The sequence below is a fragment of the Kitasatospora sp. NPDC048286 genome (assembly GCF_043201735.1).
Lineage (GTDB): Bacteria > Actinomycetota > Actinomycetes > Streptomycetales > Streptomycetaceae > Kitasatospora.
Genome location: NZ_JBICZE010000003.1, coordinates 629139 through 742046 on the forward strand (window position 1 = coordinate 629139; position 112908 = coordinate 742046).

Annotated in this window: 102 protein-coding genes and 2 pseudogenes (1 of these 104 cut by a window edge); 60 read left to right on the forward strand and 44 right to left on the reverse strand. The window is 73.4% G+C overall.

All coding sequences use genetic code 11. The features are described from left to right. The 4 genes from ACGF13_RS10025 to ACGF13_RS10040 form a co-directional block, all read right to left on the reverse strand. Positions 1 to 241, reverse strand: partial view of a TVP38/TMEM64 family protein gene (locus ACGF13_RS10025; RefSeq protein WP_392871270.1) — the 5' portion only. It extends 503 nt beyond the left edge of the window; the window shows 241 of its 744 coding nt (coding positions 1-241); its start codon is at positions 239 to 241; the stop codon falls past the left edge of the window. 48 nt (positions 242 to 289) lie between these two features. Beyond that, the gene (locus ACGF13_RS10030) at positions 290 to 850 is read right to left on the reverse strand and encodes an RICIN domain-containing protein (protein ID WP_392871273.1); all 561 of its coding nucleotides are present in this window, start codon (positions 848 to 850) and stop codon (positions 290 to 292) included. A gap of 17 nt (positions 851 to 867) precedes the next feature. Next, positions 868 to 1647 carry a dienelactone hydrolase family protein gene (locus ACGF13_RS10035; protein WP_392871276.1) on the reverse strand — a complete coding sequence of 260 codons (780 nt, stop codon included), beginning with the start codon at positions 1645 to 1647 and terminating at the stop codon, positions 868 to 870. Between the two features lie 144 nt (positions 1648 to 1791). After that, positions 1792 to 3030: an MFS transporter gene (locus ACGF13_RS10040; RefSeq protein ID WP_392871279.1), complete on the reverse strand. Its 1239-nt coding sequence runs from the start codon at positions 3028 to 3030 to the stop codon at positions 1792 to 1794. 106 nt (positions 3031 to 3136) lie between these two features. Between ACGF13_RS10040 and ACGF13_RS10045 the strand changes: the two genes are divergently transcribed. From ACGF13_RS10045 to ACGF13_RS10095, 11 genes are all read left to right on the forward strand, one after another. Further along, positions 3137 to 4321 (forward strand): ROK family transcriptional regulator, encoded by a 1185-nt coding sequence (locus tag ACGF13_RS10045; protein WP_392871282.1) that lies wholly within the window; start codon positions 3137 to 3139, stop codon positions 4319 to 4321. Positions 4322 to 4412: 91 nt separating this feature from the next. Next, positions 4413 to 4829, forward strand: coding sequence for a molybdopterin-binding protein (locus ACGF13_RS10050; protein ID WP_392871285.1), 417 nt, complete (start codon positions 4413 to 4415; stop codon positions 4827 to 4829). A 124-nt stretch (positions 4830 to 4953) separates the two neighbouring features. Then, positions 4954 to 5412 carry a hypothetical protein gene (locus tag ACGF13_RS10055; RefSeq protein WP_392871288.1) on the forward strand — a complete coding sequence of 153 codons (459 nt, stop codon included), beginning with the start codon at positions 4954 to 4956 and terminating at the stop codon, positions 5410 to 5412. Next, the gene (locus tag ACGF13_RS10060) at positions 5409 to 6113 is read left to right on the forward strand and encodes a glycerophosphodiester phosphodiesterase (RefSeq protein ID WP_392871291.1); all 705 of its coding nucleotides are present in this window, start codon (positions 5409 to 5411) and stop codon (positions 6111 to 6113) included. Before ACGF13_RS10055 ends, ACGF13_RS10060 begins: the two co-directional genes overlap by 4 nt. Continuing rightward, entirely contained in the window at positions 6110 to 6325 is a 216-nt protein-coding gene (locus ACGF13_RS10065) for a hypothetical protein (RefSeq protein WP_392871294.1), read from the forward strand. Before ACGF13_RS10060 ends, ACGF13_RS10065 begins: the two co-directional genes overlap by 4 nt. Before the next feature lie 106 nt (positions 6326 to 6431). Beyond that, the gene (locus tag ACGF13_RS10070; RefSeq protein ID WP_392871297.1) at positions 6432 to 7532 is read left to right on the forward strand and encodes an AI-2E family transporter; all 1101 of its coding nucleotides are present in this window, start codon (positions 6432 to 6434) and stop codon (positions 7530 to 7532) included. Positions 7533 to 7591: 59 nt separating this feature from the next. Continuing rightward, a complete protein-coding gene (locus ACGF13_RS10075) occupies positions 7592 to 8464 on the forward strand; it encodes a virginiamycin B lyase (protein ID WP_392871299.1) in 873 nt (290 codons plus the stop codon). Positions 8465 to 8778: 314 nt separating this feature from the next. Next, positions 8779 to 10458, forward strand: a complete 1680-nt coding sequence (ctaD, locus tag ACGF13_RS10080; RefSeq protein ID WP_392871669.1) for a cytochrome c oxidase subunit I — start codon at positions 8779 to 8781, stop codon at positions 10456 to 10458. Between the two features lie 117 nt (positions 10459 to 10575). After that, positions 10576 to 11109, forward strand: a complete 534-nt coding sequence (locus ACGF13_RS10085; protein WP_392871302.1) for a hypothetical protein — start codon at positions 10576 to 10578, stop codon at positions 11107 to 11109. A 134-nt stretch (positions 11110 to 11243) separates the two neighbouring features. Next, positions 11244 to 11960 (forward strand): response regulator, encoded by a 717-nt coding sequence (locus ACGF13_RS10090; RefSeq protein ID WP_392871305.1) that lies wholly within the window; start codon positions 11244 to 11246, stop codon positions 11958 to 11960. 169 nt (positions 11961 to 12129) lie between these two features. Beyond that, on the forward strand, positions 12130 to 12531 hold the full coding sequence (locus tag ACGF13_RS10095) for a pyridoxamine 5'-phosphate oxidase family protein (protein ID WP_392871308.1): 402 nt from the start codon (positions 12130 to 12132) through the stop codon (positions 12529 to 12531). Positions 12532 to 12555: 24 nt separating this feature from the next. On the opposite strand, the gene ACGF13_RS10100 is transcribed toward ACGF13_RS10095, so the two are convergent. Together ACGF13_RS10100 and ACGF13_RS10105 are read right to left on the reverse strand one after the other, a co-directional pair. Then, positions 12556 to 13137: a TetR/AcrR family transcriptional regulator gene (locus ACGF13_RS10100; protein WP_392871311.1), complete on the reverse strand. Its 582-nt coding sequence runs from the start codon at positions 13135 to 13137 to the stop codon at positions 12556 to 12558. Continuing rightward, complete coding sequence (locus tag ACGF13_RS10105) at positions 13134 to 14276, reverse strand: saccharopine dehydrogenase (protein WP_392871314.1); 1143 nt, start codon at positions 14274 to 14276, stop codon at positions 13134 to 13136. Before ACGF13_RS10105 ends, ACGF13_RS10100 begins: the two co-directional genes overlap by 4 nt. A gap of 38 nt (positions 14277 to 14314) precedes the next feature. Between ACGF13_RS10105 and ACGF13_RS10110 the strand changes: the two genes are divergently transcribed. Continuing rightward, positions 14315 to 15154 (forward strand): alpha/beta fold hydrolase, encoded by an 840-nt coding sequence (locus ACGF13_RS10110; protein ID WP_392871317.1) that lies wholly within the window; start codon positions 14315 to 14317, stop codon positions 15152 to 15154. Between the two features lie 77 nt (positions 15155 to 15231). Here ACGF13_RS10110 and ACGF13_RS10115 read toward each other — a convergent pair whose 3' ends face one another. Next, positions 15232 to 16929, reverse strand: a complete 1698-nt coding sequence (locus tag ACGF13_RS10115) for a GAF domain-containing protein (protein WP_392871672.1) — start codon at positions 16927 to 16929, stop codon at positions 15232 to 15234. Positions 16930 to 17615: 686 nt separating this feature from the next. Between ACGF13_RS10115 and ACGF13_RS10120 the strand changes: the two genes are divergently transcribed. Next, entirely contained in the window at positions 17616 to 18467 is an 852-nt protein-coding gene (locus tag ACGF13_RS10120; RefSeq protein ID WP_392871320.1) for a universal stress protein, read from the forward strand. A gap of 195 nt (positions 18468 to 18662) precedes the next feature. Next, on the forward strand, positions 18663 to 19670 hold the full coding sequence (locus ACGF13_RS10125; RefSeq protein WP_392871323.1) for an Acg family FMN-binding oxidoreductase: 1008 nt from the start codon (positions 18663 to 18665) through the stop codon (positions 19668 to 19670). A 121-nt stretch (positions 19671 to 19791) separates the two neighbouring features. Here the strand turns inward: ACGF13_RS10125 and ACGF13_RS10130 are convergent, their stop codons facing one another. The 3 genes from ACGF13_RS10130 to ACGF13_RS10140 are packed head-to-tail and all read right to left on the reverse strand — an operon-like array spanning position 19792 to position 22699. Continuing rightward, a complete protein-coding gene (locus ACGF13_RS10130; RefSeq protein ID WP_392871326.1) occupies positions 19792 to 20277 on the reverse strand; it encodes a copper chaperone PCu(A)C in 486 nt (161 codons plus the stop codon). Continuing rightward, complete coding sequence (locus ACGF13_RS10135; RefSeq protein ID WP_392871328.1) at positions 20274 to 22511, reverse strand: heavy metal translocating P-type ATPase; 2238 nt, start codon at positions 22509 to 22511, stop codon at positions 20274 to 20276. The genes ACGF13_RS10130 and ACGF13_RS10135 overlap by 4 nt, the downstream gene beginning before the upstream one ends. Further along, the gene (locus ACGF13_RS10140) at positions 22508 to 22699 is read right to left on the reverse strand and encodes a hypothetical protein (RefSeq protein ID WP_392871331.1); all 192 of its coding nucleotides are present in this window, start codon (positions 22697 to 22699) and stop codon (positions 22508 to 22510) included. The genes ACGF13_RS10135 and ACGF13_RS10140 overlap by 4 nt, the downstream gene beginning before the upstream one ends. A gap of 289 nt (positions 22700 to 22988) precedes the next feature. Here ACGF13_RS10140 and ACGF13_RS10145 point away from each other — a divergent pair, with 289 nt between their 5' ends. After that, on the forward strand, positions 22989 to 24770 hold the full coding sequence (locus ACGF13_RS10145; RefSeq protein WP_392871675.1) for a TROVE domain-containing protein: 1782 nt from the start codon (positions 22989 to 22991) through the stop codon (positions 24768 to 24770). Positions 24771 to 24840: 70 nt separating this feature from the next. Beyond that, positions 24841 to 25287: a hypothetical protein gene (locus tag ACGF13_RS10150; RefSeq protein WP_392871334.1), complete on the forward strand. Its 447-nt coding sequence runs from the start codon at positions 24841 to 24843 to the stop codon at positions 25285 to 25287. Between the two features lie 4 nt (positions 25288 to 25291). On the opposite strand, the gene ACGF13_RS10155 is transcribed toward ACGF13_RS10150, so the two are convergent. From ACGF13_RS10155 to ACGF13_RS10170, 4 genes are all read right to left on the reverse strand, one after another. Continuing rightward, a complete protein-coding gene (locus ACGF13_RS10155) occupies positions 25292 to 25693 on the reverse strand; it encodes an NTP pyrophosphohydrolase (RefSeq protein ID WP_392871337.1) in 402 nt (133 codons plus the stop codon). A 35-nt stretch (positions 25694 to 25728) separates the two neighbouring features. Then, on the reverse strand, positions 25729 to 26679 hold the full coding sequence (locus ACGF13_RS10160) for a PQQ-binding-like beta-propeller repeat protein (protein ID WP_392871340.1): 951 nt from the start codon (positions 26677 to 26679) through the stop codon (positions 25729 to 25731). A 64-nt stretch (positions 26680 to 26743) separates the two neighbouring features. Then, positions 26744 to 27157: a PPOX class F420-dependent oxidoreductase gene (locus ACGF13_RS10165; RefSeq protein WP_392871343.1), complete on the reverse strand. Its 414-nt coding sequence runs from the start codon at positions 27155 to 27157 to the stop codon at positions 26744 to 26746. A 102-nt stretch (positions 27158 to 27259) separates the two neighbouring features. Further along, positions 27260 to 28585, reverse strand: a complete 1326-nt coding sequence (locus ACGF13_RS10170) for a D-alanyl-D-alanine carboxypeptidase family protein (RefSeq protein ID WP_392871346.1) — start codon at positions 28583 to 28585, stop codon at positions 27260 to 27262. 143 nt (positions 28586 to 28728) lie between these two features. Between ACGF13_RS10170 and ACGF13_RS10175 the strand changes: the two genes are divergently transcribed. Next, positions 28729 to 28926, forward strand: a complete 198-nt coding sequence (locus tag ACGF13_RS10175) for a hypothetical protein (RefSeq protein WP_392871349.1) — start codon at positions 28729 to 28731, stop codon at positions 28924 to 28926. Here ACGF13_RS10175 and ACGF13_RS10180 read toward each other — a convergent pair. Continuing rightward, positions 28923 to 29753 carry a TetR/AcrR family transcriptional regulator gene (locus ACGF13_RS10180; protein ID WP_392871352.1) on the reverse strand — a complete coding sequence of 277 codons (831 nt, stop codon included), beginning with the start codon at positions 29751 to 29753 and terminating at the stop codon, positions 28923 to 28925. The two genes, ACGF13_RS10175 and ACGF13_RS10180, sit on opposite strands and share 4 nt — an antisense overlap. An 81-nt stretch (positions 29754 to 29834) precedes the next feature. On the opposite strand from ACGF13_RS10180, the gene ACGF13_RS10185 reads away from it, so the two are divergent. The 3 genes from ACGF13_RS10185 (at position 29835) to ACGF13_RS10195 (ending at position 35512) form a co-directional block, all read left to right on the forward strand. Then, on the forward strand, positions 29835 to 30686 hold the full coding sequence (locus ACGF13_RS10185; RefSeq protein ID WP_392871355.1) for a siderophore-interacting protein: 852 nt from the start codon (positions 29835 to 29837) through the stop codon (positions 30684 to 30686). A 198-nt stretch (positions 30687 to 30884) separates the two neighbouring features. After that, entirely contained in the window at positions 30885 to 34385 is a 3501-nt protein-coding gene (locus ACGF13_RS10190; protein WP_392871358.1) for a S8 family serine peptidase, read from the forward strand. Between the two features lie 158 nt (positions 34386 to 34543). Further along, positions 34544 to 35512, forward strand: a complete 969-nt coding sequence (locus tag ACGF13_RS10195; protein WP_392871361.1) for an alpha/beta fold hydrolase — start codon at positions 34544 to 34546, stop codon at positions 35510 to 35512. Positions 35513 to 35589: 77 nt separating this feature from the next. Here the strand turns inward: ACGF13_RS10195 and ACGF13_RS10200 are convergent, their stop codons facing one another. From ACGF13_RS10200 to ACGF13_RS10210, 3 genes are all read right to left on the reverse strand, one after another. Then, complete coding sequence (locus ACGF13_RS10200) at positions 35590 to 37017, reverse strand: VWA domain-containing protein (RefSeq protein WP_392871364.1); 1428 nt, start codon at positions 37015 to 37017, stop codon at positions 35590 to 35592. Beyond that, entirely contained in the window at positions 37014 to 37886 is an 873-nt protein-coding gene (locus tag ACGF13_RS10205; protein WP_392871367.1) for an AAA family ATPase, read from the reverse strand. The genes ACGF13_RS10200 and ACGF13_RS10205 overlap by 4 nt, the downstream gene beginning before the upstream one ends. Positions 37887 to 38063: 177 nt before the next feature. After that, positions 38064 to 38732 (reverse strand): Tat pathway signal sequence domain protein, encoded by a 669-nt coding sequence (locus ACGF13_RS10210; protein ID WP_392871369.1) that lies wholly within the window; start codon positions 38730 to 38732, stop codon positions 38064 to 38066. A gap of 613 nt (positions 38733 to 39345) precedes the next feature. Here ACGF13_RS10210 and ACGF13_RS10215 point away from each other — a divergent pair. Continuing rightward, positions 39346 to 40089 carry a TetR/AcrR family transcriptional regulator gene (locus tag ACGF13_RS10215; RefSeq protein ID WP_392871372.1) on the forward strand — a complete coding sequence of 248 codons (744 nt, stop codon included), beginning with the start codon at positions 39346 to 39348 and terminating at the stop codon, positions 40087 to 40089. Positions 40090 to 40161: 72 nt separating this feature from the next. On the opposite strand, the gene ACGF13_RS10220 is transcribed toward ACGF13_RS10215, so the two are convergent. After that, positions 40162 to 40608 (reverse strand): RNA-guided endonuclease TnpB family protein, encoded by a 447-nt coding sequence (locus ACGF13_RS10220; protein ID WP_392871678.1) that lies wholly within the window; start codon positions 40606 to 40608, stop codon positions 40162 to 40164. Continuing rightward, complete coding sequence (locus tag ACGF13_RS10225) at positions 40589 to 41320, reverse strand: hypothetical protein (protein WP_392871375.1); 732 nt, start codon at positions 41318 to 41320, stop codon at positions 40589 to 40591. Before ACGF13_RS10225 ends, ACGF13_RS10220 begins: the two co-directional genes overlap by 20 nt. Positions 41321 to 41680: 360 nt before the next feature. On the opposite strand from ACGF13_RS10225, the gene ACGF13_RS10230 reads away from it, so the two are divergent. The 3 genes from ACGF13_RS10230 (at position 41681) to ACGF13_RS10240 (ending at position 44353) form a co-directional block, all read left to right on the forward strand. Then, a complete protein-coding gene (locus ACGF13_RS10230) occupies positions 41681 to 42337 on the forward strand; it encodes a DUF6230 family protein (RefSeq protein WP_392871378.1) in 657 nt (218 codons plus the stop codon). Positions 42338 to 42339: 2 nt separating this feature from the next. Further along, positions 42340 to 42870 carry a DUF6114 domain-containing protein gene (locus tag ACGF13_RS10235; protein ID WP_392871381.1) on the forward strand — a complete coding sequence of 177 codons (531 nt, stop codon included), beginning with the start codon at positions 42340 to 42342 and terminating at the stop codon, positions 42868 to 42870. A gap of 244 nt (positions 42871 to 43114) precedes the next feature. Continuing rightward, positions 43115 to 44353: a globin domain-containing protein gene (locus tag ACGF13_RS10240; RefSeq protein ID WP_392871384.1), complete on the forward strand. Its 1239-nt coding sequence runs from the start codon at positions 43115 to 43117 to the stop codon at positions 44351 to 44353. A gap of 108 nt (positions 44354 to 44461) precedes the next feature. On the opposite strand, the gene ACGF13_RS10245 is transcribed toward ACGF13_RS10240, so the two are convergent. Beyond that, positions 44462 to 45865: a selenium-binding protein SBP56-related protein gene (locus ACGF13_RS10245; protein WP_392871387.1), complete on the reverse strand. Its 1404-nt coding sequence runs from the start codon at positions 45863 to 45865 to the stop codon at positions 44462 to 44464. A 169-nt stretch (positions 45866 to 46034) separates the two neighbouring features. Here ACGF13_RS10245 and ACGF13_RS10250 point away from each other — a divergent pair, with 169 nt between their 5' ends. From ACGF13_RS10250 to ACGF13_RS10260, 3 genes are all read left to right on the forward strand, one after another. After that, the gene (locus ACGF13_RS10250; RefSeq protein WP_392871390.1) at positions 46035 to 48350 is read left to right on the forward strand and encodes a tetratricopeptide repeat protein; all 2316 of its coding nucleotides are present in this window, start codon (positions 46035 to 46037) and stop codon (positions 48348 to 48350) included. Positions 48351 to 48367: 17 nt separating this feature from the next. Continuing rightward, complete coding sequence (locus ACGF13_RS10255; protein ID WP_392871393.1) at positions 48368 to 49339, forward strand: alpha/beta hydrolase; 972 nt, start codon at positions 48368 to 48370, stop codon at positions 49337 to 49339. A 104-nt stretch (positions 49340 to 49443) separates the two neighbouring features. After that, positions 49444 to 50238, forward strand: a complete 795-nt coding sequence (locus tag ACGF13_RS10260) for a spermidine synthase (RefSeq protein ID WP_392871681.1) — start codon at positions 49444 to 49446, stop codon at positions 50236 to 50238. Between the two features lie 80 nt (positions 50239 to 50318). Here the strand turns inward: ACGF13_RS10260 and ACGF13_RS10265 are convergent. From ACGF13_RS10265 to ACGF13_RS10290, 6 genes and pseudogenes are all read right to left on the reverse strand, one after another. Then, a pseudogene (locus ACGF13_RS10265) lies at positions 50319 to 50636 on the reverse strand (GNAT family N-acetyltransferase); the annotation flags it as partial. Positions 50637 to 50654: 18 nt separating this feature from the next. Next, positions 50655 to 51500, reverse strand: coding sequence for a hypothetical protein (locus tag ACGF13_RS10270; protein WP_392871396.1), 846 nt, complete (start codon positions 51498 to 51500; stop codon positions 50655 to 50657). A gap of 194 nt (positions 51501 to 51694) precedes the next feature. Then, complete coding sequence (locus tag ACGF13_RS10275; protein ID WP_392871398.1) at positions 51695 to 52948, reverse strand: tetratricopeptide repeat protein; 1254 nt, start codon at positions 52946 to 52948, stop codon at positions 51695 to 51697. 36 nt (positions 52949 to 52984) lie between these two features. Further along, entirely contained in the window at positions 52985 to 53911 is a 927-nt protein-coding gene (locus ACGF13_RS10280; RefSeq protein WP_392871401.1) for a hypothetical protein, read from the reverse strand. Between the two features lie 114 nt (positions 53912 to 54025). After that, positions 54026 to 54196, reverse strand: a complete 171-nt coding sequence (locus ACGF13_RS10285; RefSeq protein ID WP_392871404.1) for a hypothetical protein — start codon at positions 54194 to 54196, stop codon at positions 54026 to 54028. Beyond that, positions 54193 to 54462: a hypothetical protein gene (locus ACGF13_RS10290; RefSeq protein WP_392871407.1), complete on the reverse strand. Its 270-nt coding sequence runs from the start codon at positions 54460 to 54462 to the stop codon at positions 54193 to 54195. Before ACGF13_RS10290 ends, ACGF13_RS10285 begins: the two co-directional genes overlap by 4 nt. A gap of 872 nt (positions 54463 to 55334) precedes the next feature. Between ACGF13_RS10290 and ACGF13_RS10295 the strand changes: the two genes are divergently transcribed. From ACGF13_RS10295 to ACGF13_RS10325, 7 genes are all read left to right on the forward strand, one after another. Further along, positions 55335 to 56594: a helix-turn-helix domain-containing protein gene (locus ACGF13_RS10295; RefSeq protein WP_392871410.1), complete on the forward strand. Its 1260-nt coding sequence runs from the start codon at positions 55335 to 55337 to the stop codon at positions 56592 to 56594. 14 nt (positions 56595 to 56608) lie between these two features. Continuing rightward, positions 56609 to 56968, forward strand: coding sequence for a hypothetical protein (locus ACGF13_RS10300; RefSeq protein ID WP_392871413.1), 360 nt, complete (start codon positions 56609 to 56611; stop codon positions 56966 to 56968). A 163-nt stretch (positions 56969 to 57131) separates the two neighbouring features. Beyond that, positions 57132 to 57614: a hypothetical protein gene (locus ACGF13_RS10305; protein ID WP_392871416.1), complete on the forward strand. Its 483-nt coding sequence runs from the start codon at positions 57132 to 57134 to the stop codon at positions 57612 to 57614. 108 nt (positions 57615 to 57722) lie between these two features. Beyond that, the gene (locus ACGF13_RS10310; protein WP_392871684.1) at positions 57723 to 58253 is read left to right on the forward strand and encodes a hypothetical protein; all 531 of its coding nucleotides are present in this window, start codon (positions 57723 to 57725) and stop codon (positions 58251 to 58253) included. Between the two features lie 474 nt (positions 58254 to 58727). Continuing rightward, on the forward strand, positions 58728 to 58922 hold the full coding sequence (locus ACGF13_RS10315) for a hypothetical protein (protein ID WP_392871419.1): 195 nt from the start codon (positions 58728 to 58730) through the stop codon (positions 58920 to 58922). Between the two features lie 467 nt (positions 58923 to 59389). Next, the gene (locus ACGF13_RS10320) at positions 59390 to 59650 is read left to right on the forward strand and encodes a hypothetical protein (protein ID WP_392871422.1); all 261 of its coding nucleotides are present in this window, start codon (positions 59390 to 59392) and stop codon (positions 59648 to 59650) included. A gap of 18 nt (positions 59651 to 59668) precedes the next feature. Then, complete coding sequence (locus ACGF13_RS10325; RefSeq protein WP_392871425.1) at positions 59669 to 59983, forward strand: hypothetical protein; 315 nt, start codon at positions 59669 to 59671, stop codon at positions 59981 to 59983. A gap of 262 nt (positions 59984 to 60245) precedes the next feature. Here the strand turns inward: ACGF13_RS10325 and ACGF13_RS10330 are convergent. From ACGF13_RS10330 to ACGF13_RS10345, 4 genes and pseudogenes are all read right to left on the reverse strand, one after another. Beyond that, positions 60246 to 60911: pseudogene (locus ACGF13_RS10330) on the reverse strand (phospholipid scramblase-related protein); the annotation flags it as partial. A gap of 253 nt (positions 60912 to 61164) precedes the next feature. Further along, on the reverse strand, positions 61165 to 61536 hold the full coding sequence (locus ACGF13_RS10335; protein ID WP_392871427.1) for a hypothetical protein: 372 nt from the start codon (positions 61534 to 61536) through the stop codon (positions 61165 to 61167). Positions 61537 to 61582: 46 nt separating this feature from the next. After that, positions 61583 to 61888 (reverse strand): hypothetical protein, encoded by a 306-nt coding sequence (locus tag ACGF13_RS10340; protein WP_392871430.1) that lies wholly within the window; start codon positions 61886 to 61888, stop codon positions 61583 to 61585. A gap of 142 nt (positions 61889 to 62030) precedes the next feature. Further along, positions 62031 to 62633, reverse strand: coding sequence for a hypothetical protein (locus ACGF13_RS10345; RefSeq protein ID WP_392871433.1), 603 nt, complete (start codon positions 62631 to 62633; stop codon positions 62031 to 62033). A gap of 1123 nt (positions 62634 to 63756) precedes the next feature. On the opposite strand from ACGF13_RS10345, the gene ACGF13_RS10350 reads away from it, so the two are divergent. The 4 genes from ACGF13_RS10350 to ACGF13_RS10365 all read left to right on the forward strand — a co-directional run bounded on the left by ACGF13_RS10350 (position 63757) and on the right by ACGF13_RS10365 (position 67315). Further along, a complete protein-coding gene (locus ACGF13_RS10350; protein WP_392871436.1) occupies positions 63757 to 64572 on the forward strand; it encodes a class I SAM-dependent methyltransferase in 816 nt (271 codons plus the stop codon). Positions 64573 to 64774: 202 nt separating this feature from the next. Continuing rightward, positions 64775 to 65440, forward strand: a complete 666-nt coding sequence (locus tag ACGF13_RS10355) for a DedA family protein (protein ID WP_392871439.1) — start codon at positions 64775 to 64777, stop codon at positions 65438 to 65440. 169 nt (positions 65441 to 65609) lie between these two features. After that, complete coding sequence (locus tag ACGF13_RS10360; protein WP_392871442.1) at positions 65610 to 66281, forward strand: O-methyltransferase; 672 nt, start codon at positions 65610 to 65612, stop codon at positions 66279 to 66281. Between the two features lie 134 nt (positions 66282 to 66415). Then, positions 66416 to 67315 carry a Gfo/Idh/MocA family protein gene (locus tag ACGF13_RS10365; protein ID WP_392871445.1) on the forward strand — a complete coding sequence of 300 codons (900 nt, stop codon included), beginning with the start codon at positions 66416 to 66418 and terminating at the stop codon, positions 67313 to 67315. Positions 67316 to 67432: 117 nt separating this feature from the next. Here the strand turns inward: ACGF13_RS10365 and ACGF13_RS10370 are convergent, their stop codons facing one another. Beyond that, positions 67433 to 68548 carry a hypothetical protein gene (locus tag ACGF13_RS10370; protein WP_392871448.1) on the reverse strand — a complete coding sequence of 372 codons (1116 nt, stop codon included), beginning with the start codon at positions 68546 to 68548 and terminating at the stop codon, positions 67433 to 67435. A 348-nt stretch (positions 68549 to 68896) separates the two neighbouring features. On the opposite strand from ACGF13_RS10370, the gene ACGF13_RS10375 reads away from it, so the two are divergent. The 6 genes from ACGF13_RS10375 to ACGF13_RS10400 all read left to right on the forward strand — a co-directional run bounded on the left by ACGF13_RS10375 (position 68897) and on the right by ACGF13_RS10400 (position 81143). After that, a complete protein-coding gene (locus ACGF13_RS10375; protein WP_392871451.1) occupies positions 68897 to 70915 on the forward strand; it encodes a transglycosylase domain-containing protein in 2019 nt (672 codons plus the stop codon). A gap of 218 nt (positions 70916 to 71133) precedes the next feature. Then, entirely contained in the window at positions 71134 to 72147 is a 1014-nt protein-coding gene (locus ACGF13_RS10380; protein WP_392871454.1) for a hypothetical protein, read from the forward strand. A 91-nt stretch (positions 72148 to 72238) separates the two neighbouring features. Further along, positions 72239 to 74146 carry a DNA/RNA helicase domain-containing protein gene (locus tag ACGF13_RS10385; protein ID WP_392871457.1) on the forward strand — a complete coding sequence of 636 codons (1908 nt, stop codon included), beginning with the start codon at positions 72239 to 72241 and terminating at the stop codon, positions 74144 to 74146. Between the two features lie 83 nt (positions 74147 to 74229). Further along, the gene (locus ACGF13_RS10390) at positions 74230 to 74478 is read left to right on the forward strand and encodes a ribosomal protein L7/L12 (RefSeq protein WP_392871460.1); all 249 of its coding nucleotides are present in this window, start codon (positions 74230 to 74232) and stop codon (positions 74476 to 74478) included. A gap of 189 nt (positions 74479 to 74667) precedes the next feature. Beyond that, entirely contained in the window at positions 74668 to 77658 is a 2991-nt protein-coding gene (locus ACGF13_RS10395) for an ATP-binding protein (protein WP_392871464.1), read from the forward strand. 437 nt (positions 77659 to 78095) lie between these two features. Next, positions 78096 to 81143 (forward strand): hypothetical protein, encoded by a 3048-nt coding sequence (locus ACGF13_RS10400; protein WP_392871467.1) that lies wholly within the window; start codon positions 78096 to 78098, stop codon positions 81141 to 81143. A 119-nt stretch (positions 81144 to 81262) separates the two neighbouring features. Here the strand turns inward: ACGF13_RS10400 and ACGF13_RS10405 are convergent, their stop codons facing one another. The 3 genes from ACGF13_RS10405 to ACGF13_RS10415 all read right to left on the reverse strand — a co-directional run bounded on the left by ACGF13_RS10405 (position 81263) and on the right by ACGF13_RS10415 (position 85010). Next, positions 81263 to 82132 (reverse strand): LysR family transcriptional regulator, encoded by an 870-nt coding sequence (locus ACGF13_RS10405; RefSeq protein ID WP_392871469.1) that lies wholly within the window; start codon positions 82130 to 82132, stop codon positions 81263 to 81265. 180 nt (positions 82133 to 82312) lie between these two features. Then, positions 82313 to 83560: an MFS transporter gene (locus ACGF13_RS10410; protein WP_392871471.1), complete on the reverse strand. Its 1248-nt coding sequence runs from the start codon at positions 83558 to 83560 to the stop codon at positions 82313 to 82315. Between the two features lie 226 nt (positions 83561 to 83786). Then, entirely contained in the window at positions 83787 to 85010 is a 1224-nt protein-coding gene (locus ACGF13_RS10415; RefSeq protein WP_392871686.1) for a hypothetical protein, read from the reverse strand. Positions 85011 to 85305: 295 nt separating this feature from the next. On the opposite strand from ACGF13_RS10415, the gene ACGF13_RS10420 reads away from it, so the two are divergent. The 6 genes from ACGF13_RS10420 to ACGF13_RS10445 all read left to right on the forward strand — a co-directional run bounded on the left by ACGF13_RS10420 (position 85306) and on the right by ACGF13_RS10445 (position 92535). After that, complete coding sequence (locus ACGF13_RS10420) at positions 85306 to 86334, forward strand: phosphotransferase family protein (protein ID WP_392871474.1); 1029 nt, start codon at positions 85306 to 85308, stop codon at positions 86332 to 86334. Positions 86335 to 86340: 6 nt separating this feature from the next. Further along, positions 86341 to 87573, forward strand: a complete 1233-nt coding sequence (locus ACGF13_RS10425; protein ID WP_392871477.1) for an acyl-CoA dehydrogenase family protein — start codon at positions 86341 to 86343, stop codon at positions 87571 to 87573. 121 nt (positions 87574 to 87694) lie between these two features. Continuing rightward, positions 87695 to 88996, forward strand: a complete 1302-nt coding sequence (locus ACGF13_RS10430; RefSeq protein WP_392871480.1) for an alpha/beta hydrolase family protein — start codon at positions 87695 to 87697, stop codon at positions 88994 to 88996. 389 nt (positions 88997 to 89385) lie between these two features. Beyond that, positions 89386 to 91284, forward strand: a complete 1899-nt coding sequence (locus ACGF13_RS10435; RefSeq protein ID WP_392871483.1) for a putative Ig domain-containing protein — start codon at positions 89386 to 89388, stop codon at positions 91282 to 91284. A 170-nt stretch (positions 91285 to 91454) separates the two neighbouring features. Then, a complete protein-coding gene (locus tag ACGF13_RS10440; RefSeq protein ID WP_392871486.1) occupies positions 91455 to 91898 on the forward strand; it encodes a hypothetical protein in 444 nt (147 codons plus the stop codon). Between the two features lie 160 nt (positions 91899 to 92058). Then, positions 92059 to 92535 carry a hypothetical protein gene (locus ACGF13_RS10445; RefSeq protein ID WP_392871489.1) on the forward strand — a complete coding sequence of 159 codons (477 nt, stop codon included), beginning with the start codon at positions 92059 to 92061 and terminating at the stop codon, positions 92533 to 92535. Between the two features lie 97 nt (positions 92536 to 92632). On the opposite strand, the gene ACGF13_RS10450 is transcribed toward ACGF13_RS10445, so the two are convergent. The 3 genes from ACGF13_RS10450 to ACGF13_RS10460 all read right to left on the reverse strand — a co-directional run bounded on the left by ACGF13_RS10450 (position 92633) and on the right by ACGF13_RS10460 (position 95204). After that, complete coding sequence (locus tag ACGF13_RS10450; RefSeq protein ID WP_392871491.1) at positions 92633 to 93604, reverse strand: NADPH:quinone oxidoreductase family protein; 972 nt, start codon at positions 93602 to 93604, stop codon at positions 92633 to 92635. Continuing rightward, on the reverse strand, positions 93601 to 94359 hold the full coding sequence (locus ACGF13_RS10455) for an SDR family oxidoreductase (RefSeq protein WP_392871689.1): 759 nt from the start codon (positions 94357 to 94359) through the stop codon (positions 93601 to 93603). The genes ACGF13_RS10450 and ACGF13_RS10455 overlap by 4 nt, the downstream gene beginning before the upstream one ends. A gap of 86 nt (positions 94360 to 94445) precedes the next feature. After that, positions 94446 to 95204, reverse strand: a complete 759-nt coding sequence (locus ACGF13_RS10460; RefSeq protein WP_392871494.1) for an SDR family oxidoreductase — start codon at positions 95202 to 95204, stop codon at positions 94446 to 94448. A 255-nt stretch (positions 95205 to 95459) separates the two neighbouring features. On the opposite strand from ACGF13_RS10460, the gene ACGF13_RS10465 reads away from it, so the two are divergent. Continuing rightward, positions 95460 to 96086 (forward strand): TetR/AcrR family transcriptional regulator, encoded by a 627-nt coding sequence (locus tag ACGF13_RS10465; RefSeq protein WP_392871496.1) that lies wholly within the window; start codon positions 95460 to 95462, stop codon positions 96084 to 96086. A gap of 203 nt (positions 96087 to 96289) precedes the next feature. On the opposite strand, the gene ACGF13_RS10470 is transcribed toward ACGF13_RS10465, so the two are convergent. From ACGF13_RS10470 to ACGF13_RS10480, 3 genes are all read right to left on the reverse strand, one after another. Continuing rightward, positions 96290 to 97363 (reverse strand): M14 family metallopeptidase, encoded by a 1074-nt coding sequence (locus tag ACGF13_RS10470; RefSeq protein WP_392871499.1) that lies wholly within the window; start codon positions 97361 to 97363, stop codon positions 96290 to 96292. 15 nt (positions 97364 to 97378) lie between these two features. Further along, positions 97379 to 97708 carry a hypothetical protein gene (locus tag ACGF13_RS10475; protein ID WP_392871500.1) on the reverse strand — a complete coding sequence of 110 codons (330 nt, stop codon included), beginning with the start codon at positions 97706 to 97708 and terminating at the stop codon, positions 97379 to 97381. Positions 97709 to 97789: 81 nt separating this feature from the next. Next, positions 97790 to 98512 carry a TetR/AcrR family transcriptional regulator gene (locus ACGF13_RS10480; RefSeq protein WP_392871502.1) on the reverse strand — a complete coding sequence of 241 codons (723 nt, stop codon included), beginning with the start codon at positions 98510 to 98512 and terminating at the stop codon, positions 97790 to 97792. A 755-nt stretch (positions 98513 to 99267) separates the two neighbouring features. Here ACGF13_RS10480 and ACGF13_RS10485 point away from each other — a divergent pair. From ACGF13_RS10485 to ACGF13_RS10495, 3 genes are all read left to right on the forward strand, one after another. Next, entirely contained in the window at positions 99268 to 99897 is a 630-nt protein-coding gene (locus tag ACGF13_RS10485) for a maleylpyruvate isomerase N-terminal domain-containing protein (protein WP_392871505.1), read from the forward strand. A gap of 95 nt (positions 99898 to 99992) precedes the next feature. Further along, the gene (locus ACGF13_RS10490) at positions 99993 to 101828 is read left to right on the forward strand and encodes a M1 family aminopeptidase (RefSeq protein ID WP_392871508.1); all 1836 of its coding nucleotides are present in this window, start codon (positions 99993 to 99995) and stop codon (positions 101826 to 101828) included. A 201-nt stretch (positions 101829 to 102029) separates the two neighbouring features. Continuing rightward, positions 102030 to 103718 carry a protease pro-enzyme activation domain-containing protein gene (locus tag ACGF13_RS10495; protein ID WP_392871510.1) on the forward strand — a complete coding sequence of 563 codons (1689 nt, stop codon included), beginning with the start codon at positions 102030 to 102032 and terminating at the stop codon, positions 103716 to 103718. 127 nt (positions 103719 to 103845) lie between these two features. On the opposite strand, the gene ACGF13_RS10500 is transcribed toward ACGF13_RS10495, so the two are convergent. Continuing rightward, a complete protein-coding gene (locus ACGF13_RS10500) occupies positions 103846 to 104730 on the reverse strand; it encodes a lysozyme (protein WP_392871516.1) in 885 nt (294 codons plus the stop codon). A 368-nt stretch (positions 104731 to 105098) separates the two neighbouring features. Here ACGF13_RS10500 and ACGF13_RS10505 point away from each other — a divergent pair, with 368 nt between their 5' ends. The 3 genes from ACGF13_RS10505 to ACGF13_RS10515 all read left to right on the forward strand — a co-directional run bounded on the left by ACGF13_RS10505 (position 105099) and on the right by ACGF13_RS10515 (position 110123). Then, a complete protein-coding gene (locus tag ACGF13_RS10505; protein ID WP_392871519.1) occupies positions 105099 to 105668 on the forward strand; it encodes a GNAT family N-acetyltransferase in 570 nt (189 codons plus the stop codon). Positions 105669 to 105936: 268 nt separating this feature from the next. Beyond that, a complete protein-coding gene (locus tag ACGF13_RS10510; RefSeq protein WP_392871522.1) occupies positions 105937 to 107673 on the forward strand; it encodes a glycosyltransferase family 2 protein in 1737 nt (578 codons plus the stop codon). Positions 107674 to 107807: 134 nt separating this feature from the next. Further along, positions 107808 to 110123, forward strand: a complete 2316-nt coding sequence (locus ACGF13_RS10515; protein WP_392871525.1) for an acyltransferase family protein — start codon at positions 107808 to 107810, stop codon at positions 110121 to 110123. Here ACGF13_RS10515 and ACGF13_RS10520 read toward each other — a convergent pair. Then, entirely contained in the window at positions 110114 to 110740 is a 627-nt protein-coding gene (locus tag ACGF13_RS10520) for a hypothetical protein (protein ID WP_392871527.1), read from the reverse strand. The genes ACGF13_RS10515 and ACGF13_RS10520 overlap by 10 nt on opposite strands. Positions 110741 to 110865: 125 nt before the next feature. Between ACGF13_RS10520 and ACGF13_RS10525 the strand changes: the two genes are divergently transcribed. From ACGF13_RS10525 to ACGF13_RS10535, 3 genes are all read left to right on the forward strand, one after another. Next, on the forward strand, positions 110866 to 111096 hold the full coding sequence (locus tag ACGF13_RS10525) for a hypothetical protein (protein ID WP_392871530.1): 231 nt from the start codon (positions 110866 to 110868) through the stop codon (positions 111094 to 111096). A gap of 94 nt (positions 111097 to 111190) precedes the next feature. After that, a complete protein-coding gene (locus ACGF13_RS10530; RefSeq protein ID WP_392871533.1) occupies positions 111191 to 111730 on the forward strand; it encodes a hypothetical protein in 540 nt (179 codons plus the stop codon). Next, the gene (locus tag ACGF13_RS10535) at positions 111727 to 112350 is read left to right on the forward strand and encodes a class I SAM-dependent methyltransferase (RefSeq protein WP_392871536.1); all 624 of its coding nucleotides are present in this window, start codon (positions 111727 to 111729) and stop codon (positions 112348 to 112350) included. Before ACGF13_RS10530 ends, ACGF13_RS10535 begins: the two co-directional genes overlap by 4 nt. Positions 112351 to 112354: 4 nt before the next feature. Here ACGF13_RS10535 and ACGF13_RS10540 read toward each other — a convergent pair whose 3' ends face one another. Beyond that, the gene (locus ACGF13_RS10540) at positions 112355 to 112522 is read right to left on the reverse strand and encodes a hypothetical protein (RefSeq protein ID WP_392871539.1); all 168 of its coding nucleotides are present in this window, start codon (positions 112520 to 112522) and stop codon (positions 112355 to 112357) included. Between the last annotated feature and the right edge of the window lie 386 nt (positions 112523 to 112908).

Sequence of the window (112908 nt, forward strand, 5' to 3'; positions counted from 1 at the left end):
AGACCAGGGCGAACAGCGGGCCGAACCAGTACCCCGGCATCCGCTCCGACAGCCCGCCGGACAGCAACTCCGTCGGGCTCCACAGCAGCAGCGACCCGGCGGCCGCCGCGAGCACCGCCACCAGCAGGGCGAACCGCCACCAGGGCGAACGCGACTGGACGGCGGCGGGCGCCGGCGGCGCGACGGGCGGCGCGGGAAGGGCCACGACGGGCGGCGCGGGAACGGCATCGGGCTCGAACACCGCCCGAGCCTAACCGGTGCCCGGGCCCCGCCCGCGCCGGGTCCCGGCTCAGCTGTACGGGCTCTTCTCCGGGTTGTAGTGCCAGTACTGGTTGTAGGCGCCCGAGAGGTACTGCCACTGGATCACCGGGGTGCCGTTGTCGATGACGCCGCCGGAGACGTCGAGGACCAGGGCGCTGTTGGCGTTCACGATCCGGCGCGGGGTGCCGGGGTGGCTGGCCGGCGGGTCGCTCCACTGCTGGTTGCGGCCTCCGTTGCAGCTCCACTGGCTGGCCTGGGTGCCCGGGACCTTGCTGAAGGCGGCGATCTCCAGGCACTTGCCGCTGTGCAGGTTGATCCAGCCCTGGGCGGTCTGGGTCCACTTCTGGTTGTCGCCGCCGGTGCAGGTCCAGATCCGGACCGGGGCGCCGTTGTCGGTGCGCCAGTCGGCGACCTCCAGGCAGAGGTCGTTCGGCCCGGCGTACATCCCGGTGCGGATCTCGGCGGGCCCGAAGTCGGCGGTGGTGGAGGCAGAGGTGGCGGTGGACGCGGTGGCGGGCGGGGCGGTGAGGGCCACCGCCGCGGTGGCGAGGACGGCGGCGGCGGTGGAGAGACGGGCTCTGAGGGGCATCTGTTCGACCTCCGTGGTCAGTGCACCTGACGCGGCCGGGCGAGGAATCCCAGCAGGCGTTGCCAGGAGTCCCTGGCCGCGTCGGCGTGTTCGACAGCGGAGAGTTCGAAGAAGTTGTGCGGTGCGCGTGGATATTTGACGAACTCGTGCGGGCAGCCGGCGGTGGTGAGGGCCGCGTCGAAGGCCGCGACGGTGTCCGCCGGGATGTGCTCGTCGGCACCGCCCCAGAAGGCGAGGATCGGGGCGGTCAGCTCCCCGGCCAGCTGGGTGGGCCCCGGGGCGCCGTTGATGGCGTCCGGGTAGCCGTAGTAGCCGACGGCGCCGGCCAGGCCGAAGCGCGGCGCGGCGGTGCGGAAGGCCTGCCGGCCGCCGAAGCAGAAGCCGAGCGCGACCACCTCGGCGGGCCCGACGGCGCGCAGCCGGGCCAGGGCGGCGGTGATGTCGGCGTCCAGCCCGTCGGGGGTGAGCGCGAGCAGGTGGGGGAGCAGGTTCGGCAGTTCGCCGAATTCCGCCGGGCGCTTTTCCGGGAATGCGCCGGCGGTGCGGCCGTAGTAGTCGAGGACGAGCGCCGGGTGGCCCTGTTCGGCGAGTCGGGCGGCGGTCTGCCGGTAGAACGCGGAAAGGCCCTTGTTGTCCGGCAGGACGAGTACGCCCGGCCCGGTGGCGATCTCCGGGCGGGCCAGGAAGGCGCCGAAGCGGGTGCCGTCGGCCGAGGTCAGGACCAGTGGGGCGGCCTCGGCCAGCGGCCACGGGGCGGGTGCGAAGGCGGGCGGGGCGGCGTCCGGGTCGTAGCACACGGGGAATCCCTCTCGCGGAACACGAAGAACCGCCGGGCGCGGCTGCGCCCGGCGGTTCGAGACCTTAGCCGGGAATTTCCTCGGAAATTCACCATCATATCGCGTGGAGATCTTTTCCGGAAGGCTTTTCCGGTGACGGTGTGGTCACGTTTTCACCGGGCCCGCTTTTGCCGGCGGCGTTTTTCCGGGGGTGCTTTCGTGGCCGGAATTCCGCTCGGCCAGCCGCAGCGCCCCGGCGCTCAGCAGCAGGGCGCAGGCGAGCGCGGTGACCAGCCCGAAGGAGACGGTCAGCGAGGTGGCCTGGGCGAGGGTGCCGATGACCGCGGGGGCGATCAGGCCGGAGGTGTAGGTGACGGTGGCGACGCCGGCGATCGCCTGGCTGGGATTGGTGCCGATCCGGCCGGCCGCGGCGAAGGCGAGCGGGACGATCACCGCGATGCCGATGCCGATCAGGCCGAAGCCGGGGATGGCCAGGGCCGGGCTGTCGGCGGCGACCACCAGCAGGCCGCCGGCGGTGGCGACGGCGCCGCCGATGCGGGTGGTGCGGACGGCGCCGAGGCGGCGGATCACCGCGTCCCCGGCGAGTCGGCTGACCGCCATGGTGAGCGAGAAGGCGGTGTACGAGGCGGCGGCGACCGTGGCCGAGGCGCCGGTGACGTCCCGCAGGTAGACGCCGCTCCAGTCCATCGAGGCTCCCTCGGCGAAGACCGCGCAGAAGCCGACCAGCCCGATCACCAGCGAGCTGCGCGGCGGCAGGGCGAACCGCGGCGGCTCCTCCGCGCCCTCGTGCGCCCGGATGTCCGGCAGGCCGCGGCAGACGGCCTGGGCGAGGACGAGCAGGACCGCCGCGGTGACGGCCAGTTGGAGCCGGGCGTCGAGGTCCAGGTGGGCGGCGAGGATGCCGAAGGGGGAGGCCAGTAGACCGCCCGCGCTCCACATCCCGTGCAGGCCGGACATGATCGAGCGGCCGAGCCGCTCCTCGATCTCCACGCCCTGGGCGTTCATCGCCACGTCCGCCATCCCCGAGGTGGCGCCGTACGCCAGCAGCGCCACGCACAGCGCCGGCAGCGAGGGGGCGAGCGCGGGCAGGGCGAGGGCGAGGCACCAGAGCGAGAGCAGTCCGCGCACCGCGGCCCGGCCGCCGTAGCGGTGGACGAAGCGGCCGGCCAGCGGCATGGCGAGGGAGGAGCCGATGGCGGGCATGACCAGGGCCAGTCCGAGCTGGCCGGCCGAGAGGTGGAGGTGGTTCTGGATCCAGGGGATGCGGGTGACGAAGCTGCCGGTGACGGCCCCGTGCACGCAGAAGACCAGGGCGATGCTCGCCCGGGCCCGGCGCGGTGCGGTCATCGGCTCCGGCGGTGGTGGTGTGGTGGTCCCGGTCATGCGGTGTCCCTCCCGGTCGCGCGGCGCGGGCGCGACAGTGCCCTTGACGGTCGATAAATTATCAGGGAGGGATCCTGATAGAAAGGCTCTGGAAGGATGATCTGCCATGACCACCGCGCGTACGGCCACGCCGAGCACCGCCCGGGCGATCAACGACCGGCTGGCGCTCAACCTCCTGCTCGAACAGGGGCCCCTCACCGCGACCGAGCTGCGCGACCTCACCGGCCTGTCCCGGCCGACCGTCGCCGACCTGCTCGAACGCCTCCAGCGCACCGGCCTGGTGGCCGTCGTCGGTGAGCGCGGAGAACAACGGCGCGGCCCCAACGCCCGGCTCTACGCGCTGGTCGCCTCCCGGGCGCACCTCGCCGCCGTCGACGTCCGCTCCGGCGGCGTCAGCCTGGTCGTCGCCGACCTGGCCGGGCGCAGCCTGGCCACCGCCGAGGTCCCGGTCGACGGGGACGGCGGGCCGGACACCGCCGGGACGATCGTCGCCACCCTGCTGGAGACCGCCCACGGCGTCGGCGTCGAACGGCTGCACACCGTCGCGGTCGGCGCCCCCGGACTGGTCGACCCGGCCACCGGGCGGCTGCAGAGCACCGGCAAGCTCCCCGGCTGGCACGCCGAACTCCTCGCCGCGCTGCAGGAGCTGCCCGGCACCGAGGTGATCCCGGAGAACGAGGTCAACCTGGCCGGGCGCGCCGAGTACCGGGTCGGCGCCGCGCGCGACCGCGACACCTTCGTGCTGATCTGGCTCGGCCACAGCGTCGGCGCCGCCGTGATCCTGGACGGCCGGCTGCGCCGGGGCTTCTCCGGCGGCACCGGCGAGATCTGTTTCCTGCCCGTCCCCGGCACCGTCGGCCTGCCCAGCGCCGACAGCTGCGAGGGCGGCTTCCACGGCCTGGTCGGCAGCGCCGCGATCTGCGCGCTGGCCCGCGCCCACGGACTGCCCGCCGACCGGGCCGGGGACGCCTCCGCCGCCGAGGCCGCCGTACGGGCCGCCCTGGCGGCAGGCCCGGCGGGCGAGGGCTTCCTGGACGAGCTGGCCGAGCGGATCGCACTCGGCGCGGCGAGCGTCTGCGTGGTGCTGGACCCCGGCTGCGTGGTGCTCGGCGGCGAGGTCGGCCGGGCCGGCGGGCCGGAGCTGGCCGGCCGGGTCGAACGGCGGCTGGCCCTGCTCTCCCCGCTGAGCACCGAGGTGCGGGCCGGTACGGCGGGCGGCGGCGCGGTGCTCGCCGGCGCGGTGCTCACCGCCGGCGACGCGGTGCGGCGCGACCTCTTCGGCGAGCCGTGACGGCCCTCGCGTGACCGTCCGTGCCGCCGGTACGGCAGGATGGCGCGGGGGCGCACGCCTCCCGATCCCGAACCACCGTCAGGAGACGCACATGGGCCAGCCCGAGGCGCCGGCCAACCCGTACCGCATCGGCGAGGCCGCGGCGCTGCTCGGCGTCAGCGCCGACACCATGCGGCGCTGGGTGGACGCCGGGCGGGTCGCCGCCGCGCGGGACGAGAACGGGCACCGGATCATCCCGGGGGCCGAGCTCGCCGCCTTCGCCCGGGAGCTGGCGCGGCCGGAGAACGCCGAGACGGAGGGCCGGCCGTCCTCGGCCCGCAACCGCTTCCCGGGGATCGTCACCGACGTGGTGCTCGGTGACGTGGCCGCGCAGGTGGAGATCCAGGCCGGGCCGTTCCGGGTGGTGTCGCTGATCAGCCGGGAGTCGGCGGAGGAGCTGAACCTGGTGCCCGGCGCGCCCGCCACGGCGGTCATCAAGTCCACCAATGTGATGATCGAACGGCGCTGACGCTCCCCGCAGGAGCCGTCGCACCGAGTCGCCGCAGGAGTCCCGCACGAGTCCCCGCAGGACTCGCCGCAGGACCCCCGTCACGAGTCCCGTCACGAGTCCCGGAACCGAACGAGAGGCCCGGATGCCACCCCCGCACCTGCCGACCACCCAGAGCGCCGTGCTCGCGATCGAGGCCGTGGCCGCCCGGCACGGCCGCACCGTCCGCGCCCAGCACGACATCGGCCGCGACCGGACCTTCGCCGGGCTGGTCGGCCCGGACGGCCCGGGCGACGAACTCGACGGGGCCTGCGGCGCCATCCCGCACGAGGCGCTGCTGGAGTTCGACGGCAGCCCCGCCGTCACCGTCCGGCTGTTCACCCACGACGAGGTCACCGTCACCGTCGAGGGCATCGCCTTCGACGTCGACCGCGACCGCGTCCCCGGCTTCCTGAACGCCGTCTGGTCCGACCTGGTGCACGTCAGGGCGCGCACGTTCCCGCCGTCCACCACGCTGATCGTCACCGTCCCCGGGGAGCCGAGCCACCGCGAGGACGTCGGCGTCCGCGACCTCACTCCCTGGCTCGCCGGAAGGATTCGATGAACACCGCAGCCAAGCCGCTCGCCGTCGCCCACCGCGGCGACCCGTTCCGCTTCCGCGAGAACACCCTGCCCTCCGTCGAGTCCGCGCTCGCCGCCGGGGCCGACGCCGTCGAGGTGGACGTCCAGCTCACCCGCGACCGGGTGCCCGTGCTGCTGCACGACCGTACCCTGGGCCGGCTCTGGGGCGACCCGCGGTCGATCGACCGGGTCACCGCCGAACAGCTGGAGGAGCTGCGCCAGGGCCCGCTCGCCGTCCCCACCCTCGCCGAGGCGGTCAAGGCGGTGGCCGCCGTCGAGGGCCGCCGGCTGCTGATCGACCTGGACGACGCCGGGCCGGCCGCGGCCACCTGGGAGGTGGTCGCCGGCCTCGGCGCCGAACGGGCCGTCGCCTTCTGCGGCCCCACCACCGCCATGCTCGCGGTGCGCGAACTGAGCCCCGACGCCGAGATCGCGCTCACCTGGAAGCAGCCCCGGATGCCCGTGCGCGCCCTGCTGGACGACCTGCGCCCGCGCTACCTCAACCCGCCGTTCGGCCTGGTCACCCCCGACTTCACCGCCGCCGCGGCGGGCGAGGGGCTCGCCGTGTCCACCTGGACCGCCGACCTGCGCCGCACCATGCGCCGACTGCGCGACACCGGCGTCGCCTCCATCACCTCCAACCGGATCGGCGTGCTGCGCTCGGTGCTGGACGGCCGCCGGTGACCGAACCGCTCCTCGGGCGGCGGGCGCTCGGCCGGGCCCTGCCGGCCCGCCGGCACCTGCTCGCCAGCACCGACCTGGCGCCGGCCGCGCCGGTCCACCACCTCGGCGGCCGTCGGGCCGATCGGCGGGCGGCGGAGGCCGGGGTGGAGCGGGTGCCGGCCTTCGCGGGGGCGGGCGACGGTGGGTCCGTGCGGTTCGGGGAACCCGGGTAGCTCGTTCGGGTGCTCCCGGCCGATCCGCCGCGCGGGCCGTCGGAACCTCTGCTGAGCTGGGGCGGTTCGGAAACGTCGACGACCCCCGGCGGAGGTGGCCGTGCCCGTGGAGCGTGCGCCCGGCGAGGAGCCGCGGCCGGACCACCGCAGGCCGTACCTGATGCTGCCGCCCGCGCTGCGGCAGGCGGCGGCCTGGTCGCTGGCGGTGATCCTGCTGATCGCCGTCGCCTCGCTGGTGGTCTTCGCGCTGGTCGAACTGCGGGCGGCCACCGTGCCGTTCATCCTGGCCCTGCTCGGGGCCTCGCTGCTCCACCCGGTGGTGCCCTGGCTGGTGCGCCGGGGCGTCGGACGGAGCCTGGCCGCCGGGCTGACCTGCGCGGTGCTGGTGGCCGCGGTCGGCGGGGTGATCGCGCTGCTGGTCAACTCCCTGGTGCACAGCGCCCCGCAGATCGCCTCCTCGCTCCCGGCGGCCGGGCGGCGGCTGGCCGGCTGGCTCGGACCCTTCGGGGCGAAGATCGAGCACGCGCTGAGCAACGCCAGGGGCGAGACCAACTCGCTGATCTCCACCCTCACCAACGGGGTGCTCTCCGGGCTCGGCCTGCTCACCCAGGTGATCACCGGCGGGGTGCTGGCGCTCGCCCTGGTGTTCTTCTTCCTCCGGGACGGGCACCGCACCGGCGACGCCATCCGCGCCTACCTGCCGGAGCGCAGCGCCACCACCGTGATCGCCTGCGCGGAGCGGGCCTTCGAGGCGATGGCCGGGTTCATGCGCGGCACCACCCTGATCGCCCTGATCGACGCGAGCTTCATCACCATCGGCCTGGTCGCCCTCGGCGTGCCGGGTGCGCCGGGGCTCGGCGCGCTGGTCTTCATGGGCGCCTACATCCCCTTCGTCGGCGCGTTCCTGTCCGGCACGGCGGCGGTGCTCGTGGCCCTCGCCAACGGTGGCCTCGGTACGGCCCTGTGGGCGCTCGGCGTGGTGCTCGCGGTGCAGTTGATCGAGGGCAACATCCTCCAGCCCGTCATCCAGAGCCGCACGGTCGAGCTGCACCCGGCCACCATCATGGTCGCCGTGGTGGCCGGCGCCGGCATCGCCGGCATCATCGGCGCCCTGCTCGCCGTCCCGGTCTGCGCCGCCGGCATGGGTGTCGTCACCGTGCTGCGGGGCGACCGGGAGCGGGCGGGGAAGTCGCTTGCCGGGCCGTGAGTCGCCGTGTGATCATCACTAATGCGAAACAAGTCGCAATAGTGCTTGAGGGGGCGTTCATGGAGCTGATCGAGGTGGCCGGGGCGGGGGCCGGGCCGTACGGGGTGGCGGTGGGGGCCGACGGGGGTGTCTGGTTCACCCTGGTGCACGGCGGGGAGATCGGACGGCTGGCTCCCGACGGGGCGGTGGAGCGGTTCGGGCTCGGGGCGGCCGGGTGCGGGCCGGCGGTGATCGCGGCGGGGCCGGACGGGGCGATGTGGTTCAGCCGGTTGCGGGACCACCGGATCGGGCGGATCGACGCGGGCGGGGCGACGGCGTCCTTCGCGCTGCCGACGGCGGACGCCGGGCCGTACGGGATCGCCGCGGGGCCCGACGGGGCGCTCTGGTTCACCGAGTCGAACGCGAACCAGGTCGGGCGGATCACCGTCGACGGCGAGGTGACGGAGTACCCGCTGCCGGTCGAGGGGGCCTTCCCCTCGCTGATCACGGCCGGGCCGGACGGCGCCCTGTGGTGCACGCTCCACCAGGCGGACGCGGTGGCGAGGGTCGCCGCGGACGGCGAGGTGACCGTCCACCGGCTGCCCACCGGGGGCACCGCGCCGGTCGGGATCGCCGCCGGGGCGGACGGGGCGCTCTGGTACGTCGGGATCGGCGGCGGGCTGGTCGGGCGGATCGCCGTCGACGGGGAGGTGACGGAGTACCCGCTGGCCGACCGCTCGGCCAGGCCGCACGCGATCGCGGCCGGGCCGGACGGCCGGCTCTGGTTCACCGAGTGGGGCGCCGGGCGGATCGGGGTGCTCACGCCGGACGGCCGACCGGACGGGTACCCGATCTCCGGCGAGCGCGCCGAGCCGCACGGCATCGCCGTCGCCCCGGACGGCACGGTGTACGCGGCGCTGGAGCGCGGGCAGATCGCCCGGCTGACGCCGTAGCAGCGCCCGACGGCCGGTCAGGAGGTCCCGGTCGCCCGGTCGGGAGGTCCCGGTCGGGGCCCGGGAACTCGGGCCCAGCGGCCCCGGGCGGGCGGGCCGAAGGGCCCTGGGGTGCGGAGGCGGCGAATTCGGATCATGGATCGCCATCCATTCGCACGACGTTCCGAAGGAGTGCGTCCTTGAGCGCCACCCAGGCACAGGGCGACCCCACCTCACCGCCAACGGCCATCCCCGCGGGGACGGTCAGGGCCAGGAGGCCCGGCTCGGCCCTGGTCAGGCTGCTGACCACCACCGACCACAAGACGATCGGCACCATGTACCTGGTGTCATCGTTCGCGTTCTTCCTGATCGGCGGCATCCTCGCCCTGGTCATGCGCGCCGAACTCGCACGGCCCGGAACGCAGATCCTCTCCAACGAGCAGTTCAACCAGGCGTTCACCATGCACGGCTCGGTGATGCTGCTGCTGTTCGCCATGCCGCTGTTCACCGGCTTCGCCAACTGGATCATGCCGCTCCAGATCGGCGCCCCGGACGTCGCCTTCCCGCGGCTGAACATGCTGTCGTACTGGCTGTTCATGTTCGGCTCGCTGATCGCCGCGGCCGGCTTCGCGACCCCGCAGGGCGCCGCCGACTTCGGCTGGTTCCTCTACGCGCCGCTGTCCGACGCGATCCACTCGCCCGGCGTCGGCGCCGACATGTGGATCATGGGCGTGACGCTGTCCGGCTTCGGCAGCATCTTCGGCGCCGTCAACTTCATCACCACCATCATCTGCATGCGCGCGCCCGGAATGACCATGTTCCGGATGTCCATCTTCTGCTGGAACGTGCTGCTCACCTCGGTGCTGGTGCTGCTGGTCTTCCCGGTGCTGGCCGCCGCGCTGCTGGCGCTGGAGTGCGACCGCAAGTTCGGCTCCCACGTCTTCGACCCGGCCAACGGCGGGGCGATGCTCTGGCAGCACCTGTTCTGGTTCTTCGGGCATCCCGAGGTGTACATCCTGGCGCTGCCGTTCTTCGGGATCGTCTCCGAGGTCATACCGGTGTTCAGCCGCAAGCCGATGTTCGGCTACGCCGGCCTGATCGCCGCGACGGTGGCCATCGCGGGCCTGTCGGTGACGGTGTGGGCGCACCACATGTACGTCACAGGACAGGTCCTGCTGCCGTTCTTCTCCTTCATGACCTTCCTGATCGCCGTCCCGACCGGGGTGAAGTTCTTCAACTGGGTCGGCACCATGTGGAAGGGCTCACTGAGCTTCGAGACCCCGATGCTCTGGACGGTCGGCTTCCTGGTCACCTTCCTGTTCGGCGGCCTGACCGGCGTGCTGCTCGCGGCCCCGCCGATCGACTTCCACGTCTCCGACTCGTACTTCGTGGTCGCGCACTTCCACTACACGCTGTTCGGCACCGTGGTCTACGCGATGTTCGCGGGCTTCCACTTCTGGTGGCCGAAGATGACCGGCAAGAAGCTCGACGAGCGGCTCGGCCGGATCACCTTCTGGACGCTGACCATCGGCTTCAACGCCACCTTCCTGGTCCAGCACTGGCTGGGCGTGGAGGGCATGCCGCGCCGCTACGCCGACTACCTGGCCTCGGACGGCTTCACCACCCTGAACACCGTCTCGACCATCGGCTCGTTCCTGCTCGGCCTGTCGATCCTGCCGTTCCTCTACAACGTCTGGAAGACCGCCAAGTACGGCGAGAAGGTCACCGAGGACGACCCGTGGGGCTGGGGCCGCTCGCTGGAGTGGGCCACCTCCTGCCCGCCGCCGCGGCACAACTTCGTCAAGCTGCCGCGGATCCGCTCCGAATCCCCGGCCTTCGACCTCCACCACCCGGACATCGCGGCCCGGGACATCCTGGAGAACAGCGGCAAGCCCGCCACGCACCTGGGTGACGTGGAGCCGGCGAAGTACGACCGGCCGCTGAGCCGGGCGGACCGGGCGGCCGCCGCCGTCGCCACCAAGGACCCGGACGCCGGGCCCACCGAGGGCGGCTGATCCCGCCCCCCGAACGCCGTCCCCGCCCGCGTCGCTGCCCCCGGGCGGGCGGGGACGGCCCCTCCGCTCCTGATCTCTCCCCTCTCCTCACCCCTTCGTGACCAGGAAGGCCGGGTCGTGAACCACACCGTTCTCGCCATCGGCACCGCCGCCCTCACCGCGAGCGGCTGTGTCTGGTACCTGCCCGCCATCGCCGACCTCCAGGCCGGCGCCGACCGGCCCCGCTCCACCCGCACCGCCGCCGCGGCGTGCGTGCTGTGGTGGGCCGGGCTCGCGCTCGCGGGCGGGCTGCTGCTCGTCATCACGGACTGGCGGCCCGCCGCGCAGGTCGCGCTCGCCGGACTGGTCGGCGGCGCGGCGCTGCGGCTGCGGGCCCTGTGGGACCGCCGCCGGGAGGTGCGCGAGACCGCGGCCCGCTGGGCCGCCCTGGACGCCGGGCCCGCCCCGCGCTCCAACCGCCCGCCGGCGCTGGCCCTCGCCGGGTGGCTGGTGGTCGGTACGGCCGTCGCCCTGCTCGGGGCGGTGGCCATCCTGCTGTCCGGCGGCGGCGAGGTCGTGCCCAGGGTGGCGCTCGCGGCGGTCAGCGGCGCGGGCGTCGCGCTCGCCTTCCTGCTGATGGGGCTGGGCAACGTCCGGCGGCAGGGGCGCTGAGACGCGCCCGCCGGCCGGGTCCTGTGTCCCGGTCGCAATGGGGCCCTTGGGCCCTGGGCCGGCGGCCGGCCGTGCGGGATGATGCCCTGGGCCCCGCTGGGAGTGTGCGGGGGTGACGAAGGTGGAGCCGCGTGATGGCGACCAAGACGGAGGGTGCCGAGGCCTCGGCGCCGGTCCGGGTGTTCCTGCTGGACGACCACGAGGTGGTGCGCCGCGGGGTGCACGACCTGCTGGACGGCGAGCCGGACCTGGAGGTGGTCGGGGAGGCGGCGACGGCCGAGCAGGCGCTCGTCCGGGTGCCCGCGCTGCGGCCCGACGTGGCCGTGCTGGACGTCCGGCTGGGCGACGGCGACGGCGTCTCGGTCTGCCGTGAGCTGCGCTCGCGGATGCCCGGCCTCGCCTGCCTGATGCTGACCTCCTTCGACGACGAGGAGGCGCTGCTGGACGCCGTGATGGCGGGCGCCGCCGGATACGTGCTCAAGCAGATCAGCGGGACCGACCTGGTCGCCGCCGTCCGCACCGTCGCCTCCGGGCGCTCGATGCTGGACCCCGGCGCCGCGACCCGCCTCCTCAACCGGCTGCGCAGCGACGCCGAGCCCGCCCAGCCGGTGACCACGGGACCCGGCCTGACCGTGCGCGAGCAGGAGGTCCTCGAACTCATCGGCGAGGGCCTGACCAACCGGCAGATCGGCGAGCGGCTCTACCTCGCCGAGAAGACCGTCAAGAACCACGTCTCGCGGCTGCTCGCCAAGCTCGGCGTCGAGCGGCGGGTGCAGGCCGCCCTGATCGCCACCGAACTGCGCCAGGCCGCCGCCCCGCAGTCCTCCGCGCTGCGCTCAGGCCGGTACTGACCCGGCCGTTCGCGGCTGTCCGGGCCCGTTCGGCGTTGTCCGGGCCCGTCCGGTGCCGTTCGGGGCCGAACGGGCCTTCGGTCCCGGGGCCGGCGGTCCTCGGGGCGGGGCCCTCACCGGGACCATCGGCCCTCGCGACCGGGCCCGGGCCCGGGCGAGCATCGCTCGCATGAACCGCGACCACGTCCCGTCCCCCCGGCCCGTCCCGTACGACCTTCCCGAACTCCGCGAACTCGACCGCAGGCGCTCGCTGGAGCTGCTGGCCAGGGCCGACGTCGGCCGGGTGGTCTACACCGTCGACGCCCTCCCGGCCGTCCTGCCGGTGCCGTTCCGGCTGGGCCCCGGCGGCGTGCTGCTCTCGGCGCCGGCCGGCTCCGAACTGGCCCGGGCCGTCGACGGCGCGGTGATCGCCTTCGAGGCCGACGAGGTGGACGGCCGGGACGGCTCCGGCTGGTTCGTCACCGTCCTCGGCCGCGCCCAGGTCCGCCCGGCCACCAGGAGCACCGACCCGGGCGACACCGTACGGATCCGGATCCGCCCGGAACTGGTCATCGGCCGCTGTCTGGCCTGAGCCCGGCCCGGGCCCCATCGCGGGTCACGGCCCCAGCAACGTCTTGGCGGTGCGCAGGAGTTCGGCGTCCGCCGCCGCGTCCGGGCGGCCGGCCAGGCCGGAGCGGAAGAGCGAGGCGCCCTCGACGAGCATGATGAACACCCGGGCTCGGGCGTGCCGTTCCTCCTCCGCCAGGGCCGGGTGCCGTTCGGCGAGGAAACAGGCGACCAGCTCCCGGTAGCGGTCGTAGAAGGCCTGGACGGCGGCGGCCACCGAGGGGTCGTGGGCGGCCAGTGCCCACAGTTCGGCGAACAGCCGGACCAGCCGGACGTCCTGCTGCTCGGCGAGGAGTTCGCGGATCAGGGCGTCCTCCTCGCGGGCCGGATCGAGCAGTGGGTCGAGTCGTTCCACCGAGCGGCCCAGGACGCGTTCCAGGACGGCGGCCACCAGCTCGGCGTGGGTCGGGAAGTAGTGCTGGAGGTGGCCGAGGCGGACGCCCGCGGCGGTGGCCACCGCCCGCATGGACAGTTCGGTGCCGCCCGCGGTGACCAGCAACTCCTCTGCTGTGTCGAGTAGTTGCTCCCGGCGCTGGGCGCCCTTGCCGCTCAGGCCGCGGACGCTGCTCATGCCGCCGCCTCCGTGTCGCGCCGCTCGTCGGCGGAGGTGACCGTGACGGTGACGTTCAGTGCCGCCAGGTCCGCGAGCACCTGTCCGGGGCGCGGGGTCTGCTCCGGGAAGGCCACCCCCTCGGGCGGCGGGGCGCCGTCCGTACCGAGCGCCCGGCGCAGCGCGAGGAGGGCGCCGACGGCGGTGAGCCGGGCCTGGCCGGCCCGGTCCTCCACGGTGGCGGTGAGGGTGCGTCCGCCGTGGCCGACGTCGGTGCGCAGCAGGGCGGTGCCGCCCTCGCCGGGGGAGTACAGCAGGGCGCGGCGGGCCGGCTCCCAGCGGTCGCCGCGGCCCCAGCGGAACAGACCGACGCGCCGGGCCGCCAGCAGGGCGGTGGTGGAGGAGCGGGAGCTGAAGCCGATCCGGGTGGCGGCGGTGGTGGTGCCCAGGGTGAGCGGGAGGGTGAACTGCTCGGGGGTGTCGATCCCGGCGACCAGGGTCGGGGCGTCGCCGATCCGGACGGTCCGCGGGCGGCTGAGCGGGGCGACGGAGCGGCGCCGGCCGTCCTGCACCACCTCGTAGTCGAGCCCGAGGCGGTCCATGAACTCCACGGAGTCGGCGCCGGCCCGGTCCGCGAGGTCCCAGCGGATGGCGGTCTCGATCCGCTCGGCCCCGCCGAGGCGGTCCGCCAGGGCGGCGGCGACCAGGCTGGTCACCCCGCCCATCCAGGCGGAGGAGAGCAGCACCGGGGCGGTCGGGCGCAGCAGGGCGGCGAGGGTGGCCGCGCGCTGGAGCCGGGCGGTCCAGCGGGTGACGTCCACGTACGGGACGCCCGCGCGGACGGCGGCTCGCAGCACCCGGTCGTCCGGGTCGTTGACCACCCCGACCACCGCCCGGACGTCTGCGGTGAACGGTGCGGGGTCGCTGAGGTCCCAGCGGCGGGCGGTGGCGTCGTCGAGTTCGGCGGCGAGGGCGGCGCCGCGTTGCTCGGAGCGGCCGGTGAGCAGCAACGGCCAGGCGGGGGCGGCGAGTCGGGCGAGTTCGGCGCCGACGGTGCCGTAGCCCCCGACCAGCAGGACGGGTCCGTCGGGGTTGTGGCCGAGGCGGTCGGAGGGGAAGGTGGGGTGCGCGGGGCCGTCGGAGACGGGTTCGATGCTCATGCGGACAAATATAGGTCGCCCGACCTAAAATTGTCGTCATGACTGAATCCACCGCTACCGGTTCCCCTGACGACCTGCGCTCCTTCGACAGCGGCCACGGCCGCCTCGCCTACCTCGACGCCGGTACGGGCGAACCGCTGGTGCTGCTGCACGGCGGCCTGCTGGACCACCGGAGCTGGGCGGACCAGCTCCCCGCCCTGCTGCCCGAGTACCGGGTGATCGCACCGGACACCCGTGGCCACGGTGCCTCCGCCAACGCGAGCCGGCCGTTCCGCCCCGCAGACGACCTGGCCGACCTGCTGCGCCACCTCGGCCTCGGTCCCGTGGTCGTGGTCGGGCTCTCCATGGGCGGGACGATCGCCCTCGACCTGGCCCTCGAACACCCCGAGCTGGTCCGCGCGCTGGTGATCAGCGGCAACGGCACCGGCGAGTCCGAGTTCAAGGACCCGTGGCTCGGCGAACTCCGCGACGAGCAGAACGCCGCGCTGGCCGAGGGCGACGGCGAGCGCTGGCTCGACTCGTTCACCCGCCTCGCCTCCGGGCCGCACCGCCGCCTGGACGAGGTCGATCCCGAAGTGGTGCGCCGGCTCAAGGAGATGACCCGGAACACCGTCGCCAAGCACACCCCCGACGAGCCCCAGTACCTGGTGCCGGTGACGGACACCTGGAAGCGCCTGACCGGGATCACCGTCCCGCTGCTGGCGATCAACGGCGGCATCGACTCCGTGGACCACATCGGCCTGGCGGAGCGGGTCGTCCGCACCGTCGTCGACGGGCGCGCGGTGATCGTCGAGGACACCGGGCACTACCCGAACATGGAGCGGCCGGAGGAGTTCAACGCCCACCTGCTCGGCTTCCTGCGCGCCCTGCGGGGCTGACGGCCCGGGCCCGCCGGCGGGCGGCCGGCCCCCAGTGGCGGGCCTCCGGCGGTGGGCCTCCGTGTCGGGAGGGGTCCTCAGGACCCGATCGGGGCCTCCCACACCAGCCGGGTGCCGCCGCCCTCGGCCGGGTCGACGGTGAAGGAGCCGCCGGCCCGGTCGGCGCGCTCGGCGAGGTTGCGCAGCCCGCTGCGCCGCCCGCCCTCGGGCACGCCGACACCGTCGTCCGTCACGGTCAGCACCACCCGCCCGGCCAGGGCGCGCAGCGTCACCTCGACCCGGGACGCCCGGGCGTGCCGGGCGGCGTTGCTGAGCGCCTCGGCGAGGACCGCGACCACGTGCCCGGCCAGCTCCTGCGGCACGTCGGTGTCCAGCAGGCCCTCCATGCTCAGCCGGGGCGGGAACCCGAGCGTGCCCTGGGCCTCGGTGACCACCCGGGTGGCGCGGGCGCGCAGACCGCGGTCCGGCTCGCTGTGGGCGCGCAGGCCGAAGATGGTCGAGCGGATGATCTTGATGGTCTCGTCCAGGTCGGCCACCGCCCGGGCCACCCGGTCCGCCGCGGCCTGGCTCTCGATCAGCCGGCCCGCGCTCTGCAGCGTCATCCCGGTCGCGAACAGCCGCTGGATCGCCAGGTCGTGCAGGTCCCGGGCGATCCGGTCCCGGTCCTCCAGCAGGTTCAACTGCTCGGCGTCACGCCGCCGTTCGGCCAGCTCCAGGGCCAGCGCGGCCTGGTCGGCGAAACCCAGCAGCGGGCCGGTCTCCTCCGGCCCGAAGGCCGGCTGCCCCTGCGCCCTGGCCAGCAGCAGCACGCCCCGCCCGTACCCGGCACCGGTGCCCAGCGGCACCGCCACCGCCGCGCCCAGCCCGTCGAAGCGGCCCGCCGGGCCGGCCTTGAACCGGGCGTCGCAGGCCAGCTCGTCACTGGTGGCCGGCGAGCCGGAGGCGTACGCGGCACCGGACAGCGTGCCGTCCACCGGCACCGTCACCCCCAGCCGCGCCGACGGCGTGCCGCCCAGCGCGACCTCCACCGTCAGCTCCTCGGCCCGCTCCTCCGGGCCGGCCAGCGCCACCGAGACGTCCGCCAGCTCGGCGCCCGAGATCTCCCGCGCCCGGCGGGCGATCAGCTCGACCACCTCCAGCCGCGGCGCCCCCGACAGCAGGCTGCGGGTGATCTCCGTGCTCGCCCGCAGCCAGCGCTGGCGCAGCTGCGCCTCCTCGTACAGCCGGGCGTTGTCGATCGCCACGCCGGCCGCGACCGCCAGGGTGGCGATCACCGCCTCGTCGTCCTCGTCGAAGTCCAGTCCGCCGCGCTTGTCGGTCAGGTAGAGGTTGCCGAACACCTCGCCGTGCACCCGCACCGGCACCCCCAGGAAGGTGTGCATCGGCGGGTGGTTCGCCGGGAAGCCGATCGAGGCCGGGTGGTCGGACAGCACCGGGCAGCGCAGCGGCTGCGGCTCGCGGATCAGCTCGCCCAGGATGCCGCGGCCCGACGGCGGCGGGCCGATCTCGGCGATCTCCTCCTCGGTCAGGCCCACCGTCAGGAACTGCGACAGGGTGTGCCCGTCCGGCCCGATCACCCCGAGCGCCGCGTACCGGGCGTCCACGAGGTCGGCCGCCGCCTCCACGATCCGGTGCAGCGCCTGCGCCAGGTCCAGCTCCCGCCCGACCGCCAGCACCGCCTCCAGCAGGCTGTGCACCCGGTTCTGGGTGCCGCGCGCCGCGTCGATCCGCCCCTGGAGCTCCTCCAGCAGCTCGTCCAGGCGCAGCCGTGGCATCCGCGCGCCGCCACCCGTCGCGCTGCCGTCCGCTCCGCCCACCGCTGTCCTCCTCGTCGTGCCGCCCTGACCGGCCCGTCCACCGTCCGGACGTGCCCCATCCGCCCTGCGGACGGCCGCTCCCACCGCCCGGCCCGGCTCGGGCGCCGTCCGACCAGCGGGAATGTCCATTACACGATAGACCGAACGGGGGACCCGACACCGGGCCGGGGAGGGATCCGGGCGGCCGACGGGCCCGAGGTGTCAGTGGCGTGTGCCGGCCTTCCGGTGGGCGCGGGACAGAACGGGACGGAACGGGACGGCGGTGAGGTGGTGACGACGCGGGGCGGAACGGGACGGCGGTGAGGTGATGACGACGCGGGGCGGAACGGGACGGCGGTGAGGTGATGACGACGCGGGGCGGAACGGGACGGCGGTGAGGTGGTGACGACGCGGCAGGACGCCGTGGGGAGCGGGGCGGTGGGAGCCGGGCACCGGCTGCCGTGTCATTGGTGGGGACGGCGGGGTCGGCCGTAGGCTCCGTCGGGCGGGGCCTTTCGTCCCGCCGCAGGGGGTCCTGCGGCCTCTGCCGCCGGTCCTGCGTCGCTGCAAGGGTGGGGGAGGAGCGGACGGGGCGTCAGAACGCACCGCGGCCCGCACCGAACCGCCGAGCGTCGACAGCGTGTCGACAGTGTGGAGGAACTCTCATGACGTCAACCGTGCTGGCCGGGGTCGACGGCTCGCCGCAGAGCACCGCGGCCGCCCACTGGGCCGCCGCCGAGGCGGTGCGCCGCGGCGCCTCGCTGCGCCTGGTGCACGCCTGGCCGTGGCTGACCGACGGGGTGTCCTCCTTCGCCGAGCAGGACGACCTGCCCGCGGCCGTCCGCCGCACCCTCGCCGAGGCCGCCGAGGACGTCCGCCGCCTGCACCCGGACCTGATCGTGGAGACCGACGCCGTCCTGGACGCGCCGGTGGACGGTCTGGTGGCCGCCGCCGCGGAGGCGGAGCTGCTGGTGCTCGGCTCGCGCGGCCGCGGCGGCTTCACCGGCCTGCTGCTCGGGTCGGTCAGCATGTCGGCGGCCGGGCGCAGCAGCGTGCCGCTGGTCGTGGTGCGCGAGGAGGGCGAGGCCGGCGAGGGCGAGGTGGTGGTCGGCGTCGACGCCCACACCCCCGAGACGGAGGTGCTCGACTTCGCCTTCCGCGAGGCGGCCCTGCGCGGCGCCCGGGTCCGGGCGGTGCACGGCTGGGACCTGCCGCCGGTGTTCGGCTACGCGGGCGGCGCCGTCCCGGCGGCCGAGCTCGCCCAGCTGGAGGCGCTGGAGGCCAAGCTGCTCTCGCTCGCCCTGGCCGGCCCGCGCGAGCAGCACCCGGAGGTCGAGGTGGTCGAGGACGTGCAGCTCGGCGCCGCCCGCGCCCTGGTCGAGGCCTCCGCCGGAGCCGCGCTGGTCGTCGTCGGCCGTGGCCGCCGCCCGATCGAGATCGGCCCCCGGCTGGGCCGGATCGCGCACGCCGTACTGCACCACGCCGAGGCCCCCGTCGCGGTCGTCCCGCACGGGTGACGGAGCGGCCCGTCCGGTGGATCCGCCCCCGTCCCGGATCCACCGGACGGGTCCGATGACGGGCCGAAGGAGGGGCCCAAGGGCCCTGTCCTCGGGCACCACAGGGCGCGCACGCTCGGAAGCAGCGGGACCTCCTGGCGGGTGCGCGTGCCCGGAGGCGAAGCCGACGCCCCGCGGTTGAAGGAGTGGATCGCCATGACGCTCGACCCGGCTTTCACCCAGATGCTCAGCGCGGCCGACCTGCGCCTGCTCGCCGCCGCCGGCGGCGCGGCGCCGTCGCTGCACAACAGCCAGCCCTGGCGCTTCGTGCCGACCCCGGACGGGCGCGGGCTCGCCGTGTACGCCGACACCGCGCGCTCCGTACCGCTGGCCGACCCGGTCGGTGCCGCCGCGCACATCGCGGTCGGCGCGGCCCTGTTCAACCTGCGGGTGGCGGCCGGGCAGCTGGACCGGGAACCACTGACCCGGCTGCTGCCGGACGCCGACGAGCCCGAACTGCTCGCCGTGCTCGACCTCTCCCGCCCGGCCGCCGCGCTCACGCCCTTCGGCCGGGACCTCTACCCCGCCATCGCCGCCCGGCACTCCAGCCGCGAGCCGTTCGCCCAGCGCGACGTGCCCGAGGCGGTGATCGGTGAGCTGATCGACGCCGCCCGCGAGGAGGGCGTCACGCTGGCCGCGCTGGAGGAGGAGGGCGTACGGCGGGTGGAGGCGCTCACCGCCGAGGCCGAGAGCCGCAACGCCGCCGACCCGGGCCGTGCCGCCGAGTCCCGGGCCTGGCTGCGGTCCGACGACGGCACCGCCGAGGACGGTATCCCGCACGCCGCGCTCGGCCCGCAGGACCACGACGCCCGGGTGCCGATGCGCGAGTTCGGCGGCCGCCCGCCGGAGGCCCCCGCGCAGCCGTCCCGGCGCTTCGAGGCGCTGCCCCAGCTGTGCACCCTCACCACCCCCGGCGACGGCCCGCTGGACTGGCTGCGCACCGGGCAGGCGCTGGAGCGGGTCTGGCTGCTGGCCACGGCGCACGGCGTCCGGCTCTCCATCTGGCACCAGGCGATCGAGTGGCCGGACACCCGCTGGGCGCTGCGCGACCCGGACACCGGGCCGGGCCACGTCCAGCTGGTGCTGCGGGTCGGCTACGGCCCGTCCGGCGCGGCCACCCCGCGCCGGACGGTCGAGGAGACGCTCGGGGAGCGGCCTTCCTGATCGCTGCCCCGAGTCGGTGGGAGTGGCCGGAGTCGACAGGAGTGGCCCGGGCCGGTGGGAGCGGCCCGGGCCGGTGGGAGTGGCCCGGGCCGTCGCCGTCGCCGTCGCTCGGCGCGGTCGCTCAGCGCGGTCGCTCGGCCGCGGGCAGCACCCGGGCGCCGAGCCGCAGCGGCGGGCTGTGGCGGAAGGTGAGGGTGAACTCCACCCACTGGCCGGCCCGCAGCGGCGGCGGGTCGGCGATCATCAGGTCCGCGTCCTCCGGGGTCATCCGCAGCTCGCCGCGGCCCGGCACCGGCAGCGCCGACGCCGGCTCCCAGCGGCCCGCCGCACCCTGGTGCAGATGCCGCTTCGGGGTGATCCGGCCGCCGAACTCCCAGCTGGCGCCGGTCAGTTCGTCGGGCACGTCGCCCGGGTTGCGGACCGTGAAGAAGGCTGCCGTGGCGGCGGACGCGCCCGCCGTCGGCAGCAGCACCCAGCCCGGCCCGGCCTCCACCGGGCGGGTGCGGCCGGCCCCGCCGACCGCCGTCCACCCGGTGAGCAGGACCAGCGCCAGTGCCGCCGCGCCGACCGGCGGGCCCGCCACCCCGAACCTCTCGGACAGCTTCACCGGCGTCCCCCTCGGCTCTTGCCCCGGCCCGGCTCCCAGGTGCGCAGCCGCAGGCTGTTGCCCACCACGAGCAGCGAGCTGAGCGACATGGCGACCGCCGCCAGCATCGGGTTGAGCAGTCCGACGGCCGCCAGCGGGATCAGCACCAGGTTGTAGCCGAAGGCCCAGAGCAGGTTGGCCCGGATGGTCGCCAGGGTCTGCCGCGCCAGCCGTACGGCGTCCACCACCGCCTCGATGTCGCCGCGCACCAGGGTCAGCCCGGCCGCGCCGACCGCGGCGTCGCTGCCGGAGGCCAGCGCCACCCCGAGGTCCGCCGAGGCCAGGGCCACCGCGTCGTTGACGCCGTCGCCGACCACCGCCACCGTCCGTCCGGCGGCGCGCAGTTCGGCCACCACCTCGGCCTTGCGCTCGGGGGAGGCCGAGGCGTGCACCCGCTCGATGTCCAGCTCGGCGGCCACCGTCCGGGCGGCGCCCGGGCCGTCCCCGGTCAGCAGGACGGTCTCCAGGCCCAGCCCGCGCAGCCGGTGGAGCGCCCGCCAGCTGCCCGGGCGCAGCGTGTCGCCGACCGTCAGCACGGCCGCCGGCCGTCCGTCCAGCTCGACCACGACGGCCGTGCTGACGGCCTTCCCGGCCCGCGCGGCCGCCTCGGCCAGGTCCGGCGGCAGGACGGTGTCGTCCGGCCGCACCACCCGTACGGCCCGGCCCTCGACCGTCCCGGACACCCCGAGCCCGGTGGCGGCCCGGAAGCCCTCCACCGCGGGCAGCGGCCCGCAGCGCTCCCGCGCCGCCTGCGTGACCGCCCGGCCGATCGGGTGCTCGGAGCGGTGCTCGACCGCGCCGGCCAGGCGCAGGGCCTCGTCCCGGGTGAGGCCGCCGGTGGTGGTGACGTCCGCCAGTGCCATCCGGCCGGTGGTCAGCGTCCCGGTCTTGTCCATCACCACCGTGTCCACCCGGCGCAGGCTCTCCAGCACCTCCGGGCCGCGCACCAGCACGCCCAGTTCCGCGCCCCGCCCCGTCGCCGCCAGCAGTGCCGTCGGCGTGGCCAGCCCCAGCGCGCACGGGCAGGCCACCACCAGCACCGCGACCGCCGCCGTCACCGCCGCCTGCGGGGCCGCGCCCGCGCCCAGCCAGAAGCCCAGCACGCTCGCCGCGACCGCCAGCACACAGGGCACGAACACCCCGGCCACCGCGTCCGCCAGCCGCTGCGCCCGCGCCTTGCCGGCCTGGGCCTCCGCCACCAGGGCGGTGATCCGGGCCAGCTGGGTGTCCGCGCCGACCGCCGTGGCCCGGACCACCAGCGCACCGCCGACGTTCACCGTCGCACCCGCCACCACGTCCCCGGGGCCGACCTCGACCGGCACGCTCTCCCCGGTCAGCAGGCTCAGGTCGAGCGCCGAACCCCCTTCGACCACCACCCCGTCGGTGGCCACCCGCTCGCCCGGCCGCACCACGAACTCCTGCCCGGGCAGGAGCAGCTCGATCGGCACCAGGCGCTCCTCGCCGTCCGCCCCCCGCAGGCACACCTGCTTGGCGCCCAGCTCGGCCAGCGCCCGCAGCGCGGACCCGCTGCGCCGGCGCACCCGGCCCTCCAGCAGCCGCCCGGCCAGCACGAACAGCGGCACGCCGACCGCCGCCTCCAGGTACACGTGCGCGGTGCCGCCGCCGTCGGCGGTCAGCGAGAACGGCATCCGCATGTCCGGATCGCCGGCCCCGCCGAGGAACAGCGCGTACGCCGACCAGCCGAAGGAGGCCACCACGCCCAGGCTGACCAGGGTGTCCATGGTCGCCGCCGCGTGCCGCAGCCCCTGCCAGGCCCGGCGGTGGAAACCGGCCGACCCCCAGGTCACCACCGGGACGGCGAGCGCGAAGCAGACCCACTGCCAGGCGGTGAACTGCGCCGACGGCACCATCGACAGCACCAGCACCGGGACGGCCAGAAGGGCGGTGACCAGCAGCCGCCACCGGTCGTCCGGCTCCTCGGCCGCGACCCCGACCGGCGCCCCCGCGGGCAGCGGCTCGGCGGTGTAGCCCGCCCGCTCGACGGCCGCGACCAGCTCCGCGACTGGCACCCCGGCCGGATGCAGCACCCGGGCCCGCCCGGTCGCCAGGTTCACCCCGGCCGTCACGCCCTCGATCCGGGCCAGCCGCTTCTCGACCCGGCCCACGCAGGCGGCGCAGGTCATCCCGCCGACCGCCAGATCGGTGGCGACCACGGGCTCGGCGACGGCGCTCATCGCATCCCGCCCATGTCGTGCCTGCCCATCCCGGGCGAGGCGCCGCCCCCGCTGCTCGGCCGCAACCCGGGCGCCACCGGCCCGACCTGCCGTCCCACCCCGTAGGCCACCACGAACACCACCACCAGCAGCAGGACGAACCCCGCCAGCACACTCAACGGCCGGACACCCGGCGACTTCGCACTCACGTCCCAGCAGTCGGACGGGCACCGCGATCGGTTCCCGTACGGTCCGAAGTCGGAGCGCCGATCAATTCGGATGACGGGCGCGGCCCGAGCGGGTAGCGTCCCGGACGGCGCCTCCCGATGCGCCCCGGCCCCGGTTACTTCCTGACGAAACCAAGTGCACCCGGTGCCACTTCTGATCCCGGGAGGCGCCGGCCTCGGCCCGCGCCGGCTTCAGCCCGTGCCCGTTGCACCCCGCACCCCGCGCCTGCGCGCCCGCCTCAGCCTGACCACCCACCAGGGGGACCTCTGCATGACCCGGTTCAACCGCCAACGGACCAAGGCCGCCACCAGGGCCGAGATCCAGCGAGAACTGCCGGGACTCACCAGGCGAGGCGTGTCCTCCCCGCTCGCCACCGGCGACCTGTGGCCGATTCCTTCGGTCGAGCACCTGCGCTCGGCACCGCCCCCCGTCGTCCGCAGCGCGGGCACCGCGAAGGCCGCCCCGGGAGCGGCGGTCACCAACCGTCAGGGCGGCACCGGCCACCTCCGGGAACCGAAGGAGGAGCTGTTCCTGCTGGCCGTCACCCACCTGTACGGGCAGGAGAGCTTCTACGAGGCGGCCGCCGAACGCGACGAGCGCTACCGGCGACTGATCCGTGAGCACGCCGTGAGCGACCCCGAGTGGACCCTCGACCTGCTGCGCCGGCTGCGCACCGAGTTCCGCATCCGTACCGCCGCCCTGGTCGGCGCCGCCGAGTTCGTCCACGCCAGGGCCGCGGCAGGAGCCGCCGGACACTCCCGGCAGGCCGTCGACGCGGTGCTCCAACGCCCCGACGAGCCGGGCGAGTTGCTGGAGTACTGGACGGGCCGGTACGGCCGCCGGCTGCCCCAGCCGCTGCGCCGGGGCATCGGCGACGCGGTGCGCCGGCTCTACACCGGCCGCGCCCTGCTGAAGTACGACACCCCCTCGCACCGCTTCCGCTTCGGCGACGTCCTGGAGCTCACCCACCCCGCGCCCGACCCGGACAAGCCCTGGCAGGGCGCACTGTTCCGGTACGCCCTGGACCGCCGTCACCACCCGGACCGCGCCCAGCCGCCCGCCGGGGAGCACCTGCTGAGCGCCCACCACGCGCTGCTCGCCGTCCCGCGGGCCGACCGCCGCGCGCTGGTCACCGAGCCCGGCGGCGCGCAGCGCCTCGCCGACGCCGGGATGACCTGGGAGGCACTGGCCGGCTGGCTGCAGGGCCCGCTGGACGCCGCCGTCTGGGAGGCCGTCATCCCCTCGATGGGCCTGATGGCACTGGTGCGCAACCTGCGCAACTTCGACCAGGCCGGGGTCGGCGACGAGGTGGCGGCGCGGGTGGCCGACCGGATCGCGGACGGCGAGGAGGTTCGGCGCTCCCGGCAGTTCCCGTTCCGGTTCCTGGCCGCCCACCGCGCGACCGGGTCCTCGCGCTGGTCCGAGGCGCTGGAGAGCGCCCTCGGCCACTCGCTGGCCAGGGTTCCCGCGCTGCCCGGCCGCACCCTGGTGCTGGTGGACCGCTCGGGCTCGATGTTCGACCGGCCGTCGGCCCGGACGCGGCTCAACCGGGCGGACACGGCCGCCCTCTTCGGCACCGCGCTGGCCCTGCGGGCCGAACAGGCCGACCTGTTCCAGTTCGGCACCGGCAACCGGGCGGTCGAACCGGAGCCGTCGGTGCTGGGGACCCTGCGGCTCTTCCGGAACATGGGCGGCACCGACACGGCCGCCGTGGTCCGCCGGCGCTACCGGGAACACGACCGGGTGGTCGTGGTGACCGACGAGCAGGCCCACCAGTCGCGGGCCGACCCGTTCGCCTCCGTCCCCGAGGACGTTCCGGTGTACACGTGGAACCTCGCGGGCTACGCCACCGGCCACACCGCCCCGGGCCCGCACCGCCACACCTTCGGCGGGCTCAGCGACGCCTCCTTCGAGCTGATCCCGCTGCTGGAGAGTGGCCACCCCGCCGGCCACCCCTGGGAGCGGTCGGCTCCGTACACCGCGCGGCCGGTGACGGTGGCGCCCGGGCCGGTGTCCTCCGGGCAGGCGTGCTCTGTCGGTGGGGCGTCGTAGGTTTGCTCCGTACGTCGAACACCAGGCGTACGACCGAGGGGCACCGAAGGGGGAATCAGCGGTGAAGCGTATGAAGAAGCACAGCTTCGTGGCGGTGGCGGGGGCGGTGGGGGCGGTTCTCGCCGTCGCCGGGACGGCGGTGGCGGAGCCGGCCACGGGTGGGGCCGCGGCTCCCGTCAGGGCTCTGGGCCAGCCGGGGACGGGCGAGATCCTGCCGCACCCGGGGCCGGAGGGGCTGCTCTGGATACCGGACTGGATCGGCGACGGCGGCGCGGTGTCGGCCTCGGTGAACCCGTCGCTGCCGTTCACGTTCACGCTCGGCTGCCGTGGCGGAGGCTCGGTGGACGTGCACATCGGCGGCGAGGCGCCGGCCGACTTCACGGTCCAGTGCCCGGCGGACTCCACCGGCATCGGCTCGGTGGAGGTCCCCGCCCGCCCGGGCCGGGACCTGCTGTTCACCGCGCACACCTCGGACCCGTCCATCCACTGGGGTATGTACGCCGTCCAGGCCGACTGAGGTCCTACGGCCGCACGCTGCGCGGCCCGGTGACGGTGGCGCCCAACGCGCCGACCCGGGCCCGCAGTTCGCGGTCGGCGGTGGCGACCAGGCAGGCGCGGGCAGGGTGTCGGGCCTTCTCGCCCCGGACCAGCTCCACGATCCGGTCGTCCCCGCTCCCGCTCGCCTCCACCACCCGCACCCCCGGCACCCCGGCGACACCCCGGGCCGCGCCCTCCACCACCAGGACCACCTCCAGCGGTCCCGGGAGCTCCGGCACACCCCGCCCGGCGACGGCGACCAGCGCGTCCCGCAGCCGCTCGGCGGCGCCCCGCCGGTCCCGCCACCAGCCGTCCGGCACCGATCCGACCACGTTCGCGCCGTCGACGACCAGCAGGGGGAGCGGCGCGGCCTCGTTCTCGTCCATGGCCGTCAGCCTGCCACCCCCGCCCGCGGGACTCCTCAGGGAGTGGCGGTCCGGCGGACCGGGTGGCCCGAGGAGTCGGTGGTGAGCCAGGAGCCGTCACCGAGCGGCAGGAGGTCGTACGGCTCCGCCGTGCGGGCGTCGAACTCGCCCCGGATCCGGCCGGACCGGGCGTCGACGAGGTAGTGCCCGAACCAGTCCTGCTCGTCCTCGGTCTCGCCGACGAGGGTGGCGACGAGGGTGTCCGAGGTCAGGTAGCCGCCGCTCCACTCCAGGTAGACGGCTTCCGGGTCGTGCCCGAAGTCCTCGGCCGTCAGGGTGAACGCCACCTCGCCCCCGGGGAAGGCGTGCACGGCGAGGTCGTTCTGCGCGTGGTCGACGGTCAGGAACCGGTGGCCGTCGGGCGAGAGGTCGATGAGGCACCGGTCGACCCAGGGGTAGCCGACGAGATCGATCCGGCCGTCGGCCAGCGACGCGTGGTGGACGACCGTGCCGTCCTGCCCCTCGCCCACGTTGAGGAAGATCCGGCCGCTCGCCGGGTGCGGCAGCTGGATGCCGCCGTGCCCGGCCGTCTCCAGGTCCGTCCGGGCGAGGACCTCTCCCGTCGCGGCGTCCACGGCGACCCACTGGTCCGGCCGGTCGCGGCCCGCCAGTACGTCGGGCCGGTAGACCCAGAGCACCCGTCCGTCCGGGGACAGCTCGCAGGCGGGCCGGTGGCCGTGGACGGGGTGCGCCTGCGGCTCGAACCGCGACCGCCAGACCTCGGCGCCGTCCGCCGTCGCCACGCAGACGGCGGCGTCGAGCGTCGTGTAGTAGGCGTGCCGGAGGTCGGCGGCGACGGTGTGGCCGACGACCTCGTCCCCGGCGGCCGGCCGGCAGGCCACGGCGGGCGACAGCACGCCCACGGTGTCGGGGGCGGGGGCGTAGGCGCAGACGAGTCCGTCGACGAGCCGGGTGGTGGGCCGAACGGGGCGGGGGGAGGAGGCCATCCCGGGAGGTTAGCGAACCCGGCCCCCCGCCTGCCCGTCCGCCCGGGCCGGTCCCCGGTCGGGGTCAGTCCGTGAGCGTGATCCGGATGCCGACGGTGCCGCGCTCGCCGCGCCGCAGCCGGCTGCCGAGCAGGGTGAGCACGCCGAGCAGGCCGTACTTCTGACGCAACAGGGTGCGGTAGGCGGAGGTGCGCTCGGGGCCGAGGATCTCGGCGGTGGCGGGGTACTGCTCGCCGGTCGGGCGGCCCTTGACGTCGCACGGGCCGACCAGCACGTCGGCGCGGTTGCGGATCCGCTTGACCTTCCAGGAGTCCGCGACCGTCCAGACGCCCAGCGCCTCCCCGTCGCGCACCACCCACACCGGGGTCGGTACGGCGGTGCCGTCCTTCTTGTACGTGGTGACGAGCAGGTAGCTCCCGGCGGAGAGCCGGACGATCCGGTCGAGCCGGGCCGCGGGGGAGGAGTCGGGCGTGGTCATGGCCGGAAGTCTAGGGCCGGTCGGCGCGGGACACCCTGCGGGGCCGTTCGGCGAACGACGGTCACCGGCGGGCGGCCCGCCAGGCCGGGATGTCGGCCTCGGTCACCGGGGTCCGCGGCCACGGGCGGTACGGACCAGGGCGCGGGCCCGGCGGGTGAGGTCGCGCGGGCCGTGCCCGCCGACGCCGGTGGCGCCGCCGCGGGCGGTCGTGCCGCCGCCGGACCCCGGGGCGGCCGCGGATTCGCCCGGCGCTGTGCGGCGGCGGGCGGCGACCCGGGAGATGACCCAGGCGACGAGGGCGGTTCCCAGGATGGCGGCGGTCCAGACGGCGGGGGCGAGGCCGGGGCCGGATCCGCCGGCCACCGGCGGGCGGGACCAGGGCGGCAGCTGCTCGTCGGTGTCGGACCGGCCCTGGGCCGTGGCGCTGGGGGAGGGCGCGGCGGTGTCGTCGACCAGCTTGCCGACCGGCTGGACCTTCCCGGCGGCCGCGAAGCCCCAGTCGAGCAGGCTGGCGGCCTCGTCGTACACCGCGCCCTGCACCTTGGGGTGCATCACCGTCACCAGCAGGGTGCGGCCGTCGCGTGCGGCGGCGCCGGTGAAGGTGGCGCCCGCGTTGGTGGTGTAGCCGTTCTTGACGCCGATCAGGCCGGGGTACTTGCCGAGCAGCCGGTCGGTGTTGGCGATGTCGAAGCTGATGCGCTGGCCGGTGATCTTGTCCAGCCCGCCGGGGAAGCGCGCGGTGCGGGTGGAGCAGTAGGAGCGGAAGTCGGCGTTGCGCAGCCCGGCCCGGGCGAAGAGCGTGAGGTCGTAGGCGGAGGAGACCTGGCCGTCCATGTCGTAGCCGTCGGGGGAGATCACCTTGGTGTCGCGGGCCTGGAGCGTCCGGGCGCGCTCCTGCATCTCGGCGACGGTCCGCTGGATGCCGCCGTTCATGTGGGCGAGCACGTGGACGGCGTCGTTGCCGGAGCTGAGGAACACGCCCCGCCAGAGGTCCTCGACCCGGTACGGCAGGTTCTCCTTGACGCCGACCAGGCTGCTGCCGACGCCGAGGCTGGCGAGCTCGGCCGGGGTGACCTGGTGCTCCAGCGCCCGGTCGAACTTGGGCAGCACGGTGTCCGCGAACAGCATCTTGAGGGTGCTGGCCGGAGGCAGCGGCAGGTGGGCGTCGCGGGCGGCGAGCACCTCGCCGGTGGACGCGTCGGCGACCAGCCAGGAGCGGCCGGTCAGCTCGGACGGCAGCGCGGGTGCCCCGGCCAGCGGCGCGACCTGGACGGCGGTGCGGCCGAGCCGCTCCCCGCCCACGGCGGGGACGGCGTCCCGGGCGAGGGCGGACGGGGCGACGGCGGTGAGCACCAGGGCGGAGGCGGCGGCGCCGGCCGCGACCCTGGTGACGGAACGTTTCTTCTGCGCCGCGTGGGTGGGGAGCACACGGCGAACGTACCCGGGCCGCCGCCGGGGCGCCGGGCCTGCTGCTCCGTCCGGAGCCACGCGGGGCGGGGACGACTTTGGTGGCGCCGGGCCGCACCGAAAGTCGGATGTCCGGCCGCGAGCGGCTTCCTAGGCTCGGGAGCATGAAGACCCTGCTCGGCTACCTCGGTTTCGTGTTGATCGTCGGCGGCGCCTCCGGCCTGGTGTCCGGCTGGGTCGCCGGCTTCCGGCTGTTCGGTTTCGTCCGGTTCCTGGTGCCGGAGGGCCACGAGACCGCCGGGTACGCCGTCCTGGTGGCGCTCGGCGTCCTGCTGGCGATCCCCGCCGCCCGGCGGGGTTAGGCGGTCTCCGAAGGGTCCTCCGCCGACGGCTGCCGCGCCGACGGTTCCCCCACCGACGGTTCCCCCGCCGACGGCTGCCGCACCGCGATGCCGTCGAGGAGCACGGCGAGCCCGCTGCGGAAGGCCTCCCGGTGGCTGTCCTGCGGGGCGCCGCCGCCCGTGCTCTGCAGGGCCACGAGCAGCGGGAAGCGTTCCGCGAAGTCCGGTGCCAGCTCGGCGAGTCGGGCGGAGCGGCCGGCCCACCACTCCTCGTCGGCGACCCCGGTCGCGGCCGCCGCGCCGCGCGCGTCGGCGGTGGTGGCGGCCAGGCCGCGGACGAACTGCCAGAGCGCGGCGACCGCCCCGCGCAGCCGCAGCGGCGACAGCCCGGCCGGTCGCAGCGCGCCCAACAGCGACTCCATCGCGGCCAGTTCGGCCGGGCCGAGGACCGGGCGGGCCTGCGAGACCTGGAGCACCCAGGGGTGGCGCAGGTAGCAGGCGTACAGTTCCTCGGCCCAGGCGGTGACGGCATCCCGCCAACTGTCCGACGCCCGCTGCCCGGTGGGGATTTCGGCGAGCGCCCGGTCGTGCATCAGGTCCAGGAGTTCGGCCTTGCCGGGCACGTAGGTGTAGAGCGCCATCGCGGTCCGGCCGAGCCGCTCGGCCACGGCGCGCATCGAGAGCGCGGCCATGCCCTCGGCGTCGGCGACCGCGATTCCGGCGGACACGATCGCGTCCACGCTCAGGCCGGGCTTGGGGCCGCTGCGCCCGGCGCGCGGTTCCTCGGGTGCGCCCCAGAGCAGGGCGAGTGAGCGGTGGGCGTCGCCCTGCCCGGCGTAGACGGTCATCCGGCATCTCCTTATGGCGTAAAGTATCGTCGCGACGGCAACTCTTTATGCCGTAAGGTTACCAATCGAAGGGGTTTCGCGATGACATTGCCCGTCACCTTCGTCGAGGTCGTCGAGGTCCGCCGGATCACGCCCCGCACCGCCCGGATCACCTTCGCCGCCGAGGAGCTGTCCGACACCGTCGGCACCGTCCCCGACCAGCAGCTCAAGCTCTGCTTCCCGCGCCCCGGGCAGCGCGAGCCGCTGCTGCCCGCCCGGCAGGACGACCCGATGGACTGGTACCGGGCCTACCTGGCGATCCCCGAGGAGCAGCGCCCGCTGCTGCGCAGCTTCACCCTGCGCGGCCGCCGCCCCGGCACCCGGCTGGTCGAGATCGACTTCGTGCTGCACGGTGACACCGGCCCGGCCGCCGCCTGGGCGCTGCGCGCCGCGCCGGGGGACCGGCTCGGGATGGTCGGCCCCTCCGCGCTGTACGCCCCGCCGGTGCCGTTCGCCGAGACTGCGGCCGCCGCCGACTGGGTGCTGCTGGCCGGGGACGAGACCGCGCTGCCGGCGCTCGCGACGCTGGTCGGGGCGCTGCCCGAGGGGGTGCGGGCGTACGCGTGGATCGAGGTCGCCGACCGGGCGGAGCGTCAGGAGCTGGCGAGCCGCGCCGAGCTGGAGGTGGTGTGGCTGTACCGCGACGGGGCGGCTCCGGGCGCCGTGCTGGCCGAGGCGTTCCCGAGCGGCGTGCTGCCGGCCGGCGAGCCCTTCGTCTGGCTGGCCGGGGAGGCGGGGGCGGTCCGGGCGATCCGGCGGCACCTGGTCGAGCGGGAGGGGGTGCCGAAGGAGAACATCGACTTCACCGGCTACTGGCGCCACCGACTGACCCAGGACGACGCGCCGACCGCCGAGGACCTGGCGGACGCTCAGGAGCGGGCGGCCGGGTACTGACCAGGGGGAACGGGGCCGGATCCGCTCGGGGCCGATCGGCTGAAAGATGTGGATTCGGCCCGATTTCCTCCCTGAATTTTACTGATTGATGGTCAACTTTACTTTCTGATGGGGATTTACCCCCTTGTCGTGATCCTCTCAGGTGCGTTGGAATGCGTCAGCTATCCATTCGACTACCCATCTGACGAGAGGATTTATATGATCGGCTGGCGCAAAACCCAGCTAGCAGCCGCCGTCACGGTCACCGCCGCGTCCATGGTCCTGAGCCTCGGGACCATCGCGAGCGCGGCCCCGGCCCCCGACCCGCAGAACGCCCGGGCGGCGTCCGCGGACGGGGCTCCGGCGCCGGTGATCGTGATCCTGAAGGACCAGGTCGCGGACGCCCCGGCCGACCACGGCCACCTGGGTGCCCGGCAGCAGAAGACCGCCTCCGCGCAGGCGCCGCTGCTGAACAAGGTCAAGGCGGGCGGCGGCACCGACATCAAGAGCTTCGTGGTCGGCAACGCCTTCTCGGCCACGGTCAGCCCCGCCCTGCGCGCCCAGCTCCAGGCGGACCCGGCCGTCTCCTCCGTGGTGGCGGACACCCAGGTCCAGGTCGCCCCGCCGGCCGCCGCCAAGGCGAAGGCGGCCAAGGACACCGCCGCCGGTGCCGGCGCCAAGGCCCCCAAGGCCGACGCCGCTGCGCAGGCCGTTACGGGCAGCAACGGTCAGGGCGCCGAGGAGAACGCGACCAACACGGTCTGCCCCTCCGACCCGGGCAAGCCGCTGCTGGAGCCCGAGGGCCTGTACTCCACCCGGGCCGTCACCGGCAACGGCAAGCCCGGCGTGGAGGACCTGGCCACCGGCAAGGGCGTCAAGGTCGCCTACATCGCGGACGGCCTCGACCCGAACAACCCGGACTTCATCCGGGCCGACGGCTCGCACGCCGTGGTCGACTACCAGGACTTCGCGGGCGACGGCTGGGATGCGCCGACCGGCGCGGCCGAGGCCTTCGGCGACGCCTCGGCGGTCATCGCCCAGGGCCGCCAGGTCTACGACGTCTCCAAGTTCGTCAACTCCTCGCACCCGCTGCCGGCCGGCTGCAACATCCGCATCCGCGGCCTCGCCCCGGACGCCGACCTGGTCGCGCTGAAGGCCGGCGGCGAGATGATGTCCAACTCCTCGATCCTGCAGTCGATCGACTACGCGGTGCGGGTCGCCCACGTCGACGTGCTGAACGAGTCCTTCGGCGGCAACGTCACGCCGGACAGCGGCGCGCACGACACCATCTCGCTCTTCAACGAGCAGGCCGTCAAGGCCGGTGTCACCGTCGCCGTCTCCAGCGGTGACGCCGGGATCAGCGGCACCATCGGCACCCCGGCCACCGACCCGTACGTGATCGCGGTCGGCGCCTCCACCGACAACCAGAACTACCAGCAGACCGGTTACGCGGCCTCCAAGTTCTCCAACGGGACCTGGAGCGACAACCGCATCTCCGCGCTCTCCTCGGGCGGCTTCACCCAGGCCGGCCGGACCGTCGACCTGGTCGCGCCCGGCGAGTCGGACTGGGCGCTGTGCACGCCCGACACCAGCAAGTACACCGACTGCACCGGCTACAACGGCCAGCCCTCGCCGATCCAGCCGTTCGGCGGCACCAGCCAGTCGGCCCCGTTCGTCACCGGCGCCGCGGCCCTGGTCATCCAGGCCTACCGCGACACCCACGGCGGCGACTCGCCGTCCCCGGCGCTGGTGAAGAAGTTCCTCACCGGCACCGCCACCGACCTCGGTGTGCCGGCCGAGGAGCAGGGCGCCGGTCTGCTGAACGTCCGCGCCGCCGTCGAGGCCGCCCGCGGCTACGACGACGGGGACGGCACCGACGGCGCCAGGACCGTCGTGGTCGACACCGGCCAGGTCGACATCGCCGGCGCCCCCGGCTCGACCCACACCGCCGACGTGACCGTCACCAACACCGGTGACAGCACCCAGACGGTGAGCGCCGCGACCCGCAGCTTCGTCCCGCAGTCGGGCGACCGGCAGACCGTCCAGCTGGACCCGTCCTCGAAGGACACCTTCAAGTACGCGACCAACGGCTCGGACTGGGTGCAGAAGCAGGTCAAGTTCACCGTCCCGGCCGGCGCCGACCGCCTCGCGGCCTCGATCGCCTGGCAGGGCGCCCCCACCCCGGTCACCAACGGCCCGGTGGTCCGCATGACGCTGCTCGACCCCTCGGGCCGCTTCGAGACCAACACCCGTCCGCAGGGCGGCGCCACCCCGGCGAACTTCGGCCTGGTGGACGTCCCGCACCCGGTGGCCGGCGAGTGGACCGCGATCCTCTACACCCCGGCCGGCAAGGCCGGCTACAGCGGCGCCGTCCAGCTCGGCACCGCCACCCAGCGCGCGGTGCCGGCCGGCGCCGTGAGCCCGAACACCACCGACCTGAAGCCGGGCCAGACCAAGACCCTCAAGGTCCAGCTCACCACCCCGGCCACCAGCGGCGACTCCAGCGAGGCCGTCCTGGTCTCCGGCTCCAACGGGAACACCACCAGCGTCCCGGTCGTGCTGCGCAGCCTGGTGCCGGTCAACCAGGGCAAGGGCACGTTCACCGGCACCATCACCGGTGGCAACGGCCGCAGCTCCTCGCCGACGCAGAGCTTCTCGTACGCCTTCGACGTCCCGAAGGGCCAGCGGGACCTGCGGGTCGGCCTGACCGTCGCCAAGGACCCGAAGCTGCTCATGCAGGGCGCGCTGATCAGCCCGAACGGCACCCCGGTCGACATCGAGGGCAACGGGCAGTTCGACGCCCAGGGCAACCTGGCCGGTACCGGCAACGGCGTCTCGGCCACCGCCGTCAACCCGGCCGCCGGCCGCTGGCGGTTCGTCCTGAACGTGCTCGGCCCGGTCAGCGGCCAGGAGCTCGCCCAGGACTTCACCGGCACCGTCGCGTTCAACCAGAACCAGGCCACCGCGGCCGGTCTGCCGAACGACCCGCGCACCGGGCTGGCGGCCGGCAAGCCGGTCACCGTCCAGGTGAACTACACCAACAACACCGTCGCGACCCAGCGGATCGCGGCCGACGGCCGACTGGACCGCCGGGTGGACGTGCCGCTGGTGCCGCAGGGCTCCTCGGCGACCGTCAGCCTGCCGCTGAGCCTCAGCTCCGCCGTGCCGTCCTTCCTGGTGCCCCCGGGCACCGACCGGCTCAAGGCCGTGGCGGCGTCCTCGACGCCGGCGCAGATCGAGCTCAGCGCCACCACCGGCTCGCCGGACCTGTTCGGCGACCTGAAGAAGGCCCAGGACGGCTCGACCGTCTCGGTGGTGACCGACAACGGCACCCCCGAGCAGCCGGTCGTCCCCGGCACCTGGGGCACCTTCGTCCAGCAGATCGGCCCGTTCGGCAGCGGCTCCGCGCCGGCCGGCACCTCCACCATCACGGCCACCGCGCACACCCAGGCCTTCGACCCGGCGCTGACCTCCAGCACCGGTGACCCGTACGCCGCCTCGGTGAACGCCGCGGCCGCGGCCGCCACCCCGGTGACCGTCGCCCCCGGCGCCACCGGTTCGCTCCAGGTGACGCTGACCCCGACCGGCCCGAAGGGCAGCACCGTCAAGGGCGTGCTGTACCTGGTGTCCGGCCCGACCGGCGTGGCCACCGCCAACAACGTCCTGAACACCACCGGTTCGGTGCTCGCGGCGATCCCCTACAGCTACACCGTGAACTGACGAAACGTCAATTCGCCTGAGGCCGAGGCCGTCCCGGGGTTCCGGGGCGGCCTCGGCCGCTTCCGGTGGGCCGCGTTCCGCGGAAACCTTCGGGTGCCGCCGCTCGTTGGGCCGGGCAGGGGCCGTTGCGGCCCGACCGACCGACCAGGGAGCGGGAGTTGAACGACGCGATCAAGCACGGCGAGGTCGAGGTCAACGGCGTACGGCTGCACTACGCGGAGCAGGGCGAGGGGCCGCTGGTCCTGCTGCTGCACGGCTTCCCGGAGAGCTGGTACTCCTGGCGGCACCAGTTCGGGCCGCTCGCCGAGGCCGGGTACCGGGTCGTCGCGCCGGACCAGCGCGGGTACGCCCGCAGCTCCCAGCCCGAGCAGGTGGACGCCTACACCCTGCTGCACCTGGTCGGCGACGTGACCGCGCTGATCGGAGCGCTGGGCGAGGAGCGGGCCGTCGTGGTCGGCCACGACTGGGGCGCGCCGGTGGCCTGGACCACCGCGGCGCTGCGGCCGGACCTGGTGCGCGGGGTGGCCGGACTGAGCGTGCCGCCGCTGCCGGTGGGCGGGCCGCCGCCGCTCGAGGCCGCCCGGGAGGCCTTCGGCGAGGGCTTCTACCAGGTCTACTTCCAGGAGCCCGGCAAGGCCGACGCCGAGCTGGCCGCGGACGTCAAGTCCAGCCTGCGGCGCATCCTCTGCGGCAAGCAGCCGGACGGCGTGCCGCGGCCGTGGATCGTTCCCGAGGGCGGGAAGCTGCTGGACACCGTCCCGGAACCGGAGCGGCTGCCCGACTGGCTCACCGACGCGGACCTGGACGTCTTCACGGCCGACTACGCCGCCCACGGCGAGCGCGCCTTCACCGGCGGCCTCAACTGGTACCGCAACCTCGACCGCAGCGCCGAACTCCTGGCCGCCTTCAGCGGGGTGACGGTCGAGGTGCCCGCGCTGTTCGTGGTGGGCGAGCAGGACCTGGTCAACGCGCTGGTCCCGCGCCCGGTGCTGGACCACCTGTTGGGCCGGCTGCCCAGGCTGCACGGCCACGTCCGGCTGCCGGACACCGGGCACTGGACGCAGCAGGAGCGCCCGGCCGAGGTGACCGAGGCGCTGCTGGACTTCCTGGCGCACCTGGACAAGTAGTCGGGCCGGGTGCCGGCCGCGGTCGTCCGCAGTCGTCGGCCGCGGCCGTCCGGGGACGGAGGGCCGCGGCCGGTGCGTCAGACCGGCAGCAGGCGGGCGATCAGCTCGCCGAGGCGGCGGGCGTTGCGGCAGGAGTGCATCTCCACCACGCCCGCGTAGGCGAGCGCGGCGGAGTCGCCGGTCGGCCAGAGCGAGGGCTGCTCCGGGTTGAGCCAGAACACCCGGCGGGCCCGGCCGGCGATCCGGCGCAGCGCGTCCAGGTTGGGGTCGCGCTGGTTGTTCCTGGCGTCGCCGAGGACCAGCACGCAGGTGCGCGGGCCGACGGCGTCCAGGTGCCGCTCGGCGAACTCCCCGAGCGCGGCGCCGTAGTCGCTGTTGCCGTGGTAGCCCGTCACCTTGGCCTCGGCGAGGATCCGGGCGGCCAGCCGCGCCGGGTCGTCGCCGCCGCGCAGCAGTCCGGTGACCTCCGCGGTGCGGTTGACGAAGGCGAACACCCGGACCTTGCTGAACTGTTCGCTCATCGCCTGCACCAGCAGCATGGTGAAGTCGGCGAAGCCCGCCACCGAACCGGAGACGTCGCACAGCAGCACCAGCTCCGGCCGGGCCGGGCGGCGCAGCCGGTACGCGGGGCGCAGCGGCACCCCGCCGGTGGTCAGCGAACGGCGCAGGGTGCGGCGCAGGTCGATCTCGCCGCGGGCGGCGCGGCGGCGCCGGGCGGCCAGCCGGGTGGCCAGCTTGCGGGCCAGGGGGTGGACGGTGCGGCGCAGTTCGGCGAGCTGGGTGCGGCCGGCGTAGAGGAAGTCGACCAGGTCGGTGGTCGGGGCGACGGCGCGTTCGGCGATCCGCTCGGGGCCGCGCAGCTCGGCGACCCGGCGGCGGGCCTCGCCGGCGGCCATGGCGCGGAAGTCCCGGATGCGGCGGCGGATCTCGTCGGCGAGCACCCGGTCGGAGAGGTCCCGGGTGTTCTGCCCCTCGCGCAGGGCGGCGAGGACGCGGGCGAGCAGGGTGTCGGGGGCGAGTCGGCTGAGCGCCTGCTGGGCGGACCAGCCGTCGGAGCCGGGCGAGCTGCCGACGCCGTACCGGCCGAAGGCCTCCAGCACCTCGCCGGCCAGCCGGGCCTGGGCGGCGCGGTCGTCGGCGGCCAGCGCGGCGGCGAGCCGGTCGCGCAGCTGATCGCGCAGCGGGTCGGGGCGGCCGAAGCGCGGCGGCTCCGGGTCGTCGGGGATCGGCGGCGGGTCGGCCCGCACGGCCTCCGGGGTGCCGACGCCGAGCGGGAAGAAAAGGTCGAAGGTGGCGTCGAAGACCGCCCGCTGGCTCTGCGAGCGCAGCAGGGCGGCGGCCAGGCCGGCCCGCATCGGCTCGCGGTCGGTGAAGCCGAGGACGTCCAGGACGGCGGCGGCGTCCACCGTCTCGGCCGGGCCGATCGGCAGGCCGTGGCCGCGCAGGGCGCGGACCAGGCCGGTGAGGCGGGCGGCGGTGTCGGCTTCCGGGGGCGGCGTCGTCACGCGAGGGTGAGCTTCTGGGTGGCCTTGCGGACGTCGTCCTGGTGCTTGAGGATCACCCCGAGGGTGTCCCGTACGACGGCGTCGTCCAGGGTGTCGGCGCCGAGGGCCAGCAGGGTGCGGGCCCAGTCGATGGTCTCGGCGACGGACGGCGCCTTGCGCAGCTCCATCGCGCGCAGCGCGCCGACCACCCGGACCAGCGACTCGGCCAGCGTCTCGTCCAGCCCGGGCACCTTGAGCCGGACGATCTGTCGCTCCAACTCGGCCTCGGGGTAGTCGAGGTGGAGGAAGAGGCAGCGGCGGCGCAGCGCCTCGGAGAGCTCGCGGGTGGCGTTCGAGGTGAGCAGGACGAAGGGGCGGCGGCTCGCGGTGATGGTGCCGAGCTCGGGGACGGTGACCTGGAAGTCGCTGAGCACCTCCAGCAGCAGCGCCTCCACCTCGACGTCGGCCTTGTCCATCTCGTCGATCAGCAGCACGGTCGGTTCCTCGCCGCGGATCGCGGTGAGCAGCGGGCGGGTGAGCAGGAACTCCTCGCCGAAGATGTCGGTGCGGGCGTCCTGCCAGCCCTCGTCGCGGCCGGCGGTGATCCGCAGCAGCTGCTTGGCGTGGTTCCACTCGTAGAGCGCGCGGGCCTCGTCGATGCCCTCGTAGCACTGGAGCCGGACCAGCCGGGCGTGGCCGATCTCGGCGACGGCCTTGGCGAGTTCGGTCTTGCCGACCCCGGCCGGGCCCTCGACCAGCAGCGGCTTGCCGAGCCGGTCGGCGAGGAACACGGTGGTGGCCACGGAGGTGGAGGCCAGGTAGCCGGTGGCGGCCAGCTGTTCGGCGGCGTCCGCCACCGAGGTGAAGAAGCCCGTGCCGTTGTCGCTCATCCGTCTGCCCCGTTCCGGTTCGCCGTCTCCGTGCGGCGCCACCCTACCGGCCGGTCACTTCGCTGTCTCGGGTTCGCTGTCTCGGGGACTGGGCAGGGCAAGGCGGTGCGGTGGCGTACGGCTCCGGTGAGGGTGCCGTACGCCGCCGTCGTCACGACGGGCCGGGGGCCCCCGGTGTCAGTTGACGAAGAGGACCGGCTGGCCGGGGGCGGTGATGTCGATGACCTGGCCGTAGGTGGCGCTGAAGAAGCCGGTCGAGAAGCACAGGCTCGGGCCGGAGACCAGGGCGAACGGCTGGCCGGAGAAGCCGATGGTGTTGCCGGTGTTCGAGGTGGTGCCGTTGATCCCGGTGCTGTTCTGGTAGTTGCAGCTGATGCTGCCCAGGATGGTGTTGAGCACCACCGTGGTGCCCATCACGCCGGCCGCGCCGGGGGTGAGCTTGACCGGGTTGCCGGGCGCGTCGCTGACCGTGTTGGTGAACGGCAGGTTGGTGACGCTGATGCTCTTGACGCCGGTGACGCCGATGACGTTGGAGGTGCAGGACCCGAAGGTCTGGGTGTCGAGCCGCTCGACGGCGCTGCCCGGCGCGGCCGGGTTGGAGGTGACGGTCGCCGAGAAGGAGGAGGCGGCACACTTGACGCCGGTCGTGCCGGTGGCGCTGTTGTAGAAGGTCGCGTAGGTGCCGGAGACCAGGTTGGCGGTCAGTACGTCGCCGACGGCGACGGCCGGGCCGCTCGGGCTGCCGGTGGTCAGGACCGCGCCGGCGGCCTGGGCGGGGGCGACGGCCGCGCCGGTGAGGGCGAGCGAGGCGAGTGCGGCGGTGGCGAGGGTGCGGCTGATGCGCATGAGGGTGCCTCTCTCCGTCCGGTGGACGGGTGGGGGAACCCCCGCGTGCGGGTGTGGTGGTGTGCACGGCGGGGGAGGTGCATGGCGTACCGGGGGCTTCGTACCGGCGGCCGGTGCCGAACGCCGCTTCGGAGGCCTGGAGTCGCGGGCGTCGTCCGGTGGGCTTCGGCACAGGCCGAGGGGCGGGCGGGCCCGGCGCCACGGGCCCGTCCGTGCGGTACGGCGGTGCGGACGTACGCGAGGGTGGGCGCGTACGGCGGTGCGGTGGTACGACAGTGCGGTGGTGCGGTGGTGCGGTGGTGCGGTGGTGCGGTGGTGCGACCTTGCGGTGGAACCGCGGTGCGGTGGTGCTGACGTGCGTACGGGCGGCGGCGTGGACACCAGCGGCACTGCGCCGTTCGGTCGGGGACGTGCGGTGCCGTGGGGCACGTGGACGGCTGCCACCGTCGCGTCCCCGCCTCCGCCGTGGTCCCGTGGCCTGGGCGTTCGCCCGGGCCGTCGGAGCCCCCGGAGGGTCCGTCCGGTGGTGGCCTGCTGGCCCACCGGTTGGAAACCTGTCAGTGTTGTAAACCCGGTGTTCCGTCAATGTCAATACAGGACACAGGAGTTGGTGATGGATCGGAACTACCTCCGCGGAGCCGACGTGGTCCTGCTGCCGGGTGCCCGGACCGGCCGCGATCCGGCCCGCTCGATCAAGCCAGGGCCGCGCCGACTGCCCGCCGGCGTGGTCGCCGCGACCCAGCGCGAACGGCTGCTGGACGGGCTGGTGCGGACCGTGGCCGAACGCGGCTACCAGCACGCCACGATCAGCGACATCTGCCGTGCGGCGGGCGTGACCAGGCCGGTCTTCTACGAACTGTTCAGCGGCAAGGAGGACGCCTTCCTGGCCGCGCACCGGTACGGCACGGGCGTGGTGATCCGCCGGATGGCGGAGGCCTACGCGGCCGAAACCGACTGGTGCCGCGGCATCCGCAAGAGCCTCGGGGTGATGCTCCAACTATTGGCGGGAACACCGGCGTTCGCGACGATGGCGGTGATCGAGGTCGAGGCCGTGGGCCCGGCCGGCCGCTGGGAGCGGGCCCAACTGCTCACCAGGTTCCGCACGTTCTTCGCCGAGGTGCCCCAACTCCCGGGCGGGGTGGAGTCCAGGGAGATGGTGGACGCCGTGGTGGGCGGCGTCTACAGCGTCATCTACCGGCGGATCGACTCCGGAAGGACCGAACAACTGATGGAGATCCTACCGGTGTTGACCATGTTCTGCCTGTCGCCGTTCCTCGGCCCGGCGGAGGCGGCCGAGCGGCTGGGGGTTCGGGACTGGCCGAAGCGGGTCGCGGATTGGTCAACGACCCGGGACTGAGGTTCCAGGCTTGCAGTTCACCGTGTGTCCGACGGGTCGCCCCGTCCGTGGTGTCCGCGTCTGACCAGCGCTCTACGTGAGAGTGCTGGTGGGGGCGTTGACTGCTCCCCGCTTCCACGCATCAGCCGCACGGTGGCGGATGTTGCGGGAGCCGTTGATGTCCGCATGCATGGTCACGCCGCAGGAGCGGCACGCGAACGTGGCCTGGTCCACTCGGTTCTGCCTGTGGGTGTGCCAGCAGACGGAGCACTGCCGGGAGGTGTTACGCGGGTCCACGTGGACCAGGGGCACACCCGCCCGCTGCGCCTTGTACTCCACGAACGCTCCGAGCTGGGCGAACGCCCAGGAGTGGAGGCGGTACCGCTGGTCCTTCTTGGCCTTGACCCTCTCGCGGATGCCCGTGAGGTCTTCCAGGGCGATCCCGCGCGAGGTGCGTTCAGCGGTGGTGACGATGGTCTTGGAGATGATGTGGTTGGTCTCGGTCGCCCGGCGCGACTCCTTACGGCGCTGCCGCTTCAGGACCCGCTTGGCAGACTTGGTGCCCTTGGAGCTTGGCGCGCAGCGCCACCATGCGGGCGCGGTGGCGGTTCAGGCCTCGTCCGGCCATGACCTGGCCGTCGCTGGTGGTGGCGATGTTGACGATCCCGAGGTCCATCCCGATCCAGTCGACGGGCTCCGCGACGGGCTGCACGGGAATGTCGCAGGTCGCGAACAGATACCAGGTCCCGTCACGGAACACCAGGTCGGACTCGCCCCGTCGATGCTCGGCCAGCATCGCGAGCGCGTCCTGGGAGCAGCGAAATCCGATGCCCTTCAACCGGCTCGCCGTGGTCCAGATGCTCACGGTCTTCGTGTCGGTGTTCCACGACAGCATCCGGTCGTCGAACGGCTGGGCGGCGTCCTCGCGGAATCTGATCGGCTTGGACTCGGCCTTGTTGCGACGCTTGCTCCCCTTCGGGCCGAGGTTGCCGGCCCGAAGGTTCGCCGTCAACGCCGCGTAGGCGTCACAGACCTTCTTCACCGACCGCACAGCGGCCTGCGCCCCGAGGTCGTATTCGTCCTTGACGTACCGGTACACCAGCGGCTGCAACCCGTTGCGCCGGATCTCACCCTTGGCGAACGCCACCTGCGAGATGTGGTTCGCGGCCCGGTTGCACGTGCGCAGTGTCGCAGCGAGCGCGTCCGCCTGGTACGGCGACGGCTCCAGCTTCACCCGGACCACGATCTTCATGCGCAGGAAGGTAGTTGACCCAAAATCGAACGATCAAATCGGAAGGTCAGAACACATGGAAGAGGACTCCGCCGCTTCGCGGCTCCGGTCCAAGGAGCCGATTCGCCCCCGCAAGCGGGAGGTACCCCCACTCAGGGCTGAAGCCCTGGGCTTCCTCGGCAGAAATCAGGTGAAGATCCTTCGTGCACCCGTATTGACCCGGCCAATACCGAGCAGTAGCTTCCCAGTTACTTACCGCGTGCTGACCGGAAGAACCCCGCTGCCGAGGGGTTGACGGCCCGGTCGCGCCGAAGAACGCTGTCCGCGCCAGGACAACGTGCCAAGTGCCTGCACACCCATCCACCCACAGGGAGCACACACATGGCCATGTCCGAGGACGCCGCCACGGCGGCCGAGGCCCCGCAGACGCCGGGCGCGCCGAGAAGAGGCCGGGTCCGCCTCAAGCGCACCGCCCTGATGGCCGTACCGGCCATCGCGGCCGGTGGCGTCCTGATGGCGCTCACCGCCCAGGGCGTGCTCGCCGCCCAGTTCTCCATCTCCGGCATGCCGTTCACCATCACCGCCGACAAGCTGGAGGGCGAGGGCTTCGCCCAGTTCGGCGCGCTGGACTCGATGATCCCCGACAGCCCCAACGCCGGCTCCACCGGCGGCCAGGTGCTGGTCGCGGTGTCGGCGATCAAGAAGGCCGAGATCACCAACCTCTGCCAGAGCGTCGACCTCGGCGGCGTCAACCTGGTGATCCACGCGGGCGACGGCGGCACCCCCGTCTCCGCCAGCAACCTCACCACCGACTCCGACCTGCTCTCCGGCGACGCGGAGTTCACCAACATCGAGATCGGCGGCGACGCCAGCACCTACACCAAGGCCGGTCCGATCGGCAAGGGCGGCCCCGGCGTGTTCGGCCAGCAGGCCGACACCGTCAAGCTCACCCACCTGAACCAGCACAACTACGCGAGCACCGCCGTTGGGTTCAAGCTGCCCAACCTGCGGCTGAGCTTCAGCTCCACGGGCTGCTGACCATGACGGAGTCCGTACCGGAGCCGGCCGGCACCGGCGAGGGCACCGCGGCACGGGCCGAGGGGGTGGCCGCCGAGGGGACGGCGGCCACGCCCGCCCAGGCCGTGGCGGCCCCCGTCGCCGCGCCCGCCGCACACCCGGTCAAGAACGACTGGCGGGGGCGGCGACCGTTCTGGGGCGGGCTGCTGGTGACGCTCGGCGGCGCCGAGATCCTGTTCACCCTGAAGGCCCCGCTGCCCGTCCTCCTGCACATCGGGATGGAGGGGCTGGCCGGGTACCTGGTGCCCGCGGTGATGGTGCTGTGCGGCCTGCTGATCCTGTTCAACCCGGCACAGCGGCTGTTCTACTCCATCCTCGCCGTGCTCGCCTCGCTGGCCACCTGGGTCACGTCCAACCTGGGCGGCTTCGTGGTCGGGATGATGCTCGGGGTGGTCGGCGCCTGCCTCACCTTCGGGTGGCTGCCCGAGCAGCCGCTGCGCCAGGGCCGGCAGCGGCGGCTGGAGCGCCGGGAGGCGCGCCGGGCGGCGGTCTGACGGCGGTGCCCCGGGTCCTGGTGGTGGGAGAGCACCAGGGCGTGGGGCACCTCACCGTCGGCGCGCCCGCTGCGGTCGCTGTGCCCGCAGCGGTCCGGGGTGGTCCGGGGTGGCCGAAAACCATCCCGGACCGCACGCACCGACGCAATGGGCCGAAGGTCCCGGGTCTCTCCGGGGCGATCGGCCCTTCTCGCATTCGGCGGCCGGGCAGTTGACTGGACAGGACATGGACAACAGCAGCAGCATGAGCACTGGCACCGCCGCCACCGCCACCGCCGAGTACGACCGCCTGATCGCCCGCCATCACGCGATGCGCCTGCGACGCCAACTCCTCGCCCCGTCCTCCTCGGGCGGCGGCGAATTCGGGTACGGCGCCTACGGCGAGGACGGCGGCTACGACGGCGCCGCCGACCAGCACCTGATCCGGCGCGACCTCGACCTGATCTCCCCGCTCTCGGACCTGATCGACCACCTCTACGCGGTGATGTTCAGCCACCGCCCCTACCTGCGACCGCTCTTCCCCGCCTCGATGGAGTTCCAGCAGCTCCACCTGGAACGGATCTTCCACCACCTGATCGACCACCTCGACCGCCCGGCGGAGCTGGAGCAGACGCTGCGTCAACTCGGCCGCGACCACCGGAAGCTGGGCGTCCGGCCGGTGCACTACGAGGCCTTCGAGGAGGCCCTGTGCGCGGCCGTCCGGCACCGGGCCGGCGAGCGCTGGACCGAGGACCTGGAGGGCGCCTGGGTGCGGATGCTGCGCTTCGCCGTCGGCGCGATGGTGGCCGGCGCCGACTCCGCGCTCACCGAACCGCCGTACTGGCACGCCGTGGTGACCGGGTACGAGCGCCGCCGCCCCGACCTCGCCGTGCTGCGGGTGCGCACCGGCGAGCCCTACCCGTACCAGGCCGGGCAGTACGGCACCGTCGAGCACCCGGCGCTGCCGCACACTTGGCGGCAGTACTCGATGGGCTGCGCCCCGCGGTCCGACAACGAGCTGGAGTTCCACGTCCGCCGCACCGGCCTCGGCGGGGTCAGCGCCGCCCTGGTCGACCACACCGCCATCGGCGACCGGCTGCGCCTCGGCCCGCCGCGCGGCAGCCTGCTGCCCGACGGCGACCCCCGCGACCTGCTGCTGGTCGCGGGAGGCACCGGCCTCGCCCCGATGAAGGCGATCGTCGAGCAGCAGACCACCCAGCGGCCGACCGGCCGACGGGTCCACCTGTTCGTCGGCGCCCGGGACCGCGGCGACCTCTACGACTGGCAGGCGCTGTCCGAACTCGGACTGCACAAGCCGTGGTTGACCGTCACCCCGGTCACCGTCGGCGAACTCGCCGACGCCGTCGCGGCGGCCGGCGACTGGCGCGAGCACCTGGCCTGCGTCACCGGGCCTGTGGGCATGGTCGGCTCCGTCCGCACCCGGCTGGCGGAAGTCGGGCTGCCGTCGACGCAGGTGCGGTTCGACCAGGCGCTCTTCCGCTGAGGACCGGTCGGCGCCGTATTGGGTTCGGCGCCGGTGGCGGTGGCGGTGGCGGTGTCAGTGCCTGCGCCGGTGTCGGTGCCCGCGCCGGTGTCGGCGTCAACGTCCGGGTCAGCGGAAGCAGTAGGAGTCGGAGGAGGCGTCGCCGCCCGCCAGATGGGTCTGGTGGACGCGCAGACCCCGGAAGTCGGCGCCGTGCGGGAAGAAGCGCTCGTCCACGCTCAGCCCGCCGGCCTCCGGATCGGCGTCCAGCTTGACCATCCAGGGCTCGATGCCGTCCGGGTAGAACTGGTCGTCCCAGGCGCCGTAGAGCGAGTTGGTGAGGTAGAGCCGCCGGCCGTCCCGGCTGATCTCCACCATCTGCGGCGCCCCGCTCAGCGGACGGCCGGGCTCGGCCGGGTGCGGGGTGCGGGCGGCGATCCCGCCGAGCCGCACCGAGTCCGTCAGCCGGGGGTGGAACGGGTCCGAGACGTCGTACTGGAACAACTCGCCGGTGCCCCAGGCGGACACGTACAACCAGCGGTCGTCCACCGACAGGTTGATGTCGGTGACCAGCGGCGGCACCGCGCCGAACGGCTGCAGCGCGGGCGGCAGGTCCTCGGCCTTCGCCGGCTGGGCGGGGATCTCGATCACCTTGCGCGCGGTGAACGCCGGCCCCTCCCGGTACCAGAGCCAGACCGAGGAGGACAGGTCCTCGACGTTGGTGACCACCCCGACGAACCCCCACTCCGCCTGCGGGTCGTGCGCCGGACGCAGCTCCAGCACCATCTGGTACTGGTCGCCGAGGTCCACCCGCTGCAGGTGACGGCCGGAGTCCAGCTCCCAGAAGTGCAGCGCGTGGCCGTACTTGCGCCCGAGCAGGAGCTCCGGCACCACCCCGTCCTCGACCATCCGCGGGGTGCCCCACTCGCTGGTGATGCCCACGTTGGTGCCCAGGTGCCACCAGACGTCGTACGCGAAGTGCTGCGGCCCGCGCTCGGTCTCCCAGGCGCGCAGCACGTCGAAGGTCGTGTGGTCGAGCAGCGCCACCCCGCCCGGGCCGTCGTCGCCCTCGCCGCTGCCGAGGCAGGAGAGGAAGACGCCGTCGGGGCCGCAGTGCAGGGTGTGCGGACGCGAGTAGCCGGCCTTGGCGGCGAGCTCCTCGGCCTCGATCGTCTTCACCAGCCGCGGGCGGACCGGGTCGGGCCGGGTGTCCAGCACGTGCAGCCGGGAGGAGCGCAGCCCGGGCAGCAGCAGGTAGCGCCGCTCCGGGTTCTCGTGGCAGGCGTGGGCGAGGGCGCTGGAGCAGGCGTTCCAGCCGAAGTGGTGCAACTCGTCGCCGAGCGTGGGCAGTTCGGCGAAGTTCAGGACCTTCCCGTAGCTCGCCGAGTCCGGATCGGTGTCGACGCTCAGCAACGCGTCCGGCTGCCGCCCCGACCGGTCGAACCCGGCCACGTACGCCAGCTTCTCCGGCGGAGCGGCGATCGCCTCGGCGGCCGAACGGTAGAGCGACGGATCGGTATGCCCGTGCTGCATGCAAACTCCCCAACTCGCCGTGTCTGTCCGGGAAGCGTTCCACAGGGACACCGGCGCACAGCAGGCGCACGAGGGGCGGACGGGGGCGGTCCGGAGGCGGTCGGGGAGTGGTTCGGTCGGGTGGCGGTCGGGACGCGGTCGGGAAGTGCGGGCGGCTACCCTCGACCGGGTGCACAACAGCATTCGCGGGGGGAACTTCCACGGCCCGGTCGTCCAGGCCGACACGGCGCACGTGACGGTGACGGCCCGGCCGCCGACGATCGCGGGGCTCCCGCCACTCACCTCCGCCTTCACCGGCCGTGACCGGGACCTGGCGGACCTCCAGGCCCTGTTGGCCGCCGACGGCCCGTCGACGGTGGCGGTCACCGGCCTCGGCGGCATCGGCAAGACGACGCTGGCGATCGCCGTCGGCCACGCCCTGCTCGACGCCGGCCACGTCCGCGCCGCCTTCTTCGTGGACCTCCGCGGCTACGCCGAGACCCCGGTCGGGGCCGGGCAGGCGCTCGACACCCTGCTGCGGGCGCTCGGCGTGCCCGCCGACCACATCCCCCCGGACCCGGAAACCCGCGCCGCCCTCTACCGCGAGCGGCTGGAACGGCACGGCGGAGGCGTCCTCGTCATCGCCGACAACGCTTCCGCCGCCGACCATGTCCGTCTCCTCCAGCCCTCGTCCACCCGCCACCGGCTCCTGGTCACCTCCCGGGAGACCCTCCCCAGCCTCGGCGCCCGCCTCCACCGCCTCGGCGTCCTTGACACCGACGCGGCCACGGCCCTCCTCGACGCCGCCGTCCGCGCCGCCCGGGCGGACGACGACCGTGTCACGGCCGACCCGGCGGCCGCCCGGCGGATCGCGAAGCTGTGCAGCCGACTCCCGCTCGCCCTGCGGCTCGCCGCCGCCCAGCTCGTCCTGGACCCGCACCTGCGCGCGGACGAACTCGCCGCGGACCTGGCCGACCACGCCGCCCGGCTCGACCTCCTGGACGACGGTGAGATCGGCATCCGCATCGTGCTCGACCGCTCCTACCGGAGGCTCGGCGAGCCGCAGGCGGAGCTGTTCCGGCTCCTGGCCCTCAATCCGGGACCCGACGTCTCGACCGAGGCCGCCGCCGTGCTGGCCGACGTGAAGGTCCGTGAGGCCCGGTCCAAGCTCGCCCAGCTCGCGGGCAGCGCCCTGGTCGAACAGACGGCGGGCGGCGGCCGCTGGTACCTGCACGACCTGGTCCGCGACTACGCCCTGGAACAGGCCGATCGGCACCCGGAGGCCGGCGGGAGGGCCCTGCGGCGCCTCCTGGTGTACTACGCGGACACGGCCGTGGCCGCCGACGAGGAGATCGAGGCGCTCCCCGCGAGCCCGGGCCCCGGGCGCTTCCGTGACCGGGCCGAGGCCCTGGCCTGGCTGGAGTGCGAGCGGGCCGCCCTGGTCGTGACCGTGCGTCTGGCGGCGGCGATCGGCCTGCCCGACGTGGCCATGAGGCTGTCCTCCTCGCTGGTCGGCTACCTGGTCCGGTGGTCCCGCAGCGAGGACGCCGTCTCGGTGACGACGGCCGCGCTGTCCGCCGCCGTCGACGTCGGGATCAGGGCCGAGGAGGCGACGGCGTGGCACAACCTCGGCTTCGCGCGAGGCAAGGCGCGTCGGTTCGAGGAGGCGATGGAGGCACTGCTGACCGCCGGCGAGATCTTCCAGGAGGTAGAGGACCGACAGGGGGAGGCCTCGGCCCACGCGAACATCGCCGAGGTCCTGGCGAGCCTGCACCAGCGGGAGGCGGCCATCGAAGCGATCCGGTACGCGCTGTCCCTGGTGCCCGGCCGGGCCGATCGACGGTGGGGGGCCCGGCTGTCGTTCAACCTCGGGGTCCTGCTGGTCGACGCGGGACGGGCGGACGAGGCCGACGAGACCTTCCGACGGACGGCGACGGTCTTCCGGGACCTCGGCGACCGGAGCGGTGAGGGGATGTCCTGGAACTGCGTTGCCCAGATCCTCAGCCGCCGGGGTCGTTACGACGAGGCGATCGAGGCCCAGCAGCGGGCGCGGGCCATCTGTCAGGAGGCCGGCGACCGGCACAACGAGGCACTGGTGCTGGGTGATCTCGGCGTCACCCTCGTGGGGGCGGGCCGGATCGAGGAAGCGGTCGAGGTCCACGAGCAGGCCGGCCGCCTGCTGCGAGAGACCGGCGACCGCGAGGGGGAGAGCCTGAGCCTGCGCAACCTCGGCATCGCCCTGCGGCGCGCCGGGAAAGCGGACGAAGCCCTCGTGGCGCACCGGCGGTCCCTGGCCATCTGTCAGGAACTCGGCGACCGCGTTGCCGAGGGCAGCACCTGGGCCGCCCTCCAAGCCGTGTTCGAGGACCTCGGGCGGCCCGAGGACGCCTCGGAGGCCCGCCGGCAGGCGGACCGCGCCATCGACGACGCCTACGAAGCACTCTCCGAAAGCATTGCGATCATCACATCCCAGCAGGTCATTCCGGCCGGTGGCGAGCCGGGCTGAGCCAGTACAGTCAGGCCATGGAGTTCCGTGAAGACATCCTGGGTGCCCCCTACGAGGCGGCCGAGCTGACGCTGCGGCCCGACGACGAAGGGGCCGTGTGCGCGACGCTCGTCCGTCGGCCGGTGCCCGGGTCGGAACGGGCCGTGCTGTACATCCACGGCTACAACGACTACTTCTTCCAGACCAACCTCGCGGACCACTACACCGCGCTCGGATTCTCCTTCTACGCCCTCGACCTGCGCAAGTACGGCCGCTCCCTGCGCCCGCACCAGTCGCCGAACTTCGTCCGCGACCTCGCCGAGTACGACGAGGAGATCGACGAGGCCGTCCGGATCATCCGCGAGGTGGACGGGCACCGGCAGCTGCTGCTGAACGGCCACTCCACCGGCGGGCTGATCGGGGCCCTGTGGGCCGGGCGCCGCGCCGGACGCGGAGTCGTGGACGGGCTGTTCCTCAACTCGCCGTTCCTGTCGATGCCCGCCGCGCCCGCCGTCCGCACACTCGGCGGGCCCGCCGTCACGGCGCTCGGGCGGCTGGCGCCGACCCGCGTCCTGCCGTCCGCGCTCAACCCCCACTACACCCACAGCCTGCACAAGGACCACCAGGGCGAGTGGGACTTCGACCTCACGCTCAAGCGTCCCCAGAGCTTCCCGCTGTACGCGGGGTGGCTGTCGGCGATCCACCAGGGCCACCGGCGACTGCAGCGCGGGCTGGGCATCGACGTGCCGGTGCTGCTGATGGCCTCGACCCGCTCCATCTCCACCACCAAGTGGCACAACGCGCTGCACCACGCCGACGCCGTGCTGCGCGCCGACGACATCGCCGCGCAGGGGCCGCGGCTGGGCCGGCACGTCACCACCGTCCGGATCAAGGGCGGCATGCACGACCTGGTCCTCTCCGGCGAGGCGGCCCGCACCGAGGTGTTCGCCGAGCTGGACCACTGGCTCGCCGCCTACCTCGACGTCCGGCCCGTCGGGGAGCGCGCGTGACCTCCGAGCACGAGCCGCACGAGTCGGACTCATATGACTCGTGCGACTCGTACGACGAGCCCGTGCCGGTCGGGCGGCGCACCGACCTGGGCTTCGCCAAGCTCATGCCCGACCTCGACCGGGACGGCGGCTGGCTGCTCACCCTGGACGGCACCCCGCAGTCGTACGTCGACCTCGCCGACCCGACCCACCTGGAGTTCGAGTACACCCGGCGCCTCGGCCACCTCGCCGACGCCCTCGCCCCCGCCGGGCAGCCGCTGGACGCGCTGCACCTCGGCGGCGGCGCCCTCACCCTGCCCCGCTACCTGGCCGCCACCCGGCCCGGCTCGCGGCAGCGGGTGGTCGAGGTGGACGGGCCGCTGCTGGAACTGGTCGCCGAACAGCTGCCCTGGCAGGGCCCCGGCGCGGACATCACCGCGACCGTCGGCGACGCCCGGGCGGCCCTCGCCGAGACGCCGGCCGGCTCGCAGGACCTGGTGATCGCCGACGTCTTCCACGGCTCGCGCACCCCCGCGCACCTCACCTCGGTGGAGTTCCTGCGGCTGGCGGCGGCCGCGCTGCGCCCCGGCGGCTGCTACGCGGCGAACCTGGCGGACGGCCCGCCACTGGCCTTCGCCAAGGCACAGGCGGCGACGGTGCTGGCGGTGTTCCCGTACGTCTGCCTGGTGGCGGAGGCGCCGGTGCTGCGCGGCCGCCGGTACGGCAACATCCTGCTGGCCGGCTCGACGGCGCCGCTGCCGGTGGCCGAGCTGACCCGGCTGCTCGCGGGCGACATCTTCCCGGCCCGCCTCACCGAGGGCGAGGACCTGGCGGCCCTGGTCGGCCGCACCGCCCCGGTCACCGACGCCGAGGCCACCGACTCCCCGCCCCCGCCGGACGGTGCCTTCAGCATCGGCTGAGGCCGCGCCCCGGGGGCCCGGGGCGGTCGGATGGAGTAGGTCATGAATCCGCCGCGTTCACCGGTCGGGACGAAGCCCGCCTTGAGCAGGACCCGGCCGGAGGCGGGGTTGTCGGTGCGGTGCCTGGCGCGGACCACCGGCACGTGGAAGTGGCCGAAGGCCAGGGCGAGGATCCTGCGGACTCCTTCGGTCGCGTAGCCCCGGCCCCAGGCGTCCGCGCGCAGGATGTAGCTGACGGCGGCGACCGGCCGGTCACGGTGGAGCTTGACGACGCCGAGAAGGTCTCCGTCCACGGCCAGGCCGAGCACGTACAGGGCGCGCGGCGACTGTGCCGCAGCCCCCGCGACGTCGCGTACGCGGTGGCGGGCCTCGTCGGCGTCCATCGGTGCCCGGCCCAGGTACTTCGTCGAGCTCGATCACCGGCCCACCACTTCGATCAACTCAGCCAGTTCGGCGGCGGTGGGCCGGTCGTCGGGGGCAGCCAGCAGGACGTGGCGCAGCCGAGCTTGGAGGGCGGGCCAGGGCATCGCGGTGGACAACGGGACGGCCCGGTGGGCGATGGCCTTGCGGATCTCCTCCACCGGTGTGCCCGCTCCGAGGCCGGCGGTGGCGTAGTCCAGTGGCCACGTGCCGGTGACGCAGGTCCACAGGGTTCCGGCGAGGGCGTAGACGTCGGCGGTGCGGGTCGTTTCGACGGGTTGGGGGCCGTTGATGATTCGGGCGGCCAGTTCGGGCGCGGTGAGGTGGATCATCGTGCCGTCGAACCTCGGCCACGGGGTGCTGCCGATCCGGCGCGTCCAGGCGAAGTCGAGCAGGCGCACCGTTCCGTCGTCCCCGTGGATGCCGTGGGCGGGCTGGAGGTCGCCGTGCACCCACCCGTCGGCGTGGAGGTCGGCCACGGCCCGGCACAGCCCGACGGCGGCGGCAAGGGCTTCCTCCTTACCTCCTTCGCCCTTGCGCAGGGAACGGAAGACCTGCCACGTGGAGGGCCCGGCCAACCACGGGGTGACGTACCAGACGCCGTCGGCGAAGCGGCCCGAGGTCACGGTGTAGCCGGGGAGCTGGCCGAGCACGGAGGCCTCGCGGGCGGTGACCTCGGCGGCCTCCCCGGTGCCCAGCTTGATGCTCGCCGCCCCGTGCCGCCCGGTGGCCTTCCACACCGCCGAGCCCCGCCGGTTGCTGATCTGCGCCAGCTTCAGCGGCCCGCAGACGGCCTCCGCAGTCTTCAGCGCCTCTCCGGCCTCGGCAAGGAACTCGCCCATTGTCTGACTGCCTTCCACTCGCAGGGGATGTGCTCGAAGACGTTCCGCTGGCCCGATACCCGGGAGAGCTGGCCGGGGCGACCGGTGCGCGTTGCTTCCCCGCCGCGCACCTTCCGCCGGGTGGGACCGGCGGGTGAGCCCGGAGCGTCAAGGGGTGTCGGACGCCCTGGGAGATCGGGTAGTCGGTTCCTTCCCTACCGAGGGGCCGGCGGGATGGGCCCGACCGCGCGCAATGCCTGATCACGTGCGCGGAAGCCGAAGCTGATGAGGGTGACGCTCTCACCGGCGCTGAGGGGCGTCCGGCCGTGGGGCGTGAACGCGCCGTCGAAGACGACGCAGTCACCTGCGTCGAGGTCGCAGCCGAGGTAGCCGTCGGAGTTGATGAAGACTGTGGCGCTGGCGGTGGCTGCCTCGGTGTGGCGTTCGTGCTTGAGGCACAGGATCAGGTTGGCCTCACCGAAGTCGGTCTCGTCCACGTGGAAGTCGAGGAACTGCCCTTCCTCCCGGTACGCAATGTAGACGGCGGTGTGCGGCTGTTCGACGTCCAGACCGGTGGACTGTGCGACGACTTCGGCGAGATCGACCTGTCCGGCGAAGCGGTTCGCGGCGTCGCCGACGGCCGCGTTCCACTTGCCGTTGTGGAGGTAGCCGTCGGCGGCTACGGCCTTCTCGGCTTCCTTCGCCATGGCGGCGATCAGCACGGCGGGGAACGACTGGTCACGAAGATGGCGCAGGTGGCGCGGCTGAAAGCGCTGGTGGGCGGTGAGCCCGCGCACAGCGTCCCGAAGCGTGGGGAAGTCCTCTGCCCACCGGGCCGGCGTCCGGGCCGTGGTGCGGGACTGGAGCCATGAGGTCCACCGGCCGCTCCACTGCCGGGATGCCGTGACGCCTACCGCTGGTTGGCCGGCCTCGCGGATCAGCAGCTCGACGCGGTCGAGTGCGGCCTGCGTCGAGTCGATGAGTTCGATGTCTCCCTTGGCGACCCGCAACCGCATCGCCTCTTGCAGACGGGCGAGGGCACCCGCGAGGTCGCCGCGCTCCATCAGGTGCTTGCCGAAGTGCTGGAGCGCGTAGTCGAGGAGTTCCGGGTGGTGGCTTCGCGCGGTGTTCAGCGCGCTGCGGTAGAGCGCGTCCGCGGTCTGCACGTCGCCGGAGTAGCGGTGGGCGTCGGCCAGGTTGAGCCCGGTGGCGACGACGGCCCCGGTGTTGCCGAGAGCGGCGGCCAGGTCGAGCGACCGCTTGAGGAACGTACGGGCGTCCTCGTGGTTGCCCAGGCACATCCGGCCGATGCCGATCCACCTGGTCAGGACCCGAGTGCGGGCGTGGTCGCTCCCTTCGGGCAGGCCCCGCAGTTCCTCGTGGAGGCGCCCGAGCGCGGTGGTCAGCTCGTCCCGGTCGGTGGGGACCATCCGCAGGTTGTCGTCGTGAGTGATGAGGTGCCCAAGCACTTGACCCTCCGTCGTTCGGTTCCGCTCAGCGTGGCACTACAGGTGGTCGGTCTGGTGGCGCAGGTCAGTCAGCAGGTCCGCGCCGTGGGGCGTGAAGTGCTCACGCAGGAGTTCGAGTTCGCGCATGAGGTAGTGGACGGCCGGCAGGCCCTCGTCGTACGCGGCCTGGAAACCGGCGCGCTCGTCGGCGGTCAGGTCGTCGCGGGCCAACTCGACCTGGCGGAACCGCAGCAGCTGGTTGTAGACGCAGGTGGCGTGGAAAGCCCTGTCGATCTCCCAGAACTGGTTGCGGTCCTCCCCCTGTCCGGCCCGCCACCTGATCTCGATCTTCGGGGAAGTCCGGGACGAGTAGCCCTCGGCGAAGACCTGGTGCTGGAGGACGTGGAAGCTGACCGACTGGTGGGTGCCCTCGTGCAGGATGTTCTCCGCCAGGAAGCGGTAGGACGGCTGCGCGCCGACGGTGTTCGGCGGGATGTGGTGCCGCGCCTTCTCGGAGAACACGATGACGTACGGGAGCGCCGGGTCGCTGGAACTGGTCAGCGAGGAGGCGCGGACGCCGGGCTTGAGCCCCACCCACAGCAGTCCGCGGACGAATTCCCGCACGCGGCCGAACCCCTCGGGGTGGACCAGCGACAGGTGGTCCAGGGCCTGGGTCAGCGCCGTACGACGTTCCTCGGTGTGCGGGACGATCTCGTAGCCGCTCAGGTTGATCTCGTCGGCGATCTCGCCCGGCAGCTCGGCGTCGAACCAGTCGAAGTGCGCGCCGGCCACGGTGACGGTGTCGCTGCGCAGGGAACGGGCCTGTTCCGCGTAGGGAGTGCCCGACTTCAACAGTCGCTCCATCAACGCGAACGGCAGAACCCTGTCAGCGCCCACCTCGCGCAGACGGATCAGGTCCGGGTCCTTCCGGTCGAGGTCGAAGAAGGAGCCGATGGGGACGTGGTTGGCGATGGCGGTCTTCACTGCGGACTCTCCTTGATCGGGGTGGTGTGCGACGCCGAGCGGCGGGTCGGTCCGGATGAACACCGGCCGACCCGCCCATGCCGTCAACTGACCGGCATCAGATCGGAACTGCGGTCAGACCGCGGTGCCCGCCGGGGCGAAGTCGCCGTCGGGGACCTTGTGGTCCAGGCGGCGGGTCAGGGACTCGACGCCCGTCTGCGGCGCGAAGTCCCCGTCCGGGACCATGTGGTCCAGGCGGCGGGTCAGCGTGGTGACCTCGGGGTCACCGGGGTTGAGGTGGCTCATGTGCCTCTCCAATCGGGTTGGCTCTGCTTGCCCGAGTGCGGGCGAGCAGTGGTGCGGGTGGTGCCGCCCGGCCTGACAAGGCACCTTCGGCAGGCCGGGAGAATGTGGGCCCCGAGCGGCTGGAAGCGGCCGGAGGCGATCAACGCCGTTGCCGGCGTTATGAGTGCGAGCAGCGAGAGCGCGTAGGCGAGGGCGACCGGTACGGGGGTGGGGACGCCGCGCGCTGCCTTGTCGGCGGCCTCGCGGTAGTCGTCCTGGTCGTCCACGGGCTCCTACACCGACCGCTGGCCGAGCGCGGCCCGCAGCGCGGCGGTGGGGCCTGCGGGCACGCGCAGTGCAGTCGTCGCAGATAGGGTGGCAGGTGCCCTGGACCTCGTCGGGCGTCTGGATCGTGCTGCCGGCGCAGACCATCGTGTCCCGATGGCAGACCCAGCAGGTCCCTGCCGGTAGCCGTCGGGGCGGTCCACGACCGTCCCCTCGCCCGTGATCCGGACCGGCGTCGGCGGGGTGCCCGCTCGGACGGGCAGCAGAGGATTGCTCAATCCGCGGCCTCCAAGTCGGTCAGGAGCACCATTTCCGGGTACGGGTCGGACGAGCCTGTGCCGGTTCACCCAGGCGTGGTTGGCGAGCTTGCTGGGGGTCTCGGCCACGGTGCCCGTCCAGCCGTCCGTGTGGTGCCGGACCGGGTCACCCTGGATCACACTGTTCAAGTTGCGCTTCTCCATCGGGTTGTGGATGTGAGGGTGATGCTCGTCAGACCGGCGGTGCCGACGAGGGAGTGCGGCGAGCCGTGCAGTCTCGACAGACGCAGGTGGACCGGACGGCGGCGATCTGGAGCAGCGTTCCTGCGGAGGGCACGCGATCGGCCGCTCGGGCCGCTCTGTAGTCGTCCAGCGGGTTCCAGCCGGCGGGGGGTTGGGCGAGCTCATGCTTCGAGAGACCGGTAACGACCTCGCGGTGTACCCGTGGGGTGGTGCGTCTTGCCATCGATCTGTCCTCCTCTGTCGCTCGAAGCAGCTGCAACCAGTGAACGACCGAGGAGTTACCGAGAACCAGAGCAGAAGGTGAGCGCCTATCAGGCATAATCAACGCATTGTCCGGTCTGACCTCGGGCTTCTCGATCTGAGCGGAGGCTCCCATGGCTCCGAGAAGGAAGCGTCTGGCCCAGCGCCGCAAGACACTGGGCTACAGTCAGGAGGCGTTCGCCAACGAGTTGGGGGTCGCGGTATCCACGGTCACCCGTTGGGAAGCCGGCGCGAACGACCCTCAGGGGCACGTGCACCCCAAGATGGCAAAGGTCCTCAAGGTCACCCCTGAAGGGCTGGCGGACCTCCTCGCAGCAGAGGAGACAGTCCCAGCCCGATCAGTGGTCTACACCGCTGCTCCTCCTCCTTCTGGTGATACTGATGATATGAAGCGCCGCGATGTATTGAGCCTGCTCGCCGTGACCGGGGCTCTCATTGCCCTGCCGGGCTCCGACAATTCCCCGACTCGTCCCGGAGCGGCTGCGTCCTTGGCGGAAACCGGCCCCGAGTTGAACGCCCACCTCTGGAAGGTCTTCGGCCTTTCCGACTCGAAGCAGGCCGTGTACCCGATGGTTCGGCACCAATTGGCTCTCCTGGCAAAGGGACTCGGGGAGAGCCAAGAGGAGAGCTCGCGCCAACAGCTCTGTGCACTGGTAGGAGACCTGTACCAGCTCGCTGGTGAGATCTTCTTCGACGCCAACAGGTATACCGATGCCGCACACTGCTACACACTTGCTGCCAGCGCCAGCAGGGAAGCGCGAGCGTTCGATCTGTGGGCTTGTGCGTTGACGAGGCACGCCTTCGTCGAACTCTACGAGCGTCGCTTTGCCGTCGCGGCTCCCATACTGTCAGCGGCGTCTCAGGTGGCAGAACGCGGAGACAGCCAGCTCTCGACGCGGTACTGGGTGGCGGCGGTCCAGGCGGAGGTCCATGCCGGCCTCGGCGACCTTGATGCGACCAAGCGCGCACTCGATGACGCCGAGAAGGTACACACGTTGTCCGGACAGCTGAACAACGGAGGCTGGCTCCGGTTCGACGGCTCACGACTTGCTGAGGAGCGAGGCACCTGCTACCTGGCGCTCGGCCGCCCTGATTTGGCAGAGGAGGCGCTGATAGCCGCACTTTCACAGCAGCTGTCACTGCGTCGTCGGGGTGCGGTACTCGCAGAGTTGGCGGCACTCGGTGCCGACCGACATGATCTCGACCAAGCGAGTCACTACACCCGCGCCGCTTTGGAGCTGGCGAGCCAGACCGGCTCGGGCTACATCGGGAGAAAGCTGGAGGGCGTCAAGCACCGCCTCGTCCCGTTGATGGCCGATGGCCGAGCTTCAGCATTGCACCAGCAGATCTCGGCGCTCGACAGCGCCGCCTGACGAAGGAGTGACGTATGTCATCTGACGGGCGGATCTTCCGCGAAGCGTGGATCGCGGGCGTGACCAAGCACTACCCGGGCGAGCCGAAGGCTGGCTACGTCGTCCCATGGGATGAGACTCCGGATTGGGAGCGAGAGTGCGCCGCCGCTGTGTACGGCCAGGTCCACGACTTCATCAGGGTGAGTGGTGGCAACACGTCGAAGCTCACCCGGGAGCAGAAGGGGCGCTTCGTCGCAACGTGCTGGATCGCTCAGATCTACAAGCACATCGAGAACCCGAAGCCGGGCTACGTGGCTGACTGGAAGGACCTGCCCACCTGGCAGCAGGAGACCGATTCGGACATCTTCGAGGCGATCGAGCACGCCAACTCGTGAGTTGCCTGACTCCACGCTTTCGGCCGGCGGGGCTGCTGGAGCACGGCGAGGTGGAGGCAGCGGGGGTGGGGCCTGCTGTCCTCTCGCCGATCTCGACGCCGTCGGCGAGCAACTGCCGGACGGCGGCCTCGGTCTGGTGCTGGTAGGGGTGGCGGGAGGCGAAGTGGCCGTTCTCCCGGATCTCGTACATGTCCTGCGCGAAGTCGCGGTCGCCGAGGGCGATGTCGAGGCGGCGGTCGTGACCCGAGCCGGTGACGCTCCAGCGGCCGGCACCCACCGCGGACCACGTGAGGTCGATGTCCGCTCCGGTGCGGGTCTGCTCGGCCTGCTCGTCGGTTCGGCGCCGGCACTCGGCCGGCGCACCCCCGGGCACCGCACCCCGGTGGAGTTCCTGCGGCTGGCGGCGGCCGCGCTGCGCCCCGGTGGCTGCTACGCGGCGAACCTGGCGGACGGCCCGCCGCTGGCCGGCTCGACGGCGCCGCTGCCGGTGGCCGAGCTGACCCGGCTGCTCGCGGGTGACATCTTCCCGGCCCGGTTCACCGAGGGCGAGGACCTGGCGGCCCTGGTCGGCCGCAACGCCCCGGTCACGGACGCCGCGGCTGTCGACTCCCCGTCCCCGCCGGGCGGCGCCTTCAGCATCGGCTGACCCGCGCCCCGGCGGCCCGGCCCCGGAAATCCACTGGGCGTCCGCCTGTCCCTGCCGGTAGCGTGCGGGGACGATCCCGGAGGTGAGACGGTGCGGCCGCTGCTGCTGATGGACGTCGACGGGCCGCTGAACCCATGCGCGGCGAAGCCGTACCGACGACCCGACGGCTACCGGACCCATCGGCTGATGACGCCGAGCTGGGAAGCCGCCGAGCGCCGCCGGCTCGCCGCGTGGGGCCTGCCCCACAAGACGCCGAAGCCCCTGCGGGTGTGGCTCAACCCGGACCACGGCCCGGCCCTCGCGGCGCTGCCGTACGACCTGGTGTGGGCGACCACGTGGCAGGAGGAAGCGGACGCCTTCATCGCCCCCCTGCTCGGGCTGCCCGCCCTGCCACACATCGCCTGGTCCGAGCCACGGCCCGAGCCGGACGGCGGGGTGTTCTGGAAGACCCCGCAGATCGTCGCCTGGGCGCGCGGCCGCCCGTTCGCCCGGGTCGACGACCTGATCACGGATGCCGACCGAGCGTGGGTCGAAGCCCACCACCGAGGACCGGCCCTTCTCCACCACGTCGCCCCGAAGGCCGGCCTGACGGCGGACGACTTCGCCCGGCTGACGGACTGGGCCCGCCAACTCGGCTGACGCCGGCGGCGCCATTTCCTCCGAGTCCTTCGAGTTGTAGTTCGGTGGGGCCGGCACCTCGCCCGCACCGGTGTACTGCCCCGACCCCCACCGCCCGGGCACTCTTCCACTGTATTGGTCTCCACGCTGGCGCCCGACCTTCGCTGGCGGCCATCGCTGGCACCCCCCGCGAGCGCGGGGCCGACCTCAGGGTCACCAACCAAACCGGCGGCCCGCAGGAGCAATCCCCGCGAGCGCGGGGCCGACATTGTCTGGGAGAACGGCGAGCAGACCGCCCGGGAGCAATCCCCGCGAGCGCGGGGCCGACACTTGCTGACCTGCGGCGATTGGCGTCAAGGGACGCCGATCAATTCAGTTCGATTGGCTGGAAACCCGGAGGGCAAGTGATGTCGTACCGTCATTCCCTTCGCCCCAATCCGAGTTGCCAGCATCATGTCCTGCACTCCCGAAGCGTACTCGCACGTGGGGGTCGGGATGATGGTCGAGGACCTCTGGTGGCGGTACCCGCTGCCCGAAGTCAGAGGCTGGTTGCGCGCCTTGTGGGACAAGCTCGCGAGCGAGGAAGGCCGGTGGGGCGCTCCGGCTTCCGGCAGCTTGACCATGGGCAGCATGACCAGGGAGGACTTCCTGCCCCGCCAGGACCGGCGACCACCAACCGGCGCGCTGTGAGCGCTCGGAGCCGCGCGACCATGTCCTCGAACCCGAGCTGTTCAGGCAGTCCCGTGCACGAGTCGCTTCCGTGAGGCTGCTGCAGCTCTCACGGAATCGGTATCGCGACCCGTTCCCGTAGGCCGCGGACGTCGGCTTCGCCACGCCCTGCCCCAGGACCTCGTGGGTCAGCCCGTCCACGGCTTCCTCGGTGTTGGCGGGGCGGCCTTCCGACTTGGGGTGGGGGCGGAGCCGAGATGGAAGGTGCCGGTCCTTCTCATGGACCACGTTCCCCGGGCGGCCCCTCGATTCGGTTGATCACCGGGGCGAACCACCGGAGACCTCGCTCGCTGACCAGGGCCGCAAGCACGAGAAGCGTCCGCAGCCTTCCGATCGGGCGACCCGTAAATCCTGGTGCGGGCCATCCCCTGTGCTGCCGTAACATCCGGACGGCACGACGCACACCTGTTCACGGGGGAGTACCGCACTTGTTCAAGAGATCGACGCCCGCGCTGTCCGGAGCGGCCATACGGGCCGCCCGTGCGGCCGTACTGACGGTGTCGGGCGCCCTGGTGCTCAGTTCGTGCTCGCTTCTGGAGCCACTGGTCGGAGGAGCTGAGCAGCCGAGCAAGCCGGTATGGGTCGAGTCCCGGGAGGAGGCGCTGGCCCGGGCGGACCAGGTGCAGAACCATGTGCGCGAGCTGACGGGCCTCGAACGGGATCCGTGGACCAAGCTCACCGCCTACTAACGGTGTTCGGGGCGGGGGATGGGCATCGCCGATGAGGGTGAGGCGTACGAGCTCAGCTCGGCGATCCGCTTGAAGGCCACGGACGACCAGCGTCCCGAGGTGGTTCGGGCACTGCGGGAGAAACTCGCGGGCGAGGGCTTCAAGGTCACCTCGAACGAGCCGGATTCGGCCGATCAGTCCACGTGGGAGTTCGAGGCCGTCCACGAGCCCGACCGCTACACCGTTCGAGCGGGTAAGGCGAAGCTCGGCCAGGGCGTGGGCGTCATCGTCACGCTGCCCTGCCAGGCTCCGCCGACCACCGCGGCCTCGCCTGCTCCGACGGCCACCCTCTGACGACCCGCGGCGGCGAGCACCCACTCGGCGGCGGTGACGGTGTGCCGGGTGGGCGGCTGATGGCGGCAGGCTGGTGGGTCCGGAACGAGTGGTCGAACCACGGGCGCCGCGGCCGTCTACCGTCTGGTCGTGGCCGCCTACCGCCCGGTCGTGGCCGCCTCGGCCGGCCCTTGGCCCTGGTCCGATCCGGACGCCGGCCCCGGGCCGCCGATGTTCACCGCTACCCGGCGGCAACTGCCGCCGGGCGACGTGGGGTTCGCGGTTAGCCGAAGCCGCGAGCGTCCTGCTTCAGCGCGGTGTCCACGGTGAGCGCGGCCGCCAGGACCAGGCTGAGCAGCGGGTCGGCGAGCGGGCGGTGGATCTGAAGCACGTAGTTGTCGGCCGTGGTGAACATCGTCTTCGCCAGGCCCTCCCACGTCTTGGTGATCCGGGCGACCTCGGTGTTCGTCGCGTCGACGATGGAGAAGTTCCAGGCCCGCCAGTTCTCGGCCTTGATGGCGCCGATCCTCTGGCCGTCGACCTCCATCGCGAAATCGATCTTTCCGATGACGTTCTGCTGGATGATCTGGCCGACCTCCTGACCGTTCGGACGCTGCACGATCACCCGCGACTTGATCAGCTTCGCCGGGCGGGTCAGCAGCAGCACCGGGGTGCCGTGCGCGTCGCGGATCTCGAGCTTGTGGGTCAGGTACTGGTCGAGGGAGGAGACCAGCCGTAGCACCTTGCGCAGAGCGCTCTGGCCGACCTCGACCACCGAGCCCAGCGTGGCGCCCTGCTGGTCGAAGACCGCGTACTCGTTGGTCAGCTCGATCAGCTTGGCCTTCTGGTTCACCACCAGGACGGGCTCGGAGAAGAGGGTGCCGCCGCCACCGGAGACGGGGCCGACGCCCGCCTGGTGCTGTACCTGGCGCTGCACCCTGGCGGCGTCGCCGGACGGGGCGGCCGACTGCCCGGGGAAACCGGAGGTGTTCGTGTTCTGGGACATGGCGGGCAGGCTAGGGCCAGCCCGCCGCGGACAGCCAGATCATTTTCACCGGCTCCCGGGTTCGTTCGGTCGCGAACTCGGCAGGTGGGGCGGGGCGTTGCGAATGACAGTCGACCGGTACTCGGCGGAGCAGATGTGGCTGATGTCACATCCACTCGACCCGATTCGAGTTCCGTGTCGGCGCCTGGCCCGTCGCTCAGGCAGTGTGCAGCGGAGAGGTGTCCGGCTGCTCCGGTCCGACTGCCGGGACGACCGTCGGGGGAGCGGGGGCCTCGGCGTCCGCGCCCTCCTCCGACCGGCGGGTCAGCTTCGACTTGAGGCTGATCAGGCCGCTCCTGACATGCGGAGCGGCCTTCGCCGCGGCGACCCCCAGGACGACGCCCGCGCCGAGGATGCCCAGGGCCACCTTGGTCCCGGGGAACAGTACGGCGTGCGTGGTGAGTTCGTTGTCGTCGTTCCGCGCCAGCGCGCTCTTCCCGCCAGGAGTGCTTGACTCCGAGAGGTGCGTATCGGAGGGGCGCTGTACCAGCAGCAGTTCCCAGGTCGAGTTGTCCCAGTTGACGTCCATGGCGCCACTGTAGGGGTGGCAGGGTGCGCCGCGGTCCGGAACGTCGCTAGGGATGGTCCTTCTTGCGGTGGTTGACGATGCTGGCGGGGGCGCCGCTGTAGTTGCAGTCGGCGCACTTCTGCCACGAGCAGTCCGGATCGGCGACAGCGGCATGGCGGACGGAGTGGTGCGAGCCGTAGCCGTGGGCGTGGAGCAGTTGAGCGACGGACCCGTCGTACTTGAGCGCCATGAGCGCTGCTTCGGCGATCTTGTCGTGGCCGGCGGCGAAGAACTTGCCCAGGCCGACGTCCTTCCCGCAGCCGCACCAGCACTTGCCGGTCGGGATGAGGCGGGGCTTCTCGTTGTTTGACATGAAGCCAAGGTAGCAATCCTTGGATTGATGTCAAGGTATCAATCCAAGGGTTACATGCAAGAGTTGGGTTGCTGTCAGGTGGCGTGCAGGCGGCTGCGGGCAGGACTGCTGCACGAGGTCTCTCCGGGGGCGCGACGACCCGTCATTGGCCCAGTTCGGGGTAGTAGCCGCGCTGGTACAGCGACAGATCGGTGACAGCGAGCTCCGCCGCACCCCGGCAGATCACGCAGACGCGACGCCGGTGACAGGCAGGGCAGTTGACCCGCCCGTGGGCCGCGTCGGGGCGCCAGCCGCGACCTCCGCAGTCGTGGCACCAGCCCAGGCCGTCGCACTCGTAGCACAGTACGTATCCGGGGGTGACGGTCTCGGGCGTGAGTAGTGGTTCCGGGCGTCGGAACTCCTCCGGCTCGTACAGGGCCATCGCCGGTGTCTGCCAGCTGAACCAGAGAGTGGACATGTGGTCGACCGCACGGATCTCGATGCCGCAGCCGTGGCGGCGACCGGTGACGACGATGCGGACCGTCCCGCCGGCGGCGGTGACGTTCGCGGGGCGCATTCCCGTGAAGCAGCCGACCGAGTACCGGTAGCGGAGAGGCTCGTGCCAGTCGACGACCTCCGGCTCGGCGAGGAACAGCAGGCTCAGATCGCTGCCGGGTGCCAACTCGTCGATCAGCTCGACGAGTTGTGCCCGCAGTGCGTGGCCAAGCCAGTCCAGCTCCTCCCGCGCGCCCGGTACGGGCCCCATGGCGCCCTCCTCCTCGCCCGGACCTGCCGTCGCCGGGATTCTATGCGGGGATCGTGTCACCGGGCCCGTGTCGGCGAACGGTCGTGGCCGGTACGGCCCTCAAGCCGATCTGGACGTGGTTGAGGATTTCCGCGAGCGCGGGGTCGAGAGGGTGACGAAGTCAGGACCTTCAGGTTTGGGGGAGCAATCCTCGCGAGCACGGGGCCGAGGCCGACCGCGGCATGGAGTACGACGTCGAGACGGAGGCAATCCCCGCGAGCGCGGGGCCGAGTCGGCGGTGGTCTCCATGCCAGCGGCGAGGACGGAGCAATCCCCGCGAGCGCGGGGCCGAGGTCACCCCGCCGTCCGCCTGCTTGGCGTCGGCGGAGCAATCCCCGCGAGCGCGGGGCCGAGGCCTCGTGACCTGCGCCGATTCTCCTCAGAGGGCGCCGATTGATTCAGTTCGAATCGGTAGACGGTCCATGGCAGTACTTATGTGGTGTTGTCATCTCTTCTCACGGCCAGGCCACTGCCAATGCTGCGGCTCCCGAAGGGTACTCGCTCCTGAAGGGCGGGATGAGTGGTACCGCCTGAGGTCACGGGCGGGCTGGGTTGTGAGCGAAGTCGGCTGGGCGGGGCCGGGGTTCTGCCAGTTTGCCGTTGTCTTGCTGCTGCTGGTCCGCCCGGGCGCTGTGCCGGTCAGGACGGTGCCGAGGGCGGCAATGCGATAGGTCGGTCGGGAGGATGCTTGCTTCGGTGTAGGCGGCCGCCTGTGCGACCGAGTCCGTGAGGAGGAGTTGGGCGCGGTCCACCTACGACCAGAAGCCGAACAGGTTCTCGTTGCGTAGATGCCCCGCCTGAACACCAGGCGTCCGTCCCCGAGGTCGGCGCCGACCAGGGACGGCCATCGAGGACGCCTTGATGGGCCGCCACGAGCACGCGTCGGACGGCACGGACGGCCGGCAGCCCATCGAGGCAGGCGCGCACAGCACTGCGCGCGCCCCCGCCGTCGTCGTACCCGCCCCCTGCCGACGGTCGGCGCGTCGGCGGGAGGGGTGGGGCGGACGGGGTGTCAGAATCGGCGGGTTCATGCCCATGGCGGGGATGCGTCGGGAGTGCGGCGCCACGTCCGAAGGAGCGAGCGATGAGTGGCGGCGGGGAGCAGCCGGAGCTGGGGCAGGTACCGGAGACGGCGTTGTGGACGCTGTGGCACCGGGCGGTGGAGGCGCGGCGGCCGGACACCGTGTTGCCGGATCCGGTGGCGGTGGAGCTGGTGGAGCGGATCGACTATCCGTTCGCGGCGCGGTTCGGGGAGAACGCGTTGGTGAGCCAGCTCCAGGCGCTGCGGGCGGACTGTTTCGACCGTGAGGTGGCGGACTTCCTGATCCGCTGCCCGCGCGGCACGGTGGTCGGGCTCGGGGACGGGTTGGAGACCCAGGCCTGGCGGGTCGACAACGGGCGGGCGAGCTGGTTGTCGGTGGACCTGCCGGAGGTCGCCGAGTTGCGGCGCCGGCTGTTGCCGCCGGACGAGCGGCACCGGATTGTCGCCAGTTCGGCCACTGACCCGGGCTGGATGGACGAGGTGGATCCGGCGAACGGGGTGCTGATCAGTGCCGAGGGGCTGCTGATGTACCTGCGGCCGCAGGAGGTGCGCGCCCTGATCGCGGCCTGCGCCGAGCGCTTCCCCGGCGCGGCGATGGTGTTGGACGCGGTGCCGCGCTGGTTCAGTCGGCGGGCCGTCGAGGGCAAGCTGCGGGACCGGTACTACCAGGCGCCGCCGATGCCGTTCGGGATGGACGCGGACGAGTGTGACCGGCTGGCCTCCGCGCACCCGCGGGTCACCGACGTCCGTGAGGTCTATCCGGAGGGCGGGCGCCGGCCGCTGAGCGCCCTGCTGCCGCTCGTGCGCTGGATCAAGCAGCGCCCGTCCGTCGTCGCACTGCGTTTTGCCGAATCTTGAAGAAACGCAGGTCAACCTGGAACCATGGTGTGTGGGGCGTACGTCGTAACCACGGGTGATCGGCCGGGGGGACAGGCCGCCCGGCACGTTAGGCTCGCTCCGGGGGAGCGGCCTGGTGCCGCCATCGGAATGAACTGCCGGGACGGGCACGCTGCTCCAGGGGGAGCGCGGCCGGTCCCGTCCTGCCACGGAGGGACTGGCCTTGCACATCGACGCCTGGATCGAGGGGATTCCGCCGACGGCGGTGTACGCCGTGGTCGGTCTGATCATCGGGCTGGAGTCGTTGGGTATCCCCTTGCCCGGCGAGATCGCCCTGGTCACGGCGTCCCTGATGGCGGTCAAGGGTGTGGTGAGCCCGTGGGGCGTCGCGATCTGCGCGATCGCCGGCGCGATCATCGGTGACTCGATCGGTTACTCGATCGGACGCAAGGGCGGCAAGCCGCTCTTCGAGAAGCTGGGACGCAAGTTCCCCAAGCACTTCGGGCCCTCGCACCTGGCCACCGCCGAGCGCTCCTTCCAGAAGTGGGGCATGTGGGCGGTCTTCTTCGGCCGCTTCATCGCCCTGCTGCGCATCTTCGCCGGTCCGCTCGCGGGCGCGCTGAAGATGCCGTACTGGAAGTTCCTGATCGCCAACGTGCTGGGCGGCGTCGTCTGGGCCGGTGGCACGACGCTGCTGGTCTACAAGGTCGGCAAGAGCATCGAGCCCTGGCTGGCCCGGTTCTCCTGGGCGGGCCTGGGGGCGGCCCTGGTGATCGGCCTGCTCTCGGCCTGGATCATGAAGCGCCGCACCGCCAAGACGCACGCCAAGATCGAGGCGGAGGAGGCGGCCAAGGCCGCCGCCGCGGCGAAGGAGCCGGTCGCCGACTGACCACTCCCCTCCGGCCGGTCTCCCGATCGGTCGTCCGTCCGGTCTCCTGGCCGGTCCTGCGGAGGACCGGTCACGGACGGGTCCTCCTCCGCAGCCACCGTCGTGGTGCCCTCGGGCCCTCGGAGTAGCATCGGCCGGGTACTGCCGATCTTGCACTCCGGAGGGCCCGATGTCTTTGCAGCCGACCTGGGACGCCGTGGACGCCTACTTCTCCGAGCAGCTGGTCGGGCACGACCCGGTGCTGGAGGGGGCCACGGCCGCCGCCGACGAAGCCGGGCTGCCGAGGATCGCGGTGGCACCCAACCAGGGCAAGCTGCTGCACCTGATGGCACTGACCCAGGGCGCGAAGCGGATCCTCGAGGTCGGCACGCTCGGCGGCTACAGCGCGATCTGGCTGGCCCGGGCGCTGCCCGAGGACGGAACCCTGCTCACCCTGGAGCTGGACCCCCGGCACGCCGAGGTCGCCCGGCGCAACCTGGCGGCCGCCGGGCTGGCCGGGACCGCCGAGGTGCGGGTGGGCCGGGCCGCGGACTCGCTGGCCGAGCTCGTGGAGCAGGGCGTGGACCCCTTCGACCTGGTCTTCATCGACGCCGACAAGCCGAGCAACCCGGAGTACTTCCGGCGGGCGCTCCAGCTGACCAGGCCCGGCTCGTTGATCATCGTCGACAACGTGGTGCGCGGTGGCGCGGTCGCCGACGCGGCCAGCACCGACCCGGCGGTGGTCGGCACCCGGGCGCTGCACGACCTGATCGCGGCCGAGCCGAGGGTCGACGCGACCTCGGTGCAGACGGTCGGCAGCAAGGGCTACGACGGCTTCACCCTGGCCCGCGTCCGGGGCTGACCGCGGGCCTGGCACCGGCTGACCGCGGGCCTGGCACCCACTCGCTCGCCTGCCACCCACTTGCCACCCACTTGCTCATCTGCGACTGACCCGCGCGCCCGCGAGTCACTCGCCCACCGGAGAACGGAGACATCGTGCGGATCGGACTGCTGGGAACCGGCCCCTGGGCGGAACGGGTGCACGCGCCCGTCCTGGCCGAGCACCCCGGGCTGGAGTTCACCGGCGTCTGGGGCCGCCGACCGGAGGCGGCCGAGGCGCTGGGCGCCGCGCACGGCGTGCCCGGGTACGCGGACCTCGACCGGCTGCTGGCCGAGGTGGACGCGGTCTCCGTCGCACTGCCCCCGACCGTGCAGGCCGGCCTCGCGGTGCGGGCCGCCGAGGCCGGGTGCCACCTGCTGCTGGACAAGCCGGTCGCGCTGACCGTGCCGGACGCCGAGGCCGTGGTCGAGGCTGTGCGCGAGCACAAGGTCGCGTCGGTGGTCTTCTTCACCGTGCGCTTCGGCGGCGAGCAGATGCCGTGGATCGAGCGGCAGGCGGAGCTCGGCGGCTGGTTCACCGGCCGCTCGGACTGGCTCGGCTCGGTGTTCGCACCCGGCAGCACCAGCCCGTACGCCGCCTCGCCGTGGCGGGTGGAGAAGGGCGCGCTGTGGGACGTCGGCCCGCACGCGCTGTCCGTGCTGCTGCCGGTGCTGGGTGACGCGACGCAGGTGACGGCGGTGGCCGGTCCGCTGGACACCGTGCACCTGGTGGTGCGGCACGCCGGCGGAGCCTCCAGCACGCTCGCGCTCAGCCTGACCGCGCCGCTCGCGGCCGGCGGGACGGGCATGGAGCTGCGCGGCGAGCACGGCGTGGTGCAGCTGCCCCCGCGCGGCGAGGGCCCGGTCGCGGCGCTGCACCGGGCGCTGGACGCCCTGCAGGCCTCGGCGGCCTCGGGCGAGCCGCACCCCTGCGGGGCGGACTTCGGCCTGCGGGTGGTGGAGATCCTGGCCGCCGCCGAGCGCTCGCTGGCGGGCGGCGGACCGGTGGAGGTCTGAGCACTGGCGGACGCCTGAGCAGGTGAAGCGGCGGCGGGGCCGGGTGCGGAGGGAGATCCGCACCCGGCCCCGCCGCGTCACCCGGCCCCGCCGCGTCACGTGCGAGTCACCCGCGCGTCAGTCCGGCGGCAGTGGCAGCGGCGGAGGGGTGGCGGAAGGACGGCGGTCGGCGGGGCGGGCCGGGGGGATGACCTGGGCGCGGAAGTCGCGCGGGCCGGTCCACAGGGCCGGGACGGCGTCGCCGCGGCGGGCCAGCTCGTACGCCAGCGCCTCGTAGTTGACCCGCCAGCCGTTGAAGTGCGCCCAGGCCTCCTCGACCGGGCGCTCGCGCGGGAAGCCGGACGCGGTGATCATCGCGACGGCGCCCAGGTACTCGGCGTAGGTCAGCCGGATCGGGACGTCCGGGTCCGGGTCCGAGTCGAAGTCGAACCGCAGTGAGCGGGCGATGTCGCGCAGGGCGGTGAAGCCGGCCCGGAGCACCAGCCGGGCCTCGGGCGGGGCCGAGCGCGGGCAGAGCGCCAGGTGCAGGGCGGCGGCGTCCATCACGGCGATCAGCCCGACCACCCAGCTGCGGTTGGGCTGGGGGGAGCGGAAGGAGAGCAGCACCGGGTAGTTGGAGTGGCTCTCGCCGATGTCGGCGGCCAGCCGCTCCCAGTCCCGGTAGAGCTGGGGCAGCGCGGTCTCGGTGTCCACCAGGGACTGGCGGGCCAGCAGCTCGGGGCCCCAGGCGGGCTCGCCGGCCCGGGACTGCAGCAGCGTCACCTCGGTCTCGCGGCGCTGGTAGGCGGCGTAGAGGGTCGGCAGGTAGGAGATCTGGAGGGCGATCACCAGCGGGCCGCTGGCGGCCGCCAGGAAGTCGATCGCGGACAGGTGCAGCCGCTCGCCGCTGGCGAAGCCGAGGGTGAAGAGGCTGGACCCGGCCTCGCGCACGGCCACCGACCAGCTGAGTTCGGAGGTGCCGTGCAGCAGCAGGGTGTAGGCGATCAGCATGCAGCTGAGCCACACGCCGAGCATGCCCAGCAGCACCAGCGGCGCCAGCCAGGTGAGCGCCCGGTCCTGCGCGTGGTAGCCGCGGGACGGCCCGGCGAACAGCTGCAGCAGCTTGCGCAGCACCCGCCAGAGCCGCATCACCAGTGCCGAGTAGAGCCCGCGCGGAACGACCAGGGTGCGCAGGATGCTGCCGATGACCAGCAGGAGCAGCAGCGCGCCGAGCGCGGTCTGGATCATCCTCATGGCGCCATTCTGGCGGTACGCCGGGACTGCCGTGGCACGCTCCGGGGCGGGTCGGCCGGCCGGCGGCGGCCCGGCAGCCGACGTCACCCGGCCGAGGCCCGTCCGCCGCGGGCCTGCCGCCCGTCCGCTGCCCGTCCGCCGTGGGCCTGCCGCCCGTCCGCTGCCCGTCCGCGGCCCGTCCGCCGTGGGCCTGCCGCCCGTCCGCCGAGCATCCGCCGAGTGCCCGTCCCGGGTCCGTCGCACGGAGTATGACCATGATCACACCGAAACGAGGCTTACGTACTGACGTTCCCATCGCGTCTACCTGGACGGAGGAATCAGTCCCACGAGCGAATCGGAGACCGGACTGTGCGTGCTCAGCAAGACGGCGCCGCCGAGGAGGAGAAGTCCGGGTGCCGACGGCCCCGGAAGCGTCGCCCGTCCCCGCGGATCGACTACCCGCGCCGAGGCCGGCGCGGGGTCCGTCGCTGGCTCCCGTCCTGGCGGCAGCTGCTGTTCGTGGTCGGGACGGGGGCGACGGCGCTGACGGGCTGGCTGGTCTGGTTCTACGCCACCACCGCCGTCCCGGAGGACCTGAACGCCTTCGCCACCCAGCAGAACAACGTCTACTACTGGGCGGACGGCACCGAGATGGCGCGGATCGGCCCGACCAACCGGCAGGACGTGCCGCTCGACCAGGTTCCGGAGCCGGTGCGGTGGGCAGTGCTGGCGGCCGAGAACGAGACCTTCTACACCGACCCGGGCATCTCCGTGACCGGCATCGGCCGCGCGGTCATCCAGATGGTCAAGGGCGGCGACACCCAGGGCGGTTCCACCATCACCCAGCAGTACGTCAAGAACATCTACCTGAACCAGCGCCAGGACATGTCCCGCAAACTCAGCGAGATCGTCATCGCGATCAAGCTGGACGACCGGATGAGCAAGCAGGACATCCTGGCCGGCTACCTGAACACCAGCTGGTTCGGGCGCGGCAGTTACGGCATCGAGCGCGCCGCGGCGGCGTACTACGGCAAGGACGTGTCCCAGCTCGACCCGAGCGAAGGCGCTTTCCTGGCCGCCCTGTTGAAGGGCGCCGGGCAGTACGACCCGGGGGTCGGCCCGGAGAACCGCAAGCGGGCCGAGGAGCGCTGGTCCTGGATCCTGGACCGGATGGTGGAGGTGGGCAAGCTGTCCGCCGCCGAGCGCGCCCGGTACACGGTCTTTCCCGAGCCGAGGCCGCAGCCGAAGTCGGCGGGGCTGAGCGGCCAGATCGGCTACCTGGTCGACATGGCCCGCGCCTACGTGGAGAGCCACAGCGACATCACCCCGGCCCAGTTCGACCTCGGCGGCCACCAGATCCGCACCACCTTCGAGAAGCCGAAGGTCGACGCCCTGGTCGCCGCCGTCCAGGAGGGCAGCGCGGGGATCGACCCGGACAACCGGGAGTCCGACAAGCTCCTGAAGGTCGGCGCCGCCTCGGTCGCCCGGGACGGCCGGATCGTCGCCCTCTACGGCGGCCCCGACTACCTGAAGCAGGGCTTCAACAACGCCAACACCACGACCGTGCCGATCGGTTCGGCCTTCACCCCGGTGGTGTACGCGGCCGGGCTTGGCCAGGGAACGCAGCGCCAGCGGGGCGGCAACCGCACCCCGGTGACGCCCGCCACCACCTACAACGGCGACGACGGGGTGAACGTGATGACCCCGGAAGGGCCGTACTGGGGGCGGGACGGGAAGATCGTCAAGACCGCCAACGACGGCAAGCGGAACTGGGGCAACGTCACCCTGCGGAATGCCGTCGAGCAGTCCGTCAACGGGCCGCTGATGCAACTCGGCATGGACGTCGGCCTGGACCGGGTGCAGAACACCGCCACCGACCTCGGCCTGCTCCCCACCAGCCTGGGCGAACTCGTCCCTGCCCTCGCCGTCGGCAACTCCACCCCCAGCGCCGTCCGCACCGCCGACGCGTACGCCACCTTCGCCGCCGGCGGCACCCACACCGACCCCTACTCGGTGCTCGGCGTCTCCCGCAACGGCGTCCAACTCCCGCTGCGCCTGCCGGCCGCCGCCCAGGCGCTCACCCCGGCGGTCGCGGGAGAGGTGGACGCGGCACTCAAGGGCTCCGCCCGCGACGGGGCCGCCAAGTCGGTCGCCGAGGCGGGCCCGAACCTGGCCGGCAAACCCGGCACCACCGCGGACCGTACGGCAGGGTGGTTCGTCGGCTACAACGGGCAGCTGTCGACGGCGGTCACCGTGTTCCGCGCGGACCTGAAGGACATGAAGCTCCTCTCCCTCGAAGGCCTGGGCGGCGCCACCCCGGACACCTCCGACGCCGCCCTGCCGACCCGGATCTGGACCGCCTACATGAAGTCCCCGGCCACCCGGTAGCCCCGTCGGCCGCGGGGCCCGCGACCACGCGCACCTGACCCCCGTTCGTCCGTCACCAGGCCGGGGATCCCCGTCGGGCTCGTCTGTCAGTGCCGTCTGATAGACAGATACCGTGCCGTCATCTCCCGCCGTCCGGGCGGGACACACGGCACGGCCCGTCCGAACCAACCAACTCCCCGGCCTGTCCGGCGGGGAGTCGAACCGAGGAGGATCACGACGTGTCCGTCGTCGCCGTGTACGTTCCCGCTCCCTCGAAGCGGAACTTCGAGATCGGCCTGCGCGAGTCGATATGGGGCTGGAAGGAAGGGGCCGCCGGCAAGGCCGACACCCCGCGGGTGCTGGCCGCGTTGAAGCCCGGTGACTACATCCTGTTCGGCCACCGGGGGCCGAACGCCCGTGTCCCCCAGGGGGAGTGGGCCGACGCGGTGCTGCGCGAGCTGGCCGTCGCCCAGGTCACCGGAGCCGTGTACCGCGACGAAGCCACGGTCTGGCCCGACGACACCTACCCGGTGCGTGTCGCCCTGGACATCCTGGACCTCGAACTCGGCGTCGCCGGAGCGCAGCTCGGCGACGCGGCGATGGAGGCCTTCCGTCTCTCCGCCAACAAGCAGGGCGCCCCGGTCCCCGTGGCCGACCGCGAGGTCATGACCAGGCTGGTCGACTCCATCGAACAGCAGCCGGGCTCACCCGCCGGAGCGGCCATCGGGTCGGCGGCGGCCACCGTTCCCTGGCACGGGCCCGGTTCCTCGCAGAGCCAGGACCGCTACCTCGACCTGGGCGACAATCTGGACCGGCCCGTGGTCGCGCTCGCCCGCCGCGAACAGGCCCGACTGCGGCGGGCGAAGTTCAACGGCAGGAGCTCCATCCGGTGTGACATCTGCGGGCGGGAGCTGCCCCAGGGGCTCGTCCGCGCGGCACACGTGCGGAAGAGGTCGCAGTGCAACCTCGAGCAGCGCTCCCACCTGGCGAACCTGATGGCGGCCTGTGTGCTCGGCTGCGACGCTCTGTTCGAGGACGGCTTCATCCGGGTGTCCGTCGAAGGGCTCGTGGAGGTGTCGCAGAAGGGCGCGGCCTCCGCCGACCTGCTCGCCGCGGCGAGGACCCTCGAAGGACGGCAGTGCACCGCCCACACACCGGAGAGCGCGCAGTACTTCGACTGGCACTGGAACAACTCGGCCGGGCTTCCGGTGAGCGGGGCCTCCCAGACCGGATCGGAGGCAACGGACGACTGAGCAACCCCGTCCGGGCGCGGGCGTCCGGCGGTCCACGCCGCCGGGCTTCGCGCCCACTGGTGATGTCGGTCGGCGATGGTATTCATCGGTCATGTATGTACACCGGGGGATCATCGACGACGTGGCGCGGCAGGCCGCGCGGCCGGAGTTCGTGGACGCCTGCGTGGCCCGGTTCCGTGCCTTGCACGGCACGGCGCCAGGGGACGAGGAGACCGGCAGCTGGCGACGGAGCTGGCCCGTGCTGCTCGACGCGCTGGTGCGCGCAGGCCTGGGCGGCCTCGACCTCCTCCTGGAACTGTCGCTGCCGGGGACGGGTGAGCGCGTCGACGCGGCCGTTGTCGGGCAGGACGCGGACGGCGCCCTGACGGTCGTGGTCGTCGAGCTCAAGCAGTGGACCTGGGCGCGGCCCGCGCCGGGGCACCCGGGGATGCTGGAGGTCGGACGGCGGATCGTGCCGCACCCCGCCCGCCAGACCGGCGGATACGTCCACTACCTGCGGGACTGGGTCGACGGCGGGAACGGCGTACGGGCGAAGGGCACGGTGGTCCTGCACAACGCCCCCGCCGACCTGATCGGGCCCCTGCGGGAGATGGTGGCCCCTGATGCTCCGAGCGCGGAGTTCCCCCTGCTGGGCCGCGACGACCTCGCGGCCGGTGTACCCGCGGGCGAGCTCGCGGAACGGCTCGGCTGCGCCGGCCTGACGCCCGCGCAGGAAGACGCCGTCGATCGCCTCCTGGCGAGCGAGCACCGGCCCTCCGAACGCGTCCTGGAGCGGCTGGCCGCCAACATCGAGGGCCACAGCCGGTTCCGGCTGATCGGTGAACAGGACCGGGCCCGCCGGGCGATCCTGGACGCCGTCCACGAAGCCGCCGTCGACGACACCGGCGCAGCCGGGGACGGCAGGCCCGGCGGCATGGTCGTGGTCACCGGCGGGCCCGGTACCGGCAAGACGGCGATCGCCGCCCGGCTGATGGGCGAACTGTGCGGCATGCCCCGGCGCAACCCCCGCCTGTTGACCCCGTCCGGCACCCTCACCCGGCAGCTCCGGCGGCTGCTGCGCGAGGAGTCCCGCGGCCTCGTCGCGACGTTCAAGGACAGGACCCCGAGCGGGCTGGACAAGCGCAGCGTGGTCCTCCTCGACGAGGCCCACCGTGCCACCACCTACCCGAACCAACGCGGCGCCGGCTTTCCCATCGTTCTGCGCAACCTGCTGGACCGGGTCGGCGTCCTGGTCCTGTTCCTCGACGAGCGCCAGATCGTGCGGCCCACCGAAGGCCTCACCCTCGACGAACTGGCCCGCCATGCGCGCGAGTCCGGGGCGGCGTTCCGGCACGTCGACCTGGAGACCCAGTTCCGCTGCAACGGCTCCCAGGCCTACCACCGCTGGGTGGACCTCCTGTTCTCCCCGACCGGCGCCGCCCAGCCGTGGAGCGGCGGAAGCTACGACCTCGCGCTGGCCGCGGACCCGGATGAGCTCGCCTCCTGGGTCGACGGCCACACCGCGCGGGGTCGCAACGCCCGGATCACCGCAGGGTTCTGCTGGCCGTGGAACGCCGGGAACGTTCCGCCGCTGGAGCCCGAGGTCGCCATCCGGTGGCACGGACCGGACCGCGACGAGCGCTCGTGGGCCCGCCCCTGGAACCTGCGCGCTGACCAGCCGGTCCCCGGCTTTCCCGACGTCCCGGCCCGCCCCTACTGGGCGACCGACCGCGGCGGACACGACCAGGTCGGCTGTATCTACACTGCGCAGGGCCTCGAGTACGCCTTCGGTGCCGTCATCCTGGGCGGAGACCTGGTCCGCCGCGAAGGCCGCTGGACGGCCCGCCCCGAGGCCAGCCACGACGCCCGACAACTGCGGACCCTGCCACCCGCTCGCTACCTGCCGTACGCGCTGAACACCTACCGCGTCCTCGTGACCCGGGCGACCCACGGAACCCGCCTGTACTCCACCGACCCCGAAACACAGGCCTACCTCGCTTCCCTCCTGCCCGGTTCCTGAGAGCGGGCGGGCACGGGTATTTCCGTGGACCGGGTGCCGGGCGAGTGCCTACCCTCCGGGCAGGGCCGAGGGCGGGAGCGGTGATGGCTGTCCTGTACGTCGAGCTGGTCTGTGACGTGGAGCCCATCCGCGTCGTGGTGACCCATGCGGGGCCGCACGTGCTGGAGGTCGCGAAGGTCGTCAAGCGGCGGATCGGGCTCAGTCTGTGGCACGGCAAGGGCCTGCTGGGCCGGCTGCCTGCGACCATCCTCGTCGGCGTGACGTCGGACGTCGCGGAGGCCGCGGCGGACGAGCTCCGCGCGGCCGGGGCCACCGTCGAGGTGCGGTACTGAGCGACGGGACCAGGGCGTAGTCGTCCGCCCGGACGGCGGGAGCCCGCGGTTCCGGGGCGGAGGGCCGGTGGCTGCTGTTGATCAGTGCCCGGACTAGTGTCATGGTCGTGCCGCGGCCGGTGGGCGCCTCCCGGGCGGGCGGTGCCGGCGGGCCTCGGTGCGGACGTGAGCCCAGAGGGACTGAAGCGGATGAAGATGACGTTCGGGCTGTTGGGGCCCCTGGCGGTCGAGGTGGACTCGGTGCCGCAGGTGCTGCCGCGGGCCACCGTGTTGCGGGGGCTGCTGGGGGCGCTGCTGCTCGCGGAGGGGGAGCGGCTGCCGGTGGGGCGGCTGTTGGACCTGGTGTGGGCCGGGCAGGCGGACCGGGTCGGCCGGGGTGCGGTGCACACCGGGATGTCGCGGCTGCGGACCTGGCTCGGGGGCTTCGGGGACGAGAGCGTGGTGCTGGCGTCCGACGCGCAGGGGTACCGGCTGGTGACCGGGCCGGACGCGGTGGACCTCGGACGGTTCCGCAGGCTGGCCGCCGGAGGGGACCCGGTCGGGGCGATCGGGCTGCGGCGCGGCCCGGTGTTGGCCGGGCTGGAGCGGGTGAACCGGGAGGACCCGCTGGTCGCGTCCGTGGTGGACGAGGTGCGCGCCACCGTCCTGGCGCTGGCCCGGGCCGGCCTCGCCGCCGGAGCGCCGCGGCCGGCCGTGCCCGCCCTGACGGCGCTCGCCGAGGAGCATCCGTTCGACGAACCCGTGCAGGCCGCCCTGCTGGAGCTGTTGGCGGCGGACGGCTGGGCGGCCGAGGCATTGAGGCGCTTCCAGGCGCTGCGTCGGCGGCTGTCCGAGGAACTCGGGATCGAGCCGGGCGAACAGGTGCAGAACGTCTTCCTGGCGCTGCTGGCGCAGGACCGCGAAGGCACCCGTACGAGCCCGGGGTGCGCCCGCGTGCCCTCCCAACTACCGCGTGACATCCCGGACTTCACCGGGCGGGACGAGCAGGTGCGGCTCGTGCTGGACGCCCTGGCGGCCGGCCGGGTCCCGGTGATCGCCGGCATGGGCGGCATCGGCAAGACGGCGCTGGCCGTCCACACCGCCCACCGCGCCGCCGCCGACTACCCGGACGGCCGGCTGTACGCCGACCTGCGCGGGGCCGACGAGTCGCCCGCCGACCCGGCCGGCGTGCTGGCCGCCTTCCTGCGCGCCCTCGGTGCCGACCCCCGGGAGATCCCGGCCTCGCTGGAGGAGCGTTCCGCGCTCTACCGCACCCTGCTCGCCGGGCGCCGCGCCCTCGTCCTCCTCGACAACGCTGCCGGGGAGCAGCAGTTGGGCCCGCTGCTCCCCGGCACGCCGGCGGAGTGGGCCTGCGACCGGTCGCAGGCCCGCCCGGCGGTCCTCGTCACCAGCCGCGCCGCGCTCACGGCCCTGCCCGGCTCCCGGCTCGTCGACCTGCACGAACTCGACGCCGCCCACGCGCGGACGCTGCTGCGCCGCATCCTCGGGGAGCACCGGGTCGCCGCCGAGCCGGTGGCCGCCGCCCGGATCGTCGAGCTGTGCGGCGGCATGCCGCTGGCGGTCCGCATCGCCGGTGCCCGCCTGGCCGCCCGGCCGCGCTGGACCCTGGCCCGGCTCGCCCACCTGCTGCACGACGAACGGCGCCGGCTCGACGAACTGGCCGCCGGGAACCTGGCCGTACGGGCCGGCTTCGCCGTCGGCTACACCCGCCTCGCCGAGCCGACCCGCCGCACCTTCCGGCTGCTCGGGCTGCTCGACGCCCCCGACTTCGCGCCGTGGGCCGCGGCGGCGGCGGCCGACATCCCGCCGGAGCAGGCCGAGCGGCAGCTGGAGGAGCTGATCGACGCCCAACTCCTCCAGGAGACCGGCACGGAACCGCACCTGCGCTACCGCTTCCACGACCTCGTCCGGCTGTACGCGCGCGAGCACGCCGAGGCCGCGGACGAACCGGCCGCCCGCGCCGCCGCGCTCGAACGGGCCTTCGGCGCCTGGCTCTGGCTGGCCGAGCAGGCGGCCGACCAGGTGCCCGGGCCGTGCTTCGCGCCGATCCACGGCGCCGCGCCGCGCCACCCGATGCCGTCCGGCGTCGCGGCGGCGCTGCTGGACGACCCGACGGCCTGGTTCGACGCCGAGCAGCCGGCCCTGAACGCGAGCGCCCGGCAGGCCGCCGCGCTGCGCATGGTGCCGATGGCGTGGGAACTCGCCGCCTGCCAGGAGAAGTACTGCGACGTGCGCGGCCTGTACGACGAGTGGCGCACCACCCACCTGGCCGCCCTCCAGACCTGCCGGGCGGTCGGCGACGACCTGGGGACGGCCGTGCTCACCCGCGGCCTGATCGAGGTGACGACCTGGACCACCGCGGCCGACGGCTCCGGGGCGACCGTCGACCTGCCGGACGGCACCCAGACGATGGTCGCGCTGGACGACCGGGCGCGACACCTGCGAGGCCTGTTCGAGCAGGCCGGGGAACCGCGCGGGACCGCCGACGCCCTCGTCCTGACGGCCTGGAGCCTGGTGGCCCAGGGCCGCGAGCAGGAGGCCCTGGACGCCGCCCGGCAGGCCCTGGACCTCGCCACCGCCCACGACCACCCGGGCGGCGAGGCCCGGGCCCACCAGATCATCGCCATCGCCTACGGGGAGACGGACCCCGACCGCACGATCGAACACCTCACCGAGGCGCTGCGGGTGGCGCGGCTGATCGGCAACACCCGCTTCGAGGCGACCGCGATCCAGTTCCTCGGAGCCGCCCACGGCCGGGCCGGCCAGGTGGAGCGGGGCGGCGAGCTGCTCCTGCGCTCGCTCGCCATGGCCCGCTCGCTCAAGGACCGCTACGTGGAGGCGTTCTCGCTGCTCTACCTGGCGATGCTGTACGCGGCCACCGGCGACGACCGGGCCCGGGAGACGGCCGAGGCCGCGCTGGCCATCGCCCGCCGCTTCGACCTGGGGCACCACCTCGCCCAGGCCCTCGGCATCCTGGGGGAGCTGGACCTGGCGGCGGGGGACCACGCCTCGGCGGTCGGGCACCTGGAGGAGTCGGTGCTGGTGTGGCGCGCCCGCGGCTGGCGCTCCTTCCTCGCGGAGGCGCTCCGCGCGCTCGGCCGGGCGTACGAGGCGGCCGGGCTGGCCGAGTCGGCCGCGCGGGTGCTGGAGGAGGCGCGGGAGCTGAGCGACATCCGGTAGCCCGGCAGGGGCCGTACGGCACCGGGGCCGTACGGAGTGGCCGGCCGGCGGCCGAGGGGCGCCGCCCGTGGGCCGAGCGGTGAGCGATCGGTAAGCGAACGGTAAGGCGCCCCTGCCTAGGCTCGATCCCCACGGCACAGGACAGGCGTACGCACCCGGCCCCGGCCCGGTCGACGCGCCCGTCCCGTACGCACCGCATGGGCAGCCGGTCGGGTCCGCGCAGGGGACGGACCCGGCCGGAGGCGCGGCCAGTCGGTGCTGAGCCAGCGCCAGAGCCAGAGCCGCGCCGGAACATCCGGGGCGGCCGCTCGTGTCCACCCCCTATGATCGCGCCCCGGGGGGAAGGCCGCTGACCTGGTAGGACGCCGGTCGTGTCCGCTCCCTTTCGGCGACGCGGGCCCGCGCCGCCGGTCCGACGACCGGGAGACTACGACTCGGTGATACTCACTCAACGCCTGGGCCGCGGGCTGCTGGCCGGCGCCTCGGCGCTCGCGCTGGCACTGCTGCCCGCGGGCCTCGCACCCACCACGGCGGCCGCCGCCCCGACCGGCGCCCCCGCCGCTGCCCCGACCGGCGCCCCGGCCGGCGACGGATCCGGGCCGACGCCGGTGGACCTCGACACCACGCGTGCCTTCGCGGACACCTTCCAGCTGGACCCGGCCAGGGACACCGACCCGCTGTACGGGCTGAACGTCGGGCTCGAAGCCCGGCAGTCGGTTCCGGCCGGGCAGCACGGGATCTCCTACACCCGGGTCTCCGGCCGCTGGGACACCTCGGTCGCGCCCGACCAGTGGTTCGTCCAGACCAGTCATCCCAACTACCCCAACAAGCTGCTGTTCGCCAAGGGCGTCTCCGCGGTCATGCTCGGTGCGCCGGCCGTCGCGGACGGCACCGGGCACTACACCGTCTCGACGGTGATCGACCCCGTCGTCGGTGACACCGGCGGCAACGACTGGGGCTCGATCGTGCTGAGCCGCAGCCACCGCAGCAACGGCTACGTCACCGGTGGCGACGTCGACCTCGGACTGACCGTCAGCTCGCGCGGCGGGCTCGCCCTCTTCCACGGCGGCGGCGGTGAGACTCCGTTCTGGACCGGCACGGTGGCGCCCACGGCGCAGTACGCCGTCTCGCTGACCGTCTCCACCGGGGCCGACCGGGCCGTCACCCTGACGGTGAACGGCACCCCGTTCACCGTCTCGGCGCCGGCCGGGGTGACCCGCTGGCCGGGCAGCGAGTTCCTCTACCTCGGCGCCTACCTCACCAACCCGGACCGGTTCACCACCTTCGGCGACGGCGCCGGCCACGGGCTGAACGTCAGCAGGGTCGACACCGGGGCCACCCGCAGCGCCAAGCCGCTCGTCGACACCTTCGACGGCGCGCCCAACGCCACCGCCGACTTCGGGCTCAACCAGGATCTCAGCGCCCGCCAGCCGAGCCTGATCTCCGCGAACTACACCGCCGTCTCGGGCGTCAAGGGCCTGGCCCTCGACCCGCCGGCGGGCTCGGTGCAGGTCAACAGCCCGGCCCAGCCGAACGTGCTCTCCTTCCCCAAGGGCACCTCGGCCGTGCGTCTGAACAAGCCGGCCACCTCGGACGTCCCGACCGGCGCCTACACGGTGCACGCCGTGCTGACCCCGGTGGTCGGCAGCACCTCCGGCCAGGACTGGGCCTCCCTCGCCGTCAGCAACGCCTCGGGCGGCACGGGCGCCGTGGACGCCGAGGACGTCGCGCTCGGTCTGCGCGTCCAGTCCGACGGCGGGCTGACGCTCTTCCAGGGCGGCCGGTCGACCGTCCTGCCCACGGCCCCGGCGGCGGGCTCCTACGAGGTGTCGGTCGCGCTCAAGACGGACGAGCAGCGGGCGAGCGTGCTGGTCAACGGCGCGACGGTGTTCTCCGGCCGCACCGACGTCCAGCTGCCCCGCGACGGCTACGTCTCGCTCGGCGCCCACCACTCGGCGGCCGGCCAGGTCACCACGGTGGACGACCTGCGGATCTCCATGCTGGGCGGGCTCGGTTACTACGGATTCTTCGACATCCGGGACCCGGACTCGCCGAACAACGGCGTCAACCACGCGCCGGAGGTGGCGCAGTGGACCAACCTCAACAACTACCTGCGTGGCCAGGACCCCCGCCTGGAGTTCCTGGACCAGTGCCTGCCGGCCTCCTGCGTGATCGACGTCAACCAGGAGACGGTGATCCCGAACTCGCCGGGTGACTGGGCGGTCCACCCGAACCCGGACGCCGCGGAGAACCTCCGCAAGCTGGTGGAGCGCATCGGGCCGAACATCGACAAGATCGCCGCCGTGGACATGGCGGACGAGCCCTACTCGCACGGCATGGCCCCCGAGCAGGTCATGCTGCAGGCCAAGCAGATCCGGGCCGCGTTCCCGGACAAGACGCTGATCATGAGCCTCGACCGCTGGAACGCCGAGCAGACCGCGCCGATCCCACCCGAGGTCGACATCGTCGGCTTCGACCACTACTGCATGGGCCGCGGCCGGCTCCAGCCGCTGCTGGCGAACCTGAAGACGTTCCTCTCCTCGCCGGACCAGCACCTGATGCTCTTCCCGGAGTCCACCAACGAGTGGGGCGTCGCCGTGAACTGCTACCCCGACAGGACGGACGCGGACATCGCGGCGTACAACGCCGAGTACCGGGCGCTCGCCGCGCAGGACCCGCGCGTCGTCTACCTGCAGAACTTCCGCTGGCTGGGCCCCGACCAGCCGAACAAGGTGCCGCTGACCGTCGCGGCGCAGCAGCGGATCGGCAGGGCCGTGGTCAACGCCACGCCCACGCCGAAGCCCGCCTCGGCGGGCGTCTACCGGCGGTCCGACGGCAGCTTCGGCGAGGCCGCCCACAACGGCCGGTACACCGGGCAGACCGTGTTCGGCGGCGGCGGCGACGACGTCGTCCCGCTGACGGGCCACTGGAACGGTCCTGGCACCGACACCATCGGCGTCTACCACCGCGACACCGCGACCTTCCAGCTGTCGAACGACAACGCCACCGCGGCCGCCACCTTCCCGTTCGGGATCCCCGGTGACATCCCGCTGGTCGGCGACTGGAGCGGGCAGGGGCGGACCACGGTCGGTGTCTATCGGCCCAGCGACCAGTACTTCTACCTCTCCGACGACAACTCCACCGTCAAGTACCGGATCAAGCTGGGCAACCCGGGCTGGAAGCCGCTGGTCGGCGACTGGGACGGCAACGGCACCACCACCGTCGCCGTCTACGACCCGCAGACCCAGATCTTCTATCTGAACGACTCCAACCAGACGGAGCACGTGCGGCCGGGCGTCAAGTTCGGCAACCCCGACGACATTCCGGTCAAGGGCGACTGGGACGGCACCGGCAAGGAGACCATCGGCGTCTACCGGCCCGGCGACCAGACCTTCTACGGGGCCGCCGAGAACTCCGACCTGGTGATCTACCGTACGAAGTTCGGCAACCCGGGTGACGTCCCGCTGGTGGGCAACTGGGGCTGACGCCTCGTGTGACGTCCGACAGGCGCCCTCCCGACCGACCGCTCCGCGGCGTCGGGAGGGCGCCCTGCTGTTGCCGGACCTCCAGGGCGAGCCCCCGCCGGCACGGCGTCAGGTGATGTTCAGGTGATGTGCCGCAACAGCGCGGCGACGGCGGGCGGCGCCTCGCCGGGAGGCCGGACGACCATGACCTTCCAGGTCGGGGCGTGGCGCTCGAAGCGGTACCGGGGGAGGTCGGGGAAGCGGTCCGCGATCGACCTGGGCATGATGCAGACGCCCAGGTCGTTGCGGACCAACTCGGCGGCCGCCACGATGTCGTTCACCTCGAAGGTGGTGCTGCGGTCGACGCCCGCGGCGCGGAAGGCGCGGTCGACGGCGTGCCGGATGGCCCAGCCGGGGGTGAAGTCCACCAGGGGCAGCCGGGCGACGTCGGCGAGGGTGACCTCGCCGTCCGGGGTGGCCCCGGCGAGCACCCGTCGGGGCGCCGCGAGCAGCACCATGGACTCGCGGGACAGCAGTCTGGTGGTGAGGCCGCGCTGCTGCTGGCGGTCGAGCGCCACCACGGCCAGGTCGACGGTGCCCTCGCGCAGTGCCTGGCGGATGTCGGCGACGGCGGCCTGGCGCAGGTGCACCACGACGCCGGGGTGTTCGGCGCGCAGGGCGGCCAGGGCGTGGTGGAGGCCGGCCCAGACGCCCTGCATGGTGCCGACGGTCACCCGGCCGCGCAACTGCCCGCGGGCCGCGTCGACGGCTTCCCGGGCGAGTTCGGCGGCCCGCAGCGTCGCGCGGGCGGCGGGGACGAAGGCCTCGCCGGCGGGGGTGAGGGCGACGCGGTGGGTGGTGCGGTCGAACAGTGGGGTGCCGAGTTCGCGTTCGAGGGCGCGGACGGTACCGGACACGGAGGACTGGACGACGTGCAGCCGCCGTGCCGCCGCGGTGAAGCCGCCGGTGTCCGCCACCGCGACCACGACCTCCATCTGCCGCAGATCCATCGTCCACTCCCGGTTGGGCCGTACGCCGCCCGGTGCGGGGGCGGCGAGGGCTGTCGATCTTCACGCATCGTATGCGGAGGGCGGTGCCGCCCGAGGGCGAGCGGCGGGCGGCCCGGCACGCGGCGCCGGCCCGTCCTCGGTTGCTCGGTGCGGGGAAGGCCAGCGCCGGTTCGCTCCCGGTCACGCGTTCGCGGTGCCGGGTTCGGCGGCCGCGCCCTGGCGGCGTTCGGTGGTCCAGTAGAGCAGGGCGAGCAGGGGCAGGGCGGTGCCGAGGGTGGCGACGCCGGTCCAGCCCCAGGCGTGGTAGACGACGGAGCCGAGTTCGGATCCGGCTGCTCCGCCGACGAAGAACATGGCGATGAAGGCGCTGTTGAGGCGGGCCCGGGCGGCCGGGTCGAGCGCGTAGACGGTGTGCTGGCCGAGGATCAGGCTGGCCTGCACGGCCATGTCGATGAGGACGGCGGCGAGGGCGAGCAGGACGACGCTGTGGCCGCCGAAGCCGGCGAGCGCGAAGGAGACGGCGGCGACGGCGAAGGCGATGCCGGTCATGCGGCGGGTCAGCCCGTGGTCGGCCCAGTGCCCGGCGAACGGGGCGACGGCCGCTCCGGCCGCGCCGACGAGGGCGAACAGGCCGACGCCGACCGCGGAGTAGTGGAAGTGGGGGCCGGTCAGGACGAAGGAGACGGTGGTCCAGAAGGCGCTGAAGGCGGCGAACATCGCGGCCTGGTAGAGGCCGCGGCGCAGCAGGGCGGGGTGGGTGCGCACCAGCCGGACGGTGGAGCGCAGGACGTGGTGGTACGGGATGGTGGTGGTCGGGGCGTGCGCGGGCAGGGCGGCGCGCAGGGCCACGCCGAGGACGGCCATCAGGACGGCGGAGCCGAGGAAGACGGTGCGCCAGCCGGCGACGTCGGAGACCAGGCTGCTGAGGGTGCGGGAGAGCAGGATGCCGGTGAGTAGTCCGCTCATCACCCGGCCGACGATCCGGCCGCGGGCGTGGTCGGGGGCGAGGCTCGCGGCGAACGGGACGAGGACCTGGGCGACGACGGAGGTGGCGCCGCTGACGAGGGAGGCGATCAGCAGCATCGGGAAGCTGGTGGCGAGCCCGGCGGCGACGAGGGCGAGGGTGGTGACCGTCAGCAGGGCGGTGATGAGGTTGCGCTTCTCCAGCCGGTCGCCGAGCGGGACGAGGAAGAGCATGCCGATCACGTAGCCGACCTGGGTGAGGGTGATCAGGGCCCCGGTGGTGGCGGTGCTGGTGTGGAAGACCCCGCTCAGCGTGGAGAGCAGGGGCTGGGCGTAGTAGAGGTTGGCGACCGTCATGCCGGAGGCGACGGCCAGCAGCGCTATCAGCCAGCCCGGTACGCCGTGGGGGGCGTCGGCGGGTGCGGACCGGCGCGCGGCGGTCGGGAGGTCGGACGAGGCGGACATGGGGCACCTTCTCGAAGCAGTGGGCCGGGGTCGGCCGGCACGGGCGGGGCGGTGACGGCAGCCTCCTCGCTGCCGTCACACGGGTGCGAGCGCCGGTCCGTGTCCGCTGCTTCCCCGTCCGGGGCGATGCTTCGGAATGTCAGTCATCTCGATCGGAGATGACCGTGGGAGCCCTGCCGCCGGGCCGTGCGCGGTTTCCGGATCCGGCCCGCGCCGCCCGGGCCCGTCACTTGACCAGGCGGGACCAGTCGGCCGGCTGGGCGGGGTCGAGTTGGCGGAGCTTGTCGAGGACGGCCGGGTCCTGGGCGTCGAGCCAGTCGGCGACCTGGCGGAAGGAGGCGCAGCGGACGCCCTCGCGCTTGCAGACGCTCTTCATCACGTCCTCGACGGCCTGCATGTAGATGCCGCCGTTCCAGTCCTCGAAGTGGTTGCCGATGAACAGCGGGGCGCGGCTGCCGTTGTAGACGCGTTCGAAGCCGGCGAGGTAGCTGTCGCGGGTCTCCTTCTCCCAGGTGTCGTACTTCCTGGGGTCGCCCTTGGTGGTGTTTCCGGACTGGTTGGCCAGGAAGTTGAAGTCCATCGAGAGGCTCTGGGTCGACTTCCCAGAGTAGGGGAGCATCTGGAGCGGGAAGTTCCAGATGCCGTCCTTCCTGGTGGGCCAGACCTGGAACTCGCCGGGGGAGCTGGCGTCGTAGCGGAAGTTCGTGGCCTTCTCGGCCGGCAGCAGGTTCTTCTGGCCCTCCAGGCAGGGGGCGCGGCCGCCGACCAGTTCCTTGGTGTAGTCGAAGGGGAGCGGCGGGAGGTCCTTGAAGCCGGTGTTGGTCTTCCAGTTGGTGACGAAGGAGATGGCCTGGTCGAGTTCGCTCTTCCACTCCTCGGTGCTCCACTCGCCGCCGCCCTTGGCGTTGCAGAAGTGCCCGTTGAAGTGGGTGCCGATCTCGTTGCCGTCCTGCCAGGCGAGGCGCAGCTGTTCCAGGGTGTCCTTGATGTGGGGGTCGGTGGCGTAGTCGATGGAGGCGTCGCCGGGCTTGTGCTGCGGGGGTTTGTAGAGCGTGCTCTTGGACTTGGGGAGGGTGTAGAGGCCGCTCAGGAAGAAGGTCATCTGGGCGTTGTTCTCCACGCCGAGCTTGCGGAAGCGGGAGAACATGCGCTCGTCGCCCTCCAGCGCCCCGTCCCAGGAGAAGACGACGAACTGCGGCGGCTTCTCGCCGGGCTTGAGCCGCTCGGGCGTGGGCTGCTTGGGCTGCGGGCCGGTGTAGGAGGTGGAGCCGTCGCCGAGCACCTTGACCTGGCCGTCCCAGGTGGGGGTGGGAGCGGGCGGCGGCGGGGCCGGGGCCTCGGTGGTGCTGCTCGGGGTGGGGCTGGACGGGGTGGTGCCGGTGGCGGTCGTGGGTCTGCTCGTCGTGTCGGAGCATCCGGTCGCCAGGGCGGAGGCCCCGAGGACCCCCATCGCCAGCAGGATGGCCGAGCCGCGAGCAGTCCGCACAGGACCCCCTTTTCCCTGATGTCTGATCAGGAAGTATTCGGAAGACGATCGATGAATGCGATCATCAGAACATTTTTGAGCGTCAAGGTCGAACCGCTCCAGGGGCGGTGTGGCAGCGGCCCGTCCGGCGCGATCGGCGGTGGTAACGACGTCTACGGGGTCGCGGGGCCCCGGGGTTCATGCCATTGACAGCGGACCTTCCGGGTTGAATGCTAAGCAAGCGCTTAGTCAATGATCCGCCTCCCCGAGGAGCCGCCCGATGGCCGAGACCCCCGTCGACCCGCCCGGCCTGGACCTGGCCCGTCTCCGGGCCCACCTGGACCGCGAGCTGCCCGGGATCCTCCAGGGGCCGCTGCGGGCCGACCTCGTCGAAGGGGGCCGCTCGAACCTCACGTACGTGCTGAGCGACGGCGCCTCCCGCGCCGTCCTGCGGCGCCCGCCGCTCGGGCACGTCCTCGCCACCGCGCACGACATGGGCCGCGAGTACCGCGTGATGACCGCCCTGCGCGACACCGGCGTCCCCGTGCCCCGCACCCTGCTGCTCGACCCGGACACCGACACCCTCGGCGCCCCCTGGTACCTCATGGAGTACGTCCCCGGCACCGCCCACCGGGACGCCGCGCCGCTGGCCGCCCTCGGCGAGCAGCGGGTGCGCGCGCTCGGCACCAGGCTGGTCGACACCCTCGCCACCCTGCACCGGATCGACCCCGCCGCCGTCGGCCTCGCCGACTTCGGGCACCCCGAGGGCTACCTGGAGCGCCAGCTGCGCCGCTGGTCCAAGCAGCTCGCCGCCTCCCGCAGCCGCGAACTGCCGGACCTGGACCGGCTGTACGACCTCCTCGGCCGGCGGCTGCCCGTCTCGCCCGCGCCCGCCCTCGTCCACGGGGACTACCGGCTGGACAACGTCCTGGTCGACGACGCCGACGACATCGCCGCCGTCCTGGACTGGGAGATGTCCACCCTCGGCGACCCGCTCACCGACATCGGCCTCCTGGTGATGTACACCGAACTCGCGGGCGTCGGCGGCGGCATCATCCCCTCCGCCATGACCGCCCCCGGCTTCCCCGAGCCCGACGAGATCGTCTCCTCCTACGCCGACGCGACCGGCCGCCGGGCGGAGGACCTCGACTGGTACGTCGCCTTCGCCTCGTTCAAACTCGCCGCCGTCGCCGAGGGCATCCACTTCCGCTTCCAGCAGGGCCGCACCCTGGGCACCGGCTTCGAGCGCGCCGGCGAGATGGCGCCGGTCCTCGCCCGGCACGGCCTGAGCACCCTCAAGGAGAACTGAGCACCGATGGACTTCGCCTACGACGCCCGGACCAACGAACTCCGCGAACAGCTGCTCGCCTTCATGGCCGAGCACGTGTACCCCGCCGAGCCCGTCCTCGCCGCCCAACTCGCCGACCGGGCCCGCGACCCGTGGGCCATTCCGCCCGTCGTCGCCGACCTCCAGGCCGAGGCCCGCAAGCAGAACCTCTGGAACCTGTTCTTTGTGGACAAGCACAGCCTGCCGGGCGAGCCGGGCGCCGGCCTCACCAACCTCCAGTACGCCCCGCTCGCCGAAATCACCGGCCGCAGCATCCAGTTGGCCCCGCCCGCGCTCAACTGCGCGGCGCCCGACACCGGCAACATGGAGCTGCTCGCCCAGTTCGGCAGCCCCGAGCAGCGCGAGCGCTGGCTGCGCCCGCTGCTGGCCGGCGAGATCCGCTCCGCCTTCGCGATGACCGAGCCCGAGGTCGCCTCCTCGGACGCCACCAACATCGCCACCCGGATCGAGCGGGACGGCGACGAGTACGTCGTCAACGGCCGCAAGTGGTACATCACCGGTGCGATGAACCCCGACTGCCGGATCCTGATCGTGATGGGCAAGACCGACCCGGACGCCGAACCGCACCGCCGACAGAGCATGGTGCTCGTCCCGCGCGACACCCCGGGCGTGACCGTGCGGCGCGGCATGACGGTCTTCGGGTACGACGACGCCGACCACGGCGGCCACGCCGAGGTGCTGTTCGAGGACGTCCGCGTCCCGGTGGAGAACCTGATCGGCGAGGAGGGCACGGGCTTCGCCATCGCGCAGGCCCGGCTCGGCCCCGGCCGCATCCACCACTGCATGCGCGCCATCGGCATCGCCGAGCGGGCGCTGGAGCTGATGTGCCGTCGGGCCAACGAGCGGGTGGCGTTCGGGAAGCCGCTGGCCGAGCAGGGCGTGGTGCAGGACTGGATCGCCGAGTCCCGGGTACGGATCGAGCAGCTGCGGCTGCTGGTGCTGAAGACCGCCTGGCTGATGGACACCGTCGGCAACCGCGGTGCGCACACCGAGATCCAGGCCATCAAGATCGCCACCCCGCGCACCGTGGAGTGGATCCTCGACAAGGCCGTCCAGGCCCACGGCGCGGCCGGCGTCAGCCAGGACACCCCGCTCGCCCAGCTCTGGGCCGGCAACCGCACCCTGCGGCTCGCCGACGGCCCGGACGAGGTACACAAGCGCTCGCTGGCCCGCAGGGAGCTGCGGCAGTACCGGCGCTGACCCGTAGGGGTGTGACACCGGGGTATTCAGGGACCGGTTGGCCCCCTGGTATGACGGCCGCGGCCCGTCGCCGACCGTAGTGTCCTGCGTGTTCGATCGATCGGAACACGGAGGGGACACCATGGGCATTCCGGGACGGGCCGTGGCGGCGGTGGTACTGGCGGCGGCTGCGGCGGTGGGCACGATCGGCACGGCCGGAGCGGCCACGCCGACCGGCGGCGGCACCGGGACCGACGGCGGCACCGGGCGGCAGGCCCGGGCCTGGCTGCCGGAACCCAGCGGGCCGTACCCGATCGGGACCACCGCGCTGCACCTCACCGACGCCGGACGGGAGGACCCCTGGCACCCCGGACAGCGGCGCGAGCTGATGATCAGCCTCTGGTACCCGACCTCCCACCCGGCCGCCGGCGACGACCGCGCCCCCTACATGGAGCCCGCCGCCGGCCGGCACTTCGACGGCCCGGACGGCGTCGGCCTGCTCAACTACGGCACCGAGCCCGGCCGCACCGACTGGTCGGCCATCCGCACCCACGCCCGCAGGGACGCCCCGGCACTGGCCGGCGGCCCGCGCCCGGTCGTGCTCTACTCGCCCGGGCTCGGTGACCCGCGCACCTGGGGGACGGCGCTGGTCGAGGACCTCGCCTCACGCGGCTACGTGGTGGTCACCGTCGACCACACCTACGAGGCCTCCGAAGTCGCCTTCCCCGGCGGCGACCTGGCCCCCTCGGTGCTCCCCGGCATGCTCGGTCAGCCCGGCCTGGACATCGGCGCCGTGCTGCGCAAGGCGATGGACACCCGGGTGGCCGACACCCGCTTCGTACTGGACCGACTGGACCGACTCGCCGTACTGGGCGGGCGCCCCGGTCTGCCCGCCGGGCTCGCCGGGGCCCTCGACCTCGGCCGGATCGGCATGGTCGGCCAGTCGGCGGGCGGCTTCACCGCCCTGCAGACCATGCACGACGACCCGCGGATCACCGCCGGCGTCAACATGGACGGGCAGCTGCACTTCCCCGGCCCCGACGGCCACACCGGCGTCTTCCTTCCCAGCGTCGCCGAGGACGGCCTGGACCGGCCGTTCCTGCTGATGGGCACCGGCAGCGACGACTCCGGCAGCTACCGCGACCAGCCCGGCTGGAACGCCCTGTGGCAGCACAGCACCGGCTGGCGCGCTGACGTCACCCTCACCGGTTCCCGCCACGGCTCGTACACCGACGGCCAGCCGCTGCTGCCGCAGCTCGCCCGGCAGGGCGTGCTCAGCGCCGATCAACTGCGCAGGGACGTCGGCGACATCCGCTCCGGGCGCGCCGAACTCGCCACCCGCTCCTACGTGGCGTCCTTCTTCGACCGCTGGCTGCGCGGCCAGGACGACCACCTGCTGGACGGCCCCTCGGCGCGCTTCCCGGAGATGGCCTACGAGCGGTAGCGGGCCGGGTGAGGTGGCGGGTGAGGGGGCGGTGAATTGCCGTCAGTGGGCCTCGCCAAACGGTCGGTAGCGGATTCCGGTGTGGCATTTCGCATCGTATTCAGTGAATGGCTACACGCGTTGATCCCTTTTCATCAACGTTGCTTGACCTGCTTGGACGCGCTTCTTAATCGCTCCTTACCCTATGCCGTTGACCGGTGTTCATCAGCTCTGCTTTCCTTCTTGCCACGCAGGCGGCAAAGACCCGACGGGCAGTCAATTCCGGTGCACGAATGAAATTCGACCGGAACCGGCCCCGACGGAATCCGCCGCCGGCCCTTCCCCACAAAGGGATCGTTCCCGGCCCCCCGGGCCGCGGGACGATCGGCAGAAGAGAGGCACCCTCACCCATGGGTCACTCCCCCAGGACAGGACGCGCGAGGAACGCGGCGTTCACCGCGATCGCGTCGCTCGCGCTCGCCGCCGCCGGCTTGGCCGGCGCGGCCGCTCCGGCCTCCGCGCAGGACGTCTCCAGCTCGCAGGGCAGCTCCACCAACGAGTTCAACCCCTGGAGCCCGCAGGACGGCCACCCCTACCGGCACGGCGCGGTGCCCGGCATGTCCCAGCACGAGAACTACAAGAAGTGGCTCGCCGCCCACAACCAGGCCGCGGCGACGGGCCAGCAGACGCTGTCGTACGGCGGCGGCGTCGACGGCATCGGCGTGCAGAGCGGGCACTCCAAGGTCTACCTGGTGTTCTACGGCAACCAGTGGGGCACCCAGAGCACCGACGCCAACGGCAACGCGAAGTTCACCAACGACTCGGCCGGCGCCGCCGGTGCCACCCAGCAGATGTTCAAGGGCATCGGCACCAACGGCGAGACCTGGTCCGCCGACCTGACCCAGTGGTGCGACGGCCCCAACGTCGCCACCGGTGCCGTGAGCTGCCCGTCCAACGCCAACTTCATCCCGTACCAGAGCGGCGGCGTCCTGTCCGGCGTCTGGTACGACAACGCGGCCGCCTCGCCGAGCCAGGCCAGCGGCAACCAGCTCGCCCAGGAGGCCGTCAAGGCCGCCGGCCACTTCGGCAACACCACCGCCGCCGCCAACCGGGACGCGTACTACATCGTCCTGTCGCCGCACGGCACCAACCCGGACGACTACCAGAACCCCACCACCGGGTACTGCGCCTGGCACGACTGGAACGGTGACACCACCCTCACCGGCGGTGCGGCGAGCTCGCCCTACGGCGACATCGCCTTCTCCAACCAGCCGTACAACATCGACGCGGGCTCCAACTGCGGCGTCGGCTTCGTCAACTCGCCCGGCACGCTGGACGGCTGGACGATGACCCTCGGCCACGAGTGGCACGAGATGATGTCCGACCAGAACCCGGCCGGCGGCTGGACCAACCACGTCTCCGGCAGCAGCTACAACGGCCAGGAGAACTCCGACGAGTGCGCCTGGATCCAGCCCGGCAGCACCGGCGGCGCCGCCAACGTCTCCTTCGGCTCCTTCGGCAGCTACGCCGAGCAGGCCAGCTGGTCCAACGACACCAACTCCTGCGCGATCTCGCACGCCATCCTGACCCACGGCAACGCGGTCACCGTCACCAACCCGGGCAACCAGAGCGGCACCGTCGGCACGGCGGCCAGCCTGCAGATCAACGCCACCGACTCGGCCACCGGCCAGACGCTGAGCTACTCGGCCACCGGCCTGCCGGCCGGCCTGTCGATCAACTCCTCCACCGGCCTGATCTCCGGCACCCCGACCACCGCCGGCACCTCCAGCGTCACGGTCACCGCCACCGACGGCACCGGCGCCGCCGGCAACACCGCCTTCACCTGGACCGAGTCCACCAGCGGGGGCGGCGGCAACCCCGTCACCAACGGCGGGCTGGAGAGCGGCAGCCTGACCGGCTGGACCACCGCCGGCAGCACCTCCGCCACCACCTCCGCCGCCCACAGCGGCAGCTACGGCGCGATGGTCGGCTCCACCAACCCGACCGGGGACTCCTCGATCGCCCAGACCTTCACCGCGCCGACCGGCTCCAGCACGCTGTCCTTCTGGTACAGCAACACCTGCGACGACACCATCACCTACGACTGGGCCACCGCCACCCTGAAGGACAACACCACCGGCACGACCACCACGGTCCTGGCCAAGACCTGCACCACCGTCGGCACCTGGACCAACAAGACGGCGGCCGTCACCCCGGGCCACTCCTACACCCTCACCCTGAGCAACCACGACGACAACTACCCGGGTGACCCGACCTACACCTACTACGACGACGTGACCGTCTCCTGACCACCGTCGCGCCGAACGCACCGGGGTGGGCCCAGCGCCCGCCCCGGTGCCGTTTGCGGCCCGGTGCCGTCCGGCGGGATCCGAACCGGCCGCCGGTGCGTCGAACCGGTGCCCCTGGAGCAACGGCCCCTGGAACAACGGCCCCTGGAACAACGGCAAGAGGAACCACCGTGAATCCGAGAAGACCCGCCGCCCTGGCACTCGCCGCCGCCCTGCTCAGCCTGACCGGCTGCGCCTCCACCGGAACGGGCCCGTCGACGCCCGCCACCACGTCGGCCACCCCGGGCCCGGCGACGGTCACGGTGGACGAGCACGCCGACCGCACCACCGTGCGGATCGCGGTCGGCGCGACGCTGACGCTCGCACTCCACAGCACCTACTGGTCCGCCGCCACCAGCTCCGCCCCCGAGGTCCTCGCCGCGGACGGCGCCCCGAGCACCGCCCCGTCCCCGTCCTGCCGCCCCGGCGGCGGCTGCGGCACCGTCACCGCGGCCTTCACCGCCCGCGCGGCCGGCACCGCCCGCCTCACCGCCACCCGGACCTCCTGCGGGGAGGCCCTCAACTGCCCGCCCGGGCAGCGGAGTTACGAGGTCACGGTGGACGTCGAGGGCTGAGGAGCGAGCGTTTCGACGCGCTGAGGGCCGCTCCCCGTCGAGCGAAATTCACGGCCCGGGGTCTACCCGCATAGACAGCGATACGCCATCCTGGTGCGATGCCGGTCCTCGGAGCCCGGGGGTCGAGTCGTAGGCACGTCATCCTGACCGGGAGATGCAGATGAAGCCACGCACCGCAGCCACCGTCGTCGCCCTGGCCCTGGCCGGCCTCGCCCTCTCGGCGCCCACGGCCGGCGCCAGCGGTACCAAGCTGTCGCAGTCGGCGGCCGCCAGCCAGCTCAGCGGCGCCGGCATCACGTGGAGCTCCAGCGGGGGCTGCACCACCAGGTCCAACTCCACCTGCACCTCGTTCGACCAGATCAACTCGGGCACGGTGAGCGCCGTCATCACCCTGAAGCAGGCCAGCGGCTGCGCCATCAACATCACGGGCGGGACGGAGGTGGGTCACGCCTCTGGCACCTACAGCCACTACAACGGCTACAAGGTCGACGTCTCCCGCAGCTCCTGCATCGACAACTACATCCAGAACAGCTTCACCTACATCGGCCTCCGGGGCGACGGCTACCCGCAGTGGAAGGCCGCGTCGGGCAACCTGTACTGCAACGAGGGCAGCCACTGGGACATCACCGTCTACTGACGCCGACCCGTCCTGACACGAGGAGAAGGCCGGTAGCGGGGTCGCAGCCGATGGGCTGCGACCCCGCCCGGTGTCGCAGCCCGAGCCGGGAGGAGGGTCAGTCGCCCAGTACGGCGATCCGGCCGGTGCTGAGCCCGGCGGCGACGCGATGGACGGCGTCCGCGGCGCCGGCCAGCGGCACCCGGGCGCTCACCAGGGGCCGGACGGCGCCCCGCTCGGCGAGCCTGGTGAGCTCGTCGTGGGCGGTGCGGACGGCGCGCGGGTCGTGGGTGTTGTAGAGGCCCCAGTGCAGGCCGAGGATCGAGTAGTTCTTCACCAGGGCGTGATTGAGCGCCGGGGTGGGGATCCGCCCGCCGGCGAAGCCGACCACCACGATCCGGCCCTCGAAGGCGACGCACCTGGCGGAGCCGGTGTAGGCCTCGCCGCCGACCGGGTCGAAGACCACGTCCGCGCCGCGCCCGTCGGTGGCCTCCTTGACGGCGGCGACGAAGTCCCGCTCCCGGCGGTCCACCACCAGGTCGGCGCCGAGTGCCCGCGCGGCCCGCGCCTTCGACGGCCCGCCGACCACGGCGATCACCCGCGCCCCGGCGGCCAGGCCGAGCTGGACCGCCGCGCTGCCGACCCCGCCGGCCGCCGCGTGCACCAACAGGGTCTCGCCGGCCCGCAGTCGGGCCCGCCGGTGCAGCCCGAACCAGGCGGTCTGGTGACCGATGTGCAGGCCGGCCGCCTCGGCGTCGTCCAGCGCCTCGGGCGCCGGGAACGCGGCGTCGGCGTCCAGCAGCGCGTACTCGGCGAAGGCGCCGTGCGGCAGCACCGGGTTGCCGATCAGCCGCTCGCCCCGCCGGGCGCCGTCCACCACCTCGCCGCACAGCTCCACGCCGGGCGTGAACGGCAGCGGCGGGCGGACCTGGTACTGCCCGCGCACCATCAGCGCGTCCGGGAAGTTGACGGCCGCCGCCCGCACCCGGACCAGCAGCTGCCCCGGCCCGGGCACCGGCCGCGCGACGTCCTCGGCCAGCCGCATCACCTCGGCGGGCTCGCCGAGTTCGCCCACCTGCCAGGCCCTCACAGCACTTCGCTCCTCTCCAGCCCCTGCTGGAGCCGGTTCATCCCGGCGAGCCAGCGGTCCGGCTCGGTGGCCCGGACGCGGCAGTAGTCGGCGACCTCGGGGTGCGGCAGCAGGAGGAAGCGCTCCGCGCGCATCCCGTCCAGCGCCGCCTCGGCGACGTCCGCCGGGTCGAGTGCGGTGGGGGCGAGCAGCGCCTCGCCGACCGCGCCGGTGGAGGCGAGCAGGTCGGTGCGCACGCCCTGCGGGCAGAGCGCGTGCACCCGCACGCCCCGGTGGCGGTAGGTCGCGGAGAGCCACTCGGCGAAGGCCAGTGCGCCGTGCTTGGTGACGGAGTACGGGGCGGAGCCCAGCATGGTGAGCAGCCCGGCGGCGGAGACGGTGGCCAGGAAGCGGCCCTCGCCGCGCTCCAGCCAGCGGGGGAGCAGCAGGTCGGCGGCCCGGACGTGGGCCATGACGTTGACCTCCCAGGCGCCCGCCCAGGCCGCGGCGGGCGCGTCGGCCCCGCCGGCCGGGGCGACGCCCGCGTTGGCGCACCACACGTCGATCTCGCCCAGCTCGGCGCGGGCCCGCCCGACCAGCTCGGCCAGGCCCTCGGCGGAGGCCGCGTCCCCGGGCAGCGCGGTGCCCGCGCACTCCTTCGCCACGGCGCGGGCGGCCTCGGCGTCCAGGTCGTTGACCACCACCCGGGCGTCGGCCGCGGCGAAGGCCCGGGCCAGCGCGGCGCCGATGCCCCGGCCGGCGCCGGTCACCACCATGCCCCGGCCGGCGAACTCCCGGCCGTCCGGCACCTGGTTGTCCGGCGCCTGGCCGTTCGGCGTGGGGCCGTCGAGTGCCCCGGTGGTCACATGCCACCGCCGAGGGTGACCCCGCCGTCCAGGACCAGGGTCTGGCCGGTGATCCAGCCGGCGTCCGGGGAGAGCAGGAAGGCGACGGCGCCGGCGACGTCCTCGGGGACGCCGAGGCGGCCCAGCGGGTAGGCCTTGGCGACCTTCTCCTCGCGGCCCTCGTACAGCGCCTCGGCGAACTTGGTCTTGACCACGGCGGGGGCGACGGCGTTGACCCGGATGCCCTGGGGGCCCAGCTCGGCGGCGAGTTCGGTGGTGAGCCGGATCAGTGCGGCCTTGCTGACGCCGTACATGCCGATGCCGAGCGAGGCGCGGATGCCGGTGATCGAGGCGACGTTGACGATCGAGCCGCCGTGCTCGCCCATCCACGCGGCGTGCGCGCGGCGGGTCCAGGCCAGCGGGGCGAGCACGTTGACGGCGAGGATCTTCGCGGCGGCGCCCTCGTCGGTGTCCAGGATCGGCCCGAGGACCGGGTTGATGCCGGTGTTGTTGACCAGGTGGTCGAGCCGGCCGAAGGCCTCCAGGGTGCGGGCGATCGCCTCCTCCTGGTGCGCGGGGTTGTCGGCCTTGCCCGCGACGGCGATCGCGTTCTCCGGGCCGCCCAGGTCGCGGACGGCCTCGGCCAGCGGCTCGGGGTTGCGGGCGGTGAGGCAGACCCTGGCTCCGCGGTCGACCAGCTCGCGCGCGATGCCGAGGCCGATGCCCCGGCTCGATCCGGTGACGATGGCCACCCGGCCCTTGAAGGAGTGCACCACGGAGCGTCCTGCCTTTCGTGCGGGAACCTGCGGAAACCTGGGGGAACCTGCGGGAACGTGTGGGGATCGGCGCGGATCTGCGGGGTCTGCCGGGAATCTGCGGGGCCCCGGGGGAATCCCGCCAACTGCTGACTAAGCGCTTGCTCAGCATGCTGTCGGTGCGGGAGCCTGTCAACAGTCCGTCGGACGCCCGCCCCCGCCCGAGGGGGACGACCGGCGCGAAAGCCTGTACGAGTTCTCTGGGAGGATGGCGCCATGACCAGCACCCCGCTCGCCGACCTCTGGCCGACCCTGCCCGGCGCCGACGTCCGCCCCGAAGCGGCGTACCGGCTGCTCCAGGCGGCCGTGGAGTCGTTCGCGGAGCGCGGCTTCCACGCCACCACGACGCGGGACATCGCCACCGCGGCGGGGATGAGCCCGGCGGCGCTGTACATCCACTACCAGTCGAAGGCCGCGCTGCTGGCCGAGATCAGCCAGGCCGGTCACGCCGCCACGCTCACCCTGGTCCGGGATGCGGCGGCCGGCCCGGGCGGCCCGGCCGAGCGGATGCGGCGGCTGGTCGAGCGGTTCACCGCCTGGCACGCCCGGGGCCGGACGGTCGGCCGGGTGGTCAACTACGAGCTGCACGCGCTGCCCGAGGACGCCTACGCGGTGGTCGCCGCGCTGCGGCTGGACATCGAGCGGGAGGTCAGCGCGCTGATCGAGGCGGGCGTGGCGGCGGGGGAGTTCCAGGTGGTGGAGGTGCGGACGGCGGCCCGCGCGGTCACCTCGCTGGGCATCGACGTCTCCCGCTGGTACACCGGCAACTCCACCGAGGCGCCGGAGGAGCTCGGACGCCGCTACGGGGAGCTGGTGCTGCGGATGCTCGGCGCCCGGGTCTGAGGGACGGGAGCCCCGCGGGCCGCCCCGGGGCCCCGGGCCCCTTGACCCGCTGCGGCGAGGCGAGCAGACTCGTATACGAAGTACGTTTTTCCCGTACGTGTGCCTCGTAAATGTACGGACAAACCCAGGGCGCCCGCCACGACCGATCGTGGCGGGCACCCTGGCTGTCGGGCACTGTGGCTTCGGGGCCTCCCTGCGGAGTTTCAGACGGTGGCCAGGCAGAACTGCACCAGCCCCGCGTCCACGTCGAGGACGATCTGCTCCATCTCCGCCCACCGGGGGTGGAACTCGGTGCCCCACTCGACGGTGAAGCCGAGCACCTTCCCCTGGTCCGGGTCGGCGAAGGCGCGGGAGTAGACGTAGTCGTCGCTGGTGCCGCTGGTCGGGTACAGATGGAACCCGCTCATCGGCTTGTACGCCAGGCCTCGTACGCCGTTGACGCCCTTGCAGAACGCCTCGGCGAGCAGCACGGCGGCGTCCTCGTCGTCCTTGGGGATGTACTCGGCGTACGTGAGGTCGCCGGGCAGGCCGCGCTTGCCGTCGTAGTCGGAGTTGCGGAAGTTCATGTCGGGGTCGACCGACTGGTTCTCGTCGTCGCCCCAGTTGTAGAGCATGTCCTGGGAGTAGCTGTGCACGTCGACGAACCACCGGGTCAGCGGGAGCTGGTCCAGCAGCCACTGGACGTTGCGGGTCTCCGGTTCGGAGAACGCGCTCGGGCCGGCGTAGACCTGCTGGTCGCACGGGTCGTTCGACACCTGGGGGTTGGCGCCCGGGGCGAAGGCGGTGGCGAAGTCGAAGAGGAAGTCGTAGTTGCGGTTGAGGTCGACGCCGACGCAGTCCGGGGCCGGGTTGCCGCCGGCGTTCGCCGGGTTGCGGTTCTTGCGCCACATGGGCCTGACGGTCTGGCTGTAGTGCCGGCCGTCGGGGTTGACCAGCGGATAGAACACCAGGTCCAGCCGCTGGAGCAGGCCGCTGACCTGACCGGCGGTGAAGGCGGTGCCGCCGTAGCCGAGGCCGGTGCCGTCCCGGTGGGCCTCCAGCAGGTCGGCGGCGAGGTGGATGAGGATCTCGCAGCTGCCCCATTCGCGGGCGTGGACGCCCCCGATCATCATGACGCACGGTTTGGGGGCCGGCGCGGGTTCGCCGATCAGCAGGGCGTGGGCGGTGCGGCCCTCGAACGAGGGCTCGGGCAGGGTGACGAGTTGGGTCAGGTCGGGGAAGGCGGTGGCCAGGCTGGTCACGGCGGACTCGACCTCGGTGACGTTCAGGTACGGCATGGCGGGCCTCCCGGGTCAGCCGGAGAGCTTGGCGGCCAGGCCGCGCGGGACGGCGTCGGCGGGGGCGAAGCGGTCGCCGCTGCCGACCTCGGCCTGGGCGGCGCGCCCGGCCTCGCTGGCGTTGCCGATCAGGGTGACCGTGACGCCCTCGCGTTCGAGGGCCGGGATCCGGTCGGCCGGGGCGTAGACGTCGATGCCGACGCGGCCGTCCTCCTCGACGCGCGGGCGTCCGCCGACGTCGGGGCGGGTGTCGCGCAGCAGCGCGCGCAGGGTCTCCGGGTCCTTGGCGGTGACACGGAGGCGCAGGATGTCATCCGGGGGTGGTGTGTCGGGTACGGAGGACATGGGGGCTTCTTCCCGGGCGCCGTCAGCGGGCTGCCGGTGGCGCCGATTCGAGCGGATATGTCCGACGTGTACCTCGTATCCTCAGGATGCGTCGCCGCCGTAGAAGCCGTCAAGGGGTGGCTCGGGCATCCCGTCGAGCAGGCTGTCCAGGCCGCTCAGCATCTCGGCCTCGTCGTCGAAGTCGGCGAACCGGGGCACCAGGGCGCGCAGCCGGGGGTAGTCGGTGGCGGACAGCCGGTGCAGGCCGAGCCGCAGCGCGGGGTCAGGCTCGCTCGGGTTGTCGACCACCTGGCGCTTGTCCACCAGCATGCAGCCGAGGTTCCAGGCGACGAAGCTGCGGTAGACGGTCAGCGAGCCGGCGTCGTCGAAGCCGGCCCGGCCGAGTACGGCCAGGATGTGCTCGGTGAGGTCCAGCACCGAGGTCGGGCGCCGGGCCACCGGGACGGCCAGCGGGCGGGTCGCGACCAGCGGCAGGATCTCGGGGTGGGCGTGCGCGGTGGCGGCGAACGCCTGGGCGATCCGGCGCAGTTCGGCGCGCCAGCCGTCATGGTGGGGGCCGCGGACGGAGCCGGCCCGCAGCCGGGCGTTGATCTCGTCGAAGTAGGCCTCGACCAGGCCGTCGATCAGCGCCTCCTTGCCCGGGGTGTAGCGGTACAGGGCCATCGACTCCACGCCGAGCTCGGTCGCCAGCCTGCGCATGGTCAGCGCACCCAGGCCCTCGCGGTCGACCAGGGCCACGGCGGCGCCCAGCACCAGCGGGCGGCTCAGCCGCCCCCGCTTCTCGGAGGCGTCCTGCTCGGCCATCTCCGCACTCCTCCGGGTCGGTGCCGGTGTCGCCGGCCCGCGCCCCGGCCGCTCGGCCGGCTCGACGGACCAGTCACGACGCGGGGCCCGTTTCCGGGCCGGGCTTCGGCGGATGTCACTCAGCGGATACAGAACCAGGATACAAGGTATGAATCGGACGTAAATGGTTGAGCGGACTCCGGCGGCCGATTTCGCCGATCCCGCTGGTCAGCCGACCCGGGGTGGGGTGGGGGTGGGGTGCGGCTGTGGCAACGGCGGTGGCGGGGCCGGTCGCGGTGTGTGACGCCGCTGTGGGCGGGGGAGTGTGCGTTCGGTCGGGTGGGAGTCGGGCGGCGAGTGCGGTGACCAGCGGTGGGCTCGGGGTGGGTGGGGGCGGGGCGTGGCTGTGGCAACGGCGGTGGCGGGGCCGGTCGCGGTGTGTGACGCCGCTGCGCGTGGAGAAGGGTGCGTTCAGTCGAGCAGCAGCCGGACGGCGAGTGCGGCGACCAGTGCGGCGGAGCCGAGCGCGGTGAGCAGCCCCGCGGCCAGCGCGGCCCTCACGCGCGTGCGGCGTCGGGCCTCCGGGGACGGCGGGGCTGCTGCTGGACCGGGACCGGGAGGGTGGCGGCGGGTGCGGACAGCGGACGGGTGGGGGAGTCGGTCACGGGCCGATGGTGGCGGCCCGGCCGCGGGTGCGGCAAACGGTTTTCCGGGCGCCCGGGATAGCGTGGGGCCGACCCCGTGATCGCCGTCCCGAAGAGAACCGAGGAGAGCCGATGGACAGTCAGAACGACCCGGTGCGCGCGCTGTTGGTGGAGATCTGGGCCTCGTGGGCGGAGCGGGGCGCCGCCCTGGCCGCCGAGGACTGGGAGCGGTCCACCCGGCTGCCCGGGTGGACCGTGCGGGAGCTGTTCGCGCACGTGGCGCCGGTGCCGGAGATGTTCGCCGGGCTGCGCGCGGCCGTCCTGGACGCGCCGGCCGAGGTGGTGGACGGGGCCGGTATCCTGCGCGCCTACAACCGTCCTGGCGGTATCGCCCACACCGCCGCCGAGCAGGTCGCCGAGGCGGCGAAGCAGTCCGCCGAGGCGGCCGAACCCGCAGTGCTGATCGCCCGGTTGGGCGTCGAGGGCCCCGCCGCGCTGGACGGCATCGCGGACCTGTCGCCGGGCGCCACGGTGGCGCACCCACTGCTCGGCAGTGTGACGGTCGGCGCGCTCGGCGAGGTGGCGTTGATGGAGGCGACCGTCCATCTGCTCGACCTGGTCGCGGCCGTCGGCGGCCCGCCGCCCGCCGAGGAGGCGCTGGACTTCACCCGCGCGCTGCTGGCGCGGGTCGCCGACCCGGTGGCCTTCATCGAGGCGGCGACCGGCCGCGGCGCGCGGGCGGTGCTGCCGGTCGTCCGGTGAGGGTGGGGCGTACACGTATCATGTCATGAGCCTTTCAAAGGCGCGGGCTTGCTGTCACGCTGCTGCTCCCGGCCCGCTCCCCACGAGAGGCTCCGATGAGAAGAATCCTGCCTGCCCTGACCGGCGCCGCCCTGTTCGCGGCAGTCGGCCTCGCGGCGCTCGCCACCCCCAATGTGGCGAGCGCCGCGGACTGCACACCCGCCCAGGTGGTGGCCAACGGCGGTTTCGAGTCCGGCGGTTCGTCCTGGACGGCGCCGAGCGGCGCGATCACCGCGGACAGCGGCCAGAGCGCGCACTCCGGCAGCTCCTACGCCTGGCTCGACGGCTACGGCTCCAGCCACACCGACACCCTCTCGCAGTCCGTCACCCTCCCCGCCGGGTGCGGCACCGCGACGCTCGGCTTCTGGCTGCACGTCGACACCGCCGAGACCACCGGCAGCACCGCCTACGACAAGCTCACCGTCAAGCTCGGCTCCACCACGCTGGCGACCTACTCCAACCTGGACGCCCGCAGCGGGTACGTGCACAAGACCCTCGACGTCTCCGCCTTCGCGGGCCAGAGCGCGACCCTCGCCTTCACCGGCGTCGAGGACGCCAGCCTGCAGACCAGCTTCGTGCTGGACGACGTCACCCTGGACGCCTCCGGCGGCGGCACCCCGCCCCAGCCCGGCGACCCGACCCGCACCCCGGTCTCGCCGACGTACACCGTCGCGCTCACCAGCGACGCCTCCGGCGGCAGTTGGACCGGGCACGAGAGCGTGAGCTTCAGCAACGCCTCGTCCTCGCCGCTGAACGAGGTGTACCTGCGGCTGTGGGACAACGCCCACGGCAGCTGCCCCAGCACCCCGATCACGGTGACCAACGTGACCGGCGGCACGCCCTCCCCGCTCACGGTGAACTGCACCGCGCTCAAGATCACCCTGCCGGCCCCGCTCGCGCAGGGCCAGAGCGGCACCGTCGGCTTCGACCTCGGCATCACCGTGCCGAGCGGCGCGGACCGCTTCGGCCACGACGGCGCGTACAACTTCCTCGGCAACGCCCTGCCCGTCCTGGCGATACGGGACGCGGCCGGCTGGCACCTCGACCCGTACACCAACAACGGCGAGTCCTTCTACTCGGTGGCCTCGGACTTCACCGTCACCCTGGACCACCCGACCGGCCTGCTGGTGCCCGCGACCGGCACCTCGGTGGACACCCCCGGCACGGCCGGACGGACCGTCACCAAGGCGACCGCGAGCAAGGTCCGCGACTTCGCCTGGGGCGCCGGACCGTTCACCAGGATCTCCGGCACCTCCGCGGCCGGGGTGAAGGTCAACGTCTACTCGGTGGCGGGGATCAGCTCCTCCGACTCCGCGTCGATGCTCTCCACCGCGACCTCGGCGGTCGACGCCCACGCCCAGCGCTTCGGCGCCTACCCGTACGGCGAACTGGACGCGGTGATCGACAACAACTTCTGGTTCGGCGGCATGGAGTACCCGGGCTTCGTCCTCGACCTGGTCAGCACCACGGCGCTCACCCACGAGATCGGCCACCAGTGGTGGTACGGCATCGTGGGCGACGACGAGTACAACGGCCCCTGGCTGGACGAGGCCTTCACCGACTACGCCACCGACCTCGCCCTCGGCAAGACCGGCAACAACTGCTGGAACAGCGTCTCCTGGGCCTCCTCGGCGGAGCGGATCACCAACTCGATGGCGTACTGGGACGCCAACTCCTCCCGCTACTCCACGGTCGTCTACGGCTACGGCAAGTGCGCCCTGCACGACCTGCGCCGGACGATCGGCGACACCGCGATGACCACGCTGCTGCGGAACTACGCGCAGGCGCACTGGTACGGCGTCTCCACCACCGCGGAGTTCAAGGCCGCGGCCCAGGCCGCGACCACCGTGGACCTGACCTCCTTCTGGAGCCAGCACCGCATCGACGGCTGAGCGGCCCGCCACCCCTGGCGGCGCCCCCGGTCCCGGCCGGGGGCGCCGCCCCCCTGACGCTCCCTCGGCGCCCCTTGACGCCACCTGGCCCCCGGAGGACGCTGTACGCATACGACATAAGCGTGTGCCGTATGCGGACAGTCGAAAGCACACGACCCAGAGTCGCGAGCTCCCGGCGCAGACCCGACCGCTGGAGCGATCATGTCGACCAACCACTACGTGGCGCTGCCGGACAGCTCCCGCGTTCCGCTCGACGGAGCGCGGGCCATCGGACCGGCCCACCCCCAGACACCCCTGACCGTCACCGTCTACCTGCGCCGCGACCCCGCCGCGCAGCCGCGGCCGGACGTCTACGAGCTGGCGCTCCAGGCGCCGACCCGGCGCGTCCTGCCCACCGACGACCAGTACGCCGCCACCCACCGGTGGCTGGACACCGACCTCAAGGCGGTCGAGGCCTTCGCCGCCGAGCACGGCCTCAAGGTCGAGAACCCGAACCCGTTGGCCCGCAGCGTCCAGCTGACCGGCACCACCCGGGACGTCTCGGACGCCTTCCAGGTGACCCTGGCCCGCTACCGCTACCAGGACGCCAAGGGCAATCCCCGCACCTACCGCGGCCGGGTAGGCCAGATCTTCGTCCCCGCGGAGCTGGACGGCATCGTCAGCCACGTCTTCGGCCTGGACGACCGGCCGATCGGCAGCCGCCTGCTGATCCGCCGGCCCGCCGACGCCGCCCCGGTGGCGCACACCGCCGCGACGGTCCGGCCGGGAGCCTTCCTCCCGCCGCAGCTCCAGGCGCCGTACGCCTACCCGACCGGCACCGACGGGAGCGGGCAGTGCATCGCCGTCCTCGCCTTCAACGGCGAGACGCCGCCCGGCGTCCCGTCCGGCGGCTACTCGCTGGACGCCCTGAGGAACTACTTCGTCAACGTCCTCCACCAGGACATGCCGGACATCACCAACGTGGTGATCCCGGGCGTCGGCACCCCCGGCAACGACCCGGGGCAGGATTCCGACTTCGAGACGGCCGACAGCAGCGGCGAGATCATGCTCGACCTGGCCGTCGTCGGTGCCCTCGCCCCCAAGGCGAAGATCGTCGTCTACTTCAGCCGGTTCACCGAACAGGGCTGGGTCGACCTGATCACCCGGATCGTCAACGACACCGAGAACCGGCCCACGGTGATCTCCTGCAGCTACGGCAACCCCGAGGCCACCGTCGGCAGCCGGTGGACGATCGGGGCGATGAAGCGGGTGGACGCCGCCTGCGCCGGCGCGGCCGAGAAGAACATCAGCGTCTGCTGCGCCTCGGGTGACGACGGCTCCCGCGACCAGGTCGACGACGAGCGCGCCCACGCCGACTTCCCCGCCTCCAGCCCGCACGTGCTCGGCGTCGGCGGCACCCGCCTGGTGGTCCGCCAGGGGCAGGTCGTCAGCGAGGTCTGCTGGGACGACGGCCCGGGCAGCCGGACGGGCGGCGGCATCAGCGCGGTCTTCCCGGTGCCCGCGTACCAGTCCGGCGCCGACGTGCCGCCTTCGGCCGACCCTCCGCACGCGCACGGGCGCGGCGTGCCCGACGTGTCCGCGCTGGCCGACCCGCAGACCGGCGTGGTCGTCCCGAGCGTCGACGGCATGCACTTCAACCAGATCGGCGGCACCAGCGCCGCCGCCCCGATGTGGTCCGCGCTGCTCGCCCGGATCAACCAGGGCCTGCCCGGCTCCGCCCAGGTCGGCTTCCTCGACCCGCTGCTGTACACGAAGTTCGCGACCGGCGTCCTGCGGGACATCACCCGGGGCAGCAACGGCGCGTACGCCTCCGGGCCCGACTGGGACGCGTGCACCGGCCTCGGCAGCCCCGGCGGCCAGGGGCTGCTGGACGGCCTCAAGGCGCTCTGACGCGGCCCCCCTTGACTCCGGACCTCCCTTGACTCCGGGTCTCCCTCGATCCGGACCCGCCCCGGCTCCGGACGTCGCGGATCCGTCGGACCCCCGCCTCGGCGACGGGGGTCCGACGGTCGGTGGATCAGCCCAGGGCGAGGGCGCGGAGGCGGTCGGCCGCGCCGTTGAAGTAGTTCTGGTCACCGGGGAAGGTGCCGGCGTTGGCGAACTGCCAGAAGGTCTGGTAGCCCCAGCCGTTCGGCAGGGTGCCGACGGAGGAGGCGTAGCGGGCTATCCAGAGCGGGTTGGTGGTGCCGAACCCGCCGTTGTTGCCGGTGCACTGGGTCCACCAGTTGGTGGTGGTGTAGATGGTGGGGTAGCGGCCGGTGCGGGAGTGCACGGTGTTGCTGAAGTCGCGGATCCAGCTGACCATGGCGCTCTGGCTGAGGCCGTAGCAGGTGGCGCCGTAGGGGTTGTACTCGATGTCCAGCGCGGGCGGCAGGGTCTTGCCGTCGGCGGACCAGCCGCCGCCGTGGCTGACGAAGTAGTTGGCCTGGGTGGCGCCGGAGGAGGAGTTCGGCAGCGCGAAGTGGTAGGCGCCGCGGATCAGGCCGGCGTTGTACGAGCCATTGTACTGCTGGGCGAAGGAGGGGTTGGTGTAGCCGGTGCCCTCGGTCGCCTTGACGTAGGCGAACTTGGCGCCGTTGGCGGCCACCGACGACCAGTTGACGTTGCCCTGGTAGCTGGAGACGTCCAGACCGGGGGTCTGGGTGGCGGCGAGGGAGGCGAACGGCGCGGCGGCGCCGCGGCCCTCGCGGGCGGCGACGGTGGAGCCGGCGAAGTCCTGCTCGGGGTGGAAGCCGGGGCGGCCTTCGGCCACGGGGGCGACAGGGGCGGGTTCGGCCGCGTACGCGGGGGCGGCCGCACCGGCGACCAGGGCGGTCGCGGCGGCGAGGGCGGCCAGCGCGGGCAGGCGGCGGGCCGGTCTGTCGGTGCCGGTGGGGCGGGCGGAGCGGGAAGAGCGGGGCATGAGCACTCCTCTGGTCCGAGCGTGGGGAAGGTCGAAATGACCCGGTACGGCCGGGGTCTGATCGGCCGTACCGCAGAGTAGCCATGTACCTGGCACCGCCACCAGGCATCTTTTTTCACATAGTGAACGCATGTCAGATGTGTCGGGGCCCCATGACCGGCAACCGGCGTTGCCGGTCCTGCCCGTTTCCGGCGGCCCGGAACGCGCGCGGAGGCGGTGCCGGCCGCGGTGTCGGAGGCGGTGCCGGGCGCGGTGGCCGGGCCGACGGCGGGAGGGCCCCCGGGGTGCTGGGGTGCGGTCGCCGCTGTGCGACGATGCCCGCGGGTCGGCCACCACGGGCGGCCCCGCACGTGAGGAGAGGACCCGCCATGCCCGAGACCGCCGCCGACTCCGCCCGTCCCGCCGGGGAGCCCGCGTTCCGGCCCGCCACGCCCGCCGACGTCCCGGCGCTGGTCGCGCTGGTCGAGTCCGCCTACCGGGGCGAGTCCAGCCGGGCCGGCTGGACCACCGAGGCCGACCTGCTGGACGGCCGGCGCACCAACCCGGAGGCCGTCACCGAGGCCCTGCGCCACCCCGACGGGCTGGTGCTGCTGGCCGAGCTGGACGGCGAGCCGGTGGCCTGCTGCCAGCTGGAACGGCGTGGCGGGCTGGCCTACTTCGGCATGTTCTCGGTGCGTCCCGGGCTCCAGGGCGGCGGCATCGGACGGGCCGTGCTGGCCGAGGCGGAGCGGCTGGCCGCCGAGGAGTGGGGCGTCGGCGCGATGGAGATGACGGTGATCGAGCAGCGCGCCGACCTGATCGCCTGGTACGAGCGGCGCGGCTTCCGGCGCACCGGCGAGTTCAGCCCGTTCCCGTACGGCGACGAGCGCTTCGGCATTCCCCTGCGGCCGGACCTCCGGTTCGCCCACCTCGTCAAGGAGTTGAAGGCTGGGTCATGAGTGGACGGATGTCCGTGTGCGGAAGTTGACGGCTGCGGCGGTGCTGAACCGGTGGCCGCGAAGGGAGTTGACAGCGGTCGGAAACGGCTCGCCCCCGGGGGAGGGTTCAGTTCCGCCGGAGCGGATTTCCGCAGGTGACGTACCGTCAAGTCGGTGAGCTGGGGCGATGTGGAGAAGTCATACCTCGTTCATTATTGGTCTAGGCCAATGTGAGAGGCTGGGCGCGAACGGCCACGTTCCGCCCGCTGCCCAGGGGGGCCATTTCCGCATGCCCGCACTCCATGGCACCGCCATGCCCGCACCCGACGCCGGTCCGCGCCGGACACCCGCGGACCCCGACGACAACCGACTGCCCGGCCCGCCCGACGACGAGGAGCTCTACTGGTACTTCGGCCCGCAGCGCCGCTGGGTGCTGCTCTGCGCCACCCTCTCCTACGCGGGAGCCACCGCCACGCTCGGCCTGTTCGCCCTCAGCAAGCCGCTGCTCTGGCCGTTCCTGGCGCTCACCCTGCTCAACGCGGCCACCTGGCTGCTCTCACTCGCCGACGGCCAGCGCGCCCGGCGCTTCACCCGCGACTCGCACGACCTGCTGCTACGCGCCTGGAACCCCGCCCGCGCCCCGAGCGTGGACCTGCTGCTGCCGACCGCCGGTGAACCACTGGCCGTCCTGGACAACGCCTACCGGCACACCGCGGCCGTCCGGTGGCCCGGCGAACTGACCGTCCTGGTCCTCGACGACGCCGACCGCCCCGAGGTCCGCGAACTCGCCGAGTCCTACGGCTTCCAGTACCGCGCCCGCCCCGACCGGGGCCGGTTCAAGAAGGCCGGCAACCTCAACCACGGCCTCGCCGAGGGCGCCGGCGAGATCGTCGCCGTCCTGGACGCCGACTTCTGCCCCCGCCCCGACTTCCTGCACCACCTGGTGCCCTACCTCGACAACCCCGGGGTCGGCATCGTGCAGAGCCCGCAGTGCTTCGACACGGACGCCGACATGTCCTGGCTCGAACGCGCCGCGGGAGCCACCCAGGAGATCTTCTACCGCTGGATCCAGCCCTCCCGGGACGCGCAGGACGGCACCGTCTGCTGCGGCACCAACGCCCTCTACCGCCGCGCCGCACTCGAGCGGATCGGCGGCTTCGCCGAGATCGACCACAGTGAGGACCTCTACACCGGCCTCGCCCTCGCCCGCGCCGGATGGGCCACCCGCTACGTCCCCGCGCTGGTCGCCAAGGGCATGTCGCCCACCGGCCTGCCCGCCTTCATCAGCCAGCAGTACCGCTGGTGCCTCGGCTCCCTGGCCCTGGTCCGCGACCCGGACTTCCGCCGGGGGCCGCTCTCCCGATCCGCCCGGCTCTGCTTCTGGAACGGCATCCTCGGCTACGTCACCAGCGCGGTGAACGTCTTCGCCGTGCCGCTGCCCGCCCTGATCATGCTGTTCTTCCGGCCCGAGGAGATCCGGCCCTGGCAGGTGCTGCCGTTCCTGCCGCCGATCTGGGTCGCCCTGGTGCTGCTGCCCGCGATGTCCCGCACCCGCTGGCGCTTCGAGGTCACCCGGGTCCAACTCCTCGGCGGGCTCTGCCACGTGGTCGCCATCGCGCACGCGCTGCGCCGCCGCTCGGCCGACTGGGTGCCCACCGGTGCCGTGTCCGGCGGCAGTTCGCTCGCCCGCACCGTCGCCCGGATCGGGGTCGGCTGGCTCGGGCTCGTCGTCCTCGCCGGCGCCGCCGGACTGGTCCGGGCCGCGCTGCTGTACGGCTGGCGGCCGTACTGGGCGCTCGCCGGACTGCTCGCGCTCACCGCGTACACCATGGTCCCGCTGATCCGGGAGCTGTGGCCGCTGCTGAACGGGACCGGCGGAAAGGGCACGCCCGTCGGCGAGGTCGCCGCACCCGCACCGGGCCGCTCCGAGCTCCGGTTCGGACGGGCCGAGGCCGTCGCCGTCACCGCCGTGCTGCTGCTGTGCGGGCTGCTGGCCTCCGGCTGGGCCGACCCGCTGATCTTCTGACGCTCCGTCAGAAGCCCCGTACCGCTCGATCGTTGCGTTTCCTTGCGCGTCGCCCCACCGGCGCGGACACCGCCCGGCCGCCCCATCGGCCCGGCGGCCCGACAACCGCTGCCAGCCCTGCAAGGAGCACCGCCGTGTCAACGGCCGTACCGCCTTCGTCGCCCTCCGCCGCGTCCACCGCCGCGTCCACCGTCTCGTCCTCGGCGGCGTCCGCCGCCGCCTCCGCCCCACCCGCCGACCTGCTGCCCGGCGTCGTCCGGGTCGACCGGGCACCCGCCGTCCCGCGGCCCGCCACCGTCTCCGGGAGCGGACCGGACCGCCGGCGCACCGCCTTCCGCCCCGACATCGAAGGGCTGCGCGGCGTCGCCGTGCTCTCCGTCCTCGCCTTCCACTCCGCCGTCCCCGGCCTGGCCGGCGGCTTCGTCGGCGTCGACGTCTTCTTCGTCATCTCCGGCTTCCTGATCACCGGCCTGCTCATCGGCCGCCCGCTCGGCCTGTGGGACTTCGCCGCCCGCCGCGCCCGGCGCATCCTGCCCGCCGCCGCCACCGTGCTGGTCGCCACCGCCGTCGCCGGCGGCGCCCTGCTCGACCCGCTGCGCGGCACCGACCTCGCCCGCGACCTGATCGCCTCCGCCGGCCAGTTCGCCAACTGGCGCTTCGTCGGCCTGCAGACCGACTACCTGGCCGCCGAACGCGACCCCAGCCCGCTGCAGCACTTCTGGTCGCTGGGCGTGGAGAACCAGTTCTACCTGCTCTGGGGCGTCCTGCTGCTCGGCCTCGCCCGCCACCTGCACGGGCGCCGCCGCACCCTGGCGACCACCCTCGCCACGGTGGCCGTCGGCGCCGTCTCGCTGGCGCTCTGCCTGCGCTGGACGGACAGCTCCGCGCCGCTCGCCTACTTCTCCACCGGCAGCCGGCTCTGGGAGTTCGCGGCCGGCGCCTGCGCGGCGCTGGCGGGCCCGGCGCTGGCCGCCCGCACCGAGCGGCGTCCGGTGCGCTGGTCGACGCGGTGGTCGCTGCGGACGCTCGGGTGGCTGGGCCTCGCGGCCGTAATCGCGCCGGTGATCCTGTACGACCGCGACACCCCGTTCCCCGGCACCGCCGCGCTGCTGCCCGTCCTCGGCACCGCCGCCGTCCTGCTCGCGGGGCACGGCGCCCCCGGCACCCTCCGCACCGCCGACGCCGGACGGCTGCTCGCCACCCGCCCGCTGCGCGCCGCCGGACGCCTCTCCTACGCCTGGTACCTGTGGCACTGGCCGGTGCTGACCATCGCGCAGGCCCGGTACGGCGCGCTGCCCTGGACCACCCTGCTCGCCCTCACCGTCGCCGCCGCGCTGCCCGCCTGGCTCACCCTGCGCCTGGTCGAGCAGCCGCTGCGGTACGGCAGCAGCCCGGCACCCCGGCGCGGGCTCGCGGTCGGCGCCAGCGCCCTGGTCATCCCGCTGATCGCCGCGCTCACCCTCGGCGGCGGCACCGTGCGCGCGCTCGGCGACCCCTCCTCCGGGCCCGTGGCGGCCCCCGCCGGAGCCGCCGACGGCCCGCTGCTGCTCGCCCCCGGCACCCGGGTGCTCGCCCTGACACCCTCGCTGGCCCGGGCCCGGGAGGACTTCCCGCCCGGCAAGGGCTGCGAGATCCCGCTCAACGCCGACAGCAGCCCGCGCTGCCTCTTCGGCGCCGAGGACAGCCCCGACCGGATCGTGCTGCTCGGCGACTCCCACGCCGGGCAGTGGATCTCCGCGGGCCTCGCCCTGGCCGAGCAGCGGCACTGGGCCCTGGAGGTCCTGGTCAAGCCCGGCTGCCCGCTGGCCACCCTCACCGTGCGCAACAACGTGCTCGGCCGCACCTTCGAGGAGTGCGACCGCTGGCGCGAGAACACCCTCACCCGACTGGCCTCCGGACCCAGGCCTCGCCTCGTCCTGATGGCCGGCCTCAACCGCTACGGCACCCAGGCCGAGCGCACCGAGGGCTGGACCCGCACCCTGGACCGACTCACCGCGCTCGGCGCCCCGCTCGCCTACCTCGGCGACACCCCGATGCCCGGCAAGGACATCCCCACCTGCCTGGCCGCCTCCGACGGGCGCTCGGACGCCTGCTTCTTCCCGCGCGACACCGCCTTCGAGCCCGACCCGGTGCTGGACGGCGGCCTCGCGGCCCGGTACGGGGTGCGGACCCTCGACCTCGGCCCGCTGCTCTGCCCCGGCACCGGGCCCTCCTGCCCGGCCGTGCTGGAGGGCGTGGTGCTGTACCGGGACACCGGGCACATCACCGACACCCTGGCGCGGGTGCTGGCACCCCGGCTGGACAGGGGGCTGCTGGGGGCGGCGGGGGCCCCGGTCGCCCCGGCGGGTCAGGCCGCTTCGACCGGTCAGGCCGCTCCGGCCGGCCCGACCGGTCAGGCCGCGTCCGTGGCCCCGGGGCCGCCGTCGGCCCAGCCGTGGACTCAGCCGTAGATGTTGCGGCAGAGCCGGGCCGAGTCCGACCCGACCGGCCAGTGGCCCGCCCGCTCGGCCTGATCGCAGATGGTGCTCCGGCCGCCGCCCGAACCCGCCCCGGCACTCGCCGGGGCGGCAGTGCCCGACGGGCCACGGGCCGGAGCCGACGCGTGCGGACTGTGCCCCGGCCGGGGATGCGCGCTCGCCGAGGCGTGCTGGGCGTCGGGCGTCGCGGCGGCCCCCCCACCGGCCCCCGCACCGGCCGCGGGCGCGGCCACGCTCGGCCCGTCCACCGGCACCGCCGTCCCCAGGGTGGGCGGCGGCAGCGGGGACGGCGCCGGCGTGGCCGGGGAGGGGGAGGCCGGCAGCAACTGCGCCGTCGGGTCCGCGGCGGAGGGCGAGGCCTCCGGTAGCGCCGTCACGCCGGTCTCGTCCCCCGGCCCCGGCCCGCACATCACCAGGACGGAGGCCAGCACGGCTCCCGTCCCGACCATCGCGGCCGTCCAGGCCTTGCGCGACAGACGCCTCGGCGGCTCGGGAGTGGACCACGGCGGTAGCGGATTCGTCGGGACCGGTGGCGGCTGCCAAGCGTTCTGCGGCCACTGCCACTGCCCTCCGGTGGGCTGCCCAGTCATGTGCTCGTCCTTCCAGCGGCCCCCCTCGAACGTTTCCGTGCTCAACGAGCGCACCGACGCCGGGATATGACCCGGAAGAGGGGTTTGGACGGGCGTTGATTGCCAGCGCGACACATGCTGGGGGCATGGAGACCAACAGCACGTCCAAACCCCTGGTCGAGGTGGCCGAGCTCCGGGCCGACAGCCGCTACCGCCTCGTCCGCTTCGAGGGCCACGGCTGGGAACCGCTCGAACGGGAAGAGTTCGAGCCGCGCGTCCACCAGCTCTTCCCCGACCTCGACCCACGCGACCCCCAGCGGGTCCACTGGGTCGACCACCCCTGGGAATGGCCCCGCTGGCACCCCGGCGAGGCCTGAACCAGGGCCTGTCTCTTGGATCCTTGCCGGGTCCGCGAAAATCCAAGAGACAGGCCCAAGTCGCGGGGGTTGCCGACCCCGTTACGCTGAGCGGGTGAGTGTGGATCACTTCTGGTGTCGCTTGCCGGGTCAGGCCGTGGACGCCTGCTCGCCGGAGGAACTCGGCGAACTCGTGCCCCGCGACCGCGACGTCCGCTACGACCGGATGGCCGCCGCGGGCCTCGCCCTCGGCGTGCGGCGCACCGCCGTCCTGATGGAACTCGCGCTCACCGAGAACGGTCTGCACCCCGACCCGGCCGCCCGGTTGCCCGTCTACGGCGGCCGATGTCACCGGCCGGGCGAGGCTCGGCCGGACCGGGCGCTGCCCGGCGGGGCACCGCGGGGCGGCGCCATGCCGGTGCTGCGCCCCGAACAGGTCGCGACGGCCGCCGCCTTCCTGCGCGGCTCGGCGCTCGGCGAACTCGTCCGCCAGCAGGACAGCGTGCTCGCCCGTACGGTCGCGTACCTCGGCTACCCGACGCCCTGGTCCGAGGCCTGGGCGGCGCTCGTCGTCCACGACCTGCGCGAGCTGCGGGACTTCTTCGCCGGCGCGGCCGCCGCCGGCGACGCGGTGGCCGTCCGGGAGGCGCGGTGAACGGGCCGGAGCGGGTGGACCAGCCGGCCGGGACGCGGGGCTACGGCGAGGCGGCGGAGCAACTCGCCGTCCAGTACGAGGGCGTGACCTTCGCCGAGGTGCACCGCGACCTGCACCACCTGTACCCGGCCCCACCCCGCTCCGTCCTCGACATCGGCGCCGGCACCGGCCGGGACGCCGCCGCCCTCGCCGCCCTCGGCCACCGGGTGGTCGCCGCCGAGCCCACCCCCGAACTCCGTGCCGTCGGCGAGCGGTTGCACGCCGGCTCCGGTGTCCGCTGGGTCGCCGACGCGCTGCCCGAACTGCCGCTGCTCGTCGCCGAGGGCCGGCGCTACGACCTCGTCCTGCTCACCGCCGTCTGGATGCACCTCGCCCCCGCCGAGCGTCCGCCCGCGATGGCCGCCCTCAGCCGCCTCCTCGCTCCCGCCGGCCGTCTCGCCCTCACCCTGCGCCACGGCCCCGTCCCGCCCGGCCGCCGGATGTTCGACCTCCCGCCCGAGCCCACCGTCACCCTCGCCGCCGACCACGGCCTGCGCCTCCTGCACCGCGCTGCTCGCCCCGACCTGCACGGCCGGGACGGGGTCCACTGGACGGCGCTGCTCTTCGAGCGGGAGGGGTAGCCGCTCAGCCGCGGCCCGGGCGGACGGTCTCGATCGACAGTGGCGGGCGGGCGACCTCCTCCTCCTCCTCGGTGAGATCGGCCAACTCCTCGGGCGGCTCGGCCCCTTCCCGTACGGCCGGCAGGTACGCCCTGGCCAGCGGGAGGCGCGCCTCTCGACGCAGATGGGCCATCGCGGCGACGGCCCCGTCCTGCGCCGCCAGGGGGCGGGCGGCCGGGTCCCCTTGACCTGCCGGAGGGGGAACGTGGTGGTGGGAACCTGGTGGACGCTCTCGTCCTGCCGGTCCACCAGACAGGGCTCGCCGCCTGTGAGCGCGTCCCGCCGGCCACGGGTCCGGGCGAACTCGGCGCTGTTCGCGGAGACGATCCACCCGAGGGCGTGCTCCTCGACCCCGCAGACCACCAACGCGAGCCCTCCTGCGGGGTGTTGGGCCGGCGCTGACTCGACGAGTTCGACGGCTGGCGCTTCGGCGATGCTCACGCCGCGGCAAGGGGATTTCGGGCGGTGCGCGGAGGAGGTCCCGATTGTCCGTGATTCGGGTGACGCCGAAGGAGGGCG

Bases quoted from the DNA above. Each gene is read 5' to 3' on its own strand.
- ACGF13_RS10285 (WP_392871404.1), bottom strand. From the start codon at position 54,196: ATGAGCCACCTCAACCCCGGTGACCCCGAGGTCACCACGCTGACCCGC.
- ACGF13_RS10090 (WP_392871305.1), top strand. From the start codon at position 11,244: ATGGCGACCAAGACGGAGGGTGCCGAGGCCTCGGCGCCGGTCCGGGTG.
- ACGF13_RS10345 (WP_392871433.1), bottom strand. From the start codon at position 62,633: ATGGGGCCCGTACCGGGCGCGCGGGAGGAGCTGGACTGGCTTGGCCAC.
- ACGF13_RS10100 (WP_392871311.1), bottom strand. From the start codon at position 13,137: ATGAGCAGCGTCCGCGGCCTGAGCGGCAAGGGCGCCCAGCGCCGGGAG.
- ACGF13_RS10075 (WP_392871299.1), top strand. From the start codon at position 7,592: ATGGAGCTGATCGAGGTGGCCGGGGCGGGGGCCGGGCCGTACGGGGTG.
- ACGF13_RS10475 (WP_392871500.1), bottom strand. From the start codon at position 97,708: ATGTCCTCCGTACCCGACACACCACCCCCGGATGACATCCTGCGCCTC.
- ACGF13_RS10525 (WP_392871530.1), top strand. From the start codon at position 110,866: ATGGAGACCAACAGCACGTCCAAACCCCTGGTCGAGGTGGCCGAGCTC.
- ACGF13_RS10490 (WP_392871508.1), top strand. From the start codon at position 99,993: ATGAGAAGAATCCTGCCTGCCCTGACCGGCGCCGCCCTGTTCGCGGCA.
- ctaD (WP_392871669.1), top strand. From the start codon at position 8,779: ATGTACCTGGTGTCATCGTTCGCGTTCTTCCTGATCGGCGGCATCCTC.
- ACGF13_RS10360 (WP_392871442.1), top strand. From the start codon at position 65,610: ATGTCTTTGCAGCCGACCTGGGACGCCGTGGACGCCTACTTCTCCGAG.
- ACGF13_RS10125 (WP_392871323.1), top strand. From the start codon at position 18,663: ATGACGCTCGACCCGGCTTTCACCCAGATGCTCAGCGCGGCCGACCTG.
- ACGF13_RS10105 (WP_392871314.1), bottom strand. From the start codon at position 14,276: ATGAGCATCGAACCCGTCTCCGACGGCCCCGCGCACCCCACCTTCCCC.
- ACGF13_RS10430 (WP_392871480.1), top strand. From the start codon at position 87,695: ATGGGCATTCCGGGACGGGCCGTGGCGGCGGTGGTACTGGCGGCGGCT.
- ACGF13_RS10030 (WP_392871273.1), bottom strand. From the start codon at position 850: ATGCCCCTCAGAGCCCGTCTCTCCACCGCCGCCGCCGTCCTCGCCACC.
- ACGF13_RS10465 (WP_392871496.1), top strand. From the start codon at position 95,460: ATGACCAGCACCCCGCTCGCCGACCTCTGGCCGACCCTGCCCGGCGCC.
- ACGF13_RS10295 (WP_392871410.1), top strand. From the start codon at position 55,335: ATGGCTCCGAGAAGGAAGCGTCTGGCCCAGCGCCGCAAGACACTGGGC.
- ACGF13_RS10115 (WP_392871672.1), bottom strand. From the start codon at position 16,929: ATGCCACGGCTGCGCCTGGACGAGCTGCTGGAGGAGCTCCAGGGGCGG.
- ACGF13_RS10505 (WP_392871519.1), top strand. From the start codon at position 105,099: ATGCCCGAGACCGCCGCCGACTCCGCCCGTCCCGCCGGGGAGCCCGCG.
- ACGF13_RS10495 (WP_392871510.1), top strand. From the start codon at position 102,030: ATGTCGACCAACCACTACGTGGCGCTGCCGGACAGCTCCCGCGTTCCG.
- ACGF13_RS10050 (WP_392871285.1), top strand. From the start codon at position 4,413: ATGGGCCAGCCCGAGGCGCCGGCCAACCCGTACCGCATCGGCGAGGCC.
- ACGF13_RS10245 (WP_392871387.1), bottom strand. From the start codon at position 45,865: ATGCAGCACGGGCATACCGATCCGTCGCTCTACCGTTCGGCCGCCGAG.
- ACGF13_RS10190 (WP_392871358.1), top strand. From the start codon at position 30,885: ATGATCGGCTGGCGCAAAACCCAGCTAGCAGCCGCCGTCACGGTCACC.
- ACGF13_RS10300 (WP_392871413.1), top strand. From the start codon at position 56,609: ATGTCATCTGACGGGCGGATCTTCCGCGAAGCGTGGATCGCGGGCGTG.
- ACGF13_RS10210 (WP_392871369.1), bottom strand. From the start codon at position 38,732: ATGCGCATCAGCCGCACCCTCGCCACCGCCGCACTCGCCTCGCTCGCC.
- ACGF13_RS10095 (WP_392871308.1), top strand. From the start codon at position 12,130: ATGAACCGCGACCACGTCCCGTCCCCCCGGCCCGTCCCGTACGACCTT.
- ACGF13_RS10410 (WP_392871471.1), bottom strand. From the start codon at position 83,560: ATGTCCGCCTCGTCCGACCTCCCGACCGCCGCGCGCCGGTCCGCACCC.
- ACGF13_RS10155 (WP_392871337.1), bottom strand. From the start codon at position 25,693: ATGGACGAGAACGAGGCCGCGCCGCTCCCCCTGCTGGTCGTCGACGGC.
- ACGF13_RS10185 (WP_392871355.1), top strand. From the start codon at position 29,835: ATGACATTGCCCGTCACCTTCGTCGAGGTCGTCGAGGTCCGCCGGATC.
- ACGF13_RS10335 (WP_392871427.1), bottom strand. From the start codon at position 61,536: ATGGACGTCAACTGGGACAACTCGACCTGGGAACTGCTGCTGGTACAG.
- ACGF13_RS10420 (WP_392871474.1), top strand. From the start codon at position 85,306: ATGGCCGAGACCCCCGTCGACCCGCCCGGCCTGGACCTGGCCCGTCTC.
- ACGF13_RS10260 (WP_392871681.1), top strand. From the start codon at position 49,444: ATGCCCGACCTCGACCGGGACGGCGGCTGGCTGCTCACCCTGGACGGC.
- ACGF13_RS10470 (WP_392871499.1), bottom strand. From the start codon at position 97,363: ATGCCGTACCTGAACGTCACCGAGGTCGAGTCCGCCGTGACCAGCCTG.
- ACGF13_RS10255 (WP_392871393.1), top strand. From the start codon at position 48,368: ATGGAGTTCCGTGAAGACATCCTGGGTGCCCCCTACGAGGCGGCCGAG.
- ACGF13_RS10165 (WP_392871343.1), bottom strand. From the start codon at position 27,157: ATGACCACGCCCGACTCCTCCCCCGCGGCCCGGCTCGACCGGATCGTC.
- ACGF13_RS10540 (WP_392871539.1), bottom strand. From the start codon at position 112,522: ATGGCCCATCTGCGTCGAGAGGCGCGCCTCCCGCTGGCCAGGGCGTAC.
- ACGF13_RS10485 (WP_392871505.1), top strand. From the start codon at position 99,268: ATGGACAGTCAGAACGACCCGGTGCGCGCGCTGTTGGTGGAGATCTGG.
- ACGF13_RS10240 (WP_392871384.1), top strand. From the start codon at position 43,115: ATGAGCACTGGCACCGCCGCCACCGCCACCGCCGAGTACGACCGCCTG.
- ACGF13_RS10040 (WP_392871279.1), bottom strand. From the start codon at position 3,030: ATGACCGGGACCACCACACCACCACCGCCGGAGCCGATGACCGCACCG.
- ACGF13_RS10390 (WP_392871460.1), top strand. From the start codon at position 74,230: ATGGCTGTCCTGTACGTCGAGCTGGTCTGTGACGTGGAGCCCATCCGC.
- ACGF13_RS10315 (WP_392871419.1), top strand. From the start codon at position 58,728: ATGATGGTCGAGGACCTCTGGTGGCGGTACCCGCTGCCCGAAGTCAGA.
- ACGF13_RS10405 (WP_392871469.1), bottom strand. From the start codon at position 82,132: ATGGATCTGCGGCAGATGGAGGTCGTGGTCGCGGTGGCGGACACCGGC.
- ACGF13_RS10500 (WP_392871516.1), bottom strand. From the start codon at position 104,730: ATGCCCCGCTCTTCCCGCTCCGCCCGCCCCACCGGCACCGACAGACCG.
- ACGF13_RS10455 (WP_392871689.1), bottom strand. From the start codon at position 94,359: ATGGTGGTGACCGGCGCCGGCCGGGGCATCGGCGCCGCGCTGGCCCGG.
- ACGF13_RS10135 (WP_392871328.1), bottom strand. From the start codon at position 22,511: ATGAGCGCCGTCGCCGAGCCCGTGGTCGCCACCGATCTGGCGGTCGGC.
- ACGF13_RS10370 (WP_392871448.1), bottom strand. From the start codon at position 68,548: ATGAGGATGATCCAGACCGCGCTCGGCGCGCTGCTGCTCCTGCTGGTC.
- ACGF13_RS10145 (WP_392871675.1), top strand. From the start codon at position 22,989: ATGACCCGGTTCAACCGCCAACGGACCAAGGCCGCCACCAGGGCCGAG.
- ACGF13_RS10225 (WP_392871375.1), bottom strand. From the start codon at position 41,320: ATGAAGATCGTGGTCCGGGTGAAGCTGGAGCCGTCGCCGTACCAGGCG.
- ACGF13_RS10120 (WP_392871320.1), top strand. From the start codon at position 17,616: ATGACGTCAACCGTGCTGGCCGGGGTCGACGGCTCGCCGCAGAGCACC.
- ACGF13_RS10350 (WP_392871436.1), top strand. From the start codon at position 63,757: ATGAGTGGCGGCGGGGAGCAGCCGGAGCTGGGGCAGGTACCGGAGACG.
- ACGF13_RS10230 (WP_392871378.1), top strand. From the start codon at position 41,681: ATGGCCATGTCCGAGGACGCCGCCACGGCGGCCGAGGCCCCGCAGACG.
- ACGF13_RS10445 (WP_392871489.1), top strand. From the start codon at position 92,059: ATGAAGCCACGCACCGCAGCCACCGTCGTCGCCCTGGCCCTGGCCGGC.
- ACGF13_RS10160 (WP_392871340.1), bottom strand. From the start codon at position 26,679: ATGGCCTCCTCCCCCCGCCCCGTTCGGCCCACCACCCGGCTCGTCGAC.
- ACGF13_RS10425 (WP_392871477.1), top strand. From the start codon at position 86,341: ATGGACTTCGCCTACGACGCCCGGACCAACGAACTCCGCGAACAGCTG.
- ACGF13_RS10205 (WP_392871367.1), bottom strand. From the start codon at position 37,886: ATGAGCGACAACGGCACGGGCTTCTTCACCTCGGTGGCGGACGCCGCC.
- ACGF13_RS10520 (WP_392871527.1), bottom strand. From the start codon at position 110,740: ATGACTGGGCAGCCCACCGGAGGGCAGTGGCAGTGGCCGCAGAACGCT.
- ACGF13_RS10270 (WP_392871396.1), bottom strand. From the start codon at position 51,500: ATGGGCGAGTTCCTTGCCGAGGCCGGAGAGGCGCTGAAGACTGCGGAG.
- ACGF13_RS10310 (WP_392871684.1), top strand. From the start codon at position 57,723: ATGGACGTCGACGGGCCGCTGAACCCATGCGCGGCGAAGCCGTACCGA.
- ACGF13_RS10060 (WP_392871291.1), top strand. From the start codon at position 5,409: ATGAACACCGCAGCCAAGCCGCTCGCCGTCGCCCACCGCGGCGACCCG.
- ACGF13_RS10215 (WP_392871372.1), top strand. From the start codon at position 39,346: ATGGATCGGAACTACCTCCGCGGAGCCGACGTGGTCCTGCTGCCGGGT.
- ACGF13_RS10175 (WP_392871349.1), top strand. From the start codon at position 28,729: ATGAAGACCCTGCTCGGCTACCTCGGTTTCGTGTTGATCGTCGGCGGC.
- ACGF13_RS10325 (WP_392871425.1), top strand. From the start codon at position 59,669: ATGGGCATCGCCGATGAGGGTGAGGCGTACGAGCTCAGCTCGGCGATC.
- ACGF13_RS10435 (WP_392871483.1), top strand. From the start codon at position 89,386: ATGGGTCACTCCCCCAGGACAGGACGCGCGAGGAACGCGGCGTTCACC.
- ACGF13_RS10510 (WP_392871522.1), top strand. From the start codon at position 105,937: ATGCCCGCACTCCATGGCACCGCCATGCCCGCACCCGACGCCGGTCCG.
- ACGF13_RS10415 (WP_392871686.1), bottom strand. From the start codon at position 85,010: ATGGGGGTCCTCGGGGCCTCCGCCCTGGCGACCGGATGCTCCGACACG.
- ACGF13_RS10180 (WP_392871352.1), bottom strand. From the start codon at position 29,753: ATGACCGTCTACGCCGGGCAGGGCGACGCCCACCGCTCACTCGCCCTG.
- ACGF13_RS10385 (WP_392871457.1), top strand. From the start codon at position 72,239: ATGTATGTACACCGGGGGATCATCGACGACGTGGCGCGGCAGGCCGCG.
- ACGF13_RS10150 (WP_392871334.1), top strand. From the start codon at position 24,841: ATGAAGAAGCACAGCTTCGTGGCGGTGGCGGGGGCGGTGGGGGCGGTT.
- ACGF13_RS10055 (WP_392871288.1), top strand. From the start codon at position 4,954: ATGCCACCCCCGCACCTGCCGACCACCCAGAGCGCCGTGCTCGCGATC.
- ACGF13_RS10340 (WP_392871430.1), bottom strand. From the start codon at position 61,888: ATGTCAAACAACGAGAAGCCCCGCCTCATCCCGACCGGCAAGTGCTGG.
- ACGF13_RS10045 (WP_392871282.1), top strand. From the start codon at position 3,137: ATGACCACCGCGCGTACGGCCACGCCGAGCACCGCCCGGGCGATCAAC.
- ACGF13_RS10395 (WP_392871464.1), top strand. From the start codon at position 74,668: ATGAAGATGACGTTCGGGCTGTTGGGGCCCCTGGCGGTCGAGGTGGAC.
- ACGF13_RS10480 (WP_392871502.1), bottom strand. From the start codon at position 98,512: ATGGCCGAGCAGGACGCCTCCGAGAAGCGGGGGCGGCTGAGCCGCCCG.
- ACGF13_RS10235 (WP_392871381.1), top strand. From the start codon at position 42,340: ATGACGGAGTCCGTACCGGAGCCGGCCGGCACCGGCGAGGGCACCGCG.
- ACGF13_RS10110 (WP_392871317.1), top strand. From the start codon at position 14,315: ATGACTGAATCCACCGCTACCGGTTCCCCTGACGACCTGCGCTCCTTC.